Here is a 113,951-nt window from a genome sequence, read left to right on the forward strand (position 1 = left end):
CTGACTGCGCAGGTTGAAGAACAGCTTGCGCTGCGCCTTGGTGGTGGCGACCTTGACGATGCGCCAGTTGCGCAGGATGAATTCGTGGATTTCCGCCTTGATCCAATGCACGGCAAAGGACACCAGGCGTACGCCCATTTCGGGGTTGAAGCGCTTCACGGCCTTCATCAGGCCGACGTTGCCTTCCTGGATCAGGTCGGCCTGGGCCAGACCGTAGCCGGAATAGCTCTTGGCGATATGTACCACGAAGCGCAGATGCGCGAGCACCAACTGCCGGGCGGCCTCGACGTCTTCCTTGTAGAAGAGGCGCTCGGCCAGTTCACGCTCCCGCTCCGGAGTGAGCAGCGGAATGCTGTTCACCGAATGCACATAGGCTTCCAGGCTGGCGCCGGGAACCAATGTAGGAACAGGTTGCAACGAAGTGGTCATGCGAATCCTCCGATTCACTAAGCACTGGGCAGTCTAACACTGATTTTTTGGACAGCGCCAGACTAGCCGAGGTTCCCTTAACCCCAGCTGAAAACCGCCTTGAAATGCTTGTGTCATCAGGGGGTTAGACCGTTTCCAAAGGTGTCGGAAACGGTCGTTGGTCAGCGCGGCGCGAGTTCGCGCAGGTGACGGGCGACGGCCAGCCAGGCACCGATGTAGCCGAGCAGCACGGCGCCGATCAGCAGTTGCAGCCCGTCTTCGATAGCGACACTGCCCAGGGCGAAATCGCTGCCGTAGAGGCCGGCCAGATCCAGCACCGCGCCGTTGAGCCAGTTGAGGCCGAACACCAGCAGCGCCCAGGCGGCGATGCCCGCGCCCAGGCCGAACAGCGCGCCCATGTAGAGGAAGGGCCGGCGCACGTAGCCGTCGGTGCCCCCCACCAGCTTGACCACCTCGATCTCGGTGCGGCGATTCTCGATGGCCAGGCGGATGGTGTTGCCGATCACCAGCAGCAGGGCGATCACCAGCACCACGGTCAGGCCGAAGACGAAGCGCTCGCCGAGCTTGAGGATGGCGGTGAGGCGCTCGACCCACTGCATGTCCAGCTGCACCTGCTGCACGCCGTTCATCTCGGCCAGCTGGCTGCGCAGCATGTCGAGACGACTCTTGTCGATTTCCTTGGGCGTCACGGCGATGACGCCGGGTAGCGGATTCTGCGGCAACTCGCGCAGCGCCTCGCCAAGACCGGCGTCCTGCTGCAATTCTTTCAGGGCATCGTCCGGGCTGATCCAGCGCGCCTCGGCCACATCGGGCAGGACCTTGATCTGGCTCATCAGCACCTCGGCCTGGTCCTGGCCGGTGCGCAGGTCGAGGAACACCGAGATCTGCGCCGCACGCTGCCAGGAGCCGCCCAGGCGCTCGACGTTCTTCAGCAGCAAGGACACCCCCATGGGCAGCGCCAGGGCGATACCCATCACCAGACAGGTGAGAAAGGTGCCTATGGGCTGCTGCACCATGCGCCTGAGGCTGTCCCTCAGGCCGGTGCGGTGGGCTTCGAGGTAGGCGTGCAGCGGGCTGCGCCAGTCGCTCTTGGGTTTCTTCGGGGCCTGGCGCTGCGGACGCTGGGGCTTGCCGCCCTGTTCCTGGCCACGGGGCAGTTCGGTGGCGCTCATGGCTGGCTCTCCTCTTCGTCGCCGATCAGGCGGCCGCGCTGCAAGGTCAGCATGCGATGGTGCAGCCGGGCGATGAGGGCATGGTCGTGGCTGGCGATCAGCACCGTGGTGCCGAGGCTGTTGATGTCCTCGAAGACGCCCATGATCTCCGAGGCCAGGCGTGGATCGAGGTTGCCGGTGGGTTCGTCGGCGAGCAGCAGGGCCGGACGATGCACCACGGCGCGGGCGATGCCTACCCGCTGCTGCTGGCCGGTGGAGAGTTCGGCCGGATAGTCGTCGAGCTTGTCCTTGAGGCTGACCCGCTCCAGAGCGGCGGCCACACGCTTGGCGATCTCGGGCTTGGACAGGCCGAGGATCTGCAGCGGCAGGGCGACGTTGTCGAACACGGTGCGGTCATAGAGCAGCTGGTGGTTCTGGAAGACCACGCCGATCTGCCGGCGCAGGAAGGGAATCTGCGCATTGGTGATGCGCGAGATGTCCTGGCCGGCCAGGGTCAGCTTGCCGCCGGTGGGCCTTTCCATGGCCAGGATCAACCGCATCAGGGTGCTCTTGCCGGCGCCGGAATGACCGGTGACGAAGAGAATCTCGCCGCGTTCGGCACGGAAGCTCAGTTCCTGCAGGCCGACGTGACCGTTGGGATAGCGCTTGGAGACGCGGTCGAACTGGATCATGAGACGCCCCGCTCCGCGAACAGGGCCTGGACGAAGGGCCGCGCCTCGAAGGGCCGCAGGTCGTCGATGCCTTCGCCGACGCCGACATAGCGGATCGGCAGGGCGCTCTGCTTGGCCAAGGCGAAGATCACCCCACCCTTTGCGGTGCCGTCGAGCTTGGTCAACGCCAGGCCGGTCAGGGGCACCGCATTGTGAAACTGCTTGGCTTGGTTGAGGGCGTTCTGGCCGGTACCGGCGTCGAGCACCAGCAGGGTCTCGTGGGGCGCCGCCTCGTCCAGCTTGCCGATCACCCGGCGTACCTTGCGCAGCTCCTCCATGAGATTGTCCTTGGTGTGCAGCCGGCCGGCGGTGTCGGCGATCAGCACATCGATGCCACGGGCCTTGGCGGCTTGCACCGCGTCGAAGATCACCGAGGCGGAGTCGGCGCCGGTGTGCTGGGCGATGACCGGGATGCGGTTGCGCTCGCCCCAGACCTGCAGCTGCTCCACGGCGGCGGCGCGGAAGGTGTCGCCAGCGGCCAGCATGACCTTCTTGCCGTCGTTCTGCAGGCGCTTGGCCAGCTTGCCGATGGTGGTGGTCTTGCCGGCGCCGTTCACACCGACCACCAGGATGACGTAGGGCTTGTGCGAGGTGTCGATCACCAGCGGCTGTTCCACCGGCAGCAGCATCTCGGTGAGCTCCTGCTGCAGGGCCTGATAGAGCGCCTCGCTGTCGGCCAGCTGCTTGCGCGCCACCTTCTGGGTCAGGTTGCGCATGATGACGCCGGTCGCCTCGACGCCGACGTCGGCGGTCAGCAGGCGGGTTTCCAGTTCTTCGAGCAGGTCGTCGTCGATGGCCTTCTTGCCAAGGAACAGACTGGCCATGCCCTCGCCGAGGCTGGCGCTGGTCTTGGACAGACCCTGGCGCAGGCGGGCGAAGAAGCCCAGCTTGGCCGGTTCGGCGGGAGCGGCGACGACGGCGGGTGGAGCGGGCTCGGGCTCGGGTTCGGGTTCGGGTTCGGGCGCAACCACCTCGGGTTCAGGACGGACCGGGGCGACGGGCGCAACGGGTACGACCGGGGCGGGAGCGGGCTCAGGCTCAACCGGCACAACCGGAGGCAGCGGCGCGACCGGCGCAGCCACTGGCTCGGGCTCCGGCTCGGGCGCCCTCACCGGTTCGACCTCGACCGGCGGCACGATGGGATCGGCCACCAGCGGCTCGACCAGCGCCGTGAGCGCCACTGGCGACGGCGCCTCCTCTTCGGCGACCGGCACCGGGGTCAGCGAGGGAATCGCCTCCGGCGGCTCGGGCACCGGCTCCGGGTGCTGCACCGGCTCGCTGGCCAGCGGCTCGGGCAGGCGCTCTTCCGGCGCAGGGGCGGGGGCTTCGGCAGGCGTCGCTACGGGTTCGGCAGTCTTCTTGCGGAACCAGCCGAACAGGCCTTTCTTCTCCGTGGGGGGAGACTTCTTGTCGTCGGATCCAAACATGCGGGGCTCTGTATCGAACGGACGAACCGGCTGCGGGAGCTCCGCCAGGCGGGGCTCGACCGTCAGGCATGGCCGTCGGGAAAAGGGATGCGTATCCTAGCAGCCTGCCGGGCGGAAGACCTCCCCGTCGGCGAAAAACGCGCGACCGTCCCCAGGACGCAGCCGCTTCGTCCCCTACCGCGCTACAAGGCCTGCTCTCGCGATGCCCGCCTCCCGCTTCCGTCGGACCGCCCTGGTCGTCCTGCTCAGCCTGCTCTCCCCCTTCGCCCTGGCCACGGCCAGCCGGCAGAACACCGAGGAATTCACCCTCGACAACGGCCTCAAGCTGGTGATCCGCGAAGATCACCGGGCGCCGGTCGCCGTGGTGCAACTCTGGTACCGCGTGGGTTCGAGCCTGGAGGCGCCCGGGGCGACCGGCCTGTCCCATGCCCTGGAACACCTGATGTTCAAGGGCAGCCGCAAGCTCGGTGCCGGCGAGGCCTCGCACCTGCTGCGCGACCTGGGCGCCGAGGAAAACGCCTTCACCACCGACGACTACACCGTCTATTACCAGCTGCTCGCCCGCGATCGCCTGCCCGTGGCCCTGGAGCTGGAAGCCGATCGCATGCAGCACCTGCGCCTGGAACCGGACGAAGTCAGCCGCGAGCTGGAAGTCATCAAGGAAGAACGCCGGCTGCGCACCGATGACCGACCCGAGGCGCTGTCCTTCGAGCGCTTCAAGGCCGCCGCCTACCCGGCCAGCGGCTACCGCAACCCCACCATCGGCTGGCCCCAGGACCTGCAGCGCCTCGGCGTGGACGACCTGCGTCGCTGGTACCAGACCTGGTACGCACCCAACAACGCCACCCTGGTGGTGGTGGGCGACGTCGAGCCCCAGGCGATCCGCGCCGAGGTGCAGCGCTGGTTCGGCGGCATCCCCCGCAGCGACCTGCACGCGCCGCGGCGGCCGCTGGAATTGCCGGCGCCGGGCGAGCGGCGCCTGGCGCTGCAGGCCCGCGAACTGCCCAGCCTGCTGATGGGCTTCAACGTGCCCAGCCTGGCCACCGCCGCCCAGCCGCGCGATGCCTATGCGCTGCAACTGCTGGCCGCCCTGCTCAGCGGCGGCTCGGGGGCACGCCTGCCCAGTCGTCTCGAACGCGGCGCGGAAGTGGCCAGCAGCGTGCGCGCCGCCTATGGCGCCTATACCCGCGGCGACAGCCTCTTCCTGCTCAGCGGCACCCCCAATACCCAGCGTGGCAAGACCCTCGACCAGCTGGAAGCGGCCTTCTGGGCGCAACTGGAGCTGCTCAAGCGCGAGCCGCCCAGCGCCGAGGAACTGGCCCGGGTCCGCGCCCTGCTGGTGGCCGGATTGGTCTATGGCCGCGACTCCATCACCGCCCAGGCCAGCAGCATCGGTCAGCTGGAAAGCGTCGGCCTCGGCTGGCGTCAGGGCGATCGGTTGCTCGACGAACTGGGCCGGGTCACCCCCGACGACCTGCGCCGCGTGGCCCATACCTACTTCACTCGCGAGCGCCTGACCCTGGGCCAGTTGCGCCCCGAACCCGCCGCGGAGGCTCGTCGATGAAGCGCCTGCTGTGCCTTGCGCTGTGCCTGCTCGCGGGCTGTCAGTCCCCCACCCCAGTCGGCGACCTGGCGCGCGCCTATCCCGCCGTGGACAGCCTCAAGACCCTCAAGGAGGCACCGCCCCTGGGGCGCCAGCTGGACATCCAGCGCTGGCGCACCGCCGAGGGCGCCCAGGTGCTGTTCGTGCCGGCGCCGGAATTGCCGATGTTCGACGTGCGCCTGATCTTCGCCGCCGGCAGCAGCCAGGACGGCGCCACGCCGGGCCTGGCCATGCTGACCAACGGCCTGCTCAACGAAGGCATCCCGGGACGCGATGCCGGCGCCATCGCCGACGGCTTCGAGCGCCTGGGCGCCGATTTCAGCAACGGCGCCTACCGTGACCAGGCGGTGGCCGGGCTGCGCACCCTCGCCGATCCGGCCCACAGCGAACCGGCCCTGGTACTGCTGGCCGACGTGGTCGGTCGCCCGACCTTTCCCGCCGAGGCCATCCAACGCATCCGCGACCAGTTGCTGACGCTGATCGCCGCCAGCCGTCGCGAGCCGGCCAGCCTGGCCGGCGAAGCCCTGCAGGAACGTCTCTATGGCAGCCATCCCTATGCCCATTCGCCACGGGGCACGGCAGCCGGACTGGCACGCCTCGACGCGGCCAGCCTCAGGGCCTTCCATGCCCGTGCCTATGCCGCCGGCAATGCCGTGATCGCCCTCACCGGCGACCTGGATCGCGCCCGCGCCGAGCAGATCGCCGCCCAGCTGTCGCGCGCCCTGCCCCGCGGCCCGGCCCTGCCGCCACTGCCGGTGCCAGCGCCTGCCGCACCGGCCCGGGTGCAGCTGGAGATCCCGGCGCAGCAGACGCGCCTGCTGCTCGGCCAACTCGGCATCACCCGCCGCGATCCCGACTATGCCGCCCTCTTCGTCGGCAACCAGATCCTTGGCGGTGGCGGTTTCGGCAGTCGCCTGATGACCGAATTGCGCGAACGCCGCGGCCTCACCTACGGCGTCAGCTCGGGCTTCACCCCCATGCGTCAGCCTGGCCCCTTCACCCTCGGCCTGCAGACCCGCGCCGAACTGGGCGATGCCACCCTGGCCTTGGTCCGTGACCTGCTGCGCGACTACCTGGCCCAGGGCCCTACCCAGGCCGAACTGGACCGCGCCAAGCGGCAGATCGAAGGCAGCTTCCCACTGGCCAACGCCAGCAACGGCGCCATCGTCGCCCAACTGGGCAACATCGGCTTCTATGACCTGCCCAGCAGCTACCTCGATGACTTCCTCCAGCAGGTCCGCCGGCTGACGGTGGAACAGGTGCATGCCGCCCTACAGCGCCACCTGGATCCGGCCAACTTCGTCGTGGTCAGCGCCGGCCCACGGGTCGCCCAGCAGCCGCTGCCGCCACCCCGCCCTCTTCCCAACCTGCCGCCCAGCGGCGTTCCGGAGCACTAGCATGGCCCAGAAGACCGCCAACCAACTGCGCATCATCGGTGGCGACTGGCGCAGCCGGCGCTTCGTCTTTCCCGATGCCCTGGGCCTGAGACCCACCCCGGATCGGGTCCGCGAGACCCTGTTCAACTGGCTGGCCGCCGTCACCCCGGGCGCCCGGGTGCTGGACCCCTTCGCCGGCAGTGGCGCCCTACTGCTGGAAGCCCTGTCCCGCGGCGCCGGCCCGGCGCTGGCCTTCGACCTCAATGCCCAGGCCGCCCATGCCCTGCGCGGCCATCTGCAGGCCCTCGGCTGCGCCCAGGCCGAGGTACGCCAAACCGACGCCCTGCAGGCGCTGGCCAAGCCGGCGGCGACGCCCTTCGACCTGGTGTTTCTTGATCCGCCCTTTGGCCAGGACCTGCTGGAGCCGGCCTGCGCGGCCCTGGAAGCCCAGGGCTGGCTTGCCGCGGACGCCTGGATCTACACCGAGAGCGAGACCCAGCCCTCGCGCCTGAGCCTGCCCGCGACCTGGCAGCTGCACCGCGAGAAGAAGACCGGCAACGTCCACTACGCCCTCTGGCACCGCCAGGCGTGAACAGCGCCCCCTTTCGCCCGGCGCGCTGGCTGCCCGGCCCGCACCTGCAGACCCTCTGGGGCTCGCTGTGGCGCCGCCTGCCGCCCATCACTCGTCCGCGCGAACGGCTATGGCTGGAGGATGGCGACTTCCTCGATCTGGACTGGTATCACGCCGAGGACCCACAGGCGCCCCTGGTGCTGATCGCCCACGGCCTGACCGGCAGCTCCGGCTCCCACTATGTGCTCGGCCTGCAATTCGCCCTGGCCGCACGCGGCTGGGCCAGCGTCGGCCTCAACTGGCGTGGCTGCTCCGGCGAACCCAACCGCCTGCCCCGTGGCTATCACTCCGGCGTCAGCGAAGACCTGGCGGCGGTGGTGCGTCATCTGCAGGCCAGCCGTCCGGACGCGCCGCTGTATGGCGTGGGCTTTTCCCTGGGCGGCAACGTGCTGCTCAAGTACCTGGGCGAGCGCGGCGCGGACAGTGGTCTCAGCGCCGCGGCGGCGGTCTCGGTGCCCTTTCGCCTGGACCTCTGCGCCGATCGCATCGGCATCGGCTTCTCGCGCATCTACCAGCGGCACTTCATCCGCGAACTGGCGCGCTACGTGCGCGACAAGCAGGCGCTGTTCGATCGCGACCTTCACCCCGAACAGCACGAGATCCTCGCGCGCCTGGGGCCGCCCGAGGGACTCAAGACCTTCTGGGACTTCGACGATCGCTACACCGCGCCCCTGCACGGCTTTCGCGATGCCCGGGACTACTACCGGCAGGCCTCCAGCCGCTACTACCTGGGGGGTATCCGCATCCCCACCTTGCTGATCCAGGCCGAGGACGACCCCTTCATCGGCACCGACGCCCTGCCCGCCCGCGCCGAACTGGCGCCCGACACCCTGTTCGAGCGCCTGCTCCATGGCGGCCATGTCGGCTTCGTCGGCGGTTCCTTCCGCGACCCGGACTACTACCTGGAAAGGCGCATCCCCGACTGGCTGGTCAGCCAGAGGGCGGCGCCATCCGGCCGATAAACGCCCACGGGTCGGCGATCCCGGCGGCTGTCGCCTTGGCCTCACTCCGCCCCTGAGCTACCATCCAAGCCCCAACAGCTTCGCCCCCAGGACAGCGTCATGAACCGAGTGCTATACCCCGGCACCTTCGACCCCATCACCAAGGGCCATGGCGATCTGGTGGAGCGCGCCTCGCGGCTGTTCGACGAAGTCGTGGTGGCGGTGGCGGCCAGCCCCAAGAAGAATCCGCTGTTTCCGCTGGAGCGCCGGGTCGAGCTGGCCAAGGCGGTGACCGCGCACCTGCCCAACGTCGAGGTGATCGGCTTCAGCTGCCTGCTGGCCACCCTGGTGGAACAGCAGAAGGCGACCATCATCCTGCGCGGCCTGCGTGCGGTGTCGGATTTCGAATTCGAATTCCAGCTGGCCAACATGAACCGGGTGCTGGCGCCCCAGGCGGAAAGCATGTTCCTGACCCCGTCGGAACACTATTCCTACCTGTCTTCCACCCTGGTGCGGGAGATCGCGGCGCTCGGCGGCGACGTGACCAAGTTCGTCCATCCCACCGTGCATCAGGCGCTGCTGGAGCGTTTTGCCCCGACCAGCTGATTAACCCCAAGGACTGTCGGGTGCAGCCGGCGCGCGGATGGGGCAAAATGCGCGCCTGACTTTTGGATCGCTGCGCGTTCGCGCAGCGTGGAGCCGACGATGTCCCTCATCATTACCGACGATTGCATCAACTGCGACGTGTGCGAGCCCGAGTGCCCGAACGGCGCCATCTCCCAGGGTGCGGAGATCTACGTGATCGATCCGAACCTGTGCACCGAGTGCGTGGGCCACTACGACGAACCCCAGTGCCAGCAGGTCTGCCCGGTGGACTGCATCCCCCTCGACGAGAACCATGTCGAGACCAAGGAGCAGTTGCACGACAAGTATCTGAAGATCAGCGGCCAGGCTTAAGCGGCCCGGCGCCAGGGCCTATTCGGTACGCCCGTACCCGCTCTGGGTGCAGCCCAGGCAGCGCACGAAGGCCGCCTTGCCCGGTTCGACCACCAGCGCCTTGCCGGCCTTGCCGATGTTTCCGCCGGCGGCGGTGAATGGCAGACTGACCACAAAGACGCCCGCGCCGATCACGGTGGCGGCGATCAGCAGCGGCCGCGCGATCAAGAGATCGCCGATCATGGAAAAGGCGGCGGGAGCCTGGGCTTCACCGAACGCCTGGTCGGCGGTCTGATACTCGGTGACGTCACCCTGAGCCTGTTGCGCCTGCGCTGGCAGGACCTGCATCGTCAGGGCCAGCGCCAGCACGGCAGCCAGGCTACGGAACGGATTCATACGGCTGATCCCTTGCGCGGTTGTGATGGTGGTCCCTGAACTATAACAGGCCGCCCGCACTTGTCATGCGGGCGGACCCCAGACGTCATTCGGCGCGGACGACCGGCTGCGGCGCGCGGCGATGGGCATAGACCATCAGCGCGATGCCGCCGAGCACCATGGGCACGCAGAGCACCTGCCCCATGGTCAGCCAGCCCCAGGCCAGATAGCCGAGCTGGGCGTCGGGTACCCGGACGAATTCGACGATGAAGCGGAAGATGCCGTAGCAGAGCACGAACAGCCCGGACACGGCCATGGTCGGCCGCGGCTTGCGCGAGTACAGCCAGAGGATCACGAACAGCGCCACCCCTTCCAGGGCGAACTGATAGAGCTGCGAGGGATGGCGCGGCAACTGGGCCGGATCGCTGTAGGGCGGAAAGATCATCGCCCAGGGCACGTCGGTGGGCTTGCCCCAGAGTTCGGCGTTGATGAAGTTGCCGATGCGGCCGGCACCGAGGCCGATGGGCACCAGCGGCGCGATGAAGTCCATCAGTTCGAAGAAGCCCTTGTTGTGGCGCTTGCCGAACCACCAGACCGCCAGGATCACCCCGAGCAGGCCGCCGTGGAAGGACATGCCGCCCTTCCAGACCTCGAAAATCAGCGTCGGATTGGCGATGTATTCCGCCAGGTTGTAGAACAGCACGTAGCCGAGTCGCCCGCCGGCGATGACCCCCAGCGCCACCCAGAACACCAGATCGGACAGGGTCTCGCTGGTCCAGCGCGGATCGAAGCGATTGAGTCGCCGCTTGGCCAGCCACCAGGCGCCACCGATCCCCACCAGGTACATGAGGCCGTACCAGTGGATCTTCAGCGGCCCCAGCGACAGGGCCACCGGGTCTATTTGCGGATACGGCAGCATGGTGCCTCCTTGAAAGGGATCAGAGTAAGAAATTGAGACCGACGCCGAACAGCAACAGGGCAAACAGGCGCTTGAGCAGCCGGGGCGACAGGCGATGGGCCAGCCGCGCACCGAAACGGGCCGAGAACATGCTGGTCAGGGCGATACCCAGCAAGGCCGGCAGATAGACATAGCCCAGACTCCAGGCGGGCAGGCCCGGCTGCTGCCAGCCGACCAGGATGAAGGACAGCGCCCCGGACAGGGCGATGGGCAGGCCGCAGGCCGCCGAGGTGGCCACCGCCTGCTGCATGCTCAGGCTGCGCCAGATCAGGAAGGGTACGGTGAGCGAGCCGCCGCCGATGCCGAAGATGGCCGAGGCCCAGCCGATCACCACCCCGGCCACCGTCAGCGCCGGTTTGCCCGGTTCGCCGGCCTGGGCCTTGGGGCGCAGGTCCAGCGCCAGCTGGAGGGCGATGAGGATGGCGAAGGTGCCGATGATCTTCTGCAGCAGCGGGCCGTGGATGGCGGCGGCGGTCAGGGCGCCCAGGGCGCTGCCGAAGACGATGCCCAGGGCCATCCAGGCGAACAGCCGCCAGCGCACGGCGCCGAGTCGGTGGTGGGCCCAGACGGAATTGAGCGAGGTGAAGACGATGGTGGCCAGCGAGGTACCCACCGCCAGGTGGGTGAGGATGTCCGGATCGAGGCCCTGGGCGGTAAAGCTGTAGACCAGCACCGGCACGATGATCAGGCCGCCGCCAACCCCGAACAGACCGGCCAGCAGCCCGGCGCAGACGCCGAGCACCAGGAAGAGCAAGAGATCCATCATCACCTCGGGCGCAGGAGGCGGCATGGTACGCCGCTGCCTGCCCGGCGGGAAGCGGCCTTCCCGCCGGGCACGCTCAGCTCTGGACGCTGGCCGCCGGGTTGATCACCCGACCCAGTCCGAGATTGCGCAAGGCCAGATGCAGGGCGCTGTGGATGACCTGGGGATTGTCGATCTGGCGCATCTGCTGCACCAGCTCGCGGGCCTTTTCCAGGGTGACCTGGCGCAGCAGCCACTTCACCTTGGGCAGGTTGGTGGCGTTCATCGACAGGGTGTCGAAGCCCATGCCCATGAGCAGCACCGCCGCCGCCGGATCCCCGGCCATCTCGCCGCAGATGCTCACCGGCACCCCTTCGGCGTGGGCGCCATCGACCACCTGTTGCAGCGCCTGCAGCACCGCCGGGTGGAAGTAGTCGTAGAGATCGGCCACCCGCGGGTTGTTGCGATCCACCGCCAGCAGGTACTGGGTCAGGTCGTTGGAGCCCACCGAGATGAAGTCCACCTGGCGCGCCAGATCGCGGGCCTGGTAGACCGCCGAGGGCACCTCGACCATGACCCCCACCGGCGGCATGGGGATGTCGACGCCTTCGTCACGCACCTCGCACCAGGCACGGTGCAGCAGATGCTGGGACTCCTCCACCTCGTGCACGCCGGAAATCATCGGCAGCATGATGCGCAGGTTGTTCAGGCCCTCGCTGGCCTTGAGCATGGCGCGGGTCTGCACCAGGAAGATTTCCGGATGATCCAGGGTGACGCGGATGCCGCGCCAGCCCAGGAAGGGGTTGTCTTCCTTGATCGGGAAATAGGACAACGCCTTGTCGCCGCCTACGTCCAGGGTGCGCATGGTCACCGGCGCCGGATGGAAGGCGGCCAGTTGCTCGCGATAGATGGAGAGCTGCTCCTTCTCGCTGGGAAAGCGCTCGTTGACCATGAAGGGCACTTCGGTGCGATACAGCCCGACCCCTTCGGCGCCGCGCTGCTGGGCACGGGCCACATCGGCCATCAGGCCGGTGTTGACCCACAGCGGCATGCGGTGACCGTCGAGGGTCTCGCAGGGCAGGCTGCGCAGGGCGTCGAGGCCCTGGGTCAGCTGGCGCTCCTCTTCCACTACGTCGCCATACTGCTTGATCAGCGTCGGCGACGGATTGGTGAAGATTTCGCCGTGGTAGCCGTCGACGATGAGGTCGATGCCATCCACCTTGGAATACGGCAGGTCCACCGCGCCCATCACGGTCGGCACGCCCATGGCACGCGCCAGGATGGCGACGTGGGAGTTGCCCGAGCCGAGTACCGAGATCAGGCCGACCAGGCGCCCCTCGGGCACCTCGCCGAGCATGGCCGGCGAGAGCTCCTCGCTGACCAGAATGGTGTTTTCCGGATAGATCAGGCAGGCCTGGTGGGCCTGCTGCAGATAGGCCAGCAAGCGGCGCCCGAGGTCACGCACGTCGGCGGCGCGTTCGCGCAGATAGGCGTCGTCCATCAGCTCGAAGCGCTGGACGTGCTCCATCACCACCTGGCGCAGGGCGCCCTGGGCCCACTGGCCGCTCTTGATGATGGTGGTCACCTCGTTACCGAGGGCGGCGTCGTCGAGCATCATCAGATAGACGTCGAACAGCGCCTGCTCTTCCTTGCGCAACTGGGTGGACAGCCGCTTGGACAGCGCCTTCATGTCCGCCCGTACGCCTTCGAGCGCCGAGCGGAACAGTTGCAGCTCGGCGTCGATGTCGGTCACGGTCTTGTCCGGGACCACTTCCAGGTCGGCCGGTGGCAGGACCACCACGGCCTTGCCGACGCCGACCCCGGGCGCGCCGGGGATGCCGACGAAGCGGGCTTCCTGGATGCCCCTGCCCTGCCGATCCAGACCACGGATGGTCCCGGTGGCCTCGGCATGGGCGATCACCCCGGCGAGCTGGGCGCTCATGGTGACCAGGAAGGCTTCCTCGCCTTCGTCGAACTGACGGCGTTCCTTCTGCTGCACCACCAGCACGCCCATGACCCGGCGGTGGTGGATGATGGGTGCACCGAGGAAAGACGCATAGCGCTCCTCACCGGTCTCGGCAAAATAGCGAAAGCGCGGGTGGCTGGCGGCGTCTTCGAGATTGAGCGGTTCTTCGCGGGTGCCGACCAGGCCGACCAGGCCCTCGTTGGGGGCCATGCTGACCCGGCCGATGGACCTCTTGTTGAGGCCTTCGGTGGCCATGAGCACGAAACGGTTGGTGTCGGGATCCAGCAGATAGACGGAGCAGACCTGCGACTGCATGGCCGCGCGGACGCGCTGCACGATGATGGACAGTGCCGACCCCAGATCCTTGGCGGCATTGACCTCCTGGACGATCTTGCGCAGAACTGCAAGCATCTAGCGCCTCCGCAGCCGACGCCCGGCGAGTCTGCCGGCGTGCATCACGTGTCGTTCATCCTGCATGACCACAGCTTCTCCTCACCTCTTTCGCACCGGCCGTACCGGCAATCAGGCCAGCAAGCGGGGTGCCAACTCCTTGAGCGCCCGCCGATAGACCTCTCGCTTGAAGGTCACCACCTGGCCCAGAGGGTACCAGTAGCTTACCCAGCGCCAGCCATCGAATTCCGGCTTACCCGTCACATCCATCCGCACCCGCTGCTCTTCCGCGGTCAGCCGCAGCAGAAACCACTTCTGCTTCTGGCCGATGCACAGCGGACGGCTGTGGGTGCGCACCATGCGCTGCGGCAGACGATAGCGCAACCAGCCCCGGGTACAGGCCAGGATACGGACATCATCGGGGCTCAGCCCCACCTCTTCGTTGAGCTCCCGGTACAGCGCCTCTTCGGGCGTTTCCCGGTCATCGATCCCACCCTGGGGAAACTGCCAGGCATCTTGGTTGATGCGGCGAGCCCACAGTACTTGGCCGGCATCGTTGGCGAGAATGATGCCGACATTGGGGCGAAAACCATCAGCGTCGATCACGGCTGCCACCCTTGAAAAATATCGTTGCCCGCATTGTTCCACAAAGCCCGACAGCCCAGCAATGCAAGCTCCGGACCGACCGGGGCGCGGCCGACCGGCGCAGGCTCCCGGCAACCGCCGCGACCTGCAAAGGCCCGCATTATGGTGGTCGCCAGCTGAACGTCGGCTTAAGGGCGGGCAATCGTCGTGCGCTAGCGGAAATGCCGCTGTACGGCCATGTAGACCGCCAGCGCCAGACCGATCCAGCCGACCAGCCAGAAATAATCGAGATAGCCCAGCACCTGACTCTGGCGGGTGACCAGACTGGAGATCTGCGCCAGGGCGCTGTCGGCGCCAGTGACCTGCCGATAGCGTTCGCCGTAGGCCTGGTAGTTCGGGGCATAGGGGTTGACCGCAGCGCTGAGCACCGTGGCATGGAAGGCGTCGCGCCACTGCAGGAAGACGTTGGACAGCACGATACCCATGGGCATGACCAGTTGCTGGGTCATGTTCTTGATTTGGTAGGCCTGGCTGAAATAGGCCGGCTCGACGCGCATGAAGGTGTACATGATGATCACCGCGAAGGTGCCGATCAGGTAGGTGCCATGCATCATCAGGCCCGGCACCAGCTGCTGATAGAGGGGCACGTCGCCGTGCTGGTGCACCATCCAGAAGCCGTAGCCGGCCAGCAGCAGATAGCCCGCCACCAGGTACTTGCGAAAGCCGCCCCAGGGAAAGCGCTCGCGCAGCCGCACCGAGGTGATCATCAGCAAGGGTGCCAGGCCGCACAGCCAGCCCAGCGCCATGACGCCCCCGGCGGTATAAACCGGCAGCTGCAGACCGTTGACCACGTACTGGGGAATGATGAAGTTGTAGGCCCCGAGCAGGAAGTAATTGAGCATCATGAACAGCATGCCGGCGAGAAAGCCGGGGGTGATGGCGTGCTTGAAGGCCAGGGTCGGCCGTGCCAGGCCGCGCTCGTAATAGACGTAGAGCCCGAGGATGGCCGTGCCCAGCAGCAGCTCCAGGGCCAGCCACGGACCATCGCTGAAGAAATCGAAGGCCAGCCGCTGGGTGGTGGTGGTCAACAGCAGACTGCCACCCGCCAGCAGTACCATGGACAGCAGCGACGGCGCCCCGGAATTCTCCAGCGGGTGGGAACGGCGCGGCAGCGACAGCCAGATGCAAATGGCCACCAGCGCGCAGGCCAGCGCCGGCACCATGAAGATGGCACGCCACTGATGGCCTTCCAGCAATTCCGCGGTGGTGAAGGACGCCAGCGCACCCCCCAGGGGCACGCCCGAGGCAAAGGCGCGGATCCCGGTCGGCAGCTGCGGACCGGAGAAATACATCTGCACCAGCACCCGCGCCCCGGCAAAGAAGGTGGCGGCGCCGGCGCCCATCAGGACGCGTCCGGCGATGAAGATCGGCAGATCGGTGGCCACCAGGCAGCACACCTGGCCGACCAGATGGATGCCGACGGCGGTAAAGATCAGGTTGCGATAGCCCAGGCGCTGGGCGAACCACTGGTGCGGCGCGCTGGTGACGATGACGGCGACGCTGTAGCAGGCGGTCGCCAGGCTGTAGCTGCGCGGGTCGATGCCGAGGCCGCCATAGACATAGCGGTTGGCCAGGGCGATGGACAGGTTGTCGAGAAAGTACACCAGCACCATCAGGGTGATGCTCAGCAGCAGCAGGCCGCGGTGATGGGGGCGATCGGTGTCGTCGGCGTACATGAAGACCCAAGGCTGGCACTAAGGGGGCCAGTCGTGGACCCTGCGTCTGGCACGGGGTTCAGAGGCCGCGTTGTCGCAGCCTCCTTCAGGTGATGCGCATCGCGTCCCGGCTCAGCCAGGTAGCAGGGCCCGGACGTCGGCTAGGAGTTCGTCCGGCACCTCCACCCAGCCACGGGTGGTATTGCGAGCCCGCGCCTGGTAGCGGCGCTGCGACGGCAGGCGGGCGCCCTGGGCCTCGATGCCGGCGAACAACTGCTCGGCGCGCTGCTGGTAGTCGCCTACCGCGGCGCCGAGAAAACGCTGGGGATCGAAGGCCAGGATGAGTTCGCCGTGATAGGGCAAGCCACCCGCGCCGGCGTCGACCGCGGAAGATTCCGGGCTGGTGAGATCGCCGATCAGGGGTCCGGCGAGCAATTCGATCATGGCCGACAGCGCCGAGCCCTTGTGACCACCAAAGGTGAGCATGGCGCCCTCCTCCAGCACGGTGCGGGCATCGCTGCTGGGAGCGCCCTCGGCATCCACTCCCCAGCCCTCCGGCAAGGCCTTGCCGGCACGGCGGTGCAATTCGATCTCGCCGCGAGCCACGGCGCTGGTGGCGAAATCGAAGACGAAGGGTTGCCCTTCCGGCCGCGGCCAGCCAAAGGCGATGGGATTGGTACCGAACAGCGGGCGGCGACCGCCGGCGGGGGCGACATAGGCCTGGGTCGGATTGCAGGCCAGGGCCACCAGGCCCCTGGCGGTGAGGGCTTCCATCTCCACCCAGAGCGCCGAGAAGTGCACGCAGTTGTTGATCGCCAGGGCCGCCAGGCCACAGGCGCGCGCCTTGGCTTCCAGCAGCGGCAGACCGGCGTGGAAGGCCAGCGGCGAGAAGCCACCCCCGGCATCGACCCGGACGATGGCCGGCGCCACGTCCTCGATGCGGGGTTCGGCATCCGGCACCACCTTGCCGGCCTTGAGCGTCTTGACGATGCCCAGCAGCCGATAGATGCCGTGGGAGGCACAGTCATCACGCTGGCCGGCCACCATCATGGCGGCGATGGCTGTACTCTGCGGTTGACTGAAACCCTGGGCCGCGAGCACCTCTTCGGCCAGGTGCTGCAGCTCTTCCAGGGTCATCTGGGCCATGGCGGCGCTCCATCGGGAAAACCCCGACTATGCCGCAACCGGCCACGGCCCGCTCGCTCGACTTGGGACCGGTCATGCCGATCCCGGCACAGTCAGCCCTGGTGGTAGCGCCCCGACAACTCGTGGACGGCTTCGATGAAGGCGCCGGCATGGGCCGGATCCACCTCGGGGGTGATGCCGTGACCCAGGTTGAAGACGTGGCCGCTGCCCTGGCCATAGCTTTCCAGGATACGCCCCACCTCGGCGCGAATGGCCGCCGGCTTGGCGTAGAGCACGCTGGGGTCCATGTTGCCCTGCAGGGCAACCTTGGCACCCACGCGGCGGCGCGCTTCGCCAATGTCGCAGGTCCAGTCCAGGCCCAGGGCCTCGGCGCCGCTGTCGGCCAGGCTTTCCAGCCAGAGACCGCCGTTCTTGGTGAAGAGGATCACCGGTACCTGTCGTCCTTCATGCTCGCGGATCAGCCCGGCGACGATCTTGCGCATATAGGCCAGGGAGAACTCCTGGTAGGCCGCGGCGGACAGATTGCCGCCCCAGGTATCGAAGATCTGCACCGCCTGGGCACCGGCGCGAATCTGGCCGTTGAGGTAGGCGGTGACCGCCTGGGCCAGCTTGTCCAGCAGCAGGTGCAGGGCCTCGGGGGTGTCGTAAAGCATGGCCTTGGCCTTGCGGAAATCCTTGCTGGAGCCGCCTTCGATCATGTAGGTGGCCAGGGTCCAGGGGCTGCCGGAAAAGCCGATCAGGGGTACCCGGCCGTCCAGCGCCGCGCGGATGGTGCGCACGGCGTCCATCACGTAGCCCAGGTCGGATTCGGCATCGGGGATCGGCAGCGCCTCGATGTCGGCCGGGGTATCGATCACCTTGCGAAAGCGCGGACCCTCGCCGGTCTCGAAATAGAGGCCCTGGCCCATGGCATCGGGGATGGTGAGGATGTCGGAGAAGAGGATGGCCGCATCCAGGGGATAGCGCTCCAGCGGCTGCAAGGTCACCTCGCAGGCGAATTGCGGGTTCTTGCACAGACTCATGAAGTCACCGGCGCGGGCCCGGCTGGCGCGGTACTCGGGCAGGTAGCGCCCGGCCTGGCGCATCATCCACACCGGGGTGACGTCCACCGGCTGCTTGAGCAGGGCACGCAGGAAACGGTCGTTCTTCAGGGCAGTCATGGCGACATCCGGCAGCAAAAGTGCCGGCATTGTCGCAAAGCGGCTGGCAAAAGGCACGGCAGGGGGGCGTGCCTTTTATCTATCGGGGTGATGGGGTGCTCCGTAGGGTGACGGTGCAGCCTCGCCTATCGCCGGACGGTCATCCAGATGGAAAACGCTGTGCGGTTTTCAATCCTACGGCTCGGCGGGCTAATCGTGGCCATGCCGGTGCGCCGTAGCGACCGCTCCTACAGAGTGACGTTTTTCGTAGGAGCGGCCCATGGCCGCGATTGCTTGGCGGATACTGCACGAAGCCCCGTGCCGGCAGGATCCCACCCCAAAAAAAAGCCGACCGGCTTGCACCGGTCGGCTCTTGTCCAGCGGCCTGGCCTCAGACGCCCAGGTAGTCGAGGATGCCCTCGGCGGCGTTGCGGCCTTCGAAGATGGCGGTCACCACCAGATCGGAGCCGCGCACCATGTCGCCACCGGCAAAGATCTTCGGGTTGCTGGTCTGGTGCTTGAACTCGTGCAGCCCCGGCGCGACGACCCGGCCCTGGCTGTCGATGTCGATGTTGAACTGCTCGAACCAGGGCGCGGGACTCGGGCGGAAACCGAAGGCGATGACCACCGCATCGGCCGGCAGGATCTCCTCGGAACCGGGGATCGGCTCGGGGCTGCGGCGGCCACGGGCATCGGGCTCGCCCAGACGGGTTTCCACCACCTTGACGCCTTCCACCTTGTCTTCACCGATGATGGCGATGGGCTGGCGGTTGAAGAGGAACTTCACGCCCTCTTCCTTGGCGTTCTTCACTTCCTTGCGCGAGCCCGGCATGTTGGCGGCGTCGCGGCGATAGGCGCAGGTCACGCTCTTGGCACCCTGGCGGATGGAGGTGCGGTTGCAGTCCATGGCGGTGTCACCACCGCCCAGGACCACCACGCGCTTGCCCTTCATGTCGACGAAGTCGGCCGCATCCTTTTCGAAGCCCAGGTTGCGGTTGACGTTGGCCACCAGGAAATCCAGGGCGTCGTGGACGCCAGGCAGGTCTTCGCCGGGGAAGCCGCCCTTCATGTAGGTGTAGGTACCCATGCCCAGGAAGACCGCATCGAATTCCTCGAGCAGCTGATCCATGGTCACGTCCTTGCCCACCTCGGTGTTCAGACGGAATTCCACGCCCATGCCGCCGAAGACCTCGCGACGGCGACTGAGCACGGTCTTTTCCAGCTTGAATTCGGGGATGCCGAAGGTCAGCAGGCCACCGATCTCGGGATGCTTGTCGAACACCACCGGGGTCACGCCGTTGCGTACCAGGATGTCGGCACAACCCAGGCCGGCCGGACCGGCACCGATCACGGCGACGCGCTTGCCGGTCGGCTTGACCTTGGACATGTCCGGGCGCCAGCCCATGGCGAAGGCGGTGTCGGTGATGTATTTCTCCACCGAACCGATGGTCACCGCGCCGAAACCGTCATTGAGGGTACAGGCGCCCTCGCAGAGTCGATCCTGCGGGCAGACCCGGCCACAGACCTCGGGCAGGGTGTTGGTCTGGTGCGCCAGCTCCGCCGCCGCCAGGATGTTGCCTTCGGAGACCAGCTTGAGCCAGTTGGGAATGAAGTTGTGCACCGGGCACTTCCATTCGCAATAGGGGTTGCCGCAACCCAGGCAGCGGTGCGCCTGCTCGGCGGCCTGCTGCGGCTTGAAGGGATCGTGGATCTCGACGAATTCCTTCTTGCGCTGGCGCAGCAGCTTCTTCTTTGGATCCTTGCGACCGACCTCGATGAACTGGAAGTCGTTGTTCAGACGTTCAGCCATTTCCAAACCTCTTGAAGCGACGCCCCTTCAGATGGGCGCCACGAGCTATCACGGTGAAACCGGCGCCTTGAGGCGCCGGCATCGAAGTCGTTATTCCGGACGGGCGCGGGTGCTGACCAACAGCGACGCCAGGCTTGCGGCCTTGGGCTTCACCAGCCAGAACTTGCGCAGGTAGTCGTCCAGGTTCTCATGGAGATGGCTGCCCCAGGCGCTGCCGGTCTCGCGCACGTATTCGGCCAGCACCCCTTCCAGGTGGCTACGGTAGGCCTCCATGGCCTCGCTGTTGATGCGCTGGATCTCCACCAGTTCGTGGTTGACCCGGTCATAGAAGCCGTTGTCCAGGTCCAGCACATAGGCGAAGCCGCCGGTCATGCCCGAGCCGAAGTTGTAGCCGGTCTTGCCCAGGACGCAGACGAAGCCGCCGGTCATGTACTCGCAGCAGTGGTCGCCGGTGCCTTCCACCACGGTGTGGGCCCCGGAGTTACGCACCCCGAAGCGTTCACCGGCGGTGCCAGCGGCGAACAGCTTGCCACCGGTGGCGCCATAGAGGCAGGTATTGCCGATGATGGCCGATTCCTGGCTCTTGAAGCCCGCGCCCTGGGGCGGGGTGATGACCAGCTTGCCGCCGGTCATGCCCTTGCCCACGTAGTCGTTGGCATCGCCTTCCAGATACAGGTGCAGGCCGCCGGCGTTCCAGACGCCGAAGCTCTGGCCAGCGGTGCCCTTGAAGCGGAAGGTCAGCGGCGCCTTGACCATGCCCTGGTTGCCGTGACGCCGGGCGATTTCGCCGGAGACACGGGCACCGATGGAGCGGTCGCAGTTGCCGATACTGAGGCTGAAGTCACCGCCTTCGAGCTTTTCGATCCCGGGCAGCGACAGGCGCACCATTTCTTCGGCCAGCAGGCCCTGGTCGAATGGCGGGTTCTTTTCCACCTGGCAGTATTGCGGCTTCTCGGCCGGAATGTGATCGCTCCCCAGCAGCGGGGTGAGGTCCAGGTGCTGCTGCTTGGCGGTCTCGCCCGGCAGGATTTCCAGCAGATCGGTACGGCCGATCAGCTCACCCAGGCTGCGTACGCCCAGCCTGGCCAGCCACTCACGGGTTTCCTCGGCGATGAAGGTGAAGAAATTCATCACCATCTCCACCGTGCCGATGAAGTGTTCCTTGCGCAGCCGGTCGTTCTGGGTGGCGACGCCAGTGGCGCAGTTATTCAGGTGGCAGATGCGCAGGTACTTGCAGCCCAGGGCGATCATCGGCGCGGTGCCGAAGCCAAAGCTCTCGGCGCCGAGGATGGCCGCCTTGATCACGTCCAGGCCGGTCTTCAGGCCGCCGTCGGTCTGCACCCGGACCTTGCCGCGCAGATCGTTACCGCGCAGGGTCTGGTGCGCCTCGGCCAGGCCCAGTTCCCAGGGCGAGCCGGCGTACTTGATGGAGGTCACCGGCGAAGCACCAGTACCGCCGTCGTAGCCGGAGATGGTGATGAGGTCGGCATAGGCCTTGGCCACACCGGCGGCCACAGTGCCTACGCCAGGCTCGGACACCAGCTTGACCGATACCAGCGCCTTGGGATTGACCTGCTTGAGGTCGAAGATCAGCTGCGACAGGTCTTCGATGGAATAGATGTCGTGGTGCGGCGGCGGCGAGATCAGGGTCACGCCGGGTACCGCATAGCGCAGCTTGGCGATCAGGCCGTTGACCTTGCCGCCGGGCAGCTGACCGCCCTCGCCCGGCTTGGCGCCCTGGGCCACCTTGATCTGCAAGACCTCGGCATTGACCAGGTACTCGGGAGTGACGCCGAAGCGGCCGGTGGCCACCTGCTTGATCTTGGAGCTCTTGATGGTGCCGTAGCGCGCCGGATCCTCACCGCCCTCACCGGAGTTGGAGCGGCCGCCCAGGCGGTTCATGGCCTCGGCCAGGGCCTCGTGGGCTTCCGGCGACAGGGCGCCCAGGGAGATCCCGGCAGCATCGAAGCGGGTGAAGATGTTGGCCAGCGGCTCGACCTCTTCCAAGGCCAGGGGCTGGTCGCTGGTCTTGACCTTGAGCAGGTCGCGGATCATCGCCACCGGGCGCTGGTCCACCAGCGCGGTGTATTCGCGGAACTTGGCGTAGTCGCCCTGCTGCACGGCGGCCTGCAGCAGATTGACCACGTCCGGGTTGTAGGCATGGTACTCACCGCCATAGACGAACTTGAGCAGGCCACCCGGCTGGATCGGCTTGCGGTTGTTCCAGGCTTCGCCGGCCAACAGCTTCTGTTCGGCTTCCAGGTCGACGAAGCGCGCGCCCTTGATGCGGCTGGTGACACCGGGGAAGCACAGGTCGGTGACTTCGTCCGCCAGGCCCACGGCCTCGAACAGCTGGGCGCCGCGATAGGAGGCGACGGTGGAGATGCCCATCTTGGAGATCACCTTGAGCAAGCCCTTGGTGATGCCCTTGCGGTAGTACTTGAACACCTCGTAGAGGTCGCCCAGCACCTCGCCGGTGCGGATCAGATCGCCCAGCACCTCATAGGCCAGGAACGGATAGACCGCGGTGGCGCCAAAGCCCAGCAGCACGGCGAAGTGGTGCGGATCACGGGCGGTGGCGGTCTCCACCAGGATGTTGCTGCTGGTACGCAGCCCCAGGTTGACCAGGTGGTGATGCACGGCGCCGGTGGCCAGCACCGCATGCACCGGCAGCTTGCCCGGTTCGATGTGGCGGTCGGTCAGCACCAACAGTACCTTGCCGGCGCGCACCGCTTCCTCGGCCTGCTCGACAATGTTGCGCAGCGCCGCCTCGAGCCCCATGGACTCGGGGTAATTGAGGTCGATCGTGACATGCTCGAAGCCGGGCTTGGGCATGTTGAGGATGGTCCGCCACTTGGCCGGCGAGATCACCGGGCTGCTCAGGATGGCGCGATCGGCGTGCTCGGCGGTTTCCTCGAAGACGTTGCGCTCGGCACCCAGGCAGGTCTCCAGGGACATGACGATGGACTCGCGCAGCGGGTCGATCGGCGGGTTGGTGACCTGGGCGAATTGCTGGCGGAAGTAGTCGTAGGGCGAACGGATGCGCCGCGACAGCACCGCCATGGGCGTGTCGTCGCCCATGGAGCCCACGGCTTCCTGGCCCTGCTCGCCCAGCGGACGCAGCACTTGGTCACGCTCCTCGAAGGTGACCTGGAACATCTTCATGTACTGGCGCAGCTGATCCTGGTCGTAGAAGGCCGAACCGTGATCATGGTCGTCAAGGGTCGCCTGGATGCGCATGGCGTTCTTGCGCAGCCACTGCTTGTAGGGATGGCGCGCCTTGAGACGATTGTCGATGTCGTCGGTCTGCAGCACCTCGCCGGTCTCGGTGTCCACGGCCAGGATCTGGCCCGGGCCGACCCGGCCCTTGGCGATGACGTCGTCGGGCTGGTAGTTCCAGACGCCGACTTCCGAAGCCAGGGTGATGTAGCCGTTCTTGGTCGTCACCCAGCGCGCCGGGCGCAGGCCGTTGCGGTCGAGCAGGCACACTGCGTAGCGGCCTTCGGTCAGCACCACGCCGGCCGGACCGTCCCAGGGCTCCATGTGCATGGAGTTGAATTCGTAGAAGGCACGCAGATCGGCGTCCATGGTCTCGACGTTCTGCCAGGCCGGCGGAATGATCATGCGCACGGCGCGGAACAGGTCCATGCCGCCGGTCACCAGCAGCTCTAGCATGTTGTCCATGCTGGAGGAGTCGGAACCGACGCGGTTGACCAGCGGACCGAGCTGGTCGAGATCCGGAATCAGTTCGTTGACGAACTTGGTCCGCCGCGCCTGGGCCCAGTTGCGGTTGCCGGTGATGGTGTTGATCTCGCCGTTGTGGGCGAGATAGCGGAAGGGCTGCGCCAGCGGCCACTTCGGCAGGGTGTTGGTGGAGAAGCGCTGGTGGAACACGCAGATGGCGGTAGCCAGGCGCGGATCGCCGAGGTCCGGATAGAAGGCGGCGAGATCCGCCGGCATCATCAGGCCCTTGTAGACGATGACGCGGGACGACAGGCTGCAGATGTAGTGCTCGGCGTCTTCGGCGTTGCGCACCGAGGAGCGGCGGCGGGCGGAGAACAGCTTGACCCCGAACTGCTGGTCGTCGAGACCCGGACCGGCGACGAACACCTGCTCGATGCGGGGCAGTCGCGCCAGGGCCAGCTCGCCCAGTACCGAGGTGTCGATGGGCACCTTGCGCCAGCCGACCAGGGTCAGACCAGCGGCCTCGATCTCCAGGTTCATGTTGGCGCGGGCCTGTTCGGCGCGGGCCTCGTCCTGGTTGAAGAACACCACGCCCGCGGCGTACTGCTCGGGCAACTCGGCGCCGAACTGCTCCTGGGCGATGGCGCGCAGGAAGGCGTCCGGCTTCTGCATGAGCAGACCGCAACCGTCACCGGTCTTGCCGTCTGCGTTGATACCGCCCCGGTGGGTCATGCAGGTCAGGGCTTCGATGGCCGTTTCCAGCAGGTCATGGCTGGGCTCGCCCTGCATATGGGCGATCAGGCCGAAGCCGCAGTTGTCCTTGAAGCTATCGGGATTGAACAGACCTGCTTTCATAGCGCTCTCACCGGCAATCAGGTTATTGCGAAGGCATCACAAAACGGTCCGCTTATTTGAACTTTTTTCGGACAGTCAAAGGCTGACCAGTGTAGCGAAAAAATCGCTTACGACAAACACTGATGACACCTGATGGAAATTCGATGACGCAAAAAAGAAAGCCCCGGCATCACTCTCGTGATAGCACCGGGGCTTTCTTTGCGTAGCAGGCAAGAATCAGCGACTGGTGGCGATGTCCTGCTGGATGCTGGCGAAGGTCCGCGGCCAGGGTTTGCTGGCCTGCACCTTGGCTGGCAACTGCTTGACCGCCGCTTCGGCCGCTGCCCGATTGGCGAAGTTGCCGTAGGTCACCACATAGAGCGCCTTGCCCTGGTAGCTCTTCTTGAAATAGCGGAAGTTGCCACTGTCGGCCTGGGCGGCGATGAAGTCCTGCGCCGCCTTCTCGGTGCTGGTACCCACCACCTGCAGGGCGTACTTGCTGCCCGCCTGGCTGCCGTACCAACCCGCCGCTGCGCTGCCAGCATGAGCGGGCGCTGCAGCCGGAGCCGGCTTGCTCGGTGCCGGTGCGGGGGTAGGCGCAGGTGCGGTGTGACGGGGCGCCGGAGCCGCCACTGCCGGAGCGCTGGCCGCCGGAGTACGCGCCGGCGTGCGGCTGGGCAGTTCGTCCTCGTCACTGATGGGTGGGGCATCGGTGGTCACGGTCGGCGGCACGCCGCCCGCACCCATGTCGTTGCCCGCGGCGGTACCCGCCTGACGACCGCCCGCCGCTTCCGCCAAGGGTTCACGGATGACCGGCTGCGACTCACCCACCAGCGGCAGGGGCAGCGGCTTGGAAGAGCCGTCGAACTGGATGGGCGCCCCCTGGGCGTCCTTACCGGCAGAGGCGGTGTTCTGGCCACCCATGGGCAGGTCCTGTCCGGCCGTGCCGGTGGCCGGGGTCTCACTCTTGCCGCCCTTCAGCGACAGCGCCGCGGCGCCTACCGCCAGCACCACCACCCCGAGAATGACCAGGTGCTTGCGCGGCAGGGCCGCCAGCAGATTGCGCGAGCCTTTCACCGGTGCCGCGGCCTTCTTGCGCCGGGCGCTCATGCCGGCCACCAGCACATCCCGGGCTTCTTCGTTGAGCCGACCGGGCCAGCCGCCGGAGCGCTCGTGGATGGTCGCGAGCTGCTCGTCGGTAAAGATCTCCAGGCCCTGGCCGGCACCTTCCAGGCGCTGGGCCAGGTACTCCTCGGCCTCGCTCTCGCTGTAGGGCAGCAACTCGATGACGTGATAGCGCTCTTCGCCCTGGGCAATGTCCTCCAGGCGCATCACCACTTCCGCTTCGCCGAACAGGAAGACGTGCAGGCGCTCCTTTTCGCTGCCCCCGGCCAGCTCCAGCAGAGCTTCCAGCGCGGGAGTGGCCAGGGCCTCGGCGTCATCCACCAGGATGTAGACCTCCTGCCCCGCCAGGCGCACTTCCGCCGCCTGCGCGAGAATGGCCGCCGGCGTCTGGCTGTCGGCGCCAACGCCCTTGGCGACCTGGGCCAGCACGGTGCGGGCGTCACCGCCGTTCTGCGCGGAAATCACCACGCAGTGCACGGCCTCCTTCTTGGTACTGGCCGCCAGCGCCTGGCGCAGCAGCGTCTTGCCACTGCCCTCGGGACCACTGACCACCAGCAGCAGCTGGCTGTAGCGGGCCAGGTGATGCAACTGGCCCAGCACCGGCTTGCGCTGGGCCGGAAAGAATTTGAAACCGGGAACGCGGGCGGCGAACGGGTCGTGAGTGAACTGATAGTGACCGAGGAAGGCTTCGTCGGCGTGCAGATTGGACATGGGACTCTCTTGTTCTCCTTACTGGGCGGTCAGCGCTTGGTAATCGGTACGCAGCGTCTGCTCGAGAATGTCGCGGGCGAAGTCGGCGGTCACCACGGCCTGGCCCAGGTCACTGAGCAGTACCAGCCGGAGTTGTCCATCCAGGACCTTCTTGTCCACCGCCATGAGGCGTTCGAAATCGGCCGGCTGCATGTCCGCCGGCGGTACCACGGGCAGCTTGGCCTTAACCAGCAGGCGAATGGCGCGGTCGCGTTGCGCGGCACTGAGCCAGCCCAGCAGCAGGGACATCTGCAGCGCCATGACCATGCCGGCGGCAACCGCCTCGCCGTGCAGCCAGACGCCATAGCCCTGGTGGGTCTCGATGGCGTGACCGAAGGTATGGCCGAGGTTGAGGATCGCCCGCAGACCCGACTCGCGCTCGTCGCTGCCCACCACTTGGGCCTTGGCCGCGCAGGAGCGCTCGATGGCTTCGGTGAGTGCGCTTTGATCCAGTGCCAGCAGCGCCTCGACATGCTCTTCGAGCCAGCCGAGGAAGGGCTCGTCGCAGATCAGGCCGTACTTGATGACCTCGGCCAGACCCGCCGAGAGTTCGCGCGCCGGCAGGGTCGCCAGGCTGTCGGTATCGATGACCACGGCCTTGGGCTGGTAGAAGGCGCCGATCATGTTCTTGCCCAGCGGGTGGTTGATGCCGGTCTTGCCGCCCACCGAGGAATCGACCTGGGACAGCAGCGTGGTCGGCACCTGGATGAAGTCCACTCCGCGCTGATAGCAGGCCGCGGCGAAACCGCCCATGTCGCCGATCACCCCGCCGCCCAGGGCGATGAGGGTGGTCTTGCGATCATGGCGATCCTGCAGCAGGCCGTCGAAGATCAGCTGCAGGGTCTCCCAGTTCTTGTGCGCCTCGCCATCGGGCAGCACGATCAAGCTGACCGGGCGATCGCCCAGGGTGCGCAGCAGACGCTCCAGATAGAGCGGCGCGATGGTTTCGTTGGTGACGATCGCCACCTTGCGCCCGGCGAGATGGGGCAGGACGCATTCCGGTCGATCCAGAAGGCCCTGGCCGATGTAGATCGGGTAGCTGCGCTCACCGAGCTCGACGTGAAGAGTCCGCATGCCGTCACCTTGATTCAAAGGGCGCCTAGCATAGCGCAGAACGCTCGCGGCTTTAATGCGGTGCCAGGGCTTTCAGACGGTCGAGTATCTGCAGCACGACCATCCGGGGTGGCCGCTCGTCGGTCTCGATGATGATGTCGGCGATCTCCCGATACAGCGGATCGCGCATGGCCATGAGATTGCGCAGCACCGCCGCGGGATCGGCGGTCTGCAGCAGCGGTCGATTGCGATCCCGGGAGGTGCGCTCGATCTGCTGCTCGATGGAGGCATGCAGGTAGATGACCCGCCCGCCACGCTTGAGCGCCTGACGATTGTCTTCGCGCAGCACGGCACCCCCGCCGGTAGCCATCACCAGGCCGTTCTCCGCGCACAGCTCAGCGATCGCGGCGCGTTCGCGCTCGCGAAAGCCCTGCTCGCCTTCCACATCGAAGATCCAGGGGATGTCGGCACCGGTACGTTCTTCGATTACCTTGTCGGAATCCTTGAACGGCAGCCGCAATTCCTTCGCCAGGAGCCGGCCGATGGTGCTCTTGCCCGAGCCCATCGGTCCTACGAGAAACAGATTACGCACTTATGTCATCGACCAACCGCTATCGCCTGGTTGTTCATGATACGCGGCGTGAGGAAGATCAGCAGCTCGACTTTGCTGTCGGTGACCGAATCCCGGCGGAACAGCCGGCCGACATAGGGGATATCCCCCAGCATCGGCACCTTGGTGGTGGACTTGGTCTGGGTGTTGGAGAACACCCCGCCCAGCACGATGGTCTCGCCATCGCTCACCAGGACCTTGGCATTGACCTCGTTCTTGCTGATCGGCGGCACGCCATTGAGCGCATTCTGGTAGTCAGGGGCATCCTTGTTGACCTTGACCTCCATGATGATGCGGTTGTCCGGGGTGATCTGCGGCGTGACCTCCAGCGACAGCGCGGCTTGCTTGAAGCTGGTGCTGGTGGCACCGCTGGAACTGGCTTCCTGGTAGGGAATCTCGGTACCGCGCAGGATCTTGGCGGTTTCTTTGTCCGAGGTCACTACCTTGGGCTGGGAGATGATCTCGCCATTGCCGCTGGATTGCAGAGCGGACAGCTGCAGGTCGAGCATCTGACCACCAGCCATGAAACCGATGCCGATGCCCGAAGTGCTGCCGGAGACGCCCATGTCCACGAAGGGCGTGGGCGCGAGGCCAGTGGCGGCGGTGACGTTACCGATGGTGCTGGTTCCAGGCAGGAAAGCCTGGTTAGTGGTGCTATCAACGGTCGTCGCGCCATCCTTGCCATAGACTGAGAAATTGCCCTGGCGAGTATTGCCGCCCCAGCGCACGCCCAGCTGCTTGCTGTAGTCGACATTGGCTTCCACCAGCCGCGCCTCGATCATCACCTGACGTACCGGGATGTCCAGCTGCGAGACGATGCGCCGCAGTTCGTCCAGGCGATTCTGGGTCTGGTAGGCGATGATGCTGTTGGTACGCTCGTCCACCGAGATGGAGCCACGCTCGTCGGCGGTCTTGTCGGCACTGGTCACCGACTGGAACAGCTTGGCGATGTCGGCGGCCTTGGCATAGTTGACCTGGATCAGGTCGCGCCGCAGGGGAGCGAGCTGCTGGATCTGTTTCTGGGATTCCAGCTCCTGGCGCTCACGCGCAGCGATCTCGTCGGCCGGCGCGACCAGCAGCACGTTGCCGATCTGGCGCTTGTCCAGGCCCTTGGTCTTGAGGATCAAGTCCAGCGCCTGATCCCAGGGTACGTTCTGCAGGCGCAGGGTGATGTTGCCCTGCACGGTGTCGCTCGCCACCAGGTTGAGGTTGGTGAAGTCGGCGATCAGCTGCAGCACCGAACGGACGTCGATGTCCTGGAAGTTCAGCGACAGCTTTTCGCCGGTGTAGGTAAAGCGATCGGCTGCGCGCTTTTCCTTTTCCTCGGTGGTGAGCGGCTTGACGCTCAGGGTCAGGCGATTGTTGGTCTGGTAGGCCAGGTAGTCGTAGGTCCCGGTCGGTTCGATGACGATGGAGGCGCCACCGCTGTCAGCCGAGGCGTTGACGAATTGCACTGGGGTAGCGAAGTCCTTGACGTCCAGCCGTACCCGCAACTCCTCAGGCAACTGAGTGCCGGCGAAGGTCAGGCGGATCTTGCCGCCCTGCTCCTGGATGTCCGGGTTGATGCCGGTCTCGCTCAGGTCGATGACCACGTTGCCCTCGCCCTGGGGACCCCGCTGGAAGTCGAGATGACGGATCGCCTTACCGCGCAGTTGCGGCCGCGGCGCGGTCATGGCCGCCACGGTGGAAGTGGCCTGAGTCGGCGGCAGTGGCGTGCGGGTGACGGCGCTGGGCAGCGGGGCGGACGACGGCGCGGTCACGGTGGCCGGCGCCGCGGCGCGCGGCAGGTTCGGCGTCAGGTTGGCCTGGGCGCCGGCCGCCTGGCGACCCGCGGTACCGCCGATGGTGACGAACAGGTTGCGACCGTCGGCACGGGTGTCGTAGCTGGCCAGATTGGTGAGGTTGATGATCAGCCGGGTCCGGTTGCCCGCCTCGACCACCGTCACGCTGCGGGCATTGCCATTGCCCAGCTCGCGGCTCTTGGTACCCAGCTTGTTGGCCACGCCGGGCAGGTCCAGAGCGATCCGCGCCGGCTGCTCGATGGTGTAGCCCTTGGGGATCGGCACCGGCTGATCGAAGGTCAGCTTGAGTTCGATGCGATCCCCGGGCAGGGAGGCGACGTTCAAGGCCTGCAGATCGGCGGCCAGGACCTGGCCGGCCAGGCTACCCAGCAACAAGGCCAATCCCAGTCCCAGCCGTCTTGCGCTATTCGTCTTCACTGTACTTGCCCCGCCCATTAAGTCTTTTCCTTCAAGGTGATGGTGCGCGGCCGTTCCAGCCAGCCACCCTCGCCATCCGGGACGATTTCGATCACGTCGATCTCACCGTCGGTGATCTTGGTGATGCGCCCGTCATTGCGGCCCAGGTAGTCCCCCACCTTGACGCGATGTACGCCCCCGGCGCCGTTGACCAGCGCATAGCGGCCACTGGCGTTGGCCAGGATGCCCACCATGCTGAAGGTCTCGATGTTGAAGCCTTCGAGAAACTGCTTCGGCCGATTCACGTCCGGCTTGATGTTGCCGGTCCCGCGCTGGCGCACCGTGGGGTCGATGCGTACCGGCGCCTGGAAGGGGCTGCGCAGCGCCGCAGCGGCATAGGTGAAGGGTTCGTAGGCGCGGAACTGCGGCAGCGGCTCGATGGAACCGCGCGGCTTGGCGCGGGTTTCGTCCATGAAGGCCTGCAGATCGCTGGTATCGCTGGAACCGCAGCCGACCAGCACGCCGGTCAGCAGGCAGAGCAACAGAGGCGTCCTCATTTGCCGAGCCCCTTGTCGTTGTAGCGATAGGTCTTGGCCAGGACGTTCATGCGCAACTTGCCACCGGTCCCGGATACCGTGCCGCCGCCATTGGCGTTTCGGTCATCCACCGGCTTGAGGTCGAAGTCGTGCAGGGTGACGATGCGCGGCAGGCTGGAGACGCTGCTGACGAAGGTCGCCAGGTCATGATAATTGCCCACCACGGTGATCTGGATCGGCAACTCGACATAGAACTGCTGGGTCACCTCGGGCAGGAGCTTGATCTGCTCGAACTCCAGACCACTGCCCAGACCGGTGCGGGTGATGTCTTCCAGCAGCGCCGGCACTTCGGTATCGCCGGGCAGTTGCCGCAGCAGCGCGCCGAAGGACTCTTCCATCTCGACCATCTGCTGCTTGTAGGCATCCAGATTGGCGGCCTGGAAGGCCTTGCTGGCGTATTGCTGCTTGAGGGTTTCTTCCTGAGTGCGCTGGCTGTCCAGCTGCGCCTGCATGTCGCTGAGATGGAACTGATAGCCGAGCAGGAGCACCACCAGCACGATCAGCAGGCAGGCGATGACCTTGACCGGCTTGGGCCAGGAACCGAGGTTCTCCAGGCTGAGTTCGTTGATGTCGACCTTGCGCAGGCTGGCCAGGGAATCGGCGAGACTCATGGTTTGCCTCCCTTGGCGAGCGGGGCCGGAGCAGGAGCGCCGGGCTGGGTCTGCTTGACGGTGAGCTGGAAGGTGTTGGCCTGATCCACCGCCCCGGCGGTGGTGGCCTTCACCTCGATCAGCGTAGGCGAAGCGAACCAGTCGGAGGCGTCCAGATTACGCATCAGGTTGGAGACCCGGTTGTTGGATTCCGCCTCGCCGCTGATGGACAGGGTGTCGCCCTGCATCTTCAGCTCGCGGAAGTACACGCCGTCCGGCAGGGTGCGCACCAGTTGATCGAAGACGTGGCCGATGACCGGGCGGTTGCCCTGCAGGTCCTGGATGATCTTCATCCGTGCCAGCAGTTGCTGGCGCCGGGTCTTGAGCTCGCTGATCTCCTTGATGCGCACGTCCAGCTGGGCGATGTTCTGCTGGATGAAGGCATTGCGCGCCTCCTGACGGGCGATCTCGCCGGACAGGTACTGATCCCCGAGAAACACAGCGCCGCACGAGAGCACGAAGATGCCGCCCAGGATCACCAGGAACTGCTTGCGCCTTTCTTCGCGCAGCTGCTCCCGCCAGGGCAAGAGGTTGATGCGGGCCATCTAGTCGAAACTCCTCATGGCCAGGCCGCAGGCGATCATCAGCGCCGGGGCGTCACCCGCCAGGGCCGCCGCATTGACCTTGTTGCTGACGGTCATGTCGGCGAAGGGATTGGCCAGGACCGTGGGGGTGCCGATTTTCTGCTGGATCAAGCGGTCGAGTCCGGAAATTGACGCGGTTCCTCCAGCAAGCAAGATGTAGTCCACATCATTGTATTGCCCGGCGGCGAAAAAGAACTGCAGCGAGCGCGCCACCTGCTGCACCACCGCCTCGCGGAAGGGCGTCAGTACCTCGCTCTGGTAGTCGTCAGGCAGGCCACCCTGCTTCTTGGCCAGACCGGCCTCCTCCACCGACAGGCCGTAGCGGCGCTGGATCTCTTCGGTGAGCTGGCGGCCGCCAAACAGCTGCTCGCGGGTGTAGATGGTCTTGCCGTTGTGCAGCACGCTCAGGGTGGTCATGGTGGCGCCAATGTCGACCACCGCCACGGTCAGGTCGTCGACATAGCCGCCGAGCTGATTGGCCAGCAACTGGTAGGCACGCTCCAGGGCATAGGCCTCGACGTCGACCACCTTGGCCGAGACGCCGGCCAGCGCCAGGGCCGCTTCGCGGACCTCGACGTTTTCCTTCCGGCAAGCGGCCAGCAGCACCTCGACGCGCTCGGCGTTGCGTGGCGACGGCCCCTGCACCTCGAAGTCGATGGCGACCTCGTCCAGCGGATAGGGAATGTACTGGTCAGCTTCCAGCTTGATCTGGTTTTCCAGCTCGTCGTCGGTGAGGCCGGCATCCATCTCGATGGTCTTGGCGATCACCGCCGAGCCAGAGACAGCCACGGCGGCGCTGCGCGCGGAACTGCGCGCCTTGACCAGCACCCTGCCGATGGCGAGGCCCACGCCCTCCAGCTCGGCGATGTTCTTTTCCACCACGGCATTGGCCGGCAGAGGTTCGACCGCATAGGCTTCCACCCGGTAGCGCCCGCCTGCACGGCTCAACTCGATGAGTTTCACGGATGTCGAACTGACGTCGATACCCAGCAGCGTATTCGCCTTCTTTCTGAATAGCCCTAGCACATCAGTTCCCTATGAGCGACGGTGGTCTTCCGCGGACGGGCATTAGATAACAGACTTGACACCCGAGCAAATAGCGGCCAACCGCCAAACGCGCCTATAATGGCGACGCCGTGTAGGCTGACCGTCACCTGTCGCCCTTTCCTTCTTTCCATTCGAAAAGTCTCTTGATGCGTGTTCTGAAATTTTTCTGGTGGTCGTTGGTCGCCCTGGTCTGCAGCCTGTTGCTGGGTCTCAGCGGTGCCTTCCTCTACCTCAGCCCCAGCCTGCCCTCCATCGATGCCCTGCGTAACGTGCAACTGCAGATCCCTCTGCGGGTGTTCAGCGCGGACGGCAAACTCATCGCCGAATTCGGCGAAATGCGCCGCTCGCCGCTGCGTTTCAACGAGATACCGCCCGATTTCATCCATGCCCTGCTCTCCGCCGAGGATGACAACTTCGCCAATCACTATGGCGTGGATGTGAAAAGCCTGGCACGGGCAGTGAGCCAGCTGGTCAAGACCGGACACATCCAGACCGGTGGCAGCACCATTACCATGCAGGTCGCCAAGAACTACTTCCTGACCAGCGAGCGCAGCTTCTCGCGCAAATTCACCGAGATCCTCCTGGCGCTGCAAATCGAGCGCCAACTGACCAAGGACGAGATCCTCGAGCTCTATGTCAACAAGATCTACCTGGGCAACCGCGCCTACGGCATCGAGGCCGCCGCCCAGGTCTACTACGGCAAGTCCATCAAGGACCTGACCGTCGCCCAGATGGCGATGATCGCCGGTCTGCCCAAGGCGCCGTCGCGTTACAACCCGGTCGCTAATCCTGAGCGTAGCCTGGAAAGACGCAATTGGATTCTCGAACGCATGTTCAAGCTCGGTTATATCGATCAGGCGGCCTACCAGGCCGGCATCGCCGAGCCGCTCGAGGCCTATCATCACGTCGCCGTGCCTGAGCTCAACGCCCCCTACATCGCCGAGATGGCACGGGCGGAAATGGTTGGTCGCTATGGTGGCGATGCCTACACCGATGGCTACCAGGTCTACACCACCATCGACAGCCGGCTGCAGACGGATGCGTTCGAAGCCGTACGTGACGGCCTGACCGATTACGACCGCCGGCACGGCTATCGCGGCCCCGAGGCCCAGTGGCCCAATCGCAGCCGCGCCGAATGGACCGCGCTGATCCAGAAGCAGCGCATCGTCGGCGGTCAGGATCCGGCCCTGGTCACCCAGGTGGAAAAGAGCGGCATCCTGGTCCTGACCCGCGAGGGCAAGGAAGAGGCGGTCTCCTGGGACTCGATGAAATGGGCACGCCCCTACCTCAGCGCCAACAGCCTGGGGCCACGCCCGAACGGTCCGGCCGACGTGGTCAAGGTCGGCGACCTGATCCGGGTGCAGCGCCAGGACGATGGCAGCCTGAAGTTCTCGCAGATTCCCAAGGCGCAGAGCGCCCTGGTCTCCCTCGACCCCCAGGATGGCGCCATTCGCGCCCTGATCGGCGGCTTCTCCTTCGAGCAGAGCAACTACAACCGCGCCACCCAGGCCCGGCGCCAGCCCGGTTCCAGCTTCAAGCCGTTCATCTACAGCGCTGCGCTGGAGAAGGGCTTTACCGCCGCCAGCCTGGTCAACGATGCGCCCATCGTCTTCATGGACGAGAATCCCGACGAAGCCTGGCGGCCAAAGAACGACAACAACACCTTCCTCGGCCCAATCCGCCTGCGCGAGGCCCTCTATCGCTCGCGCAACCTGGTGTCCATCCGGGTGCTGCAGGCCATCGGCATCGACTATGCGCTGGATTACGTCAGTCGTTTCGGCTTCGAGCGCGACCAGTTGCCGCGCAACCTGTCGCTCGCTCTCGGCACCCCGGGCCTGACGCCGCTGGAAGTGGCCACCGGCTGGTCGGTGTTCGCCAACGAGGGCTACAAGGTGACACCCTACGTGGTCGATCACGTGACCGATCGCGACGGCAAGGTGGTCTATCGCATGGCCGCGCCACGGGTGCCCCAGCAGGCGCAGGCCACGACCGCGCCGGGCGTCGAGGTCACGCCGGCGGCCGACACCGCCGCCGCCGACCCGGCCAATCCGGCGCCGGTGTTCGCCCCCCAGGTCATCGATCCGCGCAACGCCTTCATCATGAACAGCATGCTGCAGGACGTGATCAAGCGCGGCACCGGCCGCAAGGCGCTGGAACTGGGCCGCAACGACCTGGCCGGCAAGACCGGCACCACCAACGAATCCAAGGACACCTGGTTCTCCGGCTACAACGGTGACTACGTGACCACGGTCTGGGCCGGCTTCGACCAACCCGAGACCCTGGGCCGCCAGGAATTCGGCGGTACCGTGGCCCTGCCGATCTGGATGAGCTACATGGGTGCCGCGCTCAAGGACAAGCCGCCGCATCAGCTCAAGGAACCGGACGGCATCGTCTCCATCCGCGTCGACCCCACCACCGGTCGCGCCGCGCCGCCCGGCACGCCCAACGCCTATTTCGAGCTGTTCAAGAGCGAGGACACCCCGCCGAGCCTGGACGAACTGCCGCCCGGCGTGGCGCCCGGCACGCCGCTGCCCTCCAGCGAAAACGTGCCCATGGACATCTTCTGATCTCCAGCCAATAAAAAACCCCGCCGTGGCGGGGTTTTTTTATTGCTTCGGGCCTTACTTGGCGAAGACGTCATCCACCGACTTCAGCGGATAGTTCGCCGGGTAGGGCAGCGTGGCCACGCCGGTCTCGATGGCGGCCTTGGCCACGGCATCGGATACCAGGGTGATCAGACGAGCATCCATGGGCTTGGGAATGATGTACTCACGACCGAAGCTCAGGCTGTCGACGTTGTAGGCGGCGCAGACTTCCTTGGGCACCGGCAGCTTGGCCAGGTCGCGCAGGGCCAGGGCGGCGGCGATCTTCATCTCTTCGTTGATGACCCGGGCGCGGACGTCCAGGGCACCACGGAAGATGAAGGGGAAGCCCAGGACGTTGTTGACTTGGTTCGGATAGTCGGAACGACCGGTGGCCATGATCACGTCGTCGCGCGTGGCGTGGGCCAGCTCGGGGGTGATTTCCGGATCCGGGTTGGAGCAGGCGAAGACGATAGGGTTGGCCGCCATGCGCTTGAGGCCTTCGGCCGACAGCAGGTTGGGGCCGGACAGACCGACGAAGACGTCAGCGCCTTCGAGGGCGTCGTCCAGGGTGCGCTTGCTGGTCTCGGTGGCGAAGGCCGCCTTGTACTGGTTCAGGTCGTTGCGGCCGCTGTGGACCACGCCCTGACGGTCGATCATGTAGATGTTCTCGACCTTGGCGCCCATGCTCGCCAGCAGGCGCATGCAGGAGATGGCGGCGGCACCGGCACCCAGGCAGACGATCTTGGCGTCTTCCAGGCGCTTGCCGGCGATTTCCAGGGCGTTGAGCATGCCGGCGGCGGTGACGATGGCGGTGCCGTGCTGGTCATCGTGGAAGACCGGGATGTCGCACTGTTCGATCAGGGCGCGCTCGATCTCGAAGCACTCGGGCGCCTTGATGTCTTCCAGGTTGATGCCACCAAAGGTGATGGAGATGCGCTTGACGGTGTCGATGAAGGCCTGGGGGCTCTCGGCGTCGACCTCGATGTCGAAGACGTCCACACCGGCGAAGCGCTTGAACAGCACGCCCTTGCCTTCCATCACCGGCTTGGAGGCCAGCGGGCCGAGGTTGCCCAGGCCGAGGATGGCGGTACCGTCGGAGATCACGGCGACCAGGTTGCCTTTGCCGGTGTAGCGGTAGGCCAGTTCGGGATCGCGGCCGATCTCGCGGACAGGTTCGGCGACGCCGGGGCTGTAGGCCAGGGACAGGTCACGAGCGGTCGCGGTGGGCTTGGTCAGCTCGACGCTGAGTTTGCCGGGACGCGGCTGAGCATGGTATTCGAGGGCGGCGGTTTTGAGATCAGACATTATTGGTATATCCGCGTGGTGTGGGTCTTGGGTCGGGCGAGAATACGCAAAGACTCAAGGTGCCACAAGCAATCGGCCATATGCCTGAAATCAATCGCAATACGACTTTCGGCTAAAACGATTCAACCCGCAAACCCAGCATGTGCGGATCGCTCAGGGTCAGCTGCCAGCGTGCCCGCCCCGCTTCCTGGCGACGGCTGCGATCGACGATCCAGCCCCGTGCCTCGAGCTGGCGCCCGATCCATTGCTGCAGTGGCAGCTCAGCGAAGGCATCCACAAAGCGATTCGGCACATTGACCACCAGATCGCCGTCGAACTGCAGCCAGAGTCCGCCCCGGTTGCGTTCGATCCCCTGCAGGCGCCCCTGCACCACGGCGAAACCACTCTCCTGGATATGCGTGGCGGAAAGGGTGGGGTCCTTTTTCCAAACACCGAGTCGAGCCTTGCGCGCCGCGCCTTCCGCCGCGACCTGACAGCCGGCCAGTCGGGTATTGGGCGCGATGGCCACCGCGTAGCCGAGACCCTCGGCGATCAACTGGGCTTCGAGATTGCGGCCCTGGCGGTCATAGAGATGGGCCAGGGTACGACCGTAGTGGTCGGTCGCCTCGCGACCCGGGACCAGGCGCAGGCGGTCGTCACTGGCGTCCACCAGCGCCTGCAGGCGTCGACGTGCATCCTCGGCATAGGGCTGCGCCGTGCCGCCGGACCTGCCCAGCTCCGGTGCGTTGATGCCGATCAGGCGCACGGAGCGACCATCGACCAGGCGCAGGGTATCGCCGTCCACCACCTGCCGCACCTCGACCTCCTGGCCGTCCGGCAGCAAGGGGCACGCCGCGGCCAGGGCCAGAGGTGCAGTTGCCAGGGTAGAAACGAAAAAGGCGCCCCAGAGGGACGCCTTTTTCAGTGTCGAGCCATGCAGAGATGGTCGACGGCAGCGCATTACTTGCTGCTGCCGAACACGCCGAAGCGCTGCTTGAAGCGATCGATACGGCCGCCAGCGTCCAGGACCTTCTGCTTGCCGGTGTAGAACGGGTGGCATTCGGAGCAGACGTCCAGGTGAATGTTCTTGCTCAGGGTCGAGCGGGTCTTGATGACGTTGCCACAGCTGCAGGTGGCTTCGATGGCATCGTACTGCGGATGGATATCAGCTTTCATGGAACTATCCTCGGGGTCTAGCTGTGCCGCCACCCGGCGCCATTGCCGGATACCGCACAGATTTGGGCTGCAAATCATACCAGAGCGGATAGGAGGCGCAAGCAGCCCCCTCACCGCCTGTCTGCTACCATCGGGCTTTACGTCTGCGAGCCCTGCCGTGCCTCTGATCCTGCGCCTGGCGCTGCCTTCCCCCCTGCGCCGCCTGTTCGACTATCTGCCGCCCAAGGGCGCGGTGGAGGAGCAGTTGCGCCCCGGCGTGCGACTGCGGGTGCCCTTCGGTCGCCGTGAGGTGGTCGGGGTGCTGATCGAGGTGGCCCAGGAAACCGAGGTGCCGCTGGACAAGCTGCGCAAGGCCCTGCAACTGCTCGACGAGCGCCCGCCGCTGCCCAGCGCCCTGTTCGAACTCTGCCAGTGGTCCGCCCAGTACTATCAGCACAGCCTCGGCGACACCCTGAGCTGGGCACTTCCTGCCCTTTTGCGTCAGGGGGAGCCGGCCGAGCGCCGGCTGCAGCGTTTCTGGATCGCCCAGCCCGATGCCCGCCCGGAAGATCCACGCCTGGCCCGGGCGCCGCGCCAGCGTGAGGCGCTCAAGACCCTGCGCCAGCATCCCCATGGGGTGCTGCACGAATTGCTCGGCCAGCTCGGCCTGGTCAAGGACAGTCTCGACCTCCTCCAGGCCAAGGGCCTGGTCAAGGTGGAGACTCGCTATCACCAGCCGACCCGGCACCAGGGCTCCTGGCTCGCCCAGGCCGAATTGCCGCTCAACGGCGAGCAGCGCCTGGCCTACGAAGCGGTCCGCGCCGGCAGCGGCTTCCACTGCTATCTGCTGGAAGGGGTGACCGGCAGCGGCAAGACCGAGGTCTATCTGCAGTTGATCCGCGCCACTCTGGAAGCGGGACGCCAAGCGCTGCTCTTGATTCCCGAGATCAACCTGGGCCCCCAGACCCTGGGCCGCTTCGAGCAGCGCTTCAATGCGCGCATCGCCCTGCTGCACTCGGCGCTGACCGATCGCGAGCGGATGGACATCTGGCTGGCCGCTCGCGATGGCGAACTGGATATCGTGGTGGGCACCCGCTCGGCGCTGTTCACCCCGCTCAAGCACCCCGGGCTGATCATCGTCGACGAAGAACACGACGCCTCCTATAAACAGCAGGAAGGCCTCAGGTACCACGCTCGTGACCTGGCCGTGGTCCGCGCACGCTTCGAGAATCTGCCGGTGGTGCTGGGCTCGGCCACTCCCTCGCTGGAGAGCCTGCACAACGCCGATCAGGGGCGCTATGCCCACCTGCGCCTGTCACTGCGCGCCGGCGGCGCCCAGCCGCCACGCTTCGAGCGCCTGGACGTGCGCAGTCGCCCGCTCGACAGCGGTCTGTCCCAGCCACTGCTCAAGGCCATGGGCGCGACCCTGGAGCGCGGCCAGCAGGTGCTGGTGTTCCTCAATCGACGGGGCTTCGCCCCTACCCTGCTCTGCCACGACTGCGGTTGGCTGGCCCAGTGCCCGCGCTGCGATGCGCGCATGACCTACCACCGCGGCTCCGGCGAGCTGCGCTGCCATCATTGTGATCACCGCCAGGCGCCGCCGCGTCATTGCCCTTCCTGCGGCAAGCTCGACCTGCGCCCGGTGGGCGCCGGCACCGAGCGCGCCGAGGAACGCCTGCAGCTGCTCTTTCCAGACATCCCGGTGCTGCGCATCGACCGCGACACCACCGCGCGCAAGGACGCCCTGGGCAAGCTCTTGCGCACCATTCATAGCGGGGTGCCCTGCATCCTGGTCGGCACCCAGATGCTCGCCAAGGGGCACCACTTTCCCAAGGTGACCCTGGTGGCCGTGCTGGACGCTGACAGTGGGCTGTTTTCCGCCGACTTCCGCGCCAGCGAGCGCATGGCGCAGCAGATCGTCCAGGTCGCCGGGCGCGCCGGGCGCGCCGAGGAACCGGGCCAGGTGCTGATCCAGACCCACCTGGCCGATCATCCGCTGATGGTGCAGCTGGCCGAGGAAGGCTATCCGGCCTTTGCCCGCCAGGCGCTGCAGGAGCGCCGCGCCGCCGGTCTGCCGCCCTTCGCCTATCTGGCGCTGCTGCGCGCCGATGCCCATCGCCAGGATCAGGTGGAGAATTTTCTCGAAGCGGCCTATCACGTCGCCGAAGGCCTGGCGGTCAATCTCGCCCTGCCCCAGGTGGAGTTGCTCGGCCCGGTACCGGCGCCCATGGAGCGGCGCGCCGGTCGCCATCGCGCCCAGCTGCTGCTGCAGAGCAGCAGCCGTGCGCCTCTGCACCGGCTGCTGGGCATCTGGGTCGTCCAGCTGGAAAGCCTGCCCGAAGCCCGCCAGGTGCGCTGGTCGCTGGATGTGGATCCCATCGATCTCTTCTAGCGGCATTGGCTTAGAGCCTGTTCAGCGTCTGCTGCGCGTCGGCCAAGCGGCGTTAGAAATGCCTTCGGAATGCTCATTTACCACTCGTAAACTCCGCTTCCTCAGGCATTTCCGCCTTGTTTGGCTCTAGCTCGCGAGACGTTGAACAGGCTCTTACCATTGGCAAGGCCGGGCTCGCCACGGATAATGCCGGGTTTTCATCGCAGTGCGCGCCCGGCGCACGCCGAAGGCCAATGACCATGAAAGACAGCATCCGCCAGCTCATCCAGCACGCCCTCGACCGCCTGATCGCCGACGGCACCCTGCCGGCCGACGTGGCGCCGGCCATCCAGGTCGAGAACACCAAGGACAAGAGCCACGGCGACTTCGCCAGCAACGTCGCCCTGCTGCTGGCCAAGCCGGCCCGCGCCAAGCCCCGTGACCTGGCCGAGAAGCTGCTGGCCGCCCTGCCCGCCGATCCGGCGGTGAGCAAGGTGGAGATCGCCGGCCCCGGCTTCCTCAACTTCTTCCAGAATCACGCGCAACTGGCCGCGCGGCTGGATGCGGCCTTCGCCGATCCGCAACTGGGCGTACCCACGCACGACCCACGCCAGCGCGTGGTGGTGGACCTCTCCTCGCCGAACCTGGCCAAGGAGATGCACGTCGGCCACCTGAGATCCACCATCATCGGCGACGCCGTGGCGCGGGTGCTGGAATTCCTCGGCGACGAGGTGATCCGCCAGAACCACGTCGGCGACTGGGGTACCCAGTTCGGCATGCTGCTGGCCTACATGGAAGAACAGCCCCAGGCCGCCGAAGGCGAGCTGGCCGACCTGGAGGTCTTCTACCGCGCGGCCAAGGGCCGCTTCGACGCCTCGCCGGAGTTCGCCGCGCGGGCCCGCGAGCTGGTAGTGGCGCTGCAGGCGGGCGATGCCCACTGCCTGCGCCTCTGGGAGCGCTTCAACGCCGTCTCCCTGTCCCACTGCCAGGAGGTCTATGACCGCCTCAACGTCAAGCTGACCCCAGCTGACGTCAAGGGCGAGAGCGCCTACAACGACGACCTCGCCCAGGTGGTCGCCGATCTGGAGGCCGCCGGACTGCTTACCGAAAGCGACGGCGCCCGTTGCGTCTTCCTCGACGAATTCAAGAACGCCGAGGGCAATCCGCTGCCGGTGATCGTGCAGAAGGCCGGCGGTGGCTATCTCTATTCCACCACCGACCTGGCCGCCATGCGCTATCGCAGCCGCCAGCTGCAGGCCGATCGCGCGCTCTACTTCGTCGACCAGCGCCAGGCCCTGCACTTCCAGATGGCCTTCGAGGTGGCGCGTCGCGCCGGCTTCGTCGATCCGGCCATGCAACTCGAACACATGGGCTTCGGCACCATGAACGGCGCCGATGGCCGCCCCTTCAAGACCCGTGATGGCGGCACCGTTAAGCTGGTCGACCTGCTCGACGAAGCCGAAGAGCGTGCCTACCAACTGGTCAAGGAGCGCAATGCCGGACGCGCCGAGCGTGGCGAGACACCCTTCAGCGAAGACGAACTGCGCCACATCGGCCGCGTGGTGGGTATCGCCTCGGTCAAGTACGCCGACCTGTCCAAGCACCGCACCAGCGACTACAGCTTCAACTTCGAGCAGATGCTCAGCTTCGAGGGCAACACCGCGCCCTACCTGCTGTACGCCTACACCCGGGTCGCCAGCGTGCTGCGCAAGGCCGGGCAGAGCGAGCCCACCGGCCGCATCCGCCTGGACGCCCCGCAGGAGCAGGACCTGGGCGGCCGCCTGGCGCAATTCGGCGAGATCCTCGCCAGCGTCGCCGACAAGGGCACCCCGCACCTGCTGTGCAGCTACCTCTATGACCTGGCCGGGCTGTTCTCCAGCTTCTACGAGAACTGCCCGATCCTGACCGCCGAGGACCCCGAATTGCGCCAGAGCCGCCTGCGCCTGGCCGCCCTTACCGGACGCACCCTCAAGCAGGGCCTGGAACTGCTCGGTCTGCATACCCTGGAACGCATGTAAGAGACGGATCACCGCCTGATGGCCAAGAAAGCCCCACCCAAGCGCGGCGCCAGTCGCAACACCTCGGCTCCCAAGAAACAGCCCCTGCCCGGCTGGGTCTGGCTCGCGTCGGGTCTGGCCATCGGCGCCTTCGTGGTGTTCCTGATGAAGCTCGAACCAGGCAACAAGGCGGTGCAGCGTGCCAAGCCGGAAGAAGGCCGCCCGGCCGCCACGGCGGGCAATGGCAAGTCGTCGACCGCTACCGGCAAGACCGAGGGTACGCCGCCCACGCCGATCAAGCCCAAGTACGATTTCTATACCCTGCTGCCCGAATCCGAGGTGATCGTGCCGCCGGACGCCGTGCCGCGCAATCCGGCCGCCAAGCCGACCACCCCGGCCAAAGCGGATGCCGCCGCGACCCCGGCGCAACCCGGCCAGCCGGCGACCGCGACGTCGGCCACGCCCGCGACCACCCCGGGCCAGCCGGCCGCCACGCCGCCCAAGGAAGCCACCACCAAGGCCCAGCCGCCGGTAACCCTGTTCTTCCTCCAGGCCGGTTCCTTCCGCACCCAGGCCGATGCCGACCGGGTCCGCGCCCAGATCATCATGCTCGGCCAGGACGTGCGGGTGGAGTCGGGCAAGGTCAAGGACGACACCTGGTACCGGGTACTGGTCGGTCCCTACAGCGATCGTGATCAGCTGACCCAGGCGCAGAAACAGCTCGCCGGCAGCGGCTTCAAGAATCTGTTGCTGCAGCAACGCCGCGGTCACTAGGAGTCTGCCCACGGCCTGCCGCGCGTCGGCCAGACGGTGTGAAAAGACCTCTGGAATGCCTATAACTCCGGGTCCTCAGGTTTTTTCGCCTGGTCTGGCGCTAGCTCGCCAGGCCGTGAACCGGCTCTCGCCCGGCGAATCCCCTCGCCGTGATGCTTGAAGGGCGCCGCGGCCATCCCCATATCTCCGCGTAACCGGGGCCGATGCCCCAAGCAACGCGGAGAGATTCCCTTGACCACCATCGTTTCTGTACGCCGCAACGGCAAGGTCGTGATCGGCGGCGACGGCCAGGTTTCCCTGGGCAACACCGTCATGAAAGGCAATGCCAAGAAAGTCCGGCGGCTGTACCGGGGCGAGGTGCTGGCCGGTTTCGCTGGCGGTACCGCCGACGCCTTTACCCTCTTCGAGCGCTTCGAGGCGCAACTCGAAAAGCACCAGGGTCATCTGGTCCGCGCCGCCGTCGAGCTGGCCAAGGACTGGCGCACCGACCGTGCCCTGCGCCGCCTGGAAGCCATGCTGGCGGTCGCCAACAAGGACGCCTCCCTGATCATCACCGGCAACGGCGACGTGGTGGAACCCGAAGAAGGCCTGATCGCCATGGGCTCCGGTGGCGCCTATGCCCAGGCCGCCGCCCGCGCCCTGCTCATGCATACCGACCTCAGTGCCCGCGAGATCGCCGAGACCTCGCTGAATATCGCCGGTGACATCTGCGTGTTCACCAACCGCAACCTGACCATCGAGGAGCTGGACGCGCCCCAGGCGTGATCCGGTTTAGAGACTGCCCATGTCCATGACCCCCCGCGAGATCGTCCACGAACTCAACCGCCACATCATCGGCCAGGACGACGCCAAGCGCGCCGTGGCCATCGCCCTGCGCAACCGCTGGCGGCGCATGCAGCTGCCCGTCGAGCTGCGCCCCGAGGTCACGCCCAAGAACATCCTGATGATAGGCCCCACGGGTGTGGGCAAGACCGAGATCGCCCGGCGTCTGGCCAAGCTGGCCAACGCCCCCTTCCTCAAGGTGGAAGCCACCAAGTTCACCGAGGTCGGCTATGTCGGCCGCGACGTCGAGTCCATCATCCGTGACCTGGCCGATGCCGCGGTGAAGATGCTGCGTGAACAGGAAATGGTGCGTAACCGCCATCGCGCCGAAGATGCCGCCGAAGAGCGCATCCTCGATGCCCTGCTGCCGCCGGCGCGGCCTTCGGTGGGCTTCAGCAACGAACCCCAGCCGACCGCCACCGATAGCAACACCCGTCAGCTGTTCCGCAAGCGCCTGCGCGAAGGCCAGCTGGACGACAAGGAAATCGACATCGAGGTGGCCGATGCCCCCGCTGGCGTCGAGATCATGACGCCGCCCGGCATGGAGGAGATGACCAGCCAGCTGCAGAATCTCTTCGCCGGCATGCACAAGGGCAAGACCAAGCAGCGCAAGCTCAAGGTCAAGGAAGCGCTCAAGCTGGTGCGCGACGAAGAAGCCGCGCGCCTGGTCAACGAGGAAGAACTCAAGGGCCGCGCCCTGGAAGCCGTCGAGCAGCACGGCATCGTCTTCATCGACGAGATCGACAAGGTCGCCAAGCGTGGCAACACCAGCGGTGCCGATGTTTCCCGCGAAGGGGTGCAGCGTGACCTGCTGCCGCTGATCGAGGGCTGCACCGTCAACACCAAACTGGGCATGGTCAAGACCGACCACATCCTGTTCATCGCCTCGGGTGCCTTCCACCTGTCCAAGCCCAGCGATCTGGTACCGGAGCTGCAGGGTCGTCTGCCGATTCGCGTCGAACTCAAGGCGCTGACCCCGCAGGACTTCGAGCGCATCCTCACCGAGCCCCATGCCTCCCTCACCGAGCAGTATCGCGAACTGCTCAAGACCGAGGGGCTGCTGGTGGAATTCGCCGCCGACGGCATCACCCGCATCGCCGAGATCGCCTGGCAGGTCAACGAGAAGACCGAGAACATCGGTGCCCGCCGCCTGCATACCCTGCTGGAGCGCCTGCTGGAAGAGGTGTCCTTCAGCGCCGCCGATCTCGCCGGCCAGCAGAATGGCGAACCCATCGTCATCGACGCGGCCTATGTGAACGGCCATCTGGGCGAACTGGCCCAGGACGAAGACCTGTCGCGCTATATACTGTGACGGCAGGCCTGATGCCTGGTTGATCGCGGCCATGGCTGCAACAGACCGTAGGTTGGGTTGAGACAGCTCTATAGTCGAAGCCCAACGTTGCCTGCGCCCTGAACCCATGGTGGGCTTCGCTGCGCTCAACCCAACCTACAGCGGTTGGTAGGAGCGGCCACATCGGCGGACCGTCAGGGCCGCGTTGGCCTCAAGCAAAGACTGAATCGCCGCCCAGAGAACCTCAGCATGCGTACCGCTACCGCCATCCAGCTCCACAAGGCCTCCAAGACCCTCAGCGTCAGCTATGGCGCGGAAACCTTCGAGCTGCCCGCCGAATTCCTGCGCGTGCATTCGCCCTCGGCCGAGGTCCAGGGTCACGGCAATCCGGTACTGCAGTGGGGCAAGCAGCAGGTCGGCATCAGCGCCGTGGAACCGGCGGGCCGCTACGCCATCAAGCTGACCTTCGACGACGGCCACGACAGCGGCCTGTTCAGCTGGGACTATCTCTATGAACTGGGCAGTCGCCGCGACGCGCTCTGGGCCGACTACCTGGAGCAACTGGCCCGCGCCGGCAAGACGCGGGACCCGCACGTCAGCGCGGTCAAGCTGATGCTCTAGCGCTGGCTCAGGCCGCCAGGGCCTTGTCCAGCTTGCGCTCGATTTCCTTTTCGATCTGGCCACTGAGCATCGAGAACATCATGCCCAGGGTCGCAAGTACCCGCACCCGGTCTTCACCGACCTCGATCCGCCCGTCTACGCCGCTGCGCGTGAATGTCAGGGTATCGCCTTCCCAGGCGCAGGCCACCCCATAGTCGCGCGTGAGTTTTTCCGCCAGCTGGTCGGCTTTCTGGCGAGCGCCTTCCAGGCCGAGCGAATGGCTGCGTTCGATGGTGATCTGGGACATCGGGGAACTCCGGATAAGGGGCCCTGACTATAGCGAGGGCCCGCCACGTCGCCAATCGCGAGAACCGAGCGGTCAGCCCCCGTTTTAGCCGGACATCCCGGGCGATCGGCCTGCTAGAATGCCCTCTTGTCCCTGTCCCAGGTGTAGCCCCATGAGCGATCCGCGCAAAGGCCCCGAGGCCGAATCCCAGACCCACTTCGGCTACCAGAGCGTCCCGGAGAGCCAGAAGGCTTACAAGGTCGCGGAGGTCTTCCATTCGGTGGCGGCCAAGTACGATGTGATGAACGACCTGATGTCGGCGGGCATCCACCGGCTGTGGAAGAGATTCACCATCGAACTGTCCGGCGTGCGCCGCGGCAACCGCGTACTGGACATCGCCGGCGGCACCGGTGACCTGACCAAGCAGTTCGCCCGTCTGGTCGGCCCCACCGGCGAGGTGGTCCTGGCCGACATCAACGATTCCATGCTCCGGGTCGGTCGTGATCGCCTGCTCGACGAAGGCGTCGCCAGCAATGTGCGCTTCGTCCAGGCGGATGCCGAGAAGCTACCCTTCCCCGACAACCATTTCGACTGCATCACCATCGCCTTCGGCCTGCGCAACGTCACCCACAAGGACCAGGCCCTGGCCTCGATGCTGCGCGTGCTCAAACCCGGTGGCCGGCTGCTGGTGCTGGAATTCTCCAAGCCCACCAATCCACTGGTATCCAAGGCCTATGACGCCTACTCCTTCGGCTTCCTGCCGCTGATGGGCAAGCTGGTGGCCGGTGACGCCGAAAGCTATCGCTACCTGGCGGAATCGATCCGCATGCACCCCGATCAGCAGACCCTCAAGGCCATGATGGAAGAGACCGGCTTCGCCCGGGTCACCTTCCATAACATGACCGGCGGCGTGGTCGCCCTGCATCGCGGCATCAAGCCCTGATGGCCCTCGTCACCCAGGCGTTGCTGGCCGCACTGGAGCGTGGCCTGAATCCGCTGCTGGCGCTGGATCCGGTAGCGCTGCCGCGCCTGGCCGGCCTGACCGGACGGGTGATCGCGGTCCAGCCCCGGCAACCGGCGCTGCGCCTGTACATCCTGCCCGCGGGTGACGGCCTGCACTTCGCCGCCCATCACGAGGGCGACATCGACTGCACCCTCAGCGCCCCGGCGACGCGCCTCGCTGAACTGGCTCTGGCCCGCGACAAGCAGCGCGTGCTGCACCAGCCGGACGTGCGCCTGGAGGGCGACAGCGCCCTGCTGATCGAACTGTCCGACATCCTGCAGAAGCTGGAGCTGGACTGGCAGCACGAAGTCAGTCGCTGGCTCGGCCCGCTGCCAGCCGCACTCCTGGGTGATCTGGCCCGACGCAGCCAGGCACTCGGCGAACAGACGCGTGACAGTCTGCAGCTGACGCTGTCCAACTGGCTGAACGAGGAGAGTCGTCAGCTGGTCGGCCGCCTGGAAGGCGAGGCCCGCTTCGCCGAGATCGATGCCCTGCGCCTGGACGTGGATCGTCTCGACGCTCGCCTCGCCCGCCTGGGCACCGCCCGCAACGCCAGGGATAACCCCGACGAATGAAGCTGTTCGCTGCCCTCAACCGCCTGTTGCGGATCTTCTTCGTGGTGATCCGCTATCGGCTGGACGACATCGTCTACGCCCTGCCGCTGCCCTGGTACCTGCGCGCCACCCGCTACGTGCTGCCCTGGCGCTGGCTGCCGCGGCCGAGCAAGACCCTGCCGCGCGGTGCCCGCCTGCGCCTGGCGCTGGAAGGTCTGGGACCGGTGTTCGTCAAGTTCGGCCAGATCCTCTCCACCCGGCGCGACCTCATGCCCGAGGATATCGCCGACGAACTGATGTTCCTGCAGGACAAGGTCCCGCCCTTTCCGCCGGAAAAGGCCGTGGCGCTCATCGAGTCCCAGCTTGGCGTACCCATCAAGCAGGCCTTCGCCCGCTTCGATCACCAGCCGCTGGCCTCGGCCTCGGTGGCCCAGGTCCATGCCGCCCAGTTGCGCACCGGCGAGGAAGTGGTGGTCAAGGTGGTGCGGCCCGGGTTGAAGAACATCATCAGCCAGGACATCGCCTGGCTGTTCCTGCTGGCGCGCACCGCTGAAAAGCTCTCCGCCGAAGCCCGCCGCCTGCATCCGATGGACGTGGTCAGCGACTACGAGAAGACCATCTACGACGAACTGGACCTCCTGCGCGAGGCGGCCAACTCCAGCCAGCTCAGACGCAATTTCGAGGGTTCCGAGCGCCTCTACGTGCCCCAGGTGTACTGGGACTGGTGCCGCGAGCGGGTGCTGGTCATGGAGCGCATCTACGGCATCCCGGTGACCGATCTGGCCGCCCTGCGCGACCAGGGCACGGACTTCAAGCTGCTGGCCGAGCGCGGCGTGGAGATCTTCTTCACCCAGGTGTTCCGCGACAGCTTCTTTCACGCCGACATGCACCCGGGCAACATCTTCGTCAGCACCGCCAAGCCCTGGGATCCGCTCTACATCGCCGTGGACTGCGGCATCATCGGCAGCCTGACCCCCGAGGACCAGGACTACCTGGCGCGCAACCTCTGGGCCTTCTTCCAGCGCGACTACCGCAAGGTCGCCCAGCTGCACATCGACTCTGGCTGGGTACCGGCCAACACCCAGGTCAACGAACTGGAAGCGGCCATCCGCACCGTTTGCGAGCCGATCTTCGAGAAGCCGCTCAAGGACATCTCCTTCGGCCAGCTGCTGCTGCGGCTGTTCCAGGTGGCGCGCCGTTTCAACATGGAGATCCAGCCGCAACTGGTGCTGCTGCAGAAGACCCTGCTCAACATCGAAGGGCTGGGTCGCCAGCTCTATCCGGACCTGGACCTCTGGTCCACCGCCAAGCCCTATCTGGAAAAGTGGATGCGCAAGCGGCTGAGTCCGCCGCAGGTCGCCCGCAACATCCAGCAGCAACTGGAACAGATCCCGCATCTGGCGCAGATGGCCCGCGATACCCTGGAACGCATCACCCAGCCGCATCGCAAGGATCCACCCAACCCTTGGGGCAGACGCAACGACGACTGGATCGTGCGGGTCATCGGCGCGGTCCTGCTGGTCGGTGCCGCCCAATTGGGCCTCGAACCCCAGCCCCATGCCTGGCCCGCCTGGGCCATGCTGGTCGGTGGCCTGGTTCTGGTGATCAGGCGCTGAACTCCTTAAGCTGTAACCGTCCTGTCATTTTTATCGGGCGAAATACACGCCCTCAGCCACTGGTGCCCTGCCGCTGTATTCGAGTTGCGTCTTATGCGAGGCTAGGGCCTGTTTGAAAAGTCGCCGAGCGAAGGTCAGGCAAGGCAAAAATCCGTGAGGAAGCGGAGTTTACGAACGGTAAATGAGCATTCCGAACGGATTTTTAACGCCGCATGACCGAGCGCAAGCATTTTTCGGACAGAGCCAAGTACCCTAATTCGTAGTATTGAACAGACTCATGAGCGACTGGTTAGACGAGATCCACTGGAACAGCGACGGCCTGGTACCGGCCATTGCCCAGGACCCCACCTCGGGGCGCATCCTGATGATGGCCTGGATGAACCGCGAATCCCTGGCCCTGACCGCCGCCGAAGGCCGTGCGGTCTACTGGTCGCGCTCGCGCAATCGCCTCTGGCGCAAGGGCGAGGAATCCGGTCACGTGCAGCGCGTCATCGAATTGCGCCTGGACTGCGACGCCGATGTGGTGGTACTGCAGGTGGAGCAACTGGGTGGCATCGCCTGCCACACCGGCCGGGAAAGCTGTTTCTATCGCGTGCTGCGCGATGGCCAGTGGGCAACCGTCGACCCGGTGATCAAGGATCCCCAAGCCATCTATGCCGGAGGGCACGGCCATGACTGACACCCTTGCGCGCCTGGCGCAGGTGCTGGAAGAACGCAAGCAGGCCGCTCCGGACTCCTCCTATGTGGCCAGCCTCTATCACAAGGGCCTGAACAAGATCCTGGAAAAAGTCGGCGAAGAGAGCGTCGAGACCATTCTCGCCGCCAAGGACGCCGCCATCAGTCAGCAGTACGACGACGTCATCTACGAGACCGCCGATCTCTGGTTCCACAGCCTGATCATGCTCTCGGCCCTTGGCCAGCATCCCCAGGCCGTGCTGGACGAACTGGATCGTCGTTTCGGCCTCTCCGGGCACGCCGAAAAGGCCGCCCGCACTCAATCCTGACCCCAAGCTTCGCAACGAGGAAAGACCATGGGTATCTTCGACTGGAAACACTGGCTCGTCATCCTGCTCGTCGTGGTGATCGTCTTTGGCACCAAACGCCTGAAGCATCTGGGCTCCGACGTGGGCGAGGCCATCAAGGGCTTTCGCAAGGCCATGCACACCGACGAGGACGACAAGACCGAACAGCCGGCGCCCACCGCCAGCACGGCCAACCCCAACGCCCCGCTGAATCGCCCCCAGACCTTCGATGCCGAGCACCGCAAGGTCGAAGAGCCGGTGGTGCGCAAGGACTAAGGCCCACCCATGTTCGGAATCAGCTTTCCCGAAATGATGCTGGTGGGGTTCGTCGCCTTGCTGGTGCTGGGTCCGGAACGCCTGCCAGGCGCGGCGCGCACCGCAGGCTTGTGGATCGGTCGCCTGCGGCGCAGCTTCAACAGCATCCGCCAGGAAGTGGAGCGCGAGATCGGCGCTGACGAAATTCGCCAGCAGCTGCGCAACGAGCATATCCTGTCCATGGAACAGCGCGACAACCGGCCCAAGCCTGCCGCTTCCACCCCGGAAGCCCAGACGCCGCCCGCTGCCGCTGCTCCGCCCATGCCCCAGGACGTGGTTGCCGAACGCCCGCAGGATCCGCCCCAGACGCCGCCAAGAGCACCATGAGCGACAAGCCTTCCGATCACGATGACCAGGAAATGCCCCTGGTCTCGCACCTCACCGAATTGCGCACCCGCATCCTCAGATGCGTGCTGGCGACCTTTCTGATCTTCCTCGGCCTGTTCTACTTCGCCCAGAAGATCTATGCCTTCGCCTCCGAGCCGATCCGCCGCGTCCTCCCCGAAGGCGCGACCATGATCTCCACGGACGTCACCTCCCCCTTCCTGGCGCCCTTCAAGCTGACCCTGGTGGTGTCGCTGTTCATCGCCATGCCGGTGATCCTGCACCAGGTCTGGGGCTTCGTCGCGCCCGGGCTCTATCGCCATGAGAAGAAAGTCGCCATCCCGCTGCTGATCTCCAGCATCGTGCTGTTCTACGCCGGCATGGCCTTCGCCTACTTCCTGGTGTTCCCGATCATCTTCCACTTCTTCAGCAGCATCACGCCGGAAGGCGCCATGATGATGCCGGACCTGAACGCCTATCTGGATTTCATCCTGACGCTGTTCTTCGCCTTCGGCGTGGCCTTCGAGATTCCCGTGGCCACCGTGCTGCTGATCTGGATCGGCGTGGTCGATGTGGCCTACCTGAAGAAGATCCGTCCCTACGTCATCATCGGCTGTTTCGTGGTCGGCATGATCCTGACGCCGCCGGACGTCTTCTCCCAGACCATGCTGGCCGTGCCCATGTGGCTGCTGTTCGAGATCGGCCTGCTGTTCGGTCGCTTCGTGCAGAAGCGCGAGCGCCCACTGGCCGACGAAGACGCCAGCCCTGAAGCCCAGCCGCCCGCCGAACGCCCGTGAATCTGATCCTGCTCGAAGCGGCCGACTTCACGGCCGCTGACCGGGTCGTGCTGCGCGATCCGCGCCGTCTCGCCCATCTGCGCGAGGTCCATCAGGCGGCCGCGGGTGACCGGATGCGCGTCGGCCTGCTGGATGGGCTGATGGGTATCGGCCAGATCGAGTCCCTCGACACCGGCCAGGCCTGCCTGACCGTCACCCTCGACCAGCCACCGCCGGCCAAGCTGCCGCTCACCCTGCTGCTCGCTCTGCCCCGCCCCAAGATGCTGCGCCGGGTGCTGCAGACCGTGTCCGCCATGGGGGTCGCACGCCTGGTGCTGCTCAACAGCTACCGGGTGGAAAAGAGCTTCTGGCAGACCCCCTTTCTCGAACCTGCGGCTATCGAGGAGCAACTGCGTCTGGGGCTGGAGCAGGCGCGGGACACGGTGCTGCCGGAGGTGCTGATCGAAAAGAGATTCAAGCCCTTCGTCGAGGACCGCCTGCCCGCACTGGCAGCCGGCACCCGCGGCCTGGTCGGCCATCCGGGCAGTTATCCCGCCTGCCCACGCGCCCTCAGCGAGCCCGTGACGCTGGCGATCGGCCCCGAGGGTGGCTGGATACCCTATGAGGTCGAGAAGCTACAGGAAGCCGGCCTGGCGCCCGTGCAGCTCGGTGAGCGCATCCTGCGCGTCGAGAACGCCGTACCCGCCCTCCTCGCCCGCCTGTTCTAGCTCGATTCACGGACAAAAAAAGCCCCGGTGTCTCGCGACACCGGGGCTTTTTCATGCGCGGAGCGCCTCCTCAGGAGGCGGGCCGCGGGGTCAGGCTGGCTGGACTGGCCGCGGCATCCGCCGCCGAGTCGCTGTGAGAGCGCGGTCGCAGGGTCGCATAGGCCTCGCGCCAGTTGCGATGCTCCTCGGCTTTCCAGACCTGCAGGTGCAGTTGCGCCATGCCGTCTGGATCGCTGAGCAGGCGCCATTGGTCGTCGCCCTTGGTCTTCTCCGGACCAGCGGCCAGGACCCGCGCCACCCGCTCTTCGCGCAGCCGGCGGGCCGGCTCCACCACCTTGCCGTGGCGACCGCGGGCCATGCCGATGGCCAGGGCATTGAGCACCGGATCGACAGTCGCGCGCAGGAAGCCCTTGGTCAGGGCGTTGCGGTTGTTCAGGTGCAGGTACTCGTCGGTCGCCACCAGCTCGCGCGGCGGAGCGTACTCTTCCGGGATCAGGAACAGGTGATGCCGGCGACTGCCCAGCCCCAGGTTGGTACGGCTGGAAATCACCGACACCGGCGCCGACAGGATCAGCGACACCACGATGGGCGACAGCCACCAGAGGAAACGCGGATCCAGCCAGGCCACGCCGGCGGTCCAGATCAGACCGAGCAGCATCTGCGAACCATGACGACGGAAGGCTTCGCTCCAGGGCGTGTCGTTGTCGTCACGCTGAGGCGAATTCCACTGCACCGACCAGCCGAGGAAGGCGGCGGTCACGAACACCGTGTGGAACAGCATCCGCACCGGTGCCAGCAGCACCGAGAAGAGCATTTCCAGCATCATGGAGAGGAACAGTCGCAGTCCCCCGCCGAATTCCTTGGCGCCCTTGGCGATGATCAGCACCACGCTGAGCAGCTTGGGCAGGAACAGCAGGATCAGGGTGGTGGAGAACAGCGCGATGGCCTGCTCGGGATGCCACTGGGGCCAGACCGGGAACAGCTGCCGTGGCTGGAAGAAGTACTGGGGCTCCAGCAGCTTGTGGATCGCCAGCAGCGCCGTGGACAGCACCAGGAAGAGGAACCACAGCGGCGCCGACAGGTAGGACATCACCCCGGTCAGGAACACCGCACGGTGCACTGGGTGCATGCCCTTGACCAGGAACAGCCGGAAGTTCATCAGGTTGCCATGGCACCAGCGGCGGTCGCGCTTGAGTTCGTCCAGCAGGTTGGGCGGCAACTCTTCGTAGCTGCCCGGCAGGTCGTAGGCGATCCACACGCCCCAGCCGGAACGGCGCATCAGCGCGGCTTCGACAAAGTCGTGGGAGAGAATCGCGCCGGCGAAGGAGCCCGTGCCTGGCAACGGAGCCAGAGCACAATGGTCGATGAACGGCTTGACCCGGATGATCGCGTTGTGACCCCAGTAGTGGGATTCACCCAGCTGCCAGAAATGCAGGCCGGCGGTGAACAGCGGTCCGTACACCCGGGTGGCGAACTGCTGCAGGCGCGCGTACAGGGTATCCATGCCGGACGCCTTGGGCGCGGTCTGGATGATGCCGGCACGGGGATTGGCTTCCATCAGACGGACCAGACTGGCCAGGCACTCGCCGCTCATCACGCTGTCGGCGTCGAGCACCACCATGTACTTGTACTGGCTGCCCCAGCGACGGCAGAAGTCGTCGATGTTGCCGCTCTTACGCTTCACCCGACGCCGACGGCGGCGATAGAAGATGTGGCCGAAGCCACCGACCTCGCGGCACAGCTCCAGCCAGGCCTTCTCTTCGGCCACGCACTTGTCCGGATCGTTGCTGTCGCTGAGGATGAAGAAGTCGAAGTGCTCCAGCTCGCCACTGGCACGGACCGACTCGTAGGTGGCTCTCAGACCGGCGAAGACCCGCGGAACGTCTTCGTTGGCGATGGGCATCACCAGGGCGGTACGCGACTGGGGATCAATCGGCTCGGTACCGGTGGAGCTGGCCGAGATGCTGTACTTGTCGCGCCCGCTGAGCAGTTGCCAGAAGCCCATCAGGGCGGTCCAGAAACCGGCGGACACCCAGCAGAACAGCAAGGCGAAGAGCAGCAGGATGCTGGTCTGCACCACATAGGGCAGCACCTGGCGAATGGATTCGCCCCAGCCCTGACTGTAGATCTCGCTGAGATCGACCAGCGCCCAGCCCTGATAGGGCAGCACGGCCTTCATGTACCAGGTGGCGATGCCGGTCTGTACCAGCATCAGGATCAACAGGATGAAGCGCCGGAAGGACCCTACCTTGCGCCAGTGCGCATGGGCATCGGCTTCCGGATCGGGTTGCCAGCGACTATGGTCCTTGCGGCCGAGCAGGCGCTTCCAGCTCCGCGCCACGGGATTGGTGCGCCAGGGATCGGGCACCATCATGGAGCGGGTCATGGGCGGGGTGGCCTTGATGAACACCCGACCCTGGGCATCGCTGCCCAGCAGCTCGCCATCGTCCAGGGTATCGTCCCAACCGGCGGCCAGGCGTGCCTCGGTGGAAGCGATCACCGCGTCGGCGCCCTGGGCACCTTCGCCGCGGGCACCGGCCAGTTGCCGGTGCAGCGACTCGACGTCGGCCGTCTGGTCCAGCACCTGCCGTTGCCCGGCGGGCAACGGCAGGTGTTCGAGGTAGTCGCCAGCAGCGGCGACCGAGGTATCGCGGGTGGTGTTATTCATTGGCAGGTAGCTGGTAAGTCCAGGTTTCGCTGAGCGGTTTGTCACCCTGGGCGAGGTTGGCGCGCATTTCCACCGGCTTGGTCTGATCCTTGACCTTGAGTCTCAGGGTCAGGCGATAGCCTTTGGTAACCGGGTTGTAGCGCACAGAGTTCTCGACCAGTTCACCGTTGGCGTCCAGGCTGACCTGGGAGCCGACCTGCGAATCCTCGGGCAGATCGTCGAGATTCGGCCCTTCGAAGTCGATGATGTAGGCCAGGCTGCCATCGGTCTGGCGCACCAGGTTGGACTGACGCACGTCGCCGGTGGACAGGCGGGTCTGGGCGACCCAGGCCAGGTCCTTGGTGTGCAGGTTGGGTTCGTCGGTGGTGAAGTGCAGGCGATAGCTGACATCGATCGGCTGGCCCTTCTCTGGCAGGGTGTCCGGCGTCCAGAAGGCCACGATGTTGTCGTTGGTCTCGTCCGGGGTGGGGATTTCCACCAGTTCGACGTGCCCCTTGCCCCAGTCGCCCTTGGGCTCTACCCAGCCGCTGGGACGCTTGTCATAACGCTCGTCCAGGTCCTGGTACTTGTAGAACTCGTGACCACGCTGCAACAGACCGAAGCCGCGCGGATTCTCGATGGTGTAGGTGCTGACCGACAGGCGGCGCGGGTTGTTCAGCGGACGCCACAGCCACTCGCCATTGCCGGCATGGATCGCCAGACCATTGGAGTCGTGCAGCGCCGGCCGGTAGTTGACCTGGGCGCTCGGCTGGTTGGGGCCGAACAGGTACATGCTGGTCAGCGGCGCGATGCCGAGCTTGTTGACGTTGTCGCGCAGGAACACCTTGGCTTCGACGTCGACGGTGCTGTCCTTGCCAGGCGTCAGCACGAAGCGATAGGCACCGGTGGCCCGCGGCGAATCGAGCAGTGCATAGATCACCAGGTTGCGACGATCCGACTGGGGCTGTTCGACCCAGAATTCGGTGAAGCGCGGGAATTCCTCGCCGGACGGCAGGGCGGTGTCGATGGCCAGGCCACGGGCGGACAGGCCATAGACCTGGTTCTTGCCGATCACGCGGAAATAGCTGGCACCGAGCATGGTCATCAGCTCGTCATGCTTGTCCGCCTTGTTCAGCGGATAGAGCACCTTGAAACCGGCGAAGCCGAGATCCTTGAGCTGGGCCTGGTCGATCTGCAGGTTGCCGAAGTTGAACATCGAGGGATCGTATTTGATCTCCTCGACGTTGTTGGCGGTGACCTCGTTGATCTTCACCGGCACGCTGTAGTGCATGCCCTCGTGATAGAAATTCAGCCGGAAGGGCGTCTTGGCATCCTTCCAGTAGGCCTTGTCCTGATTGAAGGTGATCTGCTGATAATCGGCATACTTCATGCCGCTGAAGGATGCGGGCAGGTTGCTCTTGGGCGCGACGAATTTCTGGCCGGAGAGTTCTTTGGCTTTGGCGGCCACGTCGTCCAGGCTGAAGGCCAGGGCCTGGGCACTGAAGAGACCCAGTGCGACGGAGAGCCCGATCAGGGCGAAGCCCTGCTTGCCCGGCTTAACTTTGGAATGAGATAACACGCAGCCTCCTAAATCAGCGTACGAATACGTTCGGCGACCGGTGGTCGCGAAACGGATAGGCAGAGGTCCGACTCCCGCAAGGGTCAATGATTCCCCAGTTGGACGACCGTTCAAACTCGAACTGCGCAATCATAGACACTTGGCAGGGCGCTGTAAGGGGCGCCCTCACTAAATCGACAATAAAAATGTCACCGGTCCGTCGTTGACCAGGGAAACCTGCATGTCGGCGCCGAAACGACCGGTCTGGACCTCGGGATGCAGGTCACGGGCGAGGCTCACCAGGTGATCGAACAGCCGTTCGCCCTGAGCCGGCGGTGCGGCGGTGGAAAAGCTCGGCCGCCGCCCGCTACGGGTATCGGCGGCCAGGGTGAACTGCGAGACCAGCAGCAGCCCGCCGCCGACGTCCTGCAGCGACAGATTCATGCGCTGCTCGCTGTCGGCGAACACCCGGTACTCCAGCAGGCGCTTGAGCATCCGGGCGCAGGCGGCCTCGTCATCCGCCGGCTCGATGCCGACCAGGACCAGCAGGCCCGGGCCGATGGCGCCGACCGTATCCCCCGCCACCTCGACGCTGGCGCGAGCGACCCGTTGCAGCAATGCCTTCACTCGGCCTCCTGGGGCAGATCGAGCAGCTGGCGGGCGATCTGGTCGGTCGCCCGCACCAGGGCGTCGCAGATGCCTGGTTCGCTGGCCGCATGGCCGGCGTCGCGGATGATCTGCAATTCGCTGCCCGGCCAGGCATGGTGCAAGGCCCAGGCATTGTCCAGGGGACAGACCATGTCATAGCGACCGTGCACGATCACCGCCGGGATATGGGCGATCCTGGGCATGTCGCGCAGGAGCTGGTCGGGTTCGAAAAAGGCGTCGTTGACGAAGTAGTGGCATTCGATACGGGCGATGGCCAGGGCGTGCTCGCTGAATTTCTCCAGCACGTCGGGATTGGGCCTCAGGGTCACGGTGCGGCCTTCCCAGCACGACCAGGCGCGCGCCGCGGACATCTGCGCCAGCTCGTCCGGACCGGTCAGGCGCCGGTAGTAGGCCTGAATGAGATTGCCGCGCTCTTCCTCGGCGATGGGGTGCAGATAGTCCTGCCAGAAATCCGGAAAGAGCCGGCTCGCGCCGTCCTGGTAGAACCAGTGCAGATCCACCGGGCGACAGAGAAAGATGCCGCGCAGGATCATGGCGCGGACCCGCTCGGGATGGCGCTGGGCATAGGCCAGCGCCAGGGTCGATCCCCAGGAGCCGCCGAACAGCACCCATTGCTCGATACCCAGGTGCTCGCGCAGGCGCTCGATGTCCTCGACCAGGTGCCAGGTGCTGTTGTTTTCCAGACTGGCATAGGGCGTGGAGCGACCGCAGCCACGCTGATCGAAGGTGACGATGCGGTAGAGATTGGGATCGAAGAAACGCCGACTCAGGCGATCGCATCCGGAGCCGGGTCCGCCGTGGATGAACAGCACCGGCAGACCGTCGGGCGAGCCACTCTCATCGACATAGAGCACATGGGGGGCTTCGACGGCCAGCTCGTGGCGGGCGTAAGGCTTGATTTCCGGGTACAGATTCAGCATGTCGCGCTCCGCGGGGCAGGGTCGGCCCCTTCATCATAGACCTGCACCTTACCGGGTTTCCACGCTGCCCGGGCTTGCCTCGCGTCCAGCGGCACCCGCACCATCGACGGCCAGTCGCCCAAGGAGATCGCCATGTCCCACGCCAAGCTGCAGTTGCTGCTGATCGATCCGCAAAACGATTTCTGCGACCTGCCGGGTGCGGCCCTGCCGGTACCGGGCGCGGTAGCCGGCCTTCAGCGCGTCGCCGCCCTGATCGAGCGCCTCGGGCCTCGGCTCACCGCGGTGCATGTCACCCTGGATTCCCACCAGCCGCTGCACATCGCCCATCCGCACGGCTGGCAGGACGCCGCCGGGCAGCCACCGGCGCCCTTTACCCAGATCAGCGCGGGCGAGGTGGCCGATGGTCGCTGGCAGACCCGCGAGCCGAGCGAGCGTGCCCGGGCGCTGGCCTATGTGCAGGCGCTGGAGGCTGGCGGTCGCTATCGCCTGGTGATCTGGCCGGAACACTGCCTGGTAGGCGGCTGGGGCCATGGGGTGCAGGAGGATGTCCACCAGGCGCTCAATGCCTGGGGCCGAGAGCAGGGGCGCCTGGTGGAGTTCATCGCCAAGGGCGGCAATCCCCATACCGAACACTATTCGGCCCTGCGCGCCGAGGTGCTGGACCCGGCGGACCCGGGCACCGCCGTCGACGCCGGGCTGATCGCCCGGCTACAGACGGCCGATACCCTGCTGGTGGCGGGCGAGGCGCTGTCCCACTGCGTGGCCAGCACCCTGCGCGACCTGCTGGAATTCTGGCCGGTGGAGCGGCGCCAGGACCTGGTGCTGTTGACCGACTGCAGTCATTCGGTGCCAGGCTTCGAAGCCCAGGGTGAAGCCTTCCTGGCCGAGATGCGTGCCGCCGGCATCCGCCTGGCGGCCTCGACGGACGAGTTCTAGCCCGTCCGTGCTTTGTCCTACTTGATCTCGTAGAGACCGGTGTAGGTCGCCGCGGCCAGCTGGTTGAGGTGGATCATGAAGCGGCCGACCGCATTGGTCGCGTCGGCCGGCACCGGCAGCTGCTCGACCTTGAGCGCATGCAGCTGGAAGATGTAGCGGTGCGGCTTGTCACCCTTGGGCGGCGCCGCGCCACCGAAGCCGCGGGTGCCGTAGTCGTTGATCAGTTGCAGGGCGCCTGCCGGCAGGCCCGAGCCATCGGCGCGGCCGGCGTCTTCCGCCAGGCCCTGGGTGCCGACCGGGATGTTGACCACCACCCAATGCCAGAATCCGCTGCCGGTGGGGGCATCCGGATCGTAGACGGTCAGCGCCAGGCTCTTGGTATCAGCCGGCAGGTCGGACCACTGCAGCGCAGGCGAGATGTTGTCGCCGTGGGCGCCGAAGTCGGCCACGTCGAATTCGTGGCGCTTGGGCATGAAGCCGTTGTCGGTGAAGGCATCGGTCCAGAGTTTCACGGAGAGCTCCTGTGGCCTAGGGCATATGGGCGTCGGTCTCGCGCCAGACCAGACGATTGAGGTTGTAACCCTTCTCGCGGGCGATGCGCAGCAGCTTCTCGCTCTGCGCCGCGGAGATCTCGGGCTTGCGCGCCAGCAACCAGAGGTACTTGCGATCCGGACTGCCGACCAGGGCGGTCTTGTAGTCGTCGTCGACATAGAGGATCCAGTAGGGTCCCTTGGCCACGTTGGGCAGGACGCCGCTGAACCAGGTGTCGAAGCGCACTTCGAGACGATCGGTCACGCCCGGCTTGATCGGGGTGGCGGTGCCCGTGGCTTCCTGCACCTTGCCGTCCAGGGTGCGGCAGCGGTTGAACACGGCGACCGAGCCATCGGCCATGACGTGATAGTTGGCTTCGGACTGGGCGCACTTGCGCTGGAAGAACATCGGCAGCCGCGCCACTTCGTACCAGTGCCCCTGGTAGCGCTGCAGATCGACATTGCCCGCGGTGAGCGGCGGGACCTCGCGCGGGCCACTGGCACAGGCCGCGAGCAGCCCGGCAGCACCCGCCAGCAGTAGAATCTTGGTAGAGGTTTTCATCGCAGACCCTGCCCGGCGAACATCGCCACCTTGTCGTTGAGATACTGCACGCTGATGAAGGAGCCGCGATCGCCCCAGGTACAGGTGGTGACGCCCAGGGCGCCCGCGCATTCCGTGGGTGCACCCAGGATCTGCTCCACCTCGGCCTTGGTCTGGCCAGCCTTGAGCCGGGAATAGTTTTCCTGATTGACCTTGCCGCAGCCGGCCAATACCAGGCTGCCCACCAGCAACAGCGCCAAGCGCCACTTCATACCTGCCTCCTCCATCCTGACGGCAAGGCTATAGAGCCCGCCCGGCCGTCAGGGTTCGCTTCGTCAGAAGCGGTTCACGATCTCGCGAGCTAGAGCCAAGCAAGACGACAATGCCTGAGAAAGCGGAATTTACAGATAGTAAATGAGCATTTCGAAGGCATTTTCAACGCCGCTTGGCCGACGCGCAGCAGATCGTGAGCGGCTTCTTAGCCGGCGAGGTAGGAGGAACGGGTAAGGCCCAGGCGCATGGCGTCGAGGAACTGGGTGCGCTCGCGCGCGGTGAGGCGCGCACTGGCGACCTTGTCGCGGTAGTAGGTCATCAGCTCCTCGGGCGAAAGGTGCACGTACCTGAGCATGTCCTCGATGGTGTCGTGGGTCTCGATGCCTCCGTGGCGCACACTGCCGTCGGCGTCCTGGTAGACGTTCACCGAATCGGTGTCGCCGAACAGGTTGTGCATGTCGCCGAGGATCTCCTGGTAGGCGCCCACCAGGAACACCGCCAGCAGATAGTCCTCGCCCTCGCGCACCTCGTGCACCGGCAGGCTGGTCTCGATGCTCTGCTCGTCGACGTACTGCTTGATCTTGCCGTCGGAGTCGCAGGTCAGGTCCTGCAGCACGGCGCGGCGCACCGGCTCCTCGTCCAGGCGGGTCAGGGGCACGATGGGCAGGATCTGGTCGATGGCCCAGGTGTCGGGCAGGCTCTGGAACACCGAGAAGTTGCAGATGTACTTGTCGGCCAGCTTGTCGTTGAGTTCGTCGAGCACCTGGCGGTGGGAGCGCTGGCGGGCCTTGAGCTGGTTGTAGAGACGGCGGCAGATGGCGAAGTAGCACTGCTCGGCCAGGGCCTTGTCGCTCAGGCTCAGGGTGCCGGCGGCGTACTGGGCGGCGGCTTCGCTGACGTACTGGGTGGCGCGCCAGTAGGTCTCGGTGACCATCTCCGGATCGGTGTCGCCGAGCAGTTCGGCCAGCCACTGCACCACCTCGGCCTTGCCTTCGAAGCGCTCGCTGGCCGGCACGCTGTCGTTGTGGCGCTCGACGTCGGTGACCTGCATCACCAGCATGGCGTGGTGGGCGGTCATGGCGCGACCGCTTTCCGAGAAGATGTTCGGATGCGGCAACTCCTGCTGGTCGCAGAATTCCTTGAGCATGCCGACCACGGTACCGGCGTAGTCGTCCATGTCGTAGTTGATCGAGCTGGCGTTGCGCGAGTGGGTGCCGTCGTAGTCCACGCCCAGACCGCCACCGACGTCGATGTGGTCCAGCGGCAGACCCAGGGCGCGCAGCTCGGCGTAGTAGCGGATGGCTTCGCGGAAGCCCTGGCGGTAGTCGGCCAGGTTGGCGATCTGCGAGCCCATGTGGAAGTGCAGCAGGCGCACGCCCTGCTCCAGGCCGGCGGCGCGGAAGCGCTCGATCACCGACAGCAGCTGGGCGGCGGAGAGACCGAACTTGGACTTCTCGCCACCGGTGTCGGCCCACTTGCTCGACGCCAGAGACGACAGCCGCACCCGCAGGCCGACCTGGGGCGTGACCTTGAGCTCGGCCGCCTCCTCGATCACCAGCGGGACCTCGGATTCCTTCTCGATGACGATGAAGACGCTGTGGCCCAGCTTCTGGCCCATCAGCGCCAGGCGGATGAATTCGCGGTCCTTGTAGCCGTTGCAGACGATGGTGCCGCCCTTGGGCGCTAGCGCCAGCACCGCCATCAGCTCCGGCTTGGAACCGGCTTCCAGGCCGATGGAGACGTCACGGGTGGCGATGATGTTTTCCACCACCGCCTCCTGCTGGTTGACCTTGATCGGATAGAGGGCGGTGTAGCGACCCTGGTAGTCCAGGCGCTCGATGTTGCGATCGAAGGCGCCGGTCAGGTGGCGCACCTGGCCCTGGAGGATGTCGGGGAAACGCACCAGCAGCGGCAGCGACAGCCCCGCTTCGCGCAGCTGGCCGACCAGCACATGGAGGTCGATCGGCTGGCCGTCCGGGCCGTGGGGGCGGACTTCGACGTTGCCGGCATCGCTGATGGCGAAGTAGCCAGCACCCCAGTGGCGAATACCATAGACGCTGCGGCTGTCCGCCACGGTCCACTGGCTGCCGTCATCTTTGCGCGTGCGTCGTGGGGACATTCGCGGGAATCTCCTGTATGGAATCTTGCTTTGGATGGACCGCCGCCAGGGGCGGTAAGTTGTACGCGGAGGCTGGAAGGCCTGGCCTAGCCGCCCGATCTCTTGGTCTTGAAGCCGCGTTTTTCGAGTTCGCCGAGCAACAGGTCGACATGGTCGCCCTGGATCTCGATGACGCCATCCTTGAGCGCCCCGCCGGTGCCGCAGCGGCGCTTGAGCGCGCTGGCCAGGTCCTTGAGCTCCTCCTCGCCCAGGGGCACGCCGCTGACCGTGGTCACCGTCTTGCCGCCACGGCCCTTGGTCTCGCGGCGCACCCGGGCGATGCCGTCGCCCGCCGGAGCCGGCGCCTGGGGTTCTTCGGGGCGAATGCGGCCGACGTCGGTGGAGTACACCAGACGGCTGAGATCCGACAGCGACGAGGTTTTCTTGCTCAAGGGACGGTCCTCCCAGTCGGGTTCAGGCGCCGGGCGCCTGGAGGAAGCCTTGGACGCAGCGCCGACCGGCACGGGCCGCGCTGGTCCGGGGCCGCGCAATGTAGCAGCATCGTCCGCGGATGCTAAGGCGCGAATGCGAGAAATTAAGGCAGGGATGCGACATCCGCGCGGCTGAGCGCCAGCTGCAGGGCTTGCAGCGAATCCGGGCAATAAGGTCGCTGACGCGCGTCGTCGAGGATGGCCGCCGGGGCCAGGAAGCGCGCCTCCAGTACCTCTTCCGGTTGCAGCCGCAACGGACCGTTCCAGCGCGCGCTGAACACGCCGCCCCAGAGGCGATTGCCCGGCTCCTCGAAATAGAAGGTGCCATGGGCGCGCAGGGGCACGCCGCTGACGCCCAGTTCCTCGGCCAGCTCGCGAGCGGCGGACTCCGCATAGCTCTCGCCCGGCGCCACCATGCCGCCGGCGGCGACGTCCCAGTAGCCCGGGTAGAGCGCCTTGCTCAGGGTGCGCCGGTGCACGCAGAGTTCGCCGGCATCATTGAACAGGAGGATGAAGGTGCAGCGACCGATCAGGCCGCGGGCACGCAGTTCCGCCCGCGGCAATTCACCCTGGATGCGGTCGTCGCGATCGACCCAGACCACCCGTTCCCGGTCGGAGGCGGCGCGATGCGCCGCTTCGCGAGCGTCCGGCGTCATCAGCCCTGTTCCAGCAACTGGCGCAGGTCGATGATGGCGGCGTTGGCGCGGGAGATGTAGTTGGCGATCACCAGCGAGTGGTTGGCCAGGATGCCGAAGCCGCTGCCGTTGAGGATCATCGGACTCCAGACCGGCTGCTGCGCCGCTTCCAGTTCGCGGATGATCTCGCGCACGTTCACCGTGGCGTTCTTCTTCGCCAGGGTGTCTGCGAAGTCGACCTCGATGGCGCGCAGGATGTGCGACAGCGCCCAGGCCTGACCGCGGGCCTCGTAGAAGACGTTGTCGATCTGTAGCCAGGGCGTCTCGACGCGCTGCTCGTGCACCTCCGGCACCTGGCCGGCGGGGATGTCCTGGTTCGGCCGCACCTCGGCGTCCAGGCGAACCCGACCGACGCTGGCGGACAGCCGCTGGGACAGCGAGCCCAGGCGGGTCTCGACATCACCCAGCCAGTTACGCAGGTTGTCCGAACGCGAATAGAAGTAGGCGGTGGGCTGGCCCTGGGCATTCTGGCCACCCAGGCGCGCCAGGTAGCGGTCCAGGGAGGCGATGCCGGCGCGGTATTCCGATTCCGACGAGGGCATGGCCCAGCTGTGGTTGTCGAAGTTGAAGCGCGGCTCGGCCTGGGCCAGGTCGACGTCCTCGGTGGACTGCGACTGGGAACGGGCGAAGTCCTTGCGCAGGGCGCGCGCCAGGTCGCGGGTCTGCACCAGCACGCCGTATTCCCAGGACGGCATGTCGTCGAGCCAGAGGCCCGGCGGGAAGATGTCGTTGGAGAGATAGCCACCCGGCTTGTCCAGCAGGGTACCGGCCACCTGCTTGAGGGTCTCGACCGTGGTGTAGCCAAGCACCAGCTTGCGCCCGCTGGCCGCGGCCGCCTCCTGGGCATGCTGCTGCACCGGGAAGAAATCCGGCTCACGACTCCAGTACCAGCCTATCGCCAGGCTGACCAGCAGGTAGAGCGCGACGAGCGCTGCTACCAGCCGGAGCCATCCCGATCTCAAGTTCCACTCCCGCATGGGCAATTCCTTGCAATGATTTCAAAGGTGTCGGCGCTTGGACCCCTGCCCGCGGCGCCGGTTGCGCAGCCCTCGCAGGCCGCTCGGGCGCAATGCACCTGGGCAGCCGCCTCCGAGCCTAGGGTAACAGGCGACAAACGCTACTCCAGAAGCGACCGACAGTGTCCATGCGAGCGGCATCGCCGCCGCTAACCAGGGTACCGCCTCTCCCCTGCCAGCCAGCAATTGGTAGCATAGGGCCACCACCTCAAGAATGACGGAACAATTCGTGAGCGAACCAGATGATCCGAGCCGGGACCGCCTCAAGCTGCACTTCGCGCAACGGGTCATCCACCAGTCGCGTCAGGTGCTGGAGATCTGGCAGCGGCTGCAACGAGACGAATGGACGGCCGGCAGCCTGGCCGAACTGACCGACGCCAATGCGCGCCTGCTGCAATACGCGAAGCGCTTCGAGCAGCAGGGCCATGCCGAGCTCGCCGAGACCATCGGCGCCTCCCTGGCCCAGGTCGCCGCCAATCGCGGCCGCCTCAACAGCCAAGCCATCACCGAACTCAGCCAGGCCATGCAAAGCCTGTCGCGCACCGGGCTGCGCCAGGGCGACCAGCTGGAAACCACCAGCCTGCCGCCGCTGCGCAAGCCGATCTACATCGCCCTGCTCGACAGCGAGCGTGCCGAGCGCCTGGCGCAGCAGATGGAGTACTTCGGCGTCACCATCCAGATCGTCCACCATGCCGACGACTTCCGCGCGATGATGGACAGTCGCCATCCGGCGGTCATCGTCATGGACGTGGACTTCGGCGGCGCCGGCGCCGGCATCCAGCTGGCGCTGGAGGCCCAGACCGGTCTCGAACGCAAGTTGCCGGTGCTGTTCTACAGCCACCAGGAGGCCGATACGCCCTTTCGCCTGGCGGCGGTGCGCGCCGGTGGCCAGGAGTTCTATACCGGCACCCTGGATTCGGCGCGGCTGCTGGAAAAGATCGAGACCCTCACCCGCACCGTCTACTACGATCCAATCCGCGCCCTGGTGGTGGACGATTCCCGCGCCCAGGCCATGGCCACGGAAATGGCGCTCAACAGCGCCGGCATCGTCACCCGCACCCTGATGCAACCCGGGGCGGTGATGGCGCACCTGGCGGAATTCGCCCCCGATCTGATCATCCTCGACATGTACATGCCCGAGTGCATCGGCACCGAGCTGGCCAAGGTCATCCGCCAGCACGAGCGCTATGTCAGCGTGCCCATCATCTATCTGTCGGCCGAGGACGATCTCGACAAGCAGCTGGATGCCATGAGCGAAGGCGGTGACGACTTCCTCACCAAGCCGATCAAGCCGCGCCACCTGATCGCCACGGTGCGCACCCGCGCCGCCCGGGCGCGCAGCCTGCAGGCGCGCATCGTCCAGGACAGCCTCACCGGGCTGTACAACCACACCCATACCCTGCAACTGCTGGAAGACGCCTGCTTCCGCGCGCGGCGCAGCCAGCGGCCGATCACCTTCGCCATGCTGGACATCGACCATTTCAAGCAGGTCAACGACCACTACGGCCACCCCATGGGCGATCGGGTGATCAAGAGCCTGGCGCTGTTTCTCAAGCAGCGCCTGCGCAAGTCCGACCATATCGGCCGTTATGGCGGCGAGGAATTCGCCGTCGTGCTGCCCGACACCGACCTGGCCACCGCCACCCGCCTGATCGACGAGATCCGCCAGCGCTTCGCCGAGATCCACTATCCGGCACCGCCCAAGGAACTCAGCTGCACCTTCAGCGCCGGCGTGGCGCAGCTGCAGCCCGGCCAGGAGATGCCCGCGCTGGCCAAGCAGGCGGACGAAGCCCTCTATGCCGCCAAGCATGCGGGACGCAATTGCGTGCGTCAGTACGGCCAGGACTGATCTGGCGGGCCGGGTGCCTCTGCTATGATCGGCCGCTGCCGATCATCGAGAAGCCCATGCGTGTCCTGCTGTTCCTGCTCACCCTGCTGCTGACCCTGCCCGCCGCCGCCGGCCTGTTCGATGCACCGCGCCCGACCGCCACGCTGGGCCTGGACGGTCAGCGCGGCGGCCAGCAATTCCTGCCGGTGGATCAGGCCTTTCGCCTGGAGCAGCGCCGTGATGCCGAGGGCCGCCCCCTGGTGCGCTTCACCATAGCCGAGGGCTACTACCTCTATCGGCAGCGCTTCGCCTTCGACGCCGATCCCGGCCTGCTGAGCGCACCGGTGGTCCTGCCGCCCGGCGAGCCCAAGCACGATGAATGGTTCGGCGATGTCCAGGTCTATCACGCCGGCGTCGACATCCCCCTGCCCCTCGCGCCCGGCCGCGGCGGTCGGATCACGGTCACCTACCAGGGTTGCGCCGACCGAGGTCTCTGCTATCCACCGGAAACCCGCATCCTGGATATCGCCAGCTCCGCGGCCTTGCCCACGGCGAGCCCGGCGGCCAGCGCCCCTGCCCCCGATCAGGTCGGCTGGAACAGACTCCTGCTGGCCTTCCTCGCCGGGCTGGGGCTGACCTTCACCCCCTGCGTCCTGCCGATGCTGCCCATCGTCTCGGCGGTGGTGCTGGCCGGCAAGGCGCGTCCGGGTCGTGGCCTGCTGCTGGCGTTGGCCTACGTGGTGCCCATGGCTCTGAGCTTCGCGGCCTTGGGCGCGCTCATGGGCGTCTTTGGCGCCAGTCTCAATCTGCAGGCGCAACTGCAGTCGGCCTGGGTGCTGATTCCCTTCGCCGCGCTGTTCCTGCTGTTCGCCCTGGCCATGTTCGGCCTTTTCGAACTGCGCCTGCCGGCGGCCCTGCGCGAGCGCCTGGAACAGCTGGCCAGCGGCACCCGCGGCGGCTCCCTCGGCGGCGCGGCCACCCTGGGCGTGCTCTCCAGCCTGATCGTCTCGCCCTGCGTCTCGGCGCCCCTGGCGGGCCTGCTGCTCTACATCAGCAGCACCGCCGACTGGCTTGGCGGCGGACTCGCCCTGTTCGCCCTGGGCCTGGGCATGGGTACCCCGCTGGTCCTCATCGCCGCCGGTGGCGGCGCCCTGCTGCCACGCAGCGGCGCCTGGCTGGTGGGCATGCGCAACGCCTTTGGCGTGCTGCTGCTGGCGGTGGCCCTGTGGCTGCTCGAACGGCTGTTGCCAGGACCTCTGGCCTTGGCCGCCTGGGGCCTGCTGGCCGCCGGCGTCGGGTTGTTTCTCGGGGCCCTGGAATGGGTGCCCAAGCCGCCCCGCCAGCGTCTGCTGCAACTGGCCGGGCTGGCCCTGGTGGTCTATGGCGTGGCGGCGGGTATCGGTGCCCTGCACGGCGCCAGCGATCCGCTGCGGCCCCTGGGTGACTCGACGGCGCCTGGAGTGGCTGCGCACCCCGACGGCATGCGCAACCTCAGCGATCCGGCTGCTCTAACCAGCAGTCTCGGCGGCGGTCGACCGGTGCTGGTAGACGTCTACGCCGACTGGTGCATCAGCTGCAAGATCATCGAGCGCGAGGTATTCGGCAACCCCGAAGTCCAGGCACAACTCAAGGACTTCGAGCTGATCCGCTTCGATATGACGCAAAGCACCCGGGAACAGCGGCAGTGGCTGCAGCAGCACGGCCTGTTCGGCCCGCCGGCGATCCTGTTCTATGCGGCCAACGGCCAGGAACAGGCAAAGGGACGCATCGTCGGCGAAATCGACGCCGCGGGCTTTCTCGCCCGACTGGGCGAAGCAAAAAGGCTTATCGCCAGCGATTAAAAGAATTTCGCCCAACGTGCGGGCATTTCCGGCAAACGTCTAGCGACTGGACAGTCACCTCCGGTTGCGGCATAGTCCGCGGCCAATCTGGTTGCGAAATCGCGAGGCAAGTGGCTATGGCGCATCTGCTGGTACTGCACGGGCCCAACCTGAATCTGCTGGGTACCCGCGAGCCGGGCGTCTACGGTGCCACCCTGGCCCAGATCAATGCCGATCTCGAAGCCCGCGCCACCGCGGCGGGGCATCGCCTGCAGTATCTGCAAAGCAATGCCGAACACCTGCTGATCGAACGCATCCACGCCGCGCGCGACGAAGGGGTGGATTTCATCCTGATCAATCCGGCCGCCTTCACCCATACCAGCGTCGCGCTACGTGACGCCTTGCTCGCGGTGAGCATCCCATTCATCGAAGTGCACCTGTCGAACGTGCACAAGCGCGAAGCCTTCCGCCACCACTCCTATTTTTCCGACGTGGCGGTCGGTGTCATCTGCGGGCTCGGTGCCAGTGGCTATCGCCTGGCCCTGGAAGCCGCCTGCGAACAGCTCGCCGCCCGCGGCTGAGCGCGATTCAATATCCAGAACATCACCTGAACCCGAGGGGAGAGCCAACGCCAATGGACATCCGTAAAGTCAAGAAACTGATCGAGTTGCTGGAAGAGTCCGGTATCGACGAGCTGGAAATCCGCGAAGGCGAAGAGTCCGTCCGCATCAGCCGCAACACCGGCCGCAACCAAGGCATGCAGACCGTCTACGCCGCTGCCCCCGCGCCGGTCGCCGCTCCGGCTCCGGCCGCTGCGCCGGCCGCCGCCGCTCCTGCCGAAGCCGCCGCTCCGCAACTGACCGGTAACGTGGCTCGCTCGCCCATGGTCGGCACCTTCTACCGCGCGTCCTCGCCCACCACCCCGGCCTTCGTCGAAGTCGGCCAGCAGGTGAAGAAAGGCGACATCCTGTGCATCGTCGAAGCCATGAAGATGATGAACCACATCGAAGCCGAAGCCAGCGGTACCATCGGCCAGGTGCTGGTCGAGAACGGTCAGCCCGTCGAATTCGACCAGCCGCTGTTCACCATTGTCTAAGCCCGTGGAGCCCACGATGCTGGAAAAAGTCCTGATCGCCAACCGCGGGGAAATCGCCCTGCGCGTGGTGCGTGCCTGCAAGGAGCTGGGCATCAAGACGGTGGCGGTTCATTCCACCGCCGACCGCGAACTGATGCATCTGTCCCTCGCCGACGAATCGGTGTGCATCGGCCCGGCCCCCTCGCCCCTGTCCTACCTGAACATCCCGGCCATCATCAGCGCCGCGGAAGTCACCGGTGCCACCGCCATCCATCCCGGCTACGGCTTTCTCGCCGAGAACGCCGACTTCGCGGAGCAGGTGGAGCAGTCCGGTTTCGCCTTCGTCGGCCCCACCGCCAGCGTGATTCGCCTGATGGGCGACAAGGTCTCCGCCAAGAACGCCATGAAGCAGGCCGGCGTACCCACCGTACCGGGCTCCGATGGCGCCCTGCCGGATGACGAGGCCGAGTGCCTGCGCATCGGCCGCGAAGTCGGCTATCCGGTGATCATCAAGGCCGCCGGTGGCGGTGGTGGTCGTGGCATGCGCGTGGTGGAGGACGAAGCCGAGCTGATCAAGTCGATCAAGCTGACCCAGACCGAGGCCGGCGCCGCCTTTGGCAACTCCATGGTCTACATGGAGAAGTTCCTCGGCAATCCGCGTCACGTGGAAGTCCAGGTGCTCTCCGATGGCCAGGGCAATGCCGTGCACCTCTACGATCGCGACTGCTCGCTGCAGCGCCGCCACCAGAAGGTCATCGAAGAGGCGCCTGCGCCCCAGATCGACGAAAAGGCCCGTGAAGAAGTCCTGGCGCGCTGCGTCAAGGCCTGCATCGACATCGGCTACCGGGGCGCCGGCACCTTCGAATTCCTCTACGAAGACGGCCGCTTCTACTTCATCGAGATGAATACCCGCGTGCAGGTGGAGCATCCGGTGACCGAGATGATCACTGGTGTCGACATCGTCAAGGAGATGCTCAGCATCGCCGCTGGCAACAAACTGTCGATCAAGCAGGAAGACATTAAGATCACCGGTCACGCCATCGAGTGCCGGATCAACGCCGAAGACCCCAAGACCTTCATGCCCTCCCCGGGCCTGGTCAAGCATTTCCATGCCCCGGGCGGCAACGGCGTGCGGGTCGATTCGCACCTGTACAGCGGCTACAAGGTTCCGCCGAACTACGATTCGCTGATCGCCAAGCTGATCACCTGGGGCAAGACCCGCGACGAGGCCATGGCCCGGATGCGCAACGCCCTGGACGAGCTGATCGTCGACGGCATCAAGACCAACGCCGATCTGCACCGGATGCTGACCCGCGACCAGGCCTTCGGCCAGGGCGCGGTGAACATCCACTACCTGGAGAAGAAGCTCGGCATGCGCCATTGAGGACGTGACGGCTGCGCGTCGGCCAGGCTGCGTTGAAAATCGCCTCGGAATGCTCATTTACGCTGTGTAAACTGCGCTTCCTCGGCGATTTCCGCCTTGCCTGACCTAGCTCGCTCGCCCCGTCGGCTTCTTACCTAGTAAACGGGCTGCCCTCGGGCAGCCCGTTTTCATTTACCCTCCCCGCTTTGACCCGATTCAGGTAGCCCACCATGTCCTGGCTGCAAGTCCGCCTCGCCCTCACCCCCGCCCAGGCGGAAACCTACGAAGACCTCATGCTCGAATTGGGCGCGGTCTCGGTGACCTTCATGGACGCCGAAGACCAGCCGATCTTCGAGCCGGATCTGGGCACCACCCCGCTGTGGTCCCAGACCCACCTGCTGGCACTGTTCGAAGGCGACACCGACGCCGCGGCCCTGGAACAGCGCGTGCAGCTGCTGGCCAACGGCCTGACCTACGAGGTGGAGCGCCTGGAAGACCAGGAGTGGGAGCGCAGCTGGATGGACAACTTCCAGCCCATGCGCTTCGGCCAGAGGCTGTGGATCGTGCCCAGCTGGCACGAGGCCCCGGAACCCGAGGCGGTCAACTTGCTGCTGGATCCGGGCCTGGCCTTCGGTACCGGCACCCATCCCACCACCTCGCTGTGCCTGCAATGGCTGGACGGCGAACCGGTCGCAGGTCGGCAGGTGCTGGATTTCGGCTGCGGCTCGGGCATCCTCGCCATCGCCGCCCTGCTACTGGGCGCCGAGCGCGCCGTGGGCACCGACATCGACGTCCAGGCCCTGGAAGCCTCGCGGGAGAACGCCAATCGCAACGGCATCGACCCGGCACGCTTTGCGCTCTATCTGCCCGCCGATCTGCCAGACGAGCCGGCCGACGTGGTGGTGGCCAACATCCTTGCCGGTCCGCTGGTCGGCCTGGCCGAGCAAATCACCCGTCTGACCCGCATCGGCGGGCGCCTGGCGCTTTCCGGCATCCTCGCCGAGCAGGCCGAGGACGTGCGCGCCGCCTACGCCGGCTGCTTCGACCTGGAGCCCACCGCCACCCTGGACGGCTGGGTGCGCATCAGCGGGACCCGCCGCCGCTGATCGGCCAAGGCTCCACCAGGCCGCTTACCCGGCGGCCCGGTGGAGCCCCTTCTTTCGCCTGGGCCTTCGGGTACACTAGCGCGCTTAAATTCCCTGGCTGTCGCCTCGCCATGACCGAATCCCTCGTCGCCCAGTGTCCGCATTGCCATACCCGCTTCCGCGTCACCCAGGAACACCTGGCCGCCGCGGATGGCGACGTACGCTGTGGCGTCTGCCTGGAAGTGTTCAACGCCAGCAATCAGGCCGCGCCTTTGACGGCACCGGAACCCGTGCCCGCGCCGCCCATGCCGGCGCCGACGCCCAGTGAAGCGGCCTGGCCCCATGACGAACTGGACCTGAGCCATCTGGAATTGGACGCCGAGGTTGCTCGCCTGGGCGCCCTGGAAGAACAGCGCCGCGCGCCGACTGCGCCTCCCGCCATCGCCGCGCCGCCTGCCGTCACCACGCCGCGGGAAGAACCGGCACCGGCCCAAGGCCTGGCTGCCCGCCGCCTCCAGGAAGACGAGGAGGCCTTCGCGCTGCCTTCGCTTGGCGCCCTATCCGCCGCACGCGAACCCGAGCCGGAATCCCTGCGCCTGCCGACCGAGCCCGAAGTGGCGTTCGAGCCCGAACCGCTGTCTGTGCCCCTCACCGCCGCCGAACCGGAACCAGCGCTTGCGCCGGAACCTGCATTCGCATCGGAACCCGAGCCCGAGCCGGCCATCAGCCCCTTGCCTGCCGTCGCGCCGGCGGCCCCGCTCACGGCCCTGCGCACCCCATTGAAACCGGCCCCGGCCACGCCGCCCGCGCCCCTCACCGCCGCCCCGGCCGAGCGCCAGGAGCCGGCACTCGGCCGGGTCGAGGCCGACGAAGACGAACGCGCCGAACCCGGCCTGGGCCGCCTCGACGACTGGCAGGAGCCCGCAGCCGAACCTCTCAGCGCCGACCGCGACCGCGACGACGAGGCGCCGGCGGCCAAGTCCGCGGGCGTCCTGCGCAGCGAGCCGGAATGGCAGGACGATCCGCTGCTGGACCTGCACGACGAACCGCTGCAACTGGACAGTCACCAGCAGCGCCCACACTGGGGGCGCCGCCTGCTGTGGCTACTGCTCTGCCTGCTGGCACTGCTCGGCCTGGCCGGCCAGTACGTCTATTACCACTTCGACGAACTGGCACGGCAGGACAGCTATCGCCCGCTGTTCGTCCAGGCCTGTGCCAGCCTGGGCTGCAAGGTGCCGTCCAAGGTCGATGTCCAGCAGATCCGCAGCAGCAACCTGGTAGTGCGCAGCCATCCGCAATTCTCCGGCGCCCTGCGCGTCGATGCCATCCTCTACAACCGGGCGCCCTTCTCGCAGCCCTTTCCGATGCTGGAATTGCGCTTCGCCGACCTCAACGGCCAGCTGCTCGCCAGCCGCCGTTTCAAGCCGGGCGAATACCTGAATGGCGAACTGAAAGGCCAGGACGAGATGCCGCCGCAGACGCCGATCCACATCGCGCTGGACATTCTCGACCCCGGCCCGCGGGCGGTGAACTACAGTCTGAGCTTCTTCTCGCCGGAGTAGCCCCAGGGTGAATTGCTCATAAACTAGCCAACTCGCGCTTTATCCCGAGGCGGCGAGCGGGTATCATTCCCAACCCTTTTCAAGCACAGCAGCCCCTGTCCGCGGCCGGTTTCCGGCGCAGGCGGAACAGTCGCCTATTCGCCAGGGAAAAAGATATGTCGATGGTACGCATCGGCCCTTATACCTTGCCCAATCCGCTGATTCTCGCGCCCATGGCCGGGGTCACCGACCTGCCCTTCCGGCGCCTGTGCCTGGCACTCGGCGCCGGCATGGCCGTGTCGGAAATGGTGACCAGTGACGTGCGGCTCTATGACAGCCGCAAGTCGCGGCTGCGCCTGATCCACGCCAGCGAGCAGGAACCGCGTTCGGTGCAGATCGCCGGCGGCGATCCGGCGATGCTGGCCGAAGCGGCCCAGCGCAATGTCGAACTGGGTGCCCAGATCATCGACATCAACATGGGCTGTCCGGCGAAAAAGGTCTGCAACAAGGCCGCCGGCTCCGCGTTGATGAAGGACGAGGCCCTGGTGGCCGAGATCCTCGCCGCCGTGGTGGCGGCAGTGGACGTGCCCGTGACCCTGAAGATCCGCACCGGCTGGAGTCCCGACAATCGCAACGGCCTGCGCATCGCGCAGCTGGCCGAGGCGGCCGGCATCCAGGCCCTGGCCGTGCATGGCCGTACCCGCGACGACCGGTTCCTCGGCGCCGCCGAGTACGACACCATCGCCGCCATCAAGCAGGCGGTCGACATCCCGGTGTTCGCCAACGGCGACATCGACAGCCCGGAAAAGGCCCGCAAGGTGCTCGAACACACCGGCTGCGACGGCCTGTTGATCGGCCGCGCCGCCCAGGGTCGGCCCTGGATCTTCCGCGAGATCGCCCACTACCTGGCGACCGGCGAACACCTGGCGGCGCCCAGCGCTGCCGAGGTGGAGGCCATCCTGCTGGAGCATCTCGACGCCCTGCACGCCTTCTACGGCCCGGAAATGGGCGTGCGCATCGCCCGCAAGCACGTCGGCTGGTACCTGGCCGACCGGCCGGGCGCCGCGGAATCGCGCGCCCAGTTCAACCGACTGCAAGACACCCAAGCCCAGCACGCCAGCATTCGCGCGTTCTTCGCGCAGCCCCCGACCGGGAAGCAGGTGGCATGAATTCGATGACCGAGACTTTGACTGGAACAGCGCCCGTGAGTGACAACGGCGACCTCAAGCAGCACCTGACCGCTCCCCTGCAGGAAGGCCAGACGCTGCGCGACAGCGTGGAAAAGGCGCTGCGCAATTACTTCGCCCACCTCGATGGGCAGCCGGTGACCGACGTCTACAACATGGTGCTCTGCGAAGTGGAAGCACCCCTGCTCGAAAGCGTGATGAATTACGTCAAGGGCAACCAGACCAAGGCGTCGGAGATGCTCGGGCTCAATCGCGGCACCCTGCGCAAGAAGCTCAAGCAGTACGACCTGCTCTGATCCGCCTCCTCGCCGGCGGCCCAGGGGGCTTGACCGGCGGTCTTCTTCCTCCTGATGGACATGACCATGACCGACCAGACCTCTCGCCTCCCCGTCCGCCGTGCGCTGATCAGCGTGTCCGACAAGACGGGCGTCGTCGACTTCGCCCGTGAACTCGCGGCCATCGGCGTGGAAATCCTGTCCACCGGCGGCACCTACAAGCTCTTGCGCGACGAAGGCATCCCGGCGGTGGAAGTCGCCGACTACACCGGCTTCCCGGAGATGATGGACGGTCGCGTCAAGACCCTGCATCCCAAGATCCACGGCGGCATCCTCGGTCGTCGTGGCGTCGACCATGAGGTGATGAGCGAACACGGCATCCGTCCGATCGACCTGGTCGCGGTCAATCTCTACCCCTTCGCCGCCACCGTGGCCAAGCCCGGCTGTAGCCTGGCCGACGCCATCGAGAACATCGACATCGGCGGGCCGACCATGGTCCGCAGCGCGGCCAAGAACCACAAGGACGTCGCCATCGTGGTCAATGCCAGCGACTACGCGGCCATCCTCGACGACCTCAAGGCCGGCGGCCTGACCTATGCCCAGCGCTTCGACCTGGCGCTCAAGGCCTTCGAGCACACCGCCGCCTACGACGGCATGATCGCCAACTACCTGGGCAGCATCGACCAGCAGGCCGAGACCCTGTCCACCGCAGGCCGCGCCGCCTTCCCGCGCACCTTCAGCGCCCAGTTCATCAAGGCGCAGGACATGAGATACGGCGAGAACCCGCACCAGCAGGCCGCCTTCTATGTCGAGCACGCCAGCGAAGCCTGCGTGGCCACCGCCACCCAGCTGCAGGGCAAGGAACTGTCCTTCAACAACGTCGCCGACACCGACGCCGCCCTGGAAACCGTGAAGAGCTACGACGCGCCGGCCTGCGTCATCGTCAAGCACGCCAACCCCTGCGGCGTGGCCGTGGCCAGCGACATCCGCCAGGCCTATGAACTGGCCTATGCCACCGACAGCGAGTCGGCCTTTGGCGGCATCATCGCCTTCAACCGCGAACTGGACGCCGAGACCGCCCGCGCCATCGTCGAACGTCAATTCGTCGAGGTGATCATCGCCCCGCGCGTCAGCGCCGAGGCCCGCGAGGTGGTGGCGGCCAAGGCCAACGTCCGCCTGCTGGAATGCGGCGAATGGCCCGCCGAGCGCAAGCCCGGCCTGGACCTCAAGCACGTCAACGGCGGTCTGCTGGTGCAGAGCCGCGACATCGCCATGATCACCGCCGACGACCTCAAGGTGGTGACCCAGCGCGCGCCCAGCGAGCAGGAGCTGCAAGACCTGATCTTCGCCTGGAAGGTGGCCAAATTCGTCAAATCCAATGCCATCGTCTACGCCAAGGGTCAGCAGACCGTGGGTATCGGTGCCGGCCAGATGAGCCGCGTCAACTCGGCACGCATCGCCGCCATCAAGGCCGAACACGCCGGTCTGGCCGTGGCCGGGGCGGTCATGGCCTCGGACGCCTTCTTCCCCTTCCGTGACGGCATCGACAACGCCGCGGCCAATGGCATCACCGCGGTGATCCAGCCGGGCGGCTCCATGCGCGACGCCGAGGTCATCGCCGCCGCCGACGAAGCCGGCATCGCCATGGTCTTCACCGGCATGCGCCACTTCCGTCACTAAGGCCCGCTCCGCCGAAGGCATCGGGCCTTCGGCGTCGACTCCATCGTCAACGGCGGATGGCCACGTGCGGTCCGCCCAGAGGAAAGCTTCATGAACGTACTCATCATCGGCAGCGGCGGTCGCGAACACGCCCTGGCCTGGAAGGTCGCCCAGGACACCCGGGTCACCAAGGTCTATGTCGCCCCCGGTAACGCCGGCACCGCCACCGAGGCCAAGTGCGAGAACGTCGCCCTCGACGTCCTGGCCCTGGACCAGTTGGCCGACTTCGCCGCCGCCAACGTCGAGCTGACCATCGTCGGCCCCGAGGCGCCGCTGGTGGCCGGGGTGGTCGATCTGTTCCGCCGCCGCGGCCTGCCCTGCTTCGGCCCCACCGCCGGCGCGGCCCAGCTGGAAGGCTCCAAGGCCTTCACCAAGGACTTCCTGGCCCGGCACCAGATCCCCACCGCCGCCTATGCCAACTTCACCGAGGTGGAGCCGGCCCTGGCCTATCTGCGCGCGCAGGGTGCGCCCATCGTGATCAAGGCCGATGGCCTGGCCGCCGGCAAGGGCGTGATCGTCGCCATGACCCTGGCCGAAGCCGAGGACGCCGTGCGTGACATGCTTTCCGGCAACGCCTTCGGCGATGCCGGGGCGCGGGTGGTGATCGAGGAATTCCTCGACGGCGAGGAAGCCAGCTTCATCGTCATGGTCGACGGCAAGAACGTGCTGCCCATGGCCACCAGCCAGGACCACAAGCGCGTCGGCGACGGCGACAGCGGCCCCAACACCGGCGGCATGGGCGCCTACTCCCCGGCGCCGGTGGTGACCCCCGAGGTCCACGCCCGGGTCATGCGCGAAATCATCGAACCCACCGTGGCCGGCATGGCCCGCGAAGGCAATGTCTACACCGGCTTTCTCTACGCCGGTCTGATGATCGACCAGAGCGGTGCGCCCAAGGTCATCGAATTCAACTGCCGTTTCGGCGATCCCGAGACCCAACCGGTGATGCTGCGCCTGCAGTCCAGCCTGGTGCTGCTGGTGGAAGCCGCCCTGGCCGAGGCCCTCGACAAGATCGAAGCCTGCTGGGATCCGCGCCCGAGCCTGGGCATCGTCCTGGCCGCTGGCGGCTATCCAGGTGACTATGCCAAGGGTGATGCCATCGCCGGTCTCGAAGCTGCCGCGGCCCTGCCGGGCAAGGTGTTCCACGCCGGCACCAGCCTGCGCGACGGTCAGGTCGTGACGGCCGGCGGTCGGGTGCTGTGCGCCACGGCCCTGGGCGAAACGGTCTCCGCCGCCCAGCAGAACGCCTCTGTGCTAGCCCGGGAAATCTCCTGGAATGGCTGCTTCCACCGCAGCGACATCGGCTACCGCGCCATCGCTCGCGAGCGACACTGAAGCTCGCCCAAGGGATCAGCCTGTTACACTGTTACGTCAACAGACGTGACTAGCTGATCTATACTCGACGTCCGCATTCGCGAAGGGAACTCTCGTGCACCGGCTCTGGATCGCCATAGGCTTTGTGATCAGCTGGCTGCTGTTGCTGCTGGTGGCCAACTCCGTACAGGCCGAGAACACGCCGGATGCGGGCTGGGCGCAGTATGAGGACGTCACCGGCGAATTCTCGCTCGACGACGTCCGCGACCGCCTGTCCGCCTTCAAGCCGCTGACCGCCGCCAAGGCCCACCGCCCCGCCGGCACCGGCGCGCTCTGGCTGCACACCCGTATCCAGCCCGATACGCAACAGCGTCTGCTGCGCATCATTTCGCCCAATGTGGGCTATCTCGACTTCTTCGCCTACCGCGACGACCAACTGCTCAGCGAGATCCGCGATGGCCTGTCGCGACCGCTGCTCAATCCGCAGCAGGTCAGTCGCGACTTCGTCTTTCCGATTCCGCACAGCGATGAACCGCTCGACCTCTTCCTGAGGTTCGAATCGCCCCAGCCGCTGCGGATCGCCCTGACCCTGAGCAGCAGTGCCGAAGCCGAGGTCACTCACCGCCTGGTGATGTTCGGCGTACTGCTGGGTTGCCTGGCGATGCTGGCGCTGTATAACGGCGTCCAGCTGCTCTATCACCGCAGTCGTGCTACCAGTGCCCTGACCCTGCTGCTGGTGATGCTGGTGGGCGTGGCGCTGAACCTGTTCGGCTTGAGCAAGTTCCTGCTCGGCAGCTTCAAGGGCCAGGCGCCCTTGCTGACCGATCTGTCGGTGCTGGCCTGCAGCGCCGCCGGGCTGAATCTGATCGGCGCCTTCTTTGGCTGGCGGCGCCTGCCACCCTGGATGCGTCAGCTGGTCAGAGTCTTGCTGGCCGTGGTCGGCCTGGCCGCGGTGGGTCGCATCGCCGCCGGCGATATCTACGTCGGCGACTGGTTGATGGCCGTCAACGGCCTGGCCCTGCTCGCCTGCCTGGGCATCGCCGTGGAGCGCTGGCACCAGGGCGCCCGCTATGCCCGCCTGCTGGTGGTGAGCTGTGCCCTGTTGGCCCTGGCCGGGCTGATCGCGCTGCCGATTCTGGCCGGCTATGCCAACCCCCCGGTGTGGATGGGCCGCGGCCTGATCGCCAGCTGCATGTTCAGCGGCATCCTGCTCACCCTGGCCCTGGAGGAGCGCCGCCGCTACCTGCGCGAAGAGCACTTCACCCGTACCCGTGATCGCGTGGCCAACCATGCGGAGCTCAAGGGCAAGGCCGAATTCCTCTCGCGCATCAGCCACGAGATCCGCACCCCCATGAACGGCGTGCTGGGCATGACCGAATTGCTGCAGGGCACCGCTCTGTCGGCCAAGCAGCGCGACTATGTGCAGACCATTCACAGCGCCGGCGCCGAGCTGCTCAATCTGATCAACGAGATCATCGACATCACCCGCCTGGAAAGCGGCCAGATCGAACTGGAAGAGGTCACCTTCGACCTCAATGCCCTGCTCGACGACTGCCTGGACATCTTCCGGCCCCGCGCCGAGGAACACCGCGTCGAATTGCTCAGCTTCATCCAGCCCCAGGTACCCCGGCGCTTCATCGGCGATCCCACCCGCCTGCGCCAGATCCTGCTCAACCTGCTAGAAAACGCCTTCCAGCGCACCGAAGAAGGCGAGATCCTGCTGGTGATCTCCCTGGAAGAGGCCACCGGCCAGGCGCCGCGCCTGCGCATCTCGGTGCAGGACAGCGGCACCCCGCTGGACGCGGCGCTGAGTCGCCAGCTGCTGTCCACCCACCTCAACAGCCGCGACTTCCTCACCGGCGATACCGACAGCCTGGATTTCGGCCTGATCATCGCTCGCCAGCTGGTGCTGTTGATGCAGGGCGACTTCGGCATCCAGAACAACGCCGAGGGGGGGTCGAGCTTCTGGATCAGCCTGCCCATCCCGGCCCAGGCCCTGGTGCTGTCGCGCGGCGACAGCGACTATCCGCTGCAGGACGTGCGGGTGCTGGTGGTCGATGACAACGAACTGTGCCGCAAGGTCCTGCAGCAGCAGTGCAGCGCCTGGGGCATGCAGGCGGTCACCGCCGCCTCCGGGCGCGAGGCCCTGGCCCTGCTGCGCACCCAGTCGCACCTGCGGGAATACTTCGACGTGGTGCTGCTCGATCAGCAGATGCCGGGCATGACCGGCATGCAGCTCGCCGCGCGCATCAACGAAGACGAGAATCTCAACCACGACCTGCTGCTGATCATGCTCACCGGCCTGAGCAATGCGCCGAGCAAGGTCATCGCCCGCAACGCCGGCATCAAGCGGGTGCTGGCCAAGCCGGTGGCCGGCTATACCCTCAGGGCCACCCTGGCCGACGAGCTGTCGCGCCGTGGCCAGCGGGCCAGCGAACCCGAGCCCCAGGAACAGCCCAGCGGCATTCCCAGCGACTTCCGCGTGCTGGTGGCCGAAGACAACAGCATCTCGGTCAAGGTGATCCGCGGCATGCTCAAGAAACTCGGGGTCGAACCTGACACCGTGAGCAACGGCCTGGAGGCCTTCGAGAAGCTCCAGCAGAACACCTACGACCTCATCCTGATGGACTGCGAGATGCCCTTGCTGGACGGCTTCGGCGCCACCCGCCGGCTACGCGCCTGGGAACAGCAGAATCACCGCTCGCGCACCCCGGTGGTGGCCCTGACCGCCCATATCCTCGCCGAGCACAAGGATCGCGCCCAGGAGGCCGGCATGGACGGCCACATGGGCAAACCGATCGAACTCTCCCAGCTGCGCGAGCTGCTGCTCTACTGGGCCGAGCGGCGCCGACTGGACGTGACCCGTGGGGGGCTCAGGGCGAGTCCTTGAACCTGTCCTCGACGTAGGTGATCCGGGTCTTGCCGTGGGGCACCGGATTGCCTTCCTCGTCCAGGTTGACGAAGACGATCTTGTCGATGGTGAGGATGCTCTTGCGGGTGATCTTGTTGCGCACCTCGCATCTCAGGGTGATCGAGGTACGACCGAACTCGGTGGCGGTGATGCCCAGTTCGATGATGTCGCCCTGACGCGAGGCGCTGATGAAATTGATCTCCGAGATGTACTTGGTCACCACCTTGGGATTTTCCAGCTGCACGATGGCGTAGATCGCCGCCTCCTCGTCGATCCACTTGAGCAGGCTGCCGCCGAACAGGGTGCCATTGGCGTTGAGGTCTTCGGGTTTCACCCACTTGCGGGTATGGAAGTTCATCAGGGCTCCTTGAATTTCCGGGGGGTTTGAGCATCAGATCGGGGTGCGCGCGGTAGATTCCGCCGGACCTGAGGCAGAGCGCCACCCTTTGGGTTTATCGCGATCCTCGTTATACTGCCCGCGCATCGCGGCCACCAGGCCGCTCCGCCTTCCGTTCGAGGGGCGCTGCAGCACGCTGCGTTATCCCATCCTAGCCGACCCGCCGCTGGCGCGGACCCTCGGCGGGCATGACGCCAGACGTTGTCAGGCTCGAGCGGAGCGTTATCAGAACGCATCAACGGCGCCCATTCGCACCTAACGAATGGAGACTCTTCAATGAGCGCTGTCCTCACGCCTGCCGCTTTCAACGATTTCAAGGTCGCCGACATCTCCCTGGCTGACTGGGGTCGTCGCGAAGTCATCATCGCCGAATCGGAAATGCCCGCCCTGATGGGTCTGCGGCGCAAGTACGCCGGTGAACAACCCCTGGCCGGCGCCAAGATCCTCGGCTGCATCCACATGACCATCCAGACCGCCGTGCTCATCGAGACCCTGGTGGCCCTGGGCGCCGAAGTGCGCTGGTCCAGCTGCAACATCTTCTCCACCCAGGACCAGGCCGCCGCCGCCATCGCCGCCGCCGGCATCCCGGTGTTCGCTTGGAAGGGCGAGACCGAAGCCGAATACGAGTGGTGCATCGAGCAGACCATCCTCAAGGATGGCCAGCCCTGGGACGCCAACATGGTGCTGGACGACGGCGGTGACCTGACCCAGATCCTGCACGACAAGTACCCCCAGGTGCTGGAACGCGTGCACGGCATCACCGAAGAGACCACCACCGGCGTGCACCGCCTGCTGGACATGCTCAAGGACGGCTCCCTCAAGGTCCCGGCGATCAACGTCAACGACTCGGTCACCAAGAGCAAGAACGACAACAAGTACGGCTGCCGCCACAGCCTCAACGACGCCATCAAGCGTGCCACCGACCACCTGCTTTCCGGCAAGCAGGCGCTGGTGATCGGCTACGGCGACGTGGGCAAGGGTTCGGCTGCCTCGTTGCGCCAGGAAGGCATGATCGTCAAGGTCTCGGAAGTCGACCCGATCTGCGCCATGCAGGCCTGCATGGACGGCTACGAGTTGGTCTCGCCCTATGTCGACGGCCTGAACGACGGCACCGAAGCCTCCGTGGATCGCGCCCTGCTGGGCAAGATCGACCTGATCGTCACCACTACCGGCAACGTCAACGTCTGTGACGCCAACATGCTCAAGGCACTGAAGAAGCGTGCCCTGGTGTGCAACATCGGTCACTTCGACAACGAGATCGACACCGCCTTCATGCGCCAGCACTGGGGCTGGGAAGAGGTGAAGCCGCAGGTGCACAAGATCCACCGCACCGGCCTGACCGTCGATCCGACCAACGACGACTACCTGATCCTGCTGGCCGAAGGCCGTCTGGTGAACCTGGGCAATGCCACCGGCCATCCCAGCCGCATCATGGACGGTTCCTTCGCCAACCAGGTGCTGGCGCAGATCCACCTGTACCAGGAGAAGTTCGCCGACCTGCCGGTCGCCGAGAAGACCGCCAACGTCACCGTCATGGTCCTGCCCAAGAAGCTCGACGAAGAGGTGGCGCTGGAAATGGTCAAGGGCTTCGGTGGCGTGGTGACCCGCCTGACCGAGGCTCAGGCCAAGTACATCGGCGTGACCCAGGAAGGCCCCTTCAAGCCCGACAGCTACCGTTACTGATGGCCAAGCCTCCCGCTCCCCGGAGCGGGAGGCTGCTCACGAGAGAGACGCCGTGAAACCCAGTCTGAGTTTCGAATTCTTTCCCTGCAAGACCGAAGCGGGCCACGAGAAGCTGATCGCCACGGCGCGGCAGCTGGCTGGCCACGGGCCGGAGTTCTTTTCCTGCACCTACGGCGCCGGCGGTTCCACCCGCGACGGCACCTATCGCACCGTGCGCCAGCTCAACGACGAGGTCGGGGTACCGACCGCGCCGCACCTGTCCTGCGTCGGCGACAGCAAGGCCAAGCTGCGCGAGTTGCTGCAGCAGTACCAGGAAGCCGGCATCAACCGCATCGTCGCCCTGCGCGGCGACCTGCCGTCCGGCATGGGCCTGTCTGGCGGTGGCGAATTGCGCTATGCCAGCGATCTGGTCGCCTTCATCCGCGAGGAGACCGGCGATCACTTCCATATCGAAGTCGCCGCCTATCCGGAAACCCATCCGCAGGCGCGCAGCTTTACGGACGACGTGCGCAATTTCGTGTACAAGATGGAGGCCGGTGCTGACCGCGCGGTCACCCAGTACTTCTTCAACGCCGACTGCTACTTCCATTTTGTGGAACGTGTCCGCAAACTGGGAGTCGAAGCCCCGGTGATCCCTGGCATCATGCCGATCACCAACTACAGCAAGTTGGCACGCTTCTCCGATGCCTGTGGCGCTGAACTGCCACGCTGGCTGCGGAAGCAACTGGAAGCCTACGGTGACGATACCCAGAGCATCCAGGCCTTTGGCGAAGAAGTCATGACCGCCCTCTGCGAGCGACTGCTCGAAGGCGGGGCACCTGGTGTGCACTTCTACACCCTGAACCAAGCGGAGCCGTGTATCGCCATCTGGCGAAACCTCGGTTTTTGAAGTCGGCCAGGCGAACTGGCGGCGACTTCGCCCAATCGTGATTACCGCTACCGGTCATCGCCCGACTCTTCATCCAGCGCAGGATGATGAGGGTGGGCGAGACGTCCGAAACCTTTCGGACGTCAACCGGCAGCGCAACCGCGCCCCCACGTCGGCGGGACGCCGACAGAGACAGGAACCCCGCATGTCCTTCATTTCCCTCGGTCTCTCCGAGGCCCTTGCCCGCGCCGTGGAAGACGCTGGCTACACGAATCCCACGCCTGTTCAGCAACGCGCCATTCCGGCCGTCCTGCAGGGTCGCGATCTGATGGTGGCTGCCCAGACCGGCACCGGCAAGACCGGCGGCTTCGCGCTGCCGGTGCTCGAGCGCCTGTTCCCCAACGGTCATCCCGATGGTCACCACTATGTGGCCAAGCAGCCCCGCGTGCTGGTACTGACGCCGACCCGCGAACTGGCGGCTCAGGTGCACGACAGCTTCAAGGTCTATGCCCGCGACCTGCCCATGCGCAGCGCCTGCGTCTTCGGTGGCGTCGGCCTCAAGCCGCAGGTCACCGCCCTGGCCAAGGGTGTCGATGTCCTCGTCGCCTGCCCGGGTCGGCTGCTGGACCTCGCCGGTCAGCAGAGCGTCGATCTGTCCGCCGTCGAGGTGTTGGTGCTGGACGAAGCCGACCGCATGCTCGACATGGGCTTCATCCATGACGTGAAGAAGGTCCTGGCCCGCCTGCCGGCGCAGCGCCAGAATCTGCTGTTCTCGGCCACCTTCTCCAAGGACATCACCGACCTCGCCGGCAAGTTGCTGCAGGATCCCGAGCGGATCGAGGTCACCCCGCCGAACACCACCGTCGAGCGCATCGAACAGCGGCTGTTCCGCATTCCGGCCAACCAGAAGCGCGCCCTGCTCGCCCACCTGATCACCCTGGGTGCCTGGGAACAGGTGCTGGTGTTCACCCGCACCAAGCACGGCGCCAACCGTCTCGCCGAATACCTGAACAAGCATGGCCTGCCGGCCGCGCCGATCCATGGCAACAAGAGCCAGAATGCCCGCACCAAGGCCCTGGCCGACTTCAAGAGCAACGAGGTTCGCGTCCTCGTCGCCACCGACATCGCCGCCCGCGGCCTGGACATCGACCAGTTGCCCCACGTGGTCAACTTCGAGCTGCCCAATGTCGAGGAAGACTATGTGCACCGCATCGGCCGTACCGGCCGGGCCGGTCGCAGTGGCGAAGCCATCTCGCTGGTGGCGCCGGACGAAGAGAAGCTGCTCAAGGCCATCGAGCGCCTGACCAAGCAGAGCATTCCGGATGGCGACATGCAGGGCTTCGATCCGCAGTCCGTGCCGCCCGAGCAGCCGGAAGTGCGCGCCCCGCGCGAACCCCGTGGCAAGCCGCAGCAGAATCGTCAGAAGAAGGCCGACAAGCCGGCGCGCAGCGAAGGCAAAGGCCAGAATCAGGGCCAGAACCAGGGCAAGGCCGCCGGTAGCGAGCAGTCCGGCGCCCAGCCCCAGGGCGAGCGTAAGGGTCGTTCCCGCAATCGTCGCGACCGCCGCGATCGCGATGACGCCGGTCAGGCCAATGCGCAACCCGGCCAGGCCGTTGTGCAGCAGCCGCGCAATCGTGATCCGGAAGAATTTCTGGATGACGCCTACGACAACTTCGGCAACAGCGTCGACTACGTGAGCCCCTACCAGGGCAAGGGCCGCAAGGGTCCGCGCAGTGGCAACGGCGGCAACGCGCCGCGCGCCGCCACGACCGGCGGCCAGGGTCAGCCCCGTCAGGGTCAGGGCCAGGGCGCTGCCCGCGGTCCGCGCAGCCAGCAACAGCAGCAGCCCGGCAAGCGTCGTGGTCAGAACGGCCAGCCCCGTGCCGCCCGGCCCTATGAAGCCGCGCCCAGCGAGCCACGCGCCTATGCCACGGAAGAGCGGGCGTCGAACAAGCCGCAGCCGAAGATCGTGCACAAGCCGTCGCGTGCCGATCGCCTGCCGACCCTGGAGCAGCTGGAAGAGATGCCAAGCCGGCCGCGCAGCGAGAAGCCCGCGCTGCTGACCCGCAACCGCGACGCCTGATGGCCGACGGGCCGCTCAGGCGGCCCGTTCACCAGGCAAAAAAAACCCCGCCATGGCGGGGTTTTTTTATGCGGCCATTTAGGCGTGGGCGGCGCGCAGGGCGTCAATGTAGGGCTCGGCCTGACGATGGCTGCGGATCAGTTCGATGAAGTCCTCGCCCTGGTCGTTGCGGGCATCCAGGTCGTAGCCGGCCTCGACGAAGAAGCCGACGAAGCGCTCGAAATCGTCCGGACGCAGGCCGCGATAGGCCTTGACCAGCTTGTGCAGAGACGCGGGGGTATCGTCCGCCGGTTCGACATCGAGGAACAGCCTGATCTGCTCGTCGCTGATCGCTTCACCGATGACCTGCTTTTTATCCTTGCGCATCCTTTGGCTACCTGTGCTGGGGGATTCTTTGGAGAAAAGGAGGACCGATTCTAACCCTGCCCCTCGCCTGCCCGCCAGTGACAAACCGTGGTGATACCGCGACCCTGGTCGAAAGTTCAATCGAATTGAGCGCGCATCCAGCTGCGATAGCGCTCGGCGTCGGGTGCGCCCTCCAGCGGGGCCCAGGCCGGTCGTTCACCCTCGCCCAGCGGCACGAAGGGCCCGGCCTTGCATTCGAAGAACAGGCAGTCGCCCCCCAGGGCAACCAGCGCATGGTAGTGCCCGGGGGCGAGATCGACGCCCGGGCAACCGGCGCGCTGGGACAGCTCGCGGCGCAGCAGCACCTGTCCGTCTTCGCCCAAGGTCAGCAACCCCAGCCGGCCCTGCAGCACCAGCAGACTCTCGGCCTTGCGCGGATCCAGATGGCGGTGGGGCGGTATGTAGCTGTCTTCGCACATCCCCACCACCAGGCGATGGCAGGGCTCATCCATGCTGTGCAGGTTGTGATGGGCGCGCCGTCGCGGGCTGACCGCCGCCTGCCGGAGCAGGTCGGCGAACAGCGCCTGATCGAACAGCCGCGCGGTCACAGCCCCTTCACGGCATAGATGCCGGGTGCGTTGCGCCAGTAGCCCTTGTAGTCCATGCCGTAGCCGAAGATGTAGCGATCGATGCAGGGCAGGCCGACGTAGGTGGCCTCCAGGCCCTTGACCTTGCGGTCGTGGGTCTTGTCGATCAACACGGCGGTATGGACCTCGCGAGCGCCGGCGTGGCGGCAGAAGTCGATGATGGCCTTGAGGGTGTGGCCCTCGTCGAAGATGTCATCGACGATCAGCACGTCGCGATCGATGAAGGACACCTCGGGCTTGGCCTTCCAGAACAGCTCGCCGCCGGTGGTCTCGTTGCGATAGCGGGTAGCGTGCAGATAGGACATCTCCAGCGGGAAATTCAGCCGGGTGGCCAGCTTGCCGGTCAGGATCAAGCCGCCGTTCATGACGCAGAAGACCACCGGATTACGCTCGGCGAGATCGGCGGTGATGGATGCGGCGAGCCGGTCGATGGCCGCTTCGACCTGGGCTTCGTCATACAGGCAATCGGCTTCCTGCATGACCTGGCGGATGTGGGCGAGATCGGCGGACATGGGGCTTCTCCGGGGGGACGGGGCGCCGGCCTGATGGTTGGCGCGGATAAAAGGCGGCAAAGGTACAGACACCGCGGACCGATCTCAAGCGCCGCCAGGCGGCTACTATTGTCGCAGGGTACTGCCCACCTCGAGTCGGATGCTTTAATGTACCGCGGTTTTTTTGTGCGCCTGCCCTTCCTGCGGCAGGCCTTCGGGCCGCCGGTCGTACCGAAACCGTCCTCGATCCGCTGCCCTACCGTCTCTGGAGAATCCCATGCCCGTTCACGAAATCCGCCATCCGCTCATCCGTCACAAGCTCGGCCTGATGCGGCGCGCCGACATCAGCACCAAGAACTTTCGCGAACTGGCCCAGGAAGTCGGCGCCCTGCTCACCTACGAGGCGACCAAGGACCTGCCGGTGGAAGAGGTGGACATCGAGGGCTGGTGCGGCACCGTCAAGGTGGAAAAGATCTCCGGCAAGAAGGTCACCGTGGTGCCCATCCTGCGCGCCGGCATCGGCATGCTCGACGGCGTGCTCAGCCTGATCCCCAGCGCCCGGGTCAGCGTGGTCGGCCTCGCCCGCAACGAATCCACCCTGCAGGCCCACACCTACCTGGAAAAGCTGGTGGGTGAACTGGACCAGCGGATGGCCATGATCATCGATCCCATGCTGGCCACTGGCGGCTCCATGATCGCCACCATCGACCTGCTGAAGAAGGCCGGGGCCAAGGAAATTCGCGCCCTGGTGCTGGTGGCGGCGCCCGAAGGCATCGCCGCGGTCGAGGAAGCCCATCCGGACGTTCGCCTCTACACCGCCTCCATCGACGAGCGCCTCAACGAGCACGGCTACATCCTGCCGGGGCTGGGCGATGCCGGTGACAAGATCTTCGGCACCAAGCAGAAGGACGCCTGAGCGTGACCGCGCGGGAACCGCTCTGGCGGGAGATCGTGGTGGGCGCCCAGATGCTCTTCGTGGCCTTTGGCGCCCTGGTGCTGATGCCGCTGATCACCGGCATGGACCCCAATGTGGCCCTCTTCACCGCAGGCTTCGGCACCCTGCTGTTCCATCTGGTCACCGGCCGCCAGGTACCGGTGTTCCTGGCATCGAGCTTCGCCTTCATCGCCCCGATCATCGCCGCCAAGGCTGAATTCGGTCTGCCGGCGGTGCTCGGCGGGGTGGTGGCGGCCGGCTTCGTCTACACCTTCCTCGGCCTGGCGGTGAAGGTGCGCGGCGTGGGCTTCATCGACCGCCTGCTGCCGCCGGTGGTGATCGCCCCGGTGATCATCTCCATCGGCCTCGGTCTGTCGCCGGTAGCGGCCAACATGGCCATGGGCAAGGCTGGTGACGGCAGCGCCCAGCTGGTGCCCTATGCCACGGCGATGCTGATCTCCATGCCGGCGCTGGTCACCACCCTGCTGGTGGCCATCTACGGCAAGGGCATGTTCCGCCTGGTGCCCATTCTGGCGGGCGTCTTCGTCGGCTACGCGCTGGCGTTCGTCTTCGGCATCGTCCATACCGAGGGGATAGCCGCCGCGCCCTGGCTGGCGATCCCGGCCTTCGTCGCGCCGGAATTCCATTGGGGCGCCATCCTGTTCATGGTGCCGGTGGCCCTGGCGCCAGCCATCGAGCATGTCGGCGGGGTGATCGCGGTGGGCGGAGTGACCGGCAAGAACTACCTCAAGCAGCCCGGTCTGCACCGCACCCTGCTGGGCGATGGCCTGGCCACCTCCTCCGCCGGGCTGTTCGGCGGGCCGCCCAACACCACCTACGCCGAGGTGACCGGCGCGGTGATGCTGACCAAGAACCACAATCCGCGGGTCATGCTGTGGGCGGCGGGCTTCGCCATGGTGCTGGCGTTCGTCGGCAAGTTCGGCGCGGCGCTGCAGACCATCCCGGTGCCGGTCATGGGCGGCATCCTCTGCCTGCTGTTCGGCTCCATCGCGGTGGTGGGCCTGAACATCCTGATCCGCCATCAGGTGGACCTGTCCGAGGCGCGCAACCTGGTGATCGTGTCCGTGACCCTGGTGTTCGGCATCGGCGGCATCGTCTTCGGCAACGGCGAGATCGGCCTAAAGGGCATCTCCCTCTGCGGCCTGATCGCCATCGGCCTCAACCTGGTCCTGCCCGGGCACAACGCCTGGAAGAAGGATGCCGAACCGCCAGAGCGTCCGCTGCTCTGACGGCCAGCTCAGGATGCCGTTACGCCGGCATCCTGGGCTGCTCAATGGGCTGCGGCGGCAGCTCCGCCACCTCTTCGCACAGCTCCACCAGCGCCCGGGCCCAGGCCGGGTCGTCGTTGACGCAGGGAATCAGCACCAGCTCCCGGCCACCGGCTTCGATGAACTGCTCGCGGCCGCGATCGCCGATCTCTTCCAGCGTCTCGATGCAGTCGGCGACGAACGCCGGGCACATCACCAGCAGACGCTTCACGCCGGCCTTGGCCAGCTCGTCCAGCCGCGCCTCGGTATAGGGCTCGATCCACTTGTCCTTGCCCAGCCGCGACTGGAAGGACACCGACCACTTGCCAGCGGGAATGCCCAGGCGCTTGGCCACCAGCTCGGCGGTGCGCTGGCATTGGCTGCGGTAGCAGACGGCCAGCGCCTTGGCGGTGACCTTGCTGCTGTCAGGCGCGCGCAGGTCGTGGCTGCGATCCTTGACCAGCTTGCGGATGTGCCGCTCGGGCAGGCCATGGAAGGACAGCAGCAGGTGATCGTAGGGCTCCTCGAGATAGGGCTCGACGCTGGCCGCCAGCGCCGCCTGGTATTCCGGGCGGTCGTAGAACGGCGGCAGGATCTTCAGCGTCAGCGGCAGCTGATGGGCCTCGATCACCCGCCGCGCCTCGACGATAGCGGTGGTGGTGGTGCTGTCGGCGAATTGCGGATAGAGCGGCGCATAGGTCACCTCGCGGATGCCCTGGCTGGCCAGGCGCTTGAGCACCGACCCCACCGAGGGCTCGCCGTATCTCATGCACAACTCCACCGGACCATGGCGCCAGAGGGGCCGCACGGCCTCCTGCAGGCGGCGGCTGAGCACGATCAGCGGCGAGCCATCGTCCCACCAGATCGACTCATAGGCCTCGGCCGAGGCGGCGGGCCGCTTGATCAGCACCAGCGACACCAGCAGCCGACGCAGTGGCCAGGGCAGATCGACCACATAGGGATCCATCAGGAACTGGTTCAGATAGCGCTTCACGTCGGGGACGTGGGGCGAATCGGGCGAACCCAGGTTGGCGAGCAGCAGAGCGTTGGTAGTCATCGTGAATCCTTGGCGGCGAGCAGATCGGCCAGAGCCGCATCCAGCTCGGGATAGCGAAAGACATAGCCGGCAGCGAGCAGGCGCTCGGGCCGGGCGCGCTGACCACCCAGCAAGAGGATGGACAGCTCTCCCATCAGGCGCAGGGCGAAGGCGGGAATCAGCAATCGCGCCGGGCGCCGCAAGGCCCGTCCCAGCGCCTCGGTGAAGTCCCGGTTGCGCACTGGCTCGGGGGCACAGAGATTATAAGGACCCTGGGCGTCGCTGCGGTTGAGAAGAAAATCGATGGCCCCGATTTGATCCTGTAAATGAATCCAGGGCATCCATTGGCGTCCGTTACCCAGGCGCGCGCCCAGGCCGAAGCGGAACGGCGGCAACAGGCGCAACAGGAAGCCATCGTCGGCGGCCAGCACCAGACCGGTGCGCAGGTTGACCACGCGGATACCCAGTTGCTCGGCCTCGTTGGCGATCTGCTCCCAGGCCAGGCACAGCTCGCCAGCGAAGTCGGCGCCGGCCAGGCTGTCCGCTTCGCTCACCGGCTTCTCGCCGCTGTCGCCATAGAAGCCGGTGGCCGAGCCCGACAGCAGCACCGCGGGCTTCTGGCTGCGCCCACGCAGCCATTCGATCAGCCGCTCGGTGGTGCCGATGCGGCTTTGCCAGAGCTCGGCCTTGCGACTGCGGGTCCAGGGCTTGTCGGCGATGGGCGCGCCGGCCAGATTGACCACCGCATCCAGGTGCTCGTCGCCCAGCGCCTCCAATTGAGCGATGCCGCGCACGCCGGGTCCGCACTCACGCGCCACCCGTGCCGGGTCGCGGCTGAGCACGGTGAGTTGGTGCCCGGCGGCCGCCCATTGGCGGCACAGCGCGCGGCCGATCAATCCGGTGCCACCTGTCAGCAGGATATGCATGTCGTCACTTCCTTCTCGTATTGCCCTGCCGCCCGGATGCATCTGAACGAAGGGAAGAGGATTGTTTGGTATGGTCGTGGGTCGAAAGATCCAGAACGGTTGCCAGTCGTAGCCGTAGAGCCCTTGCACGCGCAAACGTTCGACAAGGGCGAATCGTCAGACAAGCGAGGTCCATCATGACTGCCCCCATCGCCATCGTTGGCGCAGGAATAGCCGGACTTGCCGCAGCCCAGACGCTGATTCGCGCCGGGCAGCAGGTCCAGATCTTCGACAAGAGCCGCGGCAGCGGCGGCCGCATGGCCAGCAAGAGAAGTGAAGCCGGGGCCCTGGACCTGGGCGCCCAGTATTTCACCGCTCGCGATCGCCGCTTCATCGACGCCCTCAACGAATGGCGGCGGGCCGGTTGCGCGGCCGAATGGAATCCGGTGCTCTACCAGTATCGCGACGGGCGCCTGAGTCCGTCCCAGGACGAGCAGCCACGCTGGGTCGGGGTACCGCGCATGAGCGCCATCACCCGCCATCTGTTGGGCGACCTGCCGGTCACCTTCGACTGCCGTATCACCGAGGTCTTTCGCGGGGCCCAGCACTGGCACCTGCTGGACGCCAGCGGCGAGACCCACGGGCCTTTCGCCCAAGTCGTCATCGCCATGCCGGCGCCTCAGGCCACGGCGCTGCTCTCCAGCGTGCCCAAGCTGGCGGCCACCGTGGCCGGCGTCAGCATGGAGCCGACCTGGTCGGTGGCCCTGGCCTTCGCCACGCCCCTGCAAACCCCGGTGGAAGGCTGCTTCGTGCAGGACAGCGAACTGGACTGGCTGGCGCGCAATCGCTGCAAGCCCGAACGCGACACCACCCTGGACACCTGGGTACTGCACGCCACCAGCGCCTGGAGCAAGGCGCATCTCGACGCCTCCAAGGAAGAGGTGATCGAACGCCTGCATGGCGCCTTCGCCGAGTTGATCGGTTGCCCGCTGCCGGCGCCGAGCTTTACCCTGGCCCATCGCTGGCTCTATGCGCGACCCGCGCAACCCCACCAATGGGGCGCCCTGGCCGATCCCGACATGGGCGTCTTCGTCTGTGGCGACTGGTGCTCCAGCGGACGCGTGGAAGGTGCCTGGTTGAGTGGTCATGAGGCCGCGCAGCAGCTCCTGGGTAGTCTGGACTAAGCGACGAAGCGCATACCGTCTGTAACCTGAGGCGAATCTTTTGCCGAAGCCCCCTGTCGAAAGTTTCACCAAACTTGTACAAAATAGAAATCCTTGTACAAGAAAACACACGACAGGGGATCTCCATGCTTGCCAACGCCTCTTCCAGCCTGCCCCGTCCACGCCTCGGCATCAGTGCCTGCCTGCTGGGTGACGAAGTCCGCTACAACGGTGGACACAAGGAATCCCGGCTCTGCAGCCAGACCTTCGCCGAGCATTTCGATTTCGTCCGGGTCTGCCCGGAGATGGCCATCGGCCTCGGTACGCCGCGCGAACCCATCCGCCTGGTGGGCGATTCCCAGGCGCCACGCGCCGTCGGCACCTTGAATCCCAGCCTGGACGTGACCGCCGCCCTGACCGCCTACGGGGAAAAGATGGCGGGCGAGCTCGCCGACCTGTCCGGCTTCATCTTCATGCAGAAGTCGCCCTCTTGCGGCATGGAAAGGGTCAAGGTCTATCACGCCAATGGCCAAGGCAGTGAAACCGACGGCCGCGGTCTGTTCGCCGCAGCCATCATGCGTCTACGCCCGGACCTGCCGGTCGAAGAGGCCGGTCGGCTGAACGATGCGGTGCTGCGGGAAAACTTCGTTACGCGGGTCTTTGCCCATGCCCATTGGCAGCAACTGCTGCAACAGGGTCTGACGGCGCGGGCGCTGCTGTCCTATCATTCGCGCTACAAGTACCAGCTCATGGCCCACGATGCCCATCGTGCACGGGCCCTTGGGCAGTTGGTCGGCAGCATCGGTCAGCGCAATCTGGACGAGCTGGGTCAGGAGTATTTCAGCGGCCTGATGGCTGCACTGAAAAAGTGCGCTACCCGTGGTACTCACTGCAATGTGCTCTATCATCTCTTCGGTTATCTGCGCCGGGTCCTGAGCGACAGCGAGAAGCAGGAAATGCAGCAGCTGATCGAGCAGTACCACGAGGGCATCGTCCCCCTGGTCGTGCCCCTGACGCTGCTCAAGCACCACTTCCGCCAGCATCCGGATCGTTATGTGAACGAGCAGGCCTATCTCCAACCGCACCCTGAACGTCTGAGTCTGCGAAATGCCATCTAGCGTCATTCCCTTGCCCTCACCGTCGAATGGCGAGGAGCAGGATTATCAGTCCGCCTTGCACGAAGGCTGGCTGCCCATCCGGGAAATCGCCCGGCGTACCGGCGTCAACGCCGTGACCCTGAGGGCCTGGGAGCGGCGTTACGGCCTGCTGGTCCCCAAGCGCACCCCCAAGGGACACCGGCTGTACAGCGAGGCCCATGTGGTTCGGGTGCAGCAGATCCTCGCCTGGATCGCCCGCGGTGTGGCGGTCAGCCAGGTCAAGGGCCTGCTCGACGACCAACGACCGGCAGCGGTGCCCAGCGATACGCCCTGGCAGGGCATCCACCAAGAGATGATGGACGCCATTGGCCGGCTCGCCTCGCGTGTTCTCGATGAGGCCTACAACCGCGCCGCCTCCCTCTATCCGCCGCGGGTGCTGCTGGATCAGTTGCTGTGGCCGTTGCTGCGGGAACTGGAGCGACTCAGCCAGGCCACCGACGACGGTCGCCTGCAACAGGTGTTTTTCCAGTCCTGGCTGCGCAGCAAGCTGGGCGCGCGGATCTACCACAGTCAGCACAGCCTGCGCGGTGCGCCGCTGGTACTGCTCAATCTCGACGAGACGCCGATGAATGTCTCGCTGTGGCTCTGCGCCTGGCTGATCAGCGCCACGGACTGTCCCGTCGAAGTGGTGGAATGGTCGATTCCCGCGGCTAATCTCGATCGCCTGGTCGAGCAGCTCGACCCGCGGGCGCTGGTTCTCTGCCGCGACAGCCGGCCCGACATCGAGCTGCGTCGCCAGCTGCAGACCTTTGCCAATCGCCATGCACGCCCCTGCCTGACCCTGGGTGCCCTGGGCGAATCCCTCACCGCCGACGCCGCCCCGGCGCGCAGTCCAGGCGAGGCTTTCGATCGCCTGCAGAGTGCCGGACTCCTGCGTCAGGATCGGCATGCATGAGTCAGCTCGTCTGGTTTCGTACCGACCTGCGCACCTTAGATCACCCCGCTCTCCACGCCGCCGCCGAGCAGGGGTCGGTGGTGGCCGTGTTCCTGCTGAGTCCTGCCCAGTGGCAGGCGCACGACGAGGCCGCGGTCAAGGTCGACTTCTGGCTGCGCAATCTCGCCGCCCTGGGCAAGACGCTCAGGTCCCTCGGCATTCCCTTGCTGATCCGCAGTGCCGAGCGCTGGGCGCAGGCACCCCAGGTGTTGCTCGACCTGGCCAGGGAACTGGGCATCGAACACCTGCACTTCAACGACGAATACGGCGTCAACGAAGCCGCCCGCGATGACGCCGTGGCAGAGGCCTTCGATGCGGCAGGGCTGGCCGCCCATCGCTATCTGGACCAGACGCTGTTCGCGCCGGGAACGGTACTGACCAAGAGCGGGGGTTATTTCAAGGTCTTCGGCCAATTCAAGAAGACCTGCCTGGCGCGCCTGGAAACCGGTCTGCCAGCGCCCCTGCCTGTCCCCGGCAAGCAGCGGAAGGGCCCGCTCCAGGCCGACGAGTCGCCCAGCTCGGTCGAGGGCTTCGCTACCCCCTCGCCCGAAGTGCAACGGCTGTGGCCGGCCGGCGAAGAGGCGGCGCTGCAGCGCCTGGAAGCCTTCATCCAGGAGGATCTGGGCGATTATCACCAGGCGCGGGACATCCCCTCAGAACCCGGTACCAGCCAATTGTCGGCCTATCTCAATGCGGGAGTGCTGACGCCGCGGCAGTGCCTGCAGGCAGCGGTTCGGGCCAACGATGGCCTGCTCAGCGGCGGTATGCAGGGCGCGGCCACCTGGATCACCGAGTTGCTCTGGCGCGAATTCTATCGCCACGTGCTGGTGGGCTATCCCTGGGTATCGCGGCACCAGCCGTTCAACCGGGAGCTGACCGCCCTGCCCTGGCGCGACGACCCCGAGGGCCTGGCGGCCTGGCAACAGGGGCGCACCGGCATCCCCCTCATCGATGCCGCTATGCGCCAGCTCTTGCAGACCGGCTGGATGCACAACCGCATGCGCATGCTGACCGCCATGTTCCTCTGCAAGAACCTGCTGATCGACTGGCGCGAAGGCGAGCGCTGGTTCATGCAGCATCTCATCGATGGCGACCTGGCTTCCAACAACGGTGGCTGGCAGTGGAGCGCCTCCACCGGTACCGACTCGGTGCCCTATTTCCGGGTGTTCAATCCCCACACCCAGGCGCTCAAGATCGATGCCCGCGGCGACTATGTGCGCACCTGGGTACCGGAACTGGCCGAGCTCAAGGGCAAGGCCGTGCACACCCCGGGGGGCCGTTACCTCACCCCCCTGGTGGACCTTGGCGAAAGTCGCCAGCGGGCGCTGGCCACCTACCGCGGCATGGCGCGCAAGACGGATACGAAAAAGCCGGACTAGGTCCGGCTTTTTTCATATCAGCCCTGGATCAGAGGGTGTGGCTGTAGAACAGCGCATAGGACTCGATGCCATCGTTGGGCTGCTTGATGCCGGCGTTGGAATAGTGGGTCGCGCGAATGCCGACGCGCTGGGTGTCGCCAATCTTCAGGCCCAGGCCGATACGGTCTTCGAAGTTGAACGCCGAACCCAGGTCCTGCTCGCCGACCTTGGTGCTGGAGAAGACCGCGACGCCGATACCGGCTTCGACGAAGGGTTTCACATGACCCTGGCCGAATTCGTAGACGAACACCGGGGCGAAGGACAACGAATGCTGATCGGAAGAGCGCCCGTTGTCGCCTTCCCAATAGGTGTAGCCCGCATCCCAGTAACCGGTCAGGCGGCCGGTAGAGCTCTGCCACCAGCTCTTGTCCCAATTCCAACCGGCACCGATGCGATAGGTCATGCCGCTCTGGCTGGTGGCTCCGACTGCCCCGGTGATTTCCACAGCCTGTGCCGACGCCATGCCATCCAGCGAAAGCGCGGCGGCCACTGCAAGGGAAAGCAATTTGTTGTTCATGAGAGTGCCCTTATGGATGTTTCTAGTTTTTACGAACTGCCAGCATTGACCATCAAGACGTGAAGGTGTTCACAGCCTTAGACATTTTTACCTACAGGGTCGGATGCTAGTCGCTGGACGACCGTTTGGCGAGCGAAACCCGGGCAGAAAAGTCAGACGAACGCCTTTACCTCGGCCCCTGCCGGCCAGAGCTGCGGCAACACCGCGCCTAGCTCGGTGGGTGGGCCAGACGTCCAGATGCGCGTCGGGCCGGCCGGCCCGCTGGCCAGGCGTCCAGCCACCGCCAGCAGACTTTGCAAGCGCCGCGCCACGGCGGCGCCGGTATCCACCAGGATGACTTCCGGCGGCACTAGCTCGGCCAGCAGGGGCCGCAAGAAGGGATAATGGGTGCAGCCCAGGATCAGGGTGTCGCACTCCGCCGCCAACAGCGGTTCGAGAAAGCCCTGCAGCAGACGCCGGGTCTCGGGGCCGTGCAGATCGCCGCGCTCGACCTGTTCCACCAGTCCCGGACAGGGCTGGGTCAGCACCTGGACGCCCAGGGCGAAGCGGTCCAGCAGGGCGGCGAACTTGGCGCTCTGCAGGGTACCGGTGGTGGCCAGCACCCCGACCCGGCCATTGCGGGTAGCCGCGGCCGCCGGTTTAACCGCCGGCTCCATGCCGACGATGGGCCACTGGGGATAGCGTTCGCGCAGATCAGCGACCGCCGCCACGGTGGCGGTGTTGCAGGCCACCACCAGCGCCTTTGCGCCCTGGGCGTGCAGCCGCGCCGCGATCAGCTGGCAGCGCTCGCGGATGAAGGCAGGGGTCTTTTCGCCATAGGGGATATGGCCGCAGTCGGCGACGTAATGCAGGGTTTCCGCCGGCAACAGCTGCCGTATCTCGGCCAGCACCGACAAGCCGCCGACGCCCGAGTCGAAGACCCCGATCGGCGCCTCGTCAGCCATGGCGGGCGCCGCACACCGGGCAACCCGGATCGCGCTTGACCCGCAATTCACGGAAGCGGCTGCCTGCCGCATCCACCAGCAGCAGCCGACCCACCAGCGGCTCGCCGAAACCGGCCAGGAGCTTGAGCGCTTCCAGCGCCTGCAGACTGCCCACCAGACCCACCACCGGACCCAGCACCCCGGCTTCGCTGCAACTGAGTTCGGCCTCGCTGCCCTCGCCATAGAGGCAGTGGTAGCACGGACTGTCGGCGCGGCGCGGATCGAAGACGCTGAGCTGGCCCTCCAGGCGAATGGCAGCGCCACTCACCAGCGGCCGCCCCTGGGCCACGCAGGCGGCATTCACCGCCGCCCGGGTGGTGAAGTTGTCCGAGCAATCCAGCACCAGATCCACCGCGGCGACGCGCGCCGCCAGACTGTCGGCGTCCAGCGCCTCGCGCCACGGCACCAGGCGTACCTCGGAATTGAGCGCCGCCAGGCGTTGCAGGGCGGAATCCACCTTGCCCTGGCCGATGCGACTCTCGTCGTGCAGCACCTGGCGCTGCAGATTGCTCAGGTCGACCCGGTCGAAATCGGCCAGGTGCAATTCGCCGACGCCGGCCGCGGCCAGATAGAGCGCCACCGGCGAACCCAGCCCACCGAGGCCCACGATGAGCACCTTGGCGTCCTTCAGCCGCAGCTGGCCGGCGATATCCACCTGGGCCAGCAGGATCTGCCGGCTGTAGCGCAGCAGTTCGCCGTCGCTCAGCATGGCCAGCGGCCTCCACTGATACGCGCGTGACCGCCCAGGTCCTGGCGACTCTCGACCTCGGCGAAACCCTGGCGGACCAGCAATTCGCGCACCACGGCGGCCTGGTCGAAGCCGTGTTCCAGCCACAGCCAGCCCCCCGGCTGCAGGTGCGCGGGCGCCGCCCCGATCAGCTCGCGGATGTCGTCCAGGCCATCGGCCCCGGCCACCAGGGCGCTACGGGGCTCGAAACGCACATCGCCTTCGTCGAGATGGCGATCGCTGCCGGCGATATAGGGAGGATTGCTGACGATCAGCTCGAAGCGCTGCCCGGCGAGTGCGGCGAACCAGTGACTGGGCTGAAAGGTGACGTTGCCCAGGCGCAGGCGCTGGGCATTGCGCTGGGCCAGCGCCACCGCCGCCGGGATGCGATCCACGCCGCTGACCTGCCAGCGTGGCCGTTCATGGGCCAGGGCTAGGGCGATGGCGCCGGTACCCGTGCCCAGATCCAGTACCCGCACCTCGTCGGCCAGGGGCAGCGCCAGGGCGGTTTCCACCAGCACCTCGGTGTCGGGCCGCGGGATCAGGGTGTCGGCGCTCACTTCCAGGTCCAGCGACCAGAAGCCTTGCTGCCCAAGAATGTAGGCCACCGGCTCGCCCTGCCGGCGCCGCTCGAGATCGGCCTGGAAACGTGCCAGGGCCTCGCGTGGCACCAGTTTTTCCGGCCAGGTACGCAGGTAGCTGCGCGGCTTGTCCAGAGCGGCGGCCAGCAGCAGTTCCACGTCGAGACGAGCGCTGGGCGAATCCGGCAACTGGCTTTCGTGCAACAGGGCGCCGATGGTGGCCATGCTTCAGTCTCCCAGCGCTGCCAGCTGGTCAGCCTGGTATTCCTGCAGCAGCGGGTCGATGATCTGCTGGACGTCGCCATTGACCACCTCGCCCAGGGAATAGAGGGTCAGGTTGATGCGGTGATCGGTCACCCGGCCCTGGGGAAAGTTGTAGGTGCGGATGCGCTCGGAGCGATCACCCGAACCCACCAGCAGCCGGCGGGTGTCGGACATTTCCTTGTGCGCCGCCGCATCCTGCTGGTCGTTGAGCTTGGCCGACAGCCAGGCCATGGCCTTGGCGCGGTTCTTGTGCTGGGAGCGCTCTTCCTGGCACTCCACCACGATGCCGGTGGGCAGGTGGGTGATGCGCACCGCGGAGTCGGTTTTGTTGACGTGCTGACCGCCCGCGCCCGAGGAGCGATAGGTGTCGACGCGCAGATCGGCCGGATTGATCTCGATGGCCTGCTGCTCGTCAGGCTCGGGCAGCACCGCCACGGTGCAGGCCGAGGTATGGATGCGGCCCTGGGACTCGGTCTCCGGGACCCGCTGCACCCGGTGCGCACCGGATTCGAACTTGAGCTTGGCGTAGACGTTGTCGCCCTCGACCCGGGCGATGACTTCCTTGAAGCCGCCGTGCTCGCCTTCGTTCTCCGAGAGCACCTCTAGGCGCCAGCCCTGGCGCTCGGCGTAGCGCGAGTACATGCGGAACAGGTCACCGGCGAAGATCGCCGCCTCGTCGCCACCGGTACCGGCGCGGATTTCCAGGAAGACGTTGCGGCCGTCGTTGGGATCGCGCGGCAGCATCATGCGCTGCAGCTCGTCTTCCAGCTCCTGCAACCGCGCCTTGGCGCTGGCGACCTCTTCCTCGGCCATCTCGCGCAGATCCGGATCGCTGTCCTTGAGCAGCGCCTGGGCGCCCTCCAGGTCGGCCTGCACCTTGCGGTATTCGGTGAACGCCTGGCTGACCGGCTCGAGCTCGGCGTATTCCTTGGAATAGGCGCGGAACTGGGTCTGGTCGCTGATGACTTCGGCGTCGCCCAACAGCGCGGTCAGCTCCTCGAAGCGGTCCTGCAGACCGTCGAGCTTGTGCAACAGAGAGGTCTTCATGTCTTGTCCAAACCCTCGTCGAGGGCGAAGAGTTCCTGAGCCAGGGTCAGCGCATCGATGCGCCCCTCGGCGGATAGTTTCTTGAGCTGTACGCTCGGTGCGTGCATCAGCTTGTTGGTGAGGCTGCGCGCCAGGGCGGCCAGGGCTTCCTGGGGATCGGCGCCATTGGCCAGCTGGCGCTGGGCGCGAGCCAGTTCGTCGTCGCGGATCTGCTCGCCCTGCTGGCGATAGGCGCGGACCACATCCACCGCAGCGCGCTCGCGCAGCCGCTGCATGAAGTCCTCGACCCCGGCCAGCACCAGCTTTTCGGCGGCCTGGGCGGCGCCCTGGCGACTCTTGAGGTTTTCCGCCACCACCTCGTGCAGGTCGTCCACCGTATAGAGGTAGACGTCTTCCAGCTCGCTCACCTCCGGTTCGATGTCGCGCGGCACGGCGATATCGACCATGAAGATGGGCTTGTGCCGGCGCTGCTTGAGCGCCCGCTCCACCGCGCCCTTGCCGAGGATGGGCAACTGGCTGGCGGTGGAACTGATGACGATGTCGCTGTTGACCAGCTCGTCGGGAATGTCGGCCAACAGCACGGTATGGGCGCCGAATTCTTCCGCCAGGTGACTGGCGCGCTCCAGGGTGCGGTTGGCGACGACGATGCGCCGCACGCCCTGCTCATGGAGATGGCGGGCGACCAGGGTGATGGTCTCGCCGGCGCCGATCAGCAGCGCCTGGCTGCGGCTGAGGTCGCTGAAGATCTGCTTGGCCAGGCTGACCGCGGCAAAGGCCACGGATACCGGGTTCTCGCCGATCGCCGTGTCGGTGCGCACCGCCTTGGCGGTATTGAAGGTGGCCTGGAACAGCCGGCCCAGCAGCGGACCGACGGTGCCGGCCTCACGCGCCACGGCATAGGCCGACTTGAGCTGGCCGAGGATCTGCGGCTCGCCCAGCACCATGGAATCCAGCCCCGCGGCCACCCGCATCATGTGGCGGACCGCGGCCTCGTCCTGGTGCAGATAGATGCTGGCGCGCAGGTCTTCCAGGGGTACCCGGTGGTACTGGGCGAGCCAGGCCAGCACGGCTTCCGCCAGGCTGGGCTCCAGTTCCAGGTAGAGTTCGCTGCGATTGCAGGTGGACAGAATCGCCGCTTCGCGACTGTGGGTAGCCTGCTCCAGCTGGCGCAGGGCCTCGACCGTCTGCTCCGGAGTGAAAGCCACGCGTTCGCGCACCTCAACCGAGGCGGTCTTGTGATTGATGCCGAGCGCGAGAAAGGCCATGGACGCAAGCAGTCGAACGGATTGGGAAAGCCGAACATTGTCCTACGCGCGGGCGGTGGCGACAACCAGCAGCGACGAGACGTCGGCCAATCGCTGTCATAGCCTGAGCGAATGAATCTTGCCGGGCAAAAGGCGTCAACAGCCTCGACCACCGCACTTTCGGCCGGCCGCTGCGCATGCGCGACGCGGCCACGGCGACTCTTGTGGCATGATGGACCGACTGTAAAAAGGCCGCCCCGACCCTATGACCAGATACCTTGCGCTGCTGACGACCGCCCTGCTGCTCGCCGGCTGCCAGAACCTCGGCCGCCAGCCGACGCCCGCTGCCGCCATCCCGCCGCCCACCGCCAAGACCAGCACGCCGCAACCGGCCGGTTCCTTTCGCGAAGACACCCTCTATGACCTGCTGGTCGGCGAGTTGGCCGGCCAGCGCAACCGATTTGACATCGCCCTGACCAACTATGTCGAACAGGCCAAGTCGACCCAGGATCCGGGCATCGCCGAGCGCGCCTTCCGCATCGCCGAATACCTGGGCGCCGATACCCCGGCGCTGGAAACCGCACAGATCTGGGCGCGCAACGCCCCCGACAACCTGGATGCCCAGCGCGCCGCCGCCATCATGCTGGCCCGCGCCGGTCGCTATGACGAGTCCATGGCCTATATGGAGCGGGTGCTCCAGGGCCAGGGCGACACCCATTTCGACTTCCTCGCCCTGTCCGCGGCGGAAACCGACGAGACCACCCGCGCCGGGCTGCTCAAGAGTTTCGATCGGCTGCTGGCCAAGTATCCGCACAACGGTCAGTTGCTGTTCGGCAAGGCCCTGCTGCTGCAACAGGACGGCCGCCCCGACGAGGCGCTGAAACTGCTGGAGCGCAATCCGGCGGCCAAGCGCGAAGTCGCGCCCCTGCTCCTGCGCGCGCGCCTGCTGCAGAGCCAGGACCGCAGCGCCGAGGCCCTGCCGCTGCTCGAAGCCGGCATCCGTCAGCATCCGGAAGACCGCCGCCTGCGCCTGGCCCATGCCCGGCTGCTAGTGGAGCTGGATCGCCTGGACCAGGCCAAGCGTGAATTCGCCGAACTGGTCACTCAGTTCCCGGACGACGATGACCTGAGATTCTCCCTGGCGCTGGTCTGCCTGGAAGCCCAGGCCTGGCGCGAAGCCCAGATCTATCTGAAAGAACTGATCGACCGCGGCAGCCACGTTGACGCCGCGCACCTCAACCTGGGCCGCAGCTACGAAGAACTCGACCAGCCCGAACAGGCGCTGGCCGAATACGCCCAGGTCGGCCCGGGCACCGACTACCTGGCCGCCCAACAGCGTCAGGCGGAAATCCTGCTCGGCAGCGGCCGCATCGCCGAGGCCCGTCAACGCCTGGCCGATGCCCGCAAGCGCCAGAGCGAATACGCCGTGCCGCTCTATCTGCTGGAAGTCGAAGGCCTGGCCAGTGCCGACCAGACCACCCTTGCCGACCAGACCGTGCAGCAGGCTCTGCAGCAGTATCCCAACGACCTCAACCTGCTCTATGTCCGCTCCATGCTGGCGGAAAAGCGCGGCGATCTCGGTCAGCTGGAAGCCGATCTGCGCTACATCATCGCCCACGACCCCGACAACGCCATGGCGCTCAACGCCCTCGGCTACACCCTGGCCGATCGCACCCCGCGACTGGCCGAGGCGCGCCAGCTGATCGACAAGGCGCACCAGCTGAGCCCGGACGACCCGGCGATCCTCGACAGCATGGGCTGGATCCGCTATCGCCAGGGCCAGCTGGCCGACGCCGAACGCTATCTGCGCCAGGCCTACGAACGCTTCCCCGACGCCGAAGTGGCGGCCCACCTGGGCGAGGTGCTCTGGGCCCAGGGCAAGCGCAGCGAAGCGCGCAAGGTCTGGCGCGTGGGCCTCGACGCCGACGCCGATGACGCCATCCTGCGCAGCACCCTCAAACGCCTGACTGGAAGCGAAACCCTCCGATGATCCGCGTGCGTACCCTCTTCACCCTGTTCCTGCTCGCCCTGCTGGCCGGTTGCGCCAGCACCTCTCGCCAGGAGGCCGTGGAAGGCCAGGGCAATGCCGCCCAGTGGCAAGCCCACAAGCAACGTATCGCCGCCCTCGACGGCTGGCAGATCGACGGCAAGGTCGGCATCCGCGCCCCGCGCGATTCCGGTAGCGGCACCCTGTTCTGGCTGCAGCGCCAGGACTACTACGACATCCGCCTGGCCGGCCCCCTCGGCCGTGGCGCCACCCGACTCACCGGGCGTCCGGGTGCCGTCACCCTCGATGTCTCCGGCCAGGGCAGCTACCAGGCCGATTCCCCCGAGGCCCTGCTGGAACAGCAACTCGGCTGGCGCCTGCCGGTCTCGCACCTGCTCTGGTGGGTGCGTGGCCTGCCGGCGCCGGACAGTCGCAGCCAGTTGACCCTGGACGCCGACAGCCACCTGGCGCGCCTGGTACAGGACGGCTGGACCGTCGAATACACCCGCTACACCGAGCAGAACGGCTACACCCTGCCCGAGCGCCTCAAGCTCACCGGCAAGGACCTGGAAGTCATTCTGGTGGTGAAGACCTGGCAGCCGCGCGAGCTGGGCAAATGACCATGGCGCCTGCCTTCACCCTGCCGGCGCCGGCCAAGCTCAATCTGTTCCTGCACATCCTCGGCCGTCGCCCGGACGGCTATCACGAGCTGCAGACGCTGTTCCAGTTTCTCGACTGGGGCGACGACCTGGGCTTTGCCGGACGTGACGACGGCGAATTGCACCTGCACGACGGCCTGCCGGGCGTCGCCCCCGAACAGAATCTCATCCTGCGCGCGGCTCGCCTGCTGCAGGAAGCAAGCGGTACCCGCCAGGGCGCCGACCTCTGGCTGACCAAGCGCCTGCCCATGGGCGGTGGCATCGGTGGCGGCAGCTCGGATGCCGCCACTACCCTGCTCGGCCTGAATCACCTCTGGGGCCTGGGCGTCAGCCTCGACGACCTGGCGGCGCTGGGGCTGCGCCTGGGCGCTGACGTGCCGGTATTCGTCCGCGGCCAGGCCGCCTTCGCCGAGGGCGTGGGGGAAAAGCTCACCCCCGTCGCGCCGCCGGAACCCTGGTATCTCGTGGCGGTGCCGCAAGTCTCTGTAAGTACAGCAGAAATTTTTTCAGATCCGCTGTTGACACGGGACACTCCCGCCATTAAAGTTTGCGCCGTTCTCAAGTGGTCAGGTCGAAACGACTGCCAGAGTACGGTCGAAAGGCGTTACCCAGAAATTCGTAACGCTTTGATCTTGCTAAACAAATTTGTTTCAGCTAGATTAACCGGCACTGGAGGTTGCATATTTGGAAGCTTTCCAAATAAGACCGAAGCTGATACAGTAGCTAGCCAGCTACCAGCATCACTTCCAGGCTTCGTAGCCAAAGGCAGCAACACTTCCATGTTGCACCGGGCGCTGGCAAGCCTGACCAGAGAATGAGTACAGCTAGTACTCTGCAAGATACAGGGGCGTCGCCAAGCGGTAAGGCAGCAGGTTTTGATCCTGCCATGCGTTGGTTCGAATCCAGCCGCCCCTGCCATTTTCCTTCCAAGACCCACCTCAAGCCGCAGGAACTGCAGCGTGTCCAAGATGATGGTCTTCACGGGGAACGCCAACCCCGATCTGGCACGGCGCATCGTGCGCCAGCTGCACATCCCTCTCGGTGACGTCTCCGTCGGAAAATTCTCCGATGGCGAGATCAGCGTCGAAATCAACGAGAACGTACGGGGCAAGGATGTCTTCATCATCCAGCCTACCTGCGAGCCGACCAACGACAACCTGATGGAACTGGTGGTGATGGCCGATGCCTTCCGCCGCTCCTCGGCGACTCGTATCACCGCAGTCATCCCCTATTTCGGCTATGCGCGCCAGGATCGCCGTCCGCGTTCCGCGCGGGTCGCCATCAGCGCCAAGGTCGTGGCCGACATGCTGACCGTGGTGGGCATCAATCGCGTGCTCACCGTCGACCTGCACGCCGACCAGATCCAAGGCTTCTTCGATATTCCCGTGGACAACATCTACGGCTCCCCCGCCCTGGTGGATGACATCGAAGACCAGCGTTTCGAAAATCTGATGATCGTCTCCCCGGACATCGGCGGCGTGGTGCGTGCGCGTGCCGTGGCCAAGAGCCTGGGTGTGGACCTGGCGATCATCGACAAGCGCCGGCCCAAGGCCAACCAGTCGGAAGTGATGCACATCATCGGTGACATCCAAGACCGCACCTGCGTGCTGGTCGACGACATGGTCGATACCGCCGGCACCCTGTGCCACGCGGCCAAGGCGCTGAAGGAACACGGCGCCGCCAAGGTCCTGGCCTACTGCACCCACCCGGTGCTGTCGGGTCGCGCCATCGAGAACATCGACAACTCCGTGCTGGACGAGCTGGTGGTGACCAACACCATTCCGTTGTCCGCCGCGGCTCAGGCCTGCAGCCGTATCCGCCAACTGGACATCGCGCCAGTGGTGGCCGAGGCGGTACGTCGGATCAGCAACGAAGAATCCATCAGCGCGATGTTCCGTTAAGGAACAGCCGCTCTGGAAGCGCCCCGGAAGGTCGAGGAGACCCCCCGGGGCTTTTTAGTCGGTAGGGCCGTAGAACTGGTCGCAAGTCTCGGCCTGCCGATTCCTTATCCTGGAGATTCACAATGGTAGATTTCACTCTGAATGCCGAAGTGCGTTCCGACCTGGGGAAAGGTGCGAGCCGCCGCCTGCGTCGTAATGCCGGTAACGTTCCCGCCGTGATCTACGGTGGCGACAAGGCCCCGACGTCCATCACCCTGGTCGGCAAAGACCTGGCCAAGATGCTGGAAAGCGAAGCCGCCTTCGCCAGCGTCATCACCCTGAAGGTCGATGGCAGCAACGAAAGCGTCCTGGTCAAGGCCCTGCAGCGTCATCCCTCCAAGGGCTACGTCATGCACGCCGACTTCCTGCGCGTCATCGCCGATCAGAAGCTGACCGCTCACGTACCCCTGCACTTCATGAACCAGGAAACCTCCGTGGGCGTGAAGCAACAGGGTGGCGAGATCCTGCACACCATCAACGAAGTCGAAGTCTCCTGCCTGCCGAAAGACCTGCCGGAATTCATCGAAGTCGACATGGCCAAGGTCGAGCTGGACCAGATCGTGCACCTGAGCGACCTGAACGTCCCGGCTGGCGTCGAGCTGGTGTCCCTGGCCCACGGCAGCGATCTGCCGGTTGCCAGCATCCACCTGCCGCGCATCCGTGAAGAAGCTGCAGACGGCGCTGCCGAAGAAGGCGCTGCCGAGTAAGTTCGCGCACGCCTGAAAGAGAAGGGCTCCTGACATGACTGCCGTTCAACTGATCGTCGGCCTGGGTAATCCAGGCCCCGAATACGACCAGACCCGGCATAATGCAGGGGCCCTTTTCGTTGAGCGACTGGCAGCCGCCCAAGGCGCGAGCCTGGCTGTCGAGCGCAAGTATCATGGCCTCGTGGGGCGCTTTCGCCACGCGGGCAACGAGGTTCGTCTACTCATCCCTACCACCTATATGAACCGCAGCGGCCAGGCCGTGGCGGCGCTCACCGGCTTTTTTCGCATCCCGCCGGCGGCCATTTTGGTGGCCCATGACGAACTCGACCTGCCACCCGGCACCGCCCGCCTCAAGACCGGCGGCGGCCATGGGGGGCACAACGGACTGCGCGACATCATCGCCCAGCTCGGCAATCAGAACGGTTTCCAGCGTCTACGTCTGGGCATCGGCCATCCGGGGCATGCCAGCCTGGTCTCCAACTTCGTGCTGGGTCGCGCCCCGCGCAGCGAGCAGGAGCTGCTCGACACCAGCATCGACGCCGCCCTGGAAGTGGTACCGGAGCTGCTCTCCGGCGACCTGACCCGGGCCATGCAACGCCTGCACAGCCGCAAAGCCTGACCTACCCTCTTCCTTTTCTTCCGCGAGGACACACACCATGGGATTCAATTGCGGCATCGTCGGCCTGCCCAACGTCGGCAAGTCCACCCTGTTCAATGCCCTGACCCAATCCGGTATCGCGGCGGAAAACTTCCCCTTCTGCACCATCGAGCCCAACAGCGGCATCGTGCCCATGCCCGATGCGCGGCTGAACGCCCTGGCGGAGATCGTCAAGCCCGAGCGGGTGATCCCCACTACCATGGAGTTCGTCGACATCGCCGGCCTGGTGGCGGGTGCCTCCAAGGGTGAAGGCCTGGGCAACAAGTTTCTCGCCAACATTCGCGAGACCGATGCCATCGCCCATGTGGTGCGCTGCTTCGAAGACGAGAACGTCATCCACGTGTCGAACTCGGTGGATCCCAAGCGGGACATCGAGGTGATCGACCTGGAGCTGATCTTCGCCGACCTCGACAGCTGTGAGAAGCAGCTGCAGCGCGTCACCCGCAACGCCAAGGGCGGCGACAAGGAAGCCCTGGCGCAAAAGGCCTTGTTGGAACAGCTGATTCCCCACTTCGAGGCCGGCAAGCCTGCCCGCAGCCTGATGAAGGGGCTGGACGAGGAGCAGAAGCGCCTGGTGCGCAGCTTCCACCTGCTGACCAGCAAGCCGGTGATGTACATCGCCAACGTCGCCGAAGACGGCTTCGAGAATAACCCGCACCTGGACGTGGTCCGCGCCATCGCCGAGGAAGAAGGCGCCGTGGTGGTGCCGGTGTGCAACAAGATCGAGGCGGAAATCGCCGAACTGGACGACGACGAGGAAAAGCAGATGTTCCTCGAGTCCATGGGCATGGAAGAGCCGGGCCTGAACCGGGTGATCCGCGCCGGCTACGAATTGCTCAACCTGCAGACCTACTTCACTGCCGGGGTGAAGGAAGTCCGTGCCTGGACCGTCCGCGTCGGCGCCACCGCGCCCCAGTCGGCCGCGGCCATCCACACCGATTTCGAGAAGGGCTTCATCCGCGCCGAAGTGGTGGCCTATGACGACTTCATCGCCTTCAAGGGCGAGAACGGCGCCAAGGAAGCCGGCAAGTGGCGCCTGGAAGGCAAGGAGTACATCGTCAAGGACGGTGACGTCATGCACTTCCGCTTCAACGTCTGATCCACTACCCAGATCTTAATGAACAAACCCTCTCAGGTATGCCGCCTGAGAGGGTTTTTCATTTCTGACGGATGCATTAGTCATATGTGGCTTGCCAGTCGAGGCGATGTCGATCATCGGCTCGACCATTGCTGTACCGTCGCCGCTGGACCAGCGGCGACGCGGTCGACGAACCAGCCCCGATTGTCGCTAGCGCCGCCCTCTGCAATGACCTGAAGGGATCCTAGAGGCAGTCCAGCCTCCTGCTTGCGATACAATCACTAACCTTTACGTCATCACGACTGGCGCCGCCCAAGGGTGCCCACGAGAGATTCAGCAATGCCCCTTACGCTGCAACAACTGGAACGTCACCTGTTCAAGGCCGCCGATATTCTGCGCGGCAAGATGGACGCCTCGGAGTTCAAGGAATACATCTTCGGCATGCTGTTCCTCAAGCGCTGCTCCGACATATTCGAAGAGCGTTACGAGCAGGTCGTTGCCGCTGAGATGAGTTCCGGAAAGAGCAGGTCGGAGGCATCTGACACGGCGGAAAATCCGCGCTGGTACAAGCTGCATGGCAACTTCTGGGTACCCCTTCATTCGCGGTTCTGGTATCTGCGCAACGAAGCGCATATCAACGTTGGCGACCTTCTGAACAAGGCGCTCAGCGGCATCGAGGAAGACAACGCTGCATTGAACGGAGTGTTGGAGCATATCGACTTCAACCGCAAGGTCGGTCAAAGCAAGATTCCCGATCAGAAGCTACGTCAACTCATCACCCACTTCGCTGATGTGCCCCTGCGTGATAGCGACTTCGAATTTCCCGACCTCTTAGGGGCCGCTTACGAGTACCTGATTGCGGAATTTGCGGACTCAGCTGGTAAGAAGGGCGGTGAGTTCTATACGCCTCGCTCTGTGGTACGGCTTATGGTGCACCTCCTCAAGCCGACCCTCGATCATGACATCTACGACCCCTGCTGCGGCTCGGGCGGCATGTTGATTGCCGCCAAGGAATATATCGAAGAACACGGCGAGGATGGTCGTAAGGCCAACCTGTTCGGCCAGGAATTCAACGGCACCGTCTGGTCCATCGCGCAGATGAATATGTTGCTGCACGGCATCAGCAACGCTTGGCTGGAGAACGAAGACACTCTGGCCGATCCCAGGCATATCGAAGGTGGCGAACTGCGCCGCTTCGACCGCATCCTCACTAACCCGCCGTTCTCTATCAACTGGGGTCACACCGAAAAGAACCCGGATGGCAGCCTGGCCTGGAACCCAACCTTCCGCGAGATACGTTTTCCCTTCGGCGAGGTGCCGCTGGGCTCGAAAAAGGCCGACCTGATGTTTCTCCAGCACATGCTTGCCGTCACTCGCGACGAAGGCATGATCGCCACCGTTCTGCCCCACGGCGTACTGTTCCGGGGCGGTGAGGAACGCGGCATCCGCGCCGGTATCATCGAGAACGACCTACTCGAAGCGGTGATCGGCCTGCCAGCCAATCTGTTTTATGGCACCGGCATCCCGGCCTGTATCCTGATCCTACGTCAGCAAAAGCAGGAGGGCGCCAACCGCATCAGCAGCAAGCCGGCCGCTCGCCAGGGCAAGGTGCTGTTCATCAACGCCGACCGCGAATACTTCGAGGGCCGCGCGCAGAATTACTTACTGCCAGAGCACATCGAGAAGATCACCACTGCCTACGATGAATTTCGCCGGATCGATGGACTCAGCGATGTGGTGGATATCGCCACCTTGCGCGCCAACGACTACAACCTGAATATCCGCCGCTATGTGGATAACGCACCGCCACCGGAGCCCCATGATGTAAGGGCCCACTTGCTGGGCGGTGTGCCCAAGGCCGAAGTCGAGGCGAAAGCATCCCGGTTCGCCGCCCATGGCCTTGATCCAAACGAACTCTTCGTCGCGCGCGATGCCCAGTATTTCGACTTTCGCAATGAGCTAAGCCGCCGCGTCGACCTCAAGCCGGCCATCGAAGGCAATGCCGGCCTGCAGGCCAGGGAAGCTGCCCTACGTGATGCTTTCGAGACCTGGTGGCACCTGCACAGCCCACGCATCACCGCCCTGGCGGGCAAGCTGGATAACAGCGCCGCCCTGGTCGAGCTGCGCGGCGAGCTACTAAACAGTTTTAGCCAGACCCTGGAAGGCATCGGCCTGCTCGATCCCTTCCAGGTCCGCGGCATCGTGGCCGGCTTCTGGTACCAGAGCAAATACGACTTCCTCGGTTTGATGGCCCGTGGCAGCCGGGGCGTGGTGGATGCCTGGCGTACCAGCATCATCACGGCCCTGGAAGACAAGGCCAGCAAGCAAAGCCCGTTGGAACACAAGCTGGTGAAATTCCTGCTCGGCGATTTCGTCGCCGGGCTGGCCGAGCTGGAAGCGAAAAAGGCCGAGCTGGACAGCCAGCTCAAGGGCGCCGCCCCCAGCAAGGGGGAAGACGCCGATGAGGCCGACAACCAGGCGGATGCCGACGACGAGGATAGCCCCATCGATGAAGCCCAGCTCAAGGCCTGGAAGGCCGAGTTGGCCAAGGTGAAGAAACAGCTCAAGACCCAGCAGGAAAACTTCGCCAGCCACCTGAACAAGGCCGTCGACGGACTGGACGAGGCGCAGTCCGCCGAGCTGTTGCTAACCATTCTGCATAACGATATGCAGGCCATCGTCGAGCGCTATATCGCCGCCCAGCGTAAGCAGATAGTCGCTGCCTTCGAGAACTGGTGGGACAAGTATCGGGTGACGCTGAATGAGATCGAACAGAGGCGTGATGCGGCAGCAGAGGCGTTGCAGGGCTTCCTGAAGGGGTTAGGGTATGTCTGAGACGGCACTTTCGGCTATTGCCGATATCAACCCTGGCGCACGCATTCCAAAGGAAATCACCGGTAGCGCGGAAGTGTCGTTCATCCCAATGAGCGATGTGTCGGAGTCAGGTGACTGGACAACCCGACAAACACGCCCGTTGCGCTTAGTAGCAGCTGGGTTTTCTGCTTTCGAGGAAGGCGACGTGCTCGTTGCCAAAATCACGCCTTGCCTCGAGAACGGCAAGGGCGCACATGCACGAGGGCTGCTCAACGGTATCGGTTTCGGCAGCACAGAGTTCCATGTGTTGCGTGCCAAACAAGACGTTGAGCCCCGATTTGTTTTTCACATTACCCATAGCCGGCGTTTCAGGCAGGCTGCGGAAAGACAAATGGTTGGTTCCGCTGGTCAGCAACGTGTGCAACGCCAGTTCTTTGATGAGTTCCTAGTCAGAGATTTTTCCCAGGGCGAGCAACGAGCCATCGCCCAAATCCTCGACACCCTCGACACCGCCATCCGCGAAACCGAGGCGCTGATCGTCAAGCTCAAGGCCGTCAAACAGGGCCTGCTGCACGACCTGCTGACCCGTGGCATCGACACCAACGGCCAACTGCGCGCCCCACAGAGCGAAGCTCCGCAGCTCTACAAAGAATCACCGCTGGGGTGGATTCCGAGGGAGTGGGAGGTTTCAACAGTTGAAGCCGAATTCAGTGTCGACTCGGGGATCACGCTTGGTGCTCATCGGGCACCCAGAAATTACCCCAAGCAATACCTCCGAGTCGCAAATGTGCATCGCGCCCGTCTCTTGTTGGAGGACATTGCAACACTTGAGGCGTCTCATGCTGAGGCTTTATCACGGGGATTGCACCCCGGAGATCTGCTGGTCGTAGAGGGGCATGCCAGTACGGAGGAGATAGGGCGGTGCGCAATGGCGGAAGAGTCTGTCCGTGGCATGCTCTTTCAAAATCACTTGTTCCGCTTACGAGCCAAGCGTTTTCTTTCGGCGTTTGGATTGCTCTGGATGAACTCAGCGTTCGTTCGCGCGTACTGGCGCTGTGAGGCCGCCACCAGCTCTGGGTTGAATACAATCAACAGGACCAAACTTAATCGTCTAGCAGTCGCCGTTCCTCCCTTGAGTGAACAGGAAAGGATCGTTTCTGTTGAGTTAAGTTTTGCCTCTCGGCTCCGCGAAGAGGAGCGCACGCACGAGAAGCTGAGAAGGGAAAAGATCGCCCTGATGGACGACCTGCTTACCGGCCGCGTGCGTGTCACTCCGCTGCTCGAATCTGTGCAGCCTGCTGCTGCACCAATCATCCAACAGCCTGTTGGACAAACGGGAGCCTGATATGCCCCAGCGCCTGCCTTCCTGCGAAACCCTTACCGTCGAGTTCAAGAGCGACCGCAGCAGGCTGCCCGACCGTGAGCTGATCGAGGCACTGGTCTGCCTGGCCAATGCCGAGGGCGGTGAGCTATGGCTGGGCATCGAGGACGACGGTACGCCCACCGGCCTACATGCCGATCATCATCTGTTGGCCGGCCTGGCTGGCATGGTGGCAGCGTGCACCTCGCCGTCTCTGAATGTACAGGCCGAGGCGGTGGAGCTAGGCGGCGTGACCGTGGCGCGCATCCAGGTACCCAAGGCGCAGGGCGAGGTGGCCACCACCAGCGGCGTCTATCTACGCCGCCGGTTAAAGCACGACGGCACACCCGAGTGCGTGGCCATGCTGCCCCATGAGCGCAGCAGCCGCGCAAGCAGCTTTGGCCTGCTTGATGTGTCCGCCCAGCCGGTGGCCGGCGCCACTCTGGCAGACCTCGATCCGCTGGAACGCGAACGCATGCGCCAGGCCGTGCAGCAGTATGGTGGCGACCGTGTGCTGCTGGAACTGGACGACGAAGCCCTAGACGGCGCGCTGCTGCTCACCGCACGCCAGGCGGACGGCAGCCGCGTGCCTACCCTCACCGGCCTGCTGCTGATTGGCCGGGAAACCTCGCTGCGACAACTGGTGCCCACCCACGAACTCGCCTTCCAGGTGCTGGCCCAGCAGGCGGTACGCTTCAACGAGTTCCGCCGCTTTCCGCTACTCAAGGCGCTGGACTGGCTGGAAACCAATTTCCGCCCCTATAACCCAGAAGAAGAGCTGCAGGTCGGCCTGTTCCGCGTGCCGGTGCCCAAGGTGGATCTCGGCGCCTTTCGCGAAGCGGTGGCCAATGCCCTGGTACACAGGGATTACCATGGCCG

The 113,951-nt window shown here is 65.8% G+C and carries 103 protein-coding genes, 1 tRNA gene and 1 riboswitch (2 of these 105 only partly in view); of the genes, 55 read left to right on the forward strand and 49 right to left on the reverse strand.

Annotated features, from left to right (window positions below):
• The 4 genes from rpoH to ftsY form a co-directional block, all read right to left on the reverse strand.
• Nucleotides 1-429, reverse strand: the 5' portion of a protein-coding gene (gene rpoH / locus BMZ43_RS13155) for an RNA polymerase sigma factor RpoH (RefSeq protein WP_026083834.1). The gene continues 426 nt to the left of window position 1, outside the view; only the first 429 of its 855 coding nucleotides appear in the window; the start codon lies at nucleotides 427-429; the stop codon falls past the left edge of the window.
• Nucleotides 430-590: 161 nt separating this feature from the next.
• Nucleotides 591-1,601, reverse strand: a complete 1,011-nt coding sequence (ftsX, locus tag BMZ43_RS13160; RefSeq protein WP_017641003.1) for a permease-like cell division protein FtsX — start codon at nucleotides 1,599-1,601, stop codon at nucleotides 591-593.
• Nucleotides 1,598-2,272 carry a cell division ATP-binding protein FtsE gene (ftsE, locus tag BMZ43_RS13165; RefSeq protein WP_007161647.1) on the reverse strand — a complete coding sequence of 225 codons (675 nt, stop codon included), beginning with the start codon at nucleotides 2,270-2,272 and terminating at the stop codon, nucleotides 1,598-1,600. Before ftsE ends, ftsX begins: the two co-directional genes overlap by 4 nt.
• A complete protein-coding gene (gene ftsY, locus BMZ43_RS13170) occupies nucleotides 2,269-3,738 on the reverse strand; it encodes a signal recognition particle-docking protein FtsY (RefSeq protein ID WP_093254184.1) in 1,470 nt (489 codons plus the stop codon). Before ftsY ends, ftsE begins: the two co-directional genes overlap by 4 nt.
• A 202-nt stretch (nucleotides 3,739-3,940) precedes the next feature.
• On the opposite strand from ftsY, the gene BMZ43_RS13175 reads away from it, so the two are divergent.
• The 6 genes from BMZ43_RS13175 to BMZ43_RS13200 all read left to right on the forward strand — a co-directional run bounded on the left by BMZ43_RS13175 (nucleotide 3,941) and on the right by BMZ43_RS13200 (nucleotide 9,246).
• Nucleotides 3,941-5,302 (forward strand): M16 family metallopeptidase, encoded by a 1,362-nt coding sequence (locus BMZ43_RS13175; RefSeq protein WP_093254185.1) that lies wholly within the window; start codon nucleotides 3,941-3,943, stop codon nucleotides 5,300-5,302.
• On the forward strand, nucleotides 5,299-6,738 hold the full coding sequence (locus tag BMZ43_RS13180) for a M16 family metallopeptidase (protein ID WP_093254186.1): 1,440 nt from the start codon (nucleotides 5,299-5,301) through the stop codon (nucleotides 6,736-6,738). The genes BMZ43_RS13175 and BMZ43_RS13180 overlap by 4 nt, the downstream gene beginning before the upstream one ends.
• 1 nt (nucleotide 6,739) lies before the next feature.
• The gene (gene rsmD, locus BMZ43_RS13185; RefSeq protein ID WP_093254187.1) at nucleotides 6,740-7,309 is read left to right on the forward strand and encodes a 16S rRNA (guanine(966)-N(2))-methyltransferase RsmD; all 570 of its coding nucleotides are present in this window, start codon (nucleotides 6,740-6,742) and stop codon (nucleotides 7,307-7,309) included.
• On the forward strand, nucleotides 7,306-8,310 hold the full coding sequence (locus BMZ43_RS13190; protein ID WP_093254188.1) for a hydrolase: 1,005 nt from the start codon (nucleotides 7,306-7,308) through the stop codon (nucleotides 8,308-8,310). The genes rsmD and BMZ43_RS13190 overlap by 4 nt, the downstream gene beginning before the upstream one ends.
• A gap of 99 nt (nucleotides 8,311-8,409) precedes the next feature.
• Nucleotides 8,410-8,895, forward strand: coding sequence for a pantetheine-phosphate adenylyltransferase (gene coaD / locus BMZ43_RS13195; RefSeq protein WP_093254189.1), 486 nt, complete (start codon nucleotides 8,410-8,412; stop codon nucleotides 8,893-8,895).
• Between the two features lie 99 nt (nucleotides 8,896-8,994).
• Nucleotides 8,995-9,246, forward strand: coding sequence for a YfhL family 4Fe-4S dicluster ferredoxin (locus BMZ43_RS13200; protein WP_007161640.1), 252 nt, complete (start codon nucleotides 8,995-8,997; stop codon nucleotides 9,244-9,246).
• 18 nt (nucleotides 9,247-9,264) lie between these two features.
• Here BMZ43_RS13200 and BMZ43_RS13205 read toward each other — a convergent pair whose 3' ends face one another.
• The 18 genes from BMZ43_RS13205 to BMZ43_RS13290 all read right to left on the reverse strand — a co-directional run bounded on the left by BMZ43_RS13205 (nucleotide 9,265) and on the right by BMZ43_RS13290 (nucleotide 33,161).
• On the reverse strand, nucleotides 9,265-9,621 hold the full coding sequence (locus tag BMZ43_RS13205; protein ID WP_017641010.1) for a hypothetical protein: 357 nt from the start codon (nucleotides 9,619-9,621) through the stop codon (nucleotides 9,265-9,267).
• Nucleotides 9,622-9,706: 85 nt separating this feature from the next.
• Nucleotides 9,707-10,519, reverse strand: coding sequence for a prolipoprotein diacylglyceryl transferase (lgt, locus tag BMZ43_RS13210; protein ID WP_017641011.1), 813 nt, complete (start codon nucleotides 10,517-10,519; stop codon nucleotides 9,707-9,709).
• Nucleotides 10,520-10,538: 19 nt separating this feature from the next.
• Entirely contained in the window at nucleotides 10,539-11,321 is a 783-nt protein-coding gene (locus tag BMZ43_RS13215; protein ID WP_093254190.1) for a sulfite exporter TauE/SafE family protein, read from the reverse strand.
• Nucleotides 11,322-11,397: 76 nt separating this feature from the next.
• Nucleotides 11,398-13,677 carry a phosphoenolpyruvate--protein phosphotransferase gene (gene ptsP, locus BMZ43_RS13220; RefSeq protein WP_093254191.1) on the reverse strand — a complete coding sequence of 760 codons (2,280 nt, stop codon included), beginning with the start codon at nucleotides 13,675-13,677 and terminating at the stop codon, nucleotides 11,398-11,400.
• 111 nt (nucleotides 13,678-13,788) lie between these two features.
• Entirely contained in the window at nucleotides 13,789-14,262 is a 474-nt protein-coding gene (locus BMZ43_RS13225; RefSeq protein WP_007161635.1) for an RNA pyrophosphohydrolase, read from the reverse strand.
• Nucleotides 14,263-14,453: 191 nt separating this feature from the next.
• The gene (locus BMZ43_RS13230) at nucleotides 14,454-15,977 is read right to left on the reverse strand and encodes an MFS transporter (RefSeq protein ID WP_064309262.1); all 1,524 of its coding nucleotides are present in this window, start codon (nucleotides 15,975-15,977) and stop codon (nucleotides 14,454-14,456) included.
• A gap of 111 nt (nucleotides 15,978-16,088) precedes the next feature.
• The gene (locus BMZ43_RS13235) at nucleotides 16,089-17,102 is read right to left on the reverse strand and encodes an Ldh family oxidoreductase (RefSeq protein ID WP_093254192.1); all 1,014 of its coding nucleotides are present in this window, start codon (nucleotides 17,100-17,102) and stop codon (nucleotides 16,089-16,091) included.
• A 92-nt stretch (nucleotides 17,103-17,194) separates the two neighbouring features.
• A complete protein-coding gene (gene hemE / locus BMZ43_RS13240; protein WP_093254193.1) occupies nucleotides 17,195-18,262 on the reverse strand; it encodes a uroporphyrinogen decarboxylase in 1,068 nt (355 codons plus the stop codon).
• Between the two features lie 370 nt (nucleotides 18,263-18,632).
• Entirely contained in the window at nucleotides 18,633-20,051 is a 1,419-nt protein-coding gene (locus tag BMZ43_RS13245; RefSeq protein WP_093254196.1) for an FAD-dependent oxidoreductase, read from the reverse strand.
• A gap of 90 nt (nucleotides 20,052-20,141) precedes the next feature.
• Entirely contained in the window at nucleotides 20,142-24,590 is a 4,449-nt protein-coding gene (gene gltB, locus BMZ43_RS13250; RefSeq protein WP_068384931.1) for a glutamate synthase large subunit, read from the reverse strand.
• A 216-nt stretch (nucleotides 24,591-24,806) separates the two neighbouring features.
• The gene (locus tag BMZ43_RS13255) at nucleotides 24,807-26,405 is read right to left on the reverse strand and encodes an AAA family ATPase (protein WP_093254198.1); all 1,599 of its coding nucleotides are present in this window, start codon (nucleotides 26,403-26,405) and stop codon (nucleotides 24,807-24,809) included.
• An 18-nt stretch (nucleotides 26,406-26,423) separates the two neighbouring features.
• On the reverse strand, nucleotides 26,424-27,518 hold the full coding sequence (gene aroB, locus BMZ43_RS13260) for a 3-dehydroquinate synthase (protein ID WP_093254200.1): 1,095 nt from the start codon (nucleotides 27,516-27,518) through the stop codon (nucleotides 26,424-26,426).
• Nucleotides 27,519-27,570: 52 nt separating this feature from the next.
• Complete coding sequence (gene aroK / locus BMZ43_RS13265) at nucleotides 27,571-28,089, reverse strand: shikimate kinase AroK (protein ID WP_026083835.1); 519 nt, start codon at nucleotides 28,087-28,089, stop codon at nucleotides 27,571-27,573.
• A gap of 5 nt (nucleotides 28,090-28,094) precedes the next feature.
• Nucleotides 28,095-30,344 carry a type IV pilus secretin PilQ gene (pilQ, locus tag BMZ43_RS13270; protein ID WP_173150271.1) on the reverse strand — a complete coding sequence of 750 codons (2,250 nt, stop codon included), beginning with the start codon at nucleotides 30,342-30,344 and terminating at the stop codon, nucleotides 28,095-28,097.
• Nucleotides 30,344-30,862, reverse strand: coding sequence for a pilus assembly protein PilP (locus BMZ43_RS13275; protein ID WP_026083837.1), 519 nt, complete (start codon nucleotides 30,860-30,862; stop codon nucleotides 30,344-30,346). The genes pilQ and BMZ43_RS13275 overlap by 1 nt, the downstream gene beginning before the upstream one ends.
• Nucleotides 30,859-31,512, reverse strand: coding sequence for a type 4a pilus biogenesis protein PilO (pilO, locus tag BMZ43_RS13280; protein WP_017641025.1), 654 nt, complete (start codon nucleotides 31,510-31,512; stop codon nucleotides 30,859-30,861). The genes BMZ43_RS13275 and pilO overlap by 4 nt, the downstream gene beginning before the upstream one ends.
• The gene (locus BMZ43_RS13285; RefSeq protein WP_017641026.1) at nucleotides 31,509-32,096 is read right to left on the reverse strand and encodes a PilN domain-containing protein; all 588 of its coding nucleotides are present in this window, start codon (nucleotides 32,094-32,096) and stop codon (nucleotides 31,509-31,511) included. The genes pilO and BMZ43_RS13285 overlap by 4 nt, the downstream gene beginning before the upstream one ends.
• The gene (locus tag BMZ43_RS13290; protein WP_093254205.1) at nucleotides 32,097-33,161 is read right to left on the reverse strand and encodes a pilus assembly protein PilM; all 1,065 of its coding nucleotides are present in this window, start codon (nucleotides 33,159-33,161) and stop codon (nucleotides 32,097-32,099) included.
• A gap of 167 nt (nucleotides 33,162-33,328) precedes the next feature.
• Between BMZ43_RS13290 and BMZ43_RS13295 the strand changes: the two genes are divergently transcribed.
• On the forward strand, nucleotides 33,329-35,749 hold the full coding sequence (locus tag BMZ43_RS13295; protein WP_017641028.1) for a penicillin-binding protein 1A: 2,421 nt from the start codon (nucleotides 33,329-33,331) through the stop codon (nucleotides 35,747-35,749).
• 54 nt (nucleotides 35,750-35,803) lie between these two features.
• Here BMZ43_RS13295 and BMZ43_RS13300 read toward each other — a convergent pair whose 3' ends face one another.
• The 3 genes from BMZ43_RS13300 to rpmE all read right to left on the reverse strand — a co-directional run bounded on the left by BMZ43_RS13300 (nucleotide 35,804) and on the right by rpmE (nucleotide 38,227).
• On the reverse strand, nucleotides 35,804-37,072 hold the full coding sequence (locus tag BMZ43_RS13300) for a malic enzyme-like NAD(P)-binding protein (protein WP_017641029.1): 1,269 nt from the start codon (nucleotides 37,070-37,072) through the stop codon (nucleotides 35,804-35,806).
• Between the two features lie 112 nt (nucleotides 37,073-37,184).
• Nucleotides 37,185-38,012, reverse strand: a complete 828-nt coding sequence (locus BMZ43_RS13305) for a thermonuclease family protein (protein WP_256562935.1) — start codon at nucleotides 38,010-38,012, stop codon at nucleotides 37,185-37,187.
• Entirely contained in the window at nucleotides 38,012-38,227 is a 216-nt protein-coding gene (gene rpmE / locus BMZ43_RS13310; protein ID WP_007161618.1) for a 50S ribosomal protein L31, read from the reverse strand. Before rpmE ends, BMZ43_RS13305 begins: the two co-directional genes overlap by 1 nt.
• A gap of 157 nt (nucleotides 38,228-38,384) precedes the next feature.
• Here rpmE and BMZ43_RS13315 point away from each other — a divergent pair, with 157 nt between their 5' ends.
• From BMZ43_RS13315 to BMZ43_RS13340, 6 genes are all read left to right on the forward strand, one after another.
• Nucleotides 38,385-40,598, forward strand: coding sequence for a primosomal protein N' (locus tag BMZ43_RS13315; protein ID WP_093254211.1), 2,214 nt, complete (start codon nucleotides 38,385-38,387; stop codon nucleotides 40,596-40,598).
• A 239-nt stretch (nucleotides 40,599-40,837) separates the two neighbouring features.
• Nucleotides 40,838-42,595, forward strand: a complete 1,758-nt coding sequence (gene argS, locus BMZ43_RS13320) for an arginine--tRNA ligase (protein ID WP_068385134.1) — start codon at nucleotides 40,838-40,840, stop codon at nucleotides 42,593-42,595.
• 15 nt (nucleotides 42,596-42,610) lie between these two features.
• Complete coding sequence (locus BMZ43_RS13325) at nucleotides 42,611-43,348, forward strand: SPOR domain-containing protein (RefSeq protein WP_093254213.1); 738 nt, start codon at nucleotides 42,611-42,613, stop codon at nucleotides 43,346-43,348.
• A gap of 231 nt (nucleotides 43,349-43,579) precedes the next feature.
• Nucleotides 43,580-44,113 carry an ATP-dependent protease subunit HslV gene (hslV, locus tag BMZ43_RS13330; RefSeq protein ID WP_017641034.1) on the forward strand — a complete coding sequence of 178 codons (534 nt, stop codon included), beginning with the start codon at nucleotides 43,580-43,582 and terminating at the stop codon, nucleotides 44,111-44,113.
• A gap of 19 nt (nucleotides 44,114-44,132) precedes the next feature.
• A complete protein-coding gene (hslU, locus tag BMZ43_RS13335) occupies nucleotides 44,133-45,482 on the forward strand; it encodes an ATP-dependent protease ATPase subunit HslU (RefSeq protein ID WP_068384945.1) in 1,350 nt (449 codons plus the stop codon).
• A gap of 228 nt (nucleotides 45,483-45,710) precedes the next feature.
• Nucleotides 45,711-46,082: a gamma-butyrobetaine hydroxylase family protein gene (locus BMZ43_RS13340; RefSeq protein WP_093254218.1), complete on the forward strand. Its 372-nt coding sequence runs from the start codon at nucleotides 45,711-45,713 to the stop codon at nucleotides 46,080-46,082.
• Nucleotides 46,083-46,089: 7 nt separating this feature from the next.
• Here BMZ43_RS13340 and BMZ43_RS13345 read toward each other — a convergent pair whose 3' ends face one another.
• Nucleotides 46,090-46,368 carry a polyhydroxyalkanoic acid system family protein gene (locus BMZ43_RS13345; RefSeq protein WP_017641037.1) on the reverse strand — a complete coding sequence of 93 codons (279 nt, stop codon included), beginning with the start codon at nucleotides 46,366-46,368 and terminating at the stop codon, nucleotides 46,090-46,092.
• 151 nt (nucleotides 46,369-46,519) lie between these two features.
• Between BMZ43_RS13345 and ubiE the strand changes: the two genes are divergently transcribed.
• The 9 genes from ubiE to BMZ43_RS13390 all read left to right on the forward strand — a co-directional run bounded on the left by ubiE (nucleotide 46,520) and on the right by BMZ43_RS13390 (nucleotide 52,685).
• On the forward strand, nucleotides 46,520-47,290 hold the full coding sequence (ubiE, locus tag BMZ43_RS13350; RefSeq protein ID WP_017641038.1) for a bifunctional demethylmenaquinone methyltransferase/2-methoxy-6-polyprenyl-1,4-benzoquinol methylase UbiE: 771 nt from the start codon (nucleotides 46,520-46,522) through the stop codon (nucleotides 47,288-47,290).
• Complete coding sequence (locus BMZ43_RS13355) at nucleotides 47,290-47,925, forward strand: ubiquinone biosynthesis accessory factor UbiJ (RefSeq protein ID WP_093254224.1); 636 nt, start codon at nucleotides 47,290-47,292, stop codon at nucleotides 47,923-47,925. Before ubiE ends, BMZ43_RS13355 begins: the two co-directional genes overlap by 1 nt.
• The gene (gene ubiB / locus BMZ43_RS13360) at nucleotides 47,922-49,520 is read left to right on the forward strand and encodes a ubiquinone biosynthesis regulatory protein kinase UbiB (RefSeq protein ID WP_017641040.1); all 1,599 of its coding nucleotides are present in this window, start codon (nucleotides 47,922-47,924) and stop codon (nucleotides 49,518-49,520) included. The genes BMZ43_RS13355 and ubiB overlap by 4 nt, the downstream gene beginning before the upstream one ends.
• A gap of 277 nt (nucleotides 49,521-49,797) precedes the next feature.
• A complete protein-coding gene (gene hisI, locus BMZ43_RS13365; protein ID WP_093254229.1) occupies nucleotides 49,798-50,199 on the forward strand; it encodes a phosphoribosyl-AMP cyclohydrolase in 402 nt (133 codons plus the stop codon).
• Nucleotides 50,192-50,524, forward strand: coding sequence for a phosphoribosyl-ATP diphosphatase (locus BMZ43_RS13370; protein ID WP_007161606.1), 333 nt, complete (start codon nucleotides 50,192-50,194; stop codon nucleotides 50,522-50,524). The genes hisI and BMZ43_RS13370 overlap by 8 nt, the downstream gene beginning before the upstream one ends.
• 27 nt (nucleotides 50,525-50,551) lie before the next feature.
• A complete protein-coding gene (locus BMZ43_RS13375; protein WP_093254234.1) occupies nucleotides 50,552-50,818 on the forward strand; it encodes a twin-arginine translocase TatA/TatE family subunit in 267 nt (88 codons plus the stop codon).
• Nucleotides 50,819-50,827: 9 nt separating this feature from the next.
• Entirely contained in the window at nucleotides 50,828-51,184 is a 357-nt protein-coding gene (tatB, locus tag BMZ43_RS13380) for a Sec-independent protein translocase protein TatB (RefSeq protein WP_093254239.1), read from the forward strand.
• Nucleotides 51,181-51,978, forward strand: a complete 798-nt coding sequence (gene tatC / locus BMZ43_RS13385) for a twin-arginine translocase subunit TatC (protein WP_093254243.1) — start codon at nucleotides 51,181-51,183, stop codon at nucleotides 51,976-51,978. The genes tatB and tatC overlap by 4 nt, the downstream gene beginning before the upstream one ends.
• Entirely contained in the window at nucleotides 51,975-52,685 is a 711-nt protein-coding gene (locus BMZ43_RS13390; RefSeq protein WP_064309275.1) for a 16S rRNA (uracil(1498)-N(3))-methyltransferase, read from the forward strand. The genes tatC and BMZ43_RS13390 overlap by 4 nt, the downstream gene beginning before the upstream one ends.
• 70 nt (nucleotides 52,686-52,755) lie before the next feature.
• On the opposite strand, the gene mdoH is transcribed toward BMZ43_RS13390, so the two are convergent.
• From mdoH to pip, 4 genes are all read right to left on the reverse strand, one after another.
• Nucleotides 52,756-55,353, reverse strand: coding sequence for a glucans biosynthesis glucosyltransferase MdoH (gene mdoH / locus BMZ43_RS13395; protein WP_064309276.1), 2,598 nt, complete (start codon nucleotides 55,351-55,353; stop codon nucleotides 52,756-52,758).
• Nucleotides 55,346-56,866: a glucan biosynthesis protein G gene (locus BMZ43_RS13400; protein ID WP_178121676.1), complete on the reverse strand. Its 1,521-nt coding sequence runs from the start codon at nucleotides 56,864-56,866 to the stop codon at nucleotides 55,346-55,348. Before BMZ43_RS13400 ends, mdoH begins: the two co-directional genes overlap by 8 nt.
• 213 nt (nucleotides 56,867-57,079) lie before the next feature.
• Nucleotides 57,080-57,517: a D-aminoacyl-tRNA deacylase gene (gene dtd / locus BMZ43_RS13405; RefSeq protein ID WP_064309278.1), complete on the reverse strand. Its 438-nt coding sequence runs from the start codon at nucleotides 57,515-57,517 to the stop codon at nucleotides 57,080-57,082.
• Nucleotides 57,514-58,479, reverse strand: a complete 966-nt coding sequence (pip, locus tag BMZ43_RS13410; RefSeq protein WP_093254247.1) for a prolyl aminopeptidase — start codon at nucleotides 58,477-58,479, stop codon at nucleotides 57,514-57,516. Before pip ends, dtd begins: the two co-directional genes overlap by 4 nt.
• A gap of 132 nt (nucleotides 58,480-58,611) precedes the next feature.
• Between pip and BMZ43_RS13415 the strand changes: the two genes are divergently transcribed.
• Nucleotides 58,612-59,415, forward strand: coding sequence for a cysteine hydrolase family protein (locus BMZ43_RS13415; RefSeq protein ID WP_093254251.1), 804 nt, complete (start codon nucleotides 58,612-58,614; stop codon nucleotides 59,413-59,415).
• Nucleotides 59,416-59,432: 17 nt separating this feature from the next.
• Here BMZ43_RS13415 and BMZ43_RS13420 read toward each other — a convergent pair whose 3' ends face one another.
• From BMZ43_RS13420 to BMZ43_RS13450, 7 genes are all read right to left on the reverse strand, one after another.
• Entirely contained in the window at nucleotides 59,433-59,927 is a 495-nt protein-coding gene (locus BMZ43_RS13420; RefSeq protein WP_093254254.1) for a YbhB/YbcL family Raf kinase inhibitor-like protein, read from the reverse strand.
• A 16-nt stretch (nucleotides 59,928-59,943) separates the two neighbouring features.
• Complete coding sequence (locus tag BMZ43_RS13425) at nucleotides 59,944-60,507, reverse strand: lipocalin family protein (protein WP_068384968.1); 564 nt, start codon at nucleotides 60,505-60,507, stop codon at nucleotides 59,944-59,946.
• Nucleotides 60,504-60,758, reverse strand: coding sequence for a hypothetical protein (locus BMZ43_RS13430; RefSeq protein WP_064309282.1), 255 nt, complete (start codon nucleotides 60,756-60,758; stop codon nucleotides 60,504-60,506). Before BMZ43_RS13430 ends, BMZ43_RS13425 begins: the two co-directional genes overlap by 4 nt.
• Before the next feature lie 206 nt (nucleotides 60,759-60,964).
• Nucleotides 60,965-62,878, reverse strand: coding sequence for an arginine decarboxylase (gene speA, locus BMZ43_RS13435; protein WP_007161593.1), 1,914 nt, complete (start codon nucleotides 62,876-62,878; stop codon nucleotides 60,965-60,967).
• Between the two features lie 86 nt (nucleotides 62,879-62,964).
• A complete protein-coding gene (locus tag BMZ43_RS13440) occupies nucleotides 62,965-63,309 on the reverse strand; it encodes a translation initiation factor Sui1 (protein WP_027598933.1) in 345 nt (114 codons plus the stop codon).
• 143 nt (nucleotides 63,310-63,452) lie between these two features.
• Entirely contained in the window at nucleotides 63,453-64,004 is a 552-nt protein-coding gene (locus BMZ43_RS13445; protein WP_093254258.1) for an NUDIX hydrolase, read from the reverse strand.
• On the reverse strand, nucleotides 64,004-65,020 hold the full coding sequence (locus tag BMZ43_RS13450; RefSeq protein ID WP_093254260.1) for a DUF2333 family protein: 1,017 nt from the start codon (nucleotides 65,018-65,020) through the stop codon (nucleotides 64,004-64,006). Before BMZ43_RS13450 ends, BMZ43_RS13445 begins: the two co-directional genes overlap by 1 nt.
• 268 nt (nucleotides 65,021-65,288) lie before the next feature.
• Here BMZ43_RS13450 and BMZ43_RS13455 point away from each other — a divergent pair, with 268 nt between their 5' ends.
• From BMZ43_RS13455 to BMZ43_RS13510, 12 genes are all read left to right on the forward strand, one after another.
• A complete protein-coding gene (locus BMZ43_RS13455) occupies nucleotides 65,289-66,908 on the forward strand; it encodes a response regulator (RefSeq protein ID WP_068384974.1) in 1,620 nt (539 codons plus the stop codon).
• Nucleotides 66,909-66,964: 56 nt separating this feature from the next.
• The gene (dsbD, locus tag BMZ43_RS13460; protein WP_093254263.1) at nucleotides 66,965-68,728 is read left to right on the forward strand and encodes a protein-disulfide reductase DsbD; all 1,764 of its coding nucleotides are present in this window, start codon (nucleotides 66,965-66,967) and stop codon (nucleotides 68,726-68,728) included.
• Nucleotides 68,729-68,844: 116 nt separating this feature from the next.
• Entirely contained in the window at nucleotides 68,845-69,288 is a 444-nt protein-coding gene (gene aroQ, locus BMZ43_RS13465) for a type II 3-dehydroquinate dehydratase (protein ID WP_093254265.1), read from the forward strand.
• 53 nt (nucleotides 69,289-69,341) lie between these two features.
• Complete coding sequence (gene accB / locus BMZ43_RS13470) at nucleotides 69,342-69,803, forward strand: acetyl-CoA carboxylase biotin carboxyl carrier protein (RefSeq protein WP_017641057.1); 462 nt, start codon at nucleotides 69,342-69,344, stop codon at nucleotides 69,801-69,803.
• A gap of 16 nt (nucleotides 69,804-69,819) precedes the next feature.
• On the forward strand, nucleotides 69,820-71,166 hold the full coding sequence (gene accC / locus BMZ43_RS13475; protein ID WP_064309286.1) for an acetyl-CoA carboxylase biotin carboxylase subunit: 1,347 nt from the start codon (nucleotides 69,820-69,822) through the stop codon (nucleotides 71,164-71,166).
• A gap of 209 nt (nucleotides 71,167-71,375) precedes the next feature.
• Entirely contained in the window at nucleotides 71,376-72,251 is an 876-nt protein-coding gene (gene prmA, locus BMZ43_RS13480) for a 50S ribosomal protein L11 methyltransferase (RefSeq protein ID WP_093254267.1), read from the forward strand.
• Between the two features lie 110 nt (nucleotides 72,252-72,361).
• Complete coding sequence (locus BMZ43_RS13485; protein WP_017641060.1) at nucleotides 72,362-73,792, forward strand: DUF3426 domain-containing protein; 1,431 nt, start codon at nucleotides 72,362-72,364, stop codon at nucleotides 73,790-73,792.
• A gap of 155 nt (nucleotides 73,793-73,947) precedes the next feature.
• Nucleotides 73,948-74,940, forward strand: a complete 993-nt coding sequence (gene dusB / locus BMZ43_RS13490; protein WP_093254270.1) for a tRNA dihydrouridine synthase DusB — start codon at nucleotides 73,948-73,950, stop codon at nucleotides 74,938-74,940.
• Entirely contained in the window at nucleotides 74,937-75,254 is a 318-nt protein-coding gene (gene fis, locus BMZ43_RS13495; RefSeq protein WP_026083845.1) for a DNA-binding transcriptional regulator Fis, read from the forward strand. Before dusB ends, fis begins: the two co-directional genes overlap by 4 nt.
• Nucleotides 75,255-75,320: 66 nt before the next feature.
• Entirely contained in the window at nucleotides 75,321-76,913 is a 1,593-nt protein-coding gene (gene purH, locus BMZ43_RS13500; RefSeq protein ID WP_093254272.1) for a bifunctional phosphoribosylaminoimidazolecarboxamide formyltransferase/IMP cyclohydrolase, read from the forward strand.
• A gap of 90 nt (nucleotides 76,914-77,003) precedes the next feature.
• Entirely contained in the window at nucleotides 77,004-78,287 is a 1,284-nt protein-coding gene (gene purD, locus BMZ43_RS13505; RefSeq protein ID WP_017641063.1) for a phosphoribosylamine--glycine ligase, read from the forward strand.
• 94 nt (nucleotides 78,288-78,381) lie between these two features.
• A complete protein-coding gene (locus BMZ43_RS13510) occupies nucleotides 78,382-81,156 on the forward strand; it encodes a hybrid sensor histidine kinase/response regulator (protein WP_068384992.1) in 2,775 nt (924 codons plus the stop codon).
• Here BMZ43_RS13510 and BMZ43_RS13515 read toward each other — a convergent pair.
• A complete protein-coding gene (locus tag BMZ43_RS13515) occupies nucleotides 81,140-81,535 on the reverse strand; it encodes an acyl-CoA thioesterase (protein WP_017641065.1) in 396 nt (131 codons plus the stop codon). The two genes, BMZ43_RS13510 and BMZ43_RS13515, sit on opposite strands and share 17 nt — an antisense overlap.
• A gap of 151 nt (nucleotides 81,536-81,686) precedes the next feature.
• Nucleotides 81,687-81,828, forward strand: a riboswitch (S-adenosyl-L-homocysteine riboswitch).
• Between the two features lie 22 nt (nucleotides 81,829-81,850).
• On the opposite strand from BMZ43_RS13515, the gene ahcY reads away from it, so the two are divergent.
• The 3 genes from ahcY (at nucleotide 81,851) to BMZ43_RS13530 (ending at nucleotide 86,208) form a co-directional block, all read left to right on the forward strand.
• Nucleotides 81,851-83,257: an adenosylhomocysteinase gene (ahcY, locus tag BMZ43_RS13520; RefSeq protein WP_017641066.1), complete on the forward strand. Its 1,407-nt coding sequence runs from the start codon at nucleotides 81,851-81,853 to the stop codon at nucleotides 83,255-83,257.
• Between the two features lie 52 nt (nucleotides 83,258-83,309).
• Nucleotides 83,310-84,146, forward strand: coding sequence for a methylenetetrahydrofolate reductase [NAD(P)H] (metF, locus tag BMZ43_RS13525; protein ID WP_017641067.1), 837 nt, complete (start codon nucleotides 83,310-83,312; stop codon nucleotides 84,144-84,146).
• Nucleotides 84,147-84,330: 184 nt separating this feature from the next.
• On the forward strand, nucleotides 84,331-86,208 hold the full coding sequence (locus BMZ43_RS13530; RefSeq protein WP_017641068.1) for an RNA helicase RhlE2: 1,878 nt from the start codon (nucleotides 84,331-84,333) through the stop codon (nucleotides 86,206-86,208).
• A 78-nt stretch (nucleotides 86,209-86,286) separates the two neighbouring features.
• On the opposite strand, the gene BMZ43_RS13535 is transcribed toward BMZ43_RS13530, so the two are convergent.
• The 3 genes from BMZ43_RS13535 to BMZ43_RS13545 all read right to left on the reverse strand — a co-directional run bounded on the left by BMZ43_RS13535 (nucleotide 86,287) and on the right by BMZ43_RS13545 (nucleotide 87,712).
• Entirely contained in the window at nucleotides 86,287-86,574 is a 288-nt protein-coding gene (locus BMZ43_RS13535) for a PA4642 family protein (RefSeq protein WP_017641069.1), read from the reverse strand.
• A gap of 116 nt (nucleotides 86,575-86,690) precedes the next feature.
• Nucleotides 86,691-87,161 carry a WbuC family cupin fold metalloprotein gene (locus tag BMZ43_RS13540; protein ID WP_093254275.1) on the reverse strand — a complete coding sequence of 157 codons (471 nt, stop codon included), beginning with the start codon at nucleotides 87,159-87,161 and terminating at the stop codon, nucleotides 86,691-86,693.
• Nucleotides 87,158-87,712, reverse strand: coding sequence for a hypoxanthine-guanine phosphoribosyltransferase (locus BMZ43_RS13545; RefSeq protein ID WP_017641071.1), 555 nt, complete (start codon nucleotides 87,710-87,712; stop codon nucleotides 87,158-87,160). The genes BMZ43_RS13540 and BMZ43_RS13545 overlap by 4 nt, the downstream gene beginning before the upstream one ends.
• Nucleotides 87,713-87,968: 256 nt before the next feature.
• Here BMZ43_RS13545 and upp point away from each other — a divergent pair, with 256 nt between their 5' ends.
• Both upp and BMZ43_RS13555 read left to right on the forward strand, forming a co-directional pair.
• A complete protein-coding gene (upp, locus tag BMZ43_RS13550; protein ID WP_017641072.1) occupies nucleotides 87,969-88,607 on the forward strand; it encodes a uracil phosphoribosyltransferase in 639 nt (212 codons plus the stop codon).
• 2 nt (nucleotides 88,608-88,609) lie between these two features.
• The gene (locus BMZ43_RS13555; protein ID WP_017641073.1) at nucleotides 88,610-89,875 is read left to right on the forward strand and encodes a uracil-xanthine permease family protein; all 1,266 of its coding nucleotides are present in this window, start codon (nucleotides 88,610-88,612) and stop codon (nucleotides 89,873-89,875) included.
• A gap of 19 nt (nucleotides 89,876-89,894) precedes the next feature.
• On the opposite strand, the gene BMZ43_RS13560 is transcribed toward BMZ43_RS13555, so the two are convergent.
• Together BMZ43_RS13560 and BMZ43_RS13565 are read right to left on the reverse strand one after the other, a co-directional pair.
• On the reverse strand, nucleotides 89,895-90,950 hold the full coding sequence (locus BMZ43_RS13560; protein WP_093254277.1) for a ferrochelatase: 1,056 nt from the start codon (nucleotides 90,948-90,950) through the stop codon (nucleotides 89,895-89,897).
• Nucleotides 90,947-91,855 carry a TIGR01777 family oxidoreductase gene (locus tag BMZ43_RS13565; RefSeq protein ID WP_064309296.1) on the reverse strand — a complete coding sequence of 303 codons (909 nt, stop codon included), beginning with the start codon at nucleotides 91,853-91,855 and terminating at the stop codon, nucleotides 90,947-90,949. Before BMZ43_RS13565 ends, BMZ43_RS13560 begins: the two co-directional genes overlap by 4 nt.
• 65 nt (nucleotides 91,856-91,920) lie before the next feature.
• Between BMZ43_RS13565 and BMZ43_RS13570 the strand changes: the two genes are divergently transcribed.
• From BMZ43_RS13570 to BMZ43_RS13585, 4 genes are all read left to right on the forward strand, one after another.
• Nucleotides 91,921-93,018, forward strand: a complete 1,098-nt coding sequence (locus BMZ43_RS13570; protein WP_143075259.1) for an NAD(P)/FAD-dependent oxidoreductase — start codon at nucleotides 91,921-91,923, stop codon at nucleotides 93,016-93,018.
• A 125-nt stretch (nucleotides 93,019-93,143) separates the two neighbouring features.
• Nucleotides 93,144-94,115, forward strand: a complete 972-nt coding sequence (locus BMZ43_RS13575; protein ID WP_093254280.1) for a YbgA family protein — start codon at nucleotides 93,144-93,146, stop codon at nucleotides 94,113-94,115.
• Entirely contained in the window at nucleotides 94,105-95,049 is a 945-nt protein-coding gene (locus tag BMZ43_RS13580; RefSeq protein ID WP_026083847.1) for a MerR family transcriptional regulator, read from the forward strand. Before BMZ43_RS13575 ends, BMZ43_RS13580 begins: the two co-directional genes overlap by 11 nt.
• Entirely contained in the window at nucleotides 95,046-96,467 is a 1,422-nt protein-coding gene (locus tag BMZ43_RS13585; RefSeq protein ID WP_093254282.1) for a cryptochrome/photolyase family protein, read from the forward strand. Before BMZ43_RS13580 ends, BMZ43_RS13585 begins: the two co-directional genes overlap by 4 nt.
• Before the next feature lie 28 nt (nucleotides 96,468-96,495).
• Here the strand turns inward: BMZ43_RS13585 and BMZ43_RS13590 are convergent, their stop codons facing one another.
• From BMZ43_RS13590 to hemA, 6 genes are all read right to left on the reverse strand, one after another.
• The gene (locus tag BMZ43_RS13590) at nucleotides 96,496-97,023 is read right to left on the reverse strand and encodes an acyloxyacyl hydrolase (RefSeq protein WP_064309300.1); all 528 of its coding nucleotides are present in this window, start codon (nucleotides 97,021-97,023) and stop codon (nucleotides 96,496-96,498) included.
• Nucleotides 97,024-97,175: 152 nt separating this feature from the next.
• Nucleotides 97,176-97,967 (reverse strand): glutamate racemase, encoded by a 792-nt coding sequence (gene murI / locus BMZ43_RS13595; protein WP_064309301.1) that lies wholly within the window; start codon nucleotides 97,965-97,967, stop codon nucleotides 97,176-97,178.
• Nucleotides 97,960-98,715, reverse strand: a complete 756-nt coding sequence (locus BMZ43_RS13600; protein ID WP_093254284.1) for a molybdopterin-synthase adenylyltransferase MoeB — start codon at nucleotides 98,713-98,715, stop codon at nucleotides 97,960-97,962. Before BMZ43_RS13600 ends, murI begins: the two co-directional genes overlap by 8 nt.
• Nucleotides 98,709-99,539, reverse strand: a complete 831-nt coding sequence (gene prmC / locus BMZ43_RS13605; RefSeq protein ID WP_064309303.1) for a peptide chain release factor N(5)-glutamine methyltransferase — start codon at nucleotides 99,537-99,539, stop codon at nucleotides 98,709-98,711. The genes BMZ43_RS13600 and prmC overlap by 7 nt, the downstream gene beginning before the upstream one ends.
• Nucleotides 99,540-99,542: 3 nt before the next feature.
• Nucleotides 99,543-100,625: a peptide chain release factor 1 gene (gene prfA / locus BMZ43_RS13610; protein ID WP_017641084.1), complete on the reverse strand. Its 1,083-nt coding sequence runs from the start codon at nucleotides 100,623-100,625 to the stop codon at nucleotides 99,543-99,545.
• Nucleotides 100,622-101,890: a glutamyl-tRNA reductase gene (hemA, locus tag BMZ43_RS13615; RefSeq protein ID WP_017641085.1), complete on the reverse strand. Its 1,269-nt coding sequence runs from the start codon at nucleotides 101,888-101,890 to the stop codon at nucleotides 100,622-100,624. Before hemA ends, prfA begins: the two co-directional genes overlap by 4 nt.
• 244 nt (nucleotides 101,891-102,134) lie before the next feature.
• On the opposite strand from hemA, the gene BMZ43_RS13620 reads away from it, so the two are divergent.
• From BMZ43_RS13620 to BMZ43_RS13675, 11 genes are all read left to right on the forward strand, one after another.
• A complete protein-coding gene (locus BMZ43_RS13620; RefSeq protein ID WP_093254286.1) occupies nucleotides 102,135-103,859 on the forward strand; it encodes a tetratricopeptide repeat protein in 1,725 nt (574 codons plus the stop codon).
• Nucleotides 103,856-104,476, forward strand: a complete 621-nt coding sequence (gene lolB / locus BMZ43_RS13625; RefSeq protein ID WP_007161555.1) for a lipoprotein insertase outer membrane protein LolB — start codon at nucleotides 103,856-103,858, stop codon at nucleotides 104,474-104,476. Before BMZ43_RS13620 ends, lolB begins: the two co-directional genes overlap by 4 nt.
• A gap of 2 nt (nucleotides 104,477-104,478) precedes the next feature.
• Entirely contained in the window at nucleotides 104,479-105,333 is an 855-nt protein-coding gene (gene ispE, locus BMZ43_RS13630) for a 4-(cytidine 5'-diphospho)-2-C-methyl-D-erythritol kinase (protein ID WP_093254397.1), read from the forward strand.
• 25 nt (nucleotides 105,334-105,358) lie between these two features.
• Nucleotides 105,359-105,433 (forward strand) — tRNA-Gln (locus BMZ43_RS13635).
• A gap of 41 nt (nucleotides 105,434-105,474) precedes the next feature.
• On the forward strand, nucleotides 105,475-106,416 hold the full coding sequence (locus tag BMZ43_RS13640) for a ribose-phosphate pyrophosphokinase (RefSeq protein ID WP_017641089.1): 942 nt from the start codon (nucleotides 105,475-105,477) through the stop codon (nucleotides 106,414-106,416).
• Between the two features lie 122 nt (nucleotides 106,417-106,538).
• Entirely contained in the window at nucleotides 106,539-107,162 is a 624-nt protein-coding gene (locus tag BMZ43_RS13645) for a 50S ribosomal protein L25/general stress protein Ctc (protein ID WP_093254288.1), read from the forward strand.
• A 34-nt stretch (nucleotides 107,163-107,196) separates the two neighbouring features.
• The gene (pth, locus tag BMZ43_RS13650) at nucleotides 107,197-107,781 is read left to right on the forward strand and encodes an aminoacyl-tRNA hydrolase (RefSeq protein ID WP_093254290.1); all 585 of its coding nucleotides are present in this window, start codon (nucleotides 107,197-107,199) and stop codon (nucleotides 107,779-107,781) included.
• A gap of 37 nt (nucleotides 107,782-107,818) precedes the next feature.
• Nucleotides 107,819-108,919, forward strand: coding sequence for a redox-regulated ATPase YchF (gene ychF / locus BMZ43_RS13655; protein WP_064309308.1), 1,101 nt, complete (start codon nucleotides 107,819-107,821; stop codon nucleotides 108,917-108,919).
• 318 nt (nucleotides 108,920-109,237) lie between these two features.
• Nucleotides 109,238-111,733, forward strand: coding sequence for an HsdM family class I SAM-dependent methyltransferase (locus BMZ43_RS13660; protein WP_093254292.1), 2,496 nt, complete (start codon nucleotides 109,238-109,240; stop codon nucleotides 111,731-111,733).
• Entirely contained in the window at nucleotides 111,726-113,057 is a 1,332-nt protein-coding gene (locus BMZ43_RS26530) for a restriction endonuclease subunit S (RefSeq protein ID WP_177344810.1), read from the forward strand. Before BMZ43_RS13660 ends, BMZ43_RS26530 begins: the two co-directional genes overlap by 8 nt.
• Nucleotide 113,058: 1 nt before the next feature.
• A protein-coding gene (locus BMZ43_RS13675; protein WP_093254298.1) for an ATP-binding protein crosses the window boundary here: on the forward strand, nucleotides 113,059-113,951 show its 5' portion. The gene runs 763 nt beyond the window's last position; the window shows 893 of its 1,656 coding nt (coding positions 1-893); its start codon is at nucleotides 113,059-113,061; its stop codon lies off the right edge, out of view.

Origin of the sequence: Pseudomonas sp. Snoq117.2, assembly GCF_900110545.1 — a bacterium.
Taxonomy (GTDB): Bacteria; Pseudomonadota; Gammaproteobacteria; order Pseudomonadales; family Pseudomonadaceae; genus Chryseomonas; species Chryseomonas benzopyrenica.

Excerpts from the sequence above, each read along its gene's own strand:
- BMZ43_RS13205 (WP_017641010.1), bottom strand. The coding sequence starts at position 9,621 with ATGAATCCGTTCCGTAGCCTGGCTGCCGTGCTGGCGCTGGCCCTGACG.
- BMZ43_RS13305 (WP_256562935.1), bottom strand. The coding sequence starts at position 38,012 with ATGCGCTGCCGTCGACCATCTCTGCATGGCTCGACACTGAAAAAGGCG.
- ubiE (WP_017641038.1), top strand. The coding sequence starts at position 46,520 with ATGAGCGATCCGCGCAAAGGCCCCGAGGCCGAATCCCAGACCCACTTC.
- BMZ43_RS13645 (WP_093254288.1), top strand. The coding sequence starts at position 106,539 with ATGGTAGATTTCACTCTGAATGCCGAAGTGCGTTCCGACCTGGGGAAA.
- pth (WP_093254290.1), top strand. The coding sequence starts at position 107,197 with ATGACTGCCGTTCAACTGATCGTCGGCCTGGGTAATCCAGGCCCCGAA.
- BMZ43_RS13585 (WP_093254282.1), top strand. The coding sequence starts at position 95,046 with ATGAGTCAGCTCGTCTGGTTTCGTACCGACCTGCGCACCTTAGATCAC.
- purD (WP_017641063.1), top strand. The coding sequence starts at position 77,004 with ATGAACGTACTCATCATCGGCAGCGGCGGTCGCGAACACGCCCTGGCC.
- gltB (WP_068384931.1), bottom strand. The coding sequence starts at position 24,590 with ATGAAAGCAGGTCTGTTCAATCCCGATAGCTTCAAGGACAACTGCGGC.
- coaD (WP_093254189.1), top strand. The coding sequence starts at position 8,410 with ATGAACCGAGTGCTATACCCCGGCACCTTCGACCCCATCACCAAGGGC.
- fis (WP_026083845.1), top strand. The coding sequence starts at position 74,937 with ATGAATTCGATGACCGAGACTTTGACTGGAACAGCGCCCGTGAGTGAC.
- BMZ43_RS13600 (WP_093254284.1), bottom strand. The coding sequence starts at position 98,715 with ATGCTGAGCGACGGCGAACTGCTGCGCTACAGCCGGCAGATCCTGCTG.
- BMZ43_RS13295 (WP_017641028.1), top strand. The coding sequence starts at position 33,329 with ATGCGTGTTCTGAAATTTTTCTGGTGGTCGTTGGTCGCCCTGGTCTGC.
- upp (WP_017641072.1), top strand. The coding sequence starts at position 87,969 with ATGCCCGTTCACGAAATCCGCCATCCGCTCATCCGTCACAAGCTCGGC.
- ftsX (WP_017641003.1), bottom strand. The coding sequence starts at position 1,601 with ATGAGCGCCACCGAACTGCCCCGTGGCCAGGAACAGGGCGGCAAGCCC.
- purH (WP_093254272.1), top strand. The coding sequence starts at position 75,321 with ATGACCGACCAGACCTCTCGCCTCCCCGTCCGCCGTGCGCTGATCAGC.
- prmC (WP_064309303.1), bottom strand. The coding sequence starts at position 99,539 with ATGGCCACCATCGGCGCCCTGTTGCACGAAAGCCAGTTGCCGGATTCG.
- murI (WP_064309301.1), bottom strand. The coding sequence starts at position 97,967 with ATGGCTGACGAGGCGCCGATCGGGGTCTTCGACTCGGGCGTCGGCGGC.
- BMZ43_RS13375 (WP_093254234.1), top strand. The coding sequence starts at position 50,552 with ATGGGTATCTTCGACTGGAAACACTGGCTCGTCATCCTGCTCGTCGTG.
- lgt (WP_017641011.1), bottom strand. The coding sequence starts at position 10,519 with ATGCTGCCGTATCCGCAAATAGACCCGGTGGCCCTGTCGCTGGGGCCG.
- dusB (WP_093254270.1), top strand. The coding sequence starts at position 73,948 with ATGTCGATGGTACGCATCGGCCCTTATACCTTGCCCAATCCGCTGATT.
- BMZ43_RS13620 (WP_093254286.1), top strand. The coding sequence starts at position 102,135 with ATGACCAGATACCTTGCGCTGCTGACGACCGCCCTGCTGCTCGCCGGC.
- argS (WP_068385134.1), top strand. The coding sequence starts at position 40,838 with ATGAAAGACAGCATCCGCCAGCTCATCCAGCACGCCCTCGACCGCCTG.
- ftsY (WP_093254184.1), bottom strand. The coding sequence starts at position 3,738 with ATGTTTGGATCCGACGACAAGAAGTCTCCCCCCACGGAGAAGAAAGGC.
- BMZ43_RS26530 (WP_177344810.1), top strand. The coding sequence starts at position 111,726 with ATGTCTGAGACGGCACTTTCGGCTATTGCCGATATCAACCCTGGCGCA.
- tatB (WP_093254239.1), top strand. The coding sequence starts at position 50,828 with ATGTTCGGAATCAGCTTTCCCGAAATGATGCTGGTGGGGTTCGTCGCC.
- BMZ43_RS13230 (WP_064309262.1), bottom strand. The coding sequence starts at position 15,977 with ATGTACGCCGACGACACCGATCGCCCCCATCACCGCGGCCTGCTGCTG.
- BMZ43_RS13180 (WP_093254186.1), top strand. The coding sequence starts at position 5,299 with ATGAAGCGCCTGCTGTGCCTTGCGCTGTGCCTGCTCGCGGGCTGTCAG.
- BMZ43_RS13445 (WP_093254258.1), bottom strand. The coding sequence starts at position 64,004 with ATGACGCCGGACGCTCGCGAAGCGGCGCATCGCGCCGCCTCCGACCGG.
- BMZ43_RS13425 (WP_068384968.1), bottom strand. The coding sequence starts at position 60,507 with ATGAAAACCTCTACCAAGATTCTACTGCTGGCGGGTGCTGCCGGGCTG.
- pip (WP_093254247.1), bottom strand. The coding sequence starts at position 58,479 with ATGCTGAATCTGTACCCGGAAATCAAGCCTTACGCCCGCCACGAGCTG.
- dsbD (WP_093254263.1), top strand. The coding sequence starts at position 66,965 with ATGCGTGTCCTGCTGTTCCTGCTCACCCTGCTGCTGACCCTGCCCGCC.
- prfA (WP_017641084.1), bottom strand. The coding sequence starts at position 100,625 with ATGAAGACCTCTCTGTTGCACAAGCTCGACGGTCTGCAGGACCGCTTC.
- ubiB (WP_017641040.1), top strand. The coding sequence starts at position 47,922 with ATGAAGCTGTTCGCTGCCCTCAACCGCCTGTTGCGGATCTTCTTCGTG.
- BMZ43_RS13565 (WP_064309296.1), bottom strand. The coding sequence starts at position 91,855 with ATGCATATCCTGCTGACAGGTGGCACCGGATTGATCGGCCGCGCGCTG.
- BMZ43_RS13545 (WP_017641071.1), bottom strand. The coding sequence starts at position 87,712 with ATGTCCGCCGATCTCGCCCACATCCGCCAGGTCATGCAGGAAGCCGAT.
- prmA (WP_093254267.1), top strand. The coding sequence starts at position 71,376 with ATGTCCTGGCTGCAAGTCCGCCTCGCCCTCACCCCCGCCCAGGCGGAA.
- BMZ43_RS13215 (WP_093254190.1), bottom strand. The coding sequence starts at position 11,321 with ATGGATCTCTTGCTCTTCCTGGTGCTCGGCGTCTGCGCCGGGCTGCTG.
- tatC (WP_093254243.1), top strand. The coding sequence starts at position 51,181 with ATGAGCGACAAGCCTTCCGATCACGATGACCAGGAAATGCCCCTGGTC.
- aroQ (WP_093254265.1), top strand. The coding sequence starts at position 68,845 with ATGGCGCATCTGCTGGTACTGCACGGGCCCAACCTGAATCTGCTGGGT.
- BMZ43_RS13300 (WP_017641029.1), bottom strand. The coding sequence starts at position 37,072 with ATGTCTGATCTCAAAACCGCCGCCCTCGAATACCATGCTCAGCCGCGT.
- ahcY (WP_017641066.1), top strand. The coding sequence starts at position 81,851 with ATGAGCGCTGTCCTCACGCCTGCCGCTTTCAACGATTTCAAGGTCGCC.
- BMZ43_RS13200 (WP_007161640.1), top strand. The coding sequence starts at position 8,995 with ATGTCCCTCATCATTACCGACGATTGCATCAACTGCGACGTGTGCGAG.
- hslU (WP_068384945.1), top strand. The coding sequence starts at position 44,133 with ATGTCCATGACCCCCCGCGAGATCGTCCACGAACTCAACCGCCACATC.
- BMZ43_RS13275 (WP_026083837.1), bottom strand. The coding sequence starts at position 30,862 with ATGAGGACGCCTCTGTTGCTCTGCCTGCTGACCGGCGTGCTGGTCGGC.
- lolB (WP_007161555.1), top strand. The coding sequence starts at position 103,856 with ATGATCCGCGTGCGTACCCTCTTCACCCTGTTCCTGCTCGCCCTGCTG.
- mdoH (WP_064309276.1), bottom strand. The coding sequence starts at position 55,353 with ATGAATAACACCACCCGCGATACCTCGGTCGCCGCTGCTGGCGACTAC.
- BMZ43_RS13515 (WP_017641065.1), bottom strand. The coding sequence starts at position 81,535 with ATGAACTTCCATACCCGCAAGTGGGTGAAACCCGAAGACCTCAACGCC.
- BMZ43_RS13285 (WP_017641026.1), bottom strand. The coding sequence starts at position 32,096 with ATGGCCCGCATCAACCTCTTGCCCTGGCGGGAGCAGCTGCGCGAAGAA.
- pilO (WP_017641025.1), bottom strand. The coding sequence starts at position 31,512 with ATGAGTCTCGCCGATTCCCTGGCCAGCCTGCGCAAGGTCGACATCAAC.
- BMZ43_RS13430 (WP_064309282.1), bottom strand. The coding sequence starts at position 60,758 with ATGAAGTGGCGCTTGGCGCTGTTGCTGGTGGGCAGCCTGGTATTGGCC.
- BMZ43_RS13450 (WP_093254260.1), bottom strand. The coding sequence starts at position 65,020 with ATGCGGGAGTGGAACTTGAGATCGGGATGGCTCCGGCTGGTAGCAGCG.
- hemE (WP_093254193.1), bottom strand. The coding sequence starts at position 18,262 with ATGACTGCCCTGAAGAACGACCGTTTCCTGCGTGCCCTGCTCAAGCAG.
- BMZ43_RS13580 (WP_026083847.1), top strand. The coding sequence starts at position 94,105 with ATGCCATCTAGCGTCATTCCCTTGCCCTCACCGTCGAATGGCGAGGAG.
- BMZ43_RS13590 (WP_064309300.1), bottom strand. The coding sequence starts at position 97,023 with ATGAACAACAAATTGCTTTCCCTTGCAGTGGCCGCCGCGCTTTCGCTG.
- BMZ43_RS13175 (WP_093254185.1), top strand. The coding sequence starts at position 3,941 with ATGCCCGCCTCCCGCTTCCGTCGGACCGCCCTGGTCGTCCTGCTCAGC.
- hemA (WP_017641085.1), bottom strand. The coding sequence starts at position 101,890 with ATGGCCTTTCTCGCGCTCGGCATCAATCACAAGACCGCCTCGGTTGAG.
- BMZ43_RS13245 (WP_093254196.1), bottom strand. The coding sequence starts at position 20,051 with ATGGCTGAACGTCTGAACAACGACTTCCAGTTCATCGAGGTCGGTCGC.
- hisI (WP_093254229.1), top strand. The coding sequence starts at position 49,798 with ATGAGCGACTGGTTAGACGAGATCCACTGGAACAGCGACGGCCTGGTA.
- pilQ (WP_173150271.1), bottom strand. The coding sequence starts at position 30,344 with ATGGGCGGGGCAAGTACAGTGAAGACGAATAGCGCAAGACGGCTGGGA.
- aroB (WP_093254200.1), bottom strand. The coding sequence starts at position 27,518 with ATGCGGACTCTTCACGTCGAGCTCGGTGAGCGCAGCTACCCGATCTAC.
- BMZ43_RS13235 (WP_093254192.1), bottom strand. The coding sequence starts at position 17,102 with ATGGCCCAGATGACCCTGGAAGAGCTGCAGCACCTGGCCGAAGAGGTG.
- BMZ43_RS13345 (WP_017641037.1), bottom strand. The coding sequence starts at position 46,368 with ATGTCCCAGATCACCATCGAACGCAGCCATTCGCTCGGCCTGGAAGGC.
- BMZ43_RS13575 (WP_093254280.1), top strand. The coding sequence starts at position 93,144 with ATGCTTGCCAACGCCTCTTCCAGCCTGCCCCGTCCACGCCTCGGCATC.
- BMZ43_RS13255 (WP_093254198.1), bottom strand. The coding sequence starts at position 26,405 with ATGTCCAATCTGCACGCCGACGAAGCCTTCCTCGGTCACTATCAGTTC.
- BMZ43_RS13485 (WP_017641060.1), top strand. The coding sequence starts at position 72,362 with ATGACCGAATCCCTCGTCGCCCAGTGTCCGCATTGCCATACCCGCTTC.
- rpmE (WP_007161618.1), bottom strand. The coding sequence starts at position 38,227 with ATGAAAGCTGATATCCATCCGCAGTACGATGCCATCGAAGCCACCTGC.
- speA (WP_007161593.1), bottom strand. The coding sequence starts at position 62,878 with ATGTCCCCACGACGCACGCGCAAAGATGACGGCAGCCAGTGGACCGTG.
- accB (WP_017641057.1), top strand. The coding sequence starts at position 69,342 with ATGGACATCCGTAAAGTCAAGAAACTGATCGAGTTGCTGGAAGAGTCC.
- BMZ43_RS13530 (WP_017641068.1), top strand. The coding sequence starts at position 84,331 with ATGTCCTTCATTTCCCTCGGTCTCTCCGAGGCCCTTGCCCGCGCCGTG.
- BMZ43_RS13560 (WP_093254277.1), bottom strand. The coding sequence starts at position 90,950 with ATGACTACCAACGCTCTGCTGCTCGCCAACCTGGGTTCGCCCGATTCG.
- BMZ43_RS13370 (WP_007161606.1), top strand. The coding sequence starts at position 50,192 with ATGACTGACACCCTTGCGCGCCTGGCGCAGGTGCTGGAAGAACGCAAG.
- ptsP (WP_093254191.1), bottom strand. The coding sequence starts at position 13,677 with ATGCTTGCAGTTCTGCGCAAGATCGTCCAGGAGGTCAATGCCGCCAAG.
- BMZ43_RS13535 (WP_017641069.1), bottom strand. The coding sequence starts at position 86,574 with ATGCGCAAGGATAAAAAGCAGGTCATCGGTGAAGCGATCAGCGACGAG.
- BMZ43_RS13340 (WP_093254218.1), top strand. The coding sequence starts at position 45,711 with ATGCGTACCGCTACCGCCATCCAGCTCCACAAGGCCTCCAAGACCCTC.
- BMZ43_RS13415 (WP_093254251.1), top strand. The coding sequence starts at position 58,612 with ATGTCCCACGCCAAGCTGCAGTTGCTGCTGATCGATCCGCAAAACGAT.
- rsmD (WP_093254187.1), top strand. The coding sequence starts at position 6,740 with ATGGCCCAGAAGACCGCCAACCAACTGCGCATCATCGGTGGCGACTGG.
- ftsE (WP_007161647.1), bottom strand. The coding sequence starts at position 2,272 with ATGATCCAGTTCGACCGCGTCTCCAAGCGCTATCCCAACGGTCACGTC.
- ispE (WP_093254397.1), top strand. The coding sequence starts at position 104,479 with ATGGCGCCTGCCTTCACCCTGCCGGCGCCGGCCAAGCTCAATCTGTTC.
- accC (WP_064309286.1), top strand. The coding sequence starts at position 69,820 with ATGCTGGAAAAAGTCCTGATCGCCAACCGCGGGGAAATCGCCCTGCGC.
- ychF (WP_064309308.1), top strand. The coding sequence starts at position 107,819 with ATGGGATTCAATTGCGGCATCGTCGGCCTGCCCAACGTCGGCAAGTCC.
- BMZ43_RS13660 (WP_093254292.1), top strand. The coding sequence starts at position 109,238 with ATGCCCCTTACGCTGCAACAACTGGAACGTCACCTGTTCAAGGCCGCC.
- BMZ43_RS13355 (WP_093254224.1), top strand. The coding sequence starts at position 47,290 with ATGGCCCTCGTCACCCAGGCGTTGCTGGCCGCACTGGAGCGTGGCCTG.